109 protein-coding genes (1 of these 109 running past the window's edge) are annotated in these 115,343 nt (G+C 55.1%); 32 read left to right on the forward strand and 77 right to left on the reverse strand.

The window, feature by feature from the left end; translation table 11 throughout:
- From FD737_RS15935 to nrdR, 5 genes are all read right to left on the reverse strand, one after another.
- Positions 1-438: AIR synthase related protein (locus FD737_RS15935; RefSeq protein ID WP_237448812.1), on the reverse strand; the 438-nt coding region annotated here is incomplete at its 3' end.
- Between the two features lie 47 nt (positions 439-485).
- Positions 486-905: a transcription antitermination factor NusB gene (gene nusB / locus FD737_RS15940; RefSeq protein ID WP_038648596.1), complete on the reverse strand. Its 420-nt coding sequence runs from the start codon at positions 903-905 to the stop codon at positions 486-488.
- A gap of 19 nt (positions 906-924) precedes the next feature.
- A complete protein-coding gene (ribE, locus tag FD737_RS15945) occupies positions 925-1,395 on the reverse strand; it encodes a 6,7-dimethyl-8-ribityllumazine synthase (protein WP_038648599.1) in 471 nt (156 codons plus the stop codon).
- Positions 1,396-1,488: 93 nt separating this feature from the next.
- Positions 1,489-2,592: a bifunctional diaminohydroxyphosphoribosylaminopyrimidine deaminase/5-amino-6-(5-phosphoribosylamino)uracil reductase RibD gene (gene ribD, locus FD737_RS15950; protein WP_160833994.1), complete on the reverse strand. Its 1,104-nt coding sequence runs from the start codon at positions 2,590-2,592 to the stop codon at positions 1,489-1,491.
- Between the two features lie 3 nt (positions 2,593-2,595).
- The gene (nrdR, locus tag FD737_RS15955) at positions 2,596-3,045 is read right to left on the reverse strand and encodes a transcriptional regulator NrdR (RefSeq protein ID WP_034831027.1); all 450 of its coding nucleotides are present in this window, start codon (positions 3,043-3,045) and stop codon (positions 2,596-2,598) included.
- A 172-nt stretch (positions 3,046-3,217) separates the two neighbouring features.
- Between nrdR and lysM the strand changes: the two genes are divergently transcribed.
- Positions 3,218-3,655, forward strand: coding sequence for a peptidoglycan-binding protein LysM (lysM, locus tag FD737_RS15960; RefSeq protein ID WP_045833917.1), 438 nt, complete (start codon positions 3,218-3,220; stop codon positions 3,653-3,655).
- Between the two features lie 15 nt (positions 3,656-3,670).
- On the forward strand, positions 3,671-4,234 hold the full coding sequence (locus tag FD737_RS15965) for a DUF3251 domain-containing protein (protein WP_160833995.1): 564 nt from the start codon (positions 3,671-3,673) through the stop codon (positions 4,232-4,234).
- A gap of 59 nt (positions 4,235-4,293) precedes the next feature.
- Here FD737_RS15965 and secF read toward each other — a convergent pair whose 3' ends face one another.
- The 5 genes from secF to queA are packed head-to-tail and all read right to left on the reverse strand — an operon-like array spanning position 4,294 to position 9,737.
- Complete coding sequence (gene secF / locus FD737_RS15970) at positions 4,294-5,262, reverse strand: protein translocase subunit SecF (protein WP_038648607.1); 969 nt, start codon at positions 5,260-5,262, stop codon at positions 4,294-4,296.
- A gap of 10 nt (positions 5,263-5,272) precedes the next feature.
- Positions 5,273-7,120: a protein translocase subunit SecD gene (secD, locus tag FD737_RS15975; RefSeq protein WP_160833996.1), complete on the reverse strand. Its 1,848-nt coding sequence runs from the start codon at positions 7,118-7,120 to the stop codon at positions 5,273-5,275.
- A gap of 25 nt (positions 7,121-7,145) precedes the next feature.
- Positions 7,146-7,478, reverse strand: coding sequence for a preprotein translocase subunit YajC (yajC, locus tag FD737_RS15980; protein WP_034831018.1), 333 nt, complete (start codon positions 7,476-7,478; stop codon positions 7,146-7,148).
- Between the two features lie 25 nt (positions 7,479-7,503).
- Positions 7,504-8,628 carry a tRNA guanosine(34) transglycosylase Tgt gene (gene tgt / locus FD737_RS15985; RefSeq protein WP_160833997.1) on the reverse strand — a complete coding sequence of 375 codons (1,125 nt, stop codon included), beginning with the start codon at positions 8,626-8,628 and terminating at the stop codon, positions 7,504-7,506.
- 38 nt (positions 8,629-8,666) lie between these two features.
- Entirely contained in the window at positions 8,667-9,737 is a 1,071-nt protein-coding gene (gene queA / locus FD737_RS15990; protein ID WP_058961447.1) for a tRNA preQ1(34) S-adenosylmethionine ribosyltransferase-isomerase QueA, read from the reverse strand.
- A gap of 105 nt (positions 9,738-9,842) precedes the next feature.
- On the opposite strand from queA, the gene FD737_RS15995 reads away from it, so the two are divergent.
- The 3 genes from FD737_RS15995 (at position 9,843) to FD737_RS16005 (ending at position 13,633) form a co-directional block, all read left to right on the forward strand.
- Complete coding sequence (locus FD737_RS15995) at positions 9,843-10,424, forward strand: ACP phosphodiesterase (RefSeq protein WP_160833998.1); 582 nt, start codon at positions 9,843-9,845, stop codon at positions 10,422-10,424.
- Between the two features lie 164 nt (positions 10,425-10,588).
- Positions 10,589-11,398, forward strand: coding sequence for an inositol monophosphatase (locus FD737_RS16000; RefSeq protein WP_160833999.1), 810 nt, complete (start codon positions 10,589-10,591; stop codon positions 11,396-11,398).
- A 282-nt stretch (positions 11,399-11,680) separates the two neighbouring features.
- Entirely contained in the window at positions 11,681-13,633 is a 1,953-nt protein-coding gene (locus tag FD737_RS16005) for an acyltransferase family protein (RefSeq protein WP_160834000.1), read from the forward strand.
- A gap of 127 nt (positions 13,634-13,760) precedes the next feature.
- On the opposite strand, the gene proY is transcribed toward FD737_RS16005, so the two are convergent.
- From proY to phoB, 6 genes are all read right to left on the reverse strand, one after another.
- Positions 13,761-15,116: a proline-specific permease ProY gene (proY, locus tag FD737_RS16010; RefSeq protein WP_160834001.1), complete on the reverse strand. Its 1,356-nt coding sequence runs from the start codon at positions 15,114-15,116 to the stop codon at positions 13,761-13,763.
- A 67-nt stretch (positions 15,117-15,183) separates the two neighbouring features.
- On the reverse strand, positions 15,184-16,503 hold the full coding sequence (gene brnQ, locus FD737_RS16015) for a branched-chain amino acid transporter carrier protein BrnQ (RefSeq protein ID WP_160834002.1): 1,320 nt from the start codon (positions 16,501-16,503) through the stop codon (positions 15,184-15,186).
- 402 nt (positions 16,504-16,905) lie between these two features.
- Positions 16,906-18,009 carry a cobalamin-independent methionine synthase II family protein gene (locus FD737_RS16020; RefSeq protein WP_160834003.1) on the reverse strand — a complete coding sequence of 368 codons (1,104 nt, stop codon included), beginning with the start codon at positions 18,007-18,009 and terminating at the stop codon, positions 16,906-16,908.
- Between the two features lie 173 nt (positions 18,010-18,182).
- Positions 18,183-19,103 (reverse strand): PstS family phosphate ABC transporter substrate-binding protein, encoded by a 921-nt coding sequence (locus tag FD737_RS16025; protein WP_160834004.1) that lies wholly within the window; start codon positions 19,101-19,103, stop codon positions 18,183-18,185.
- Positions 19,104-19,195: 92 nt separating this feature from the next.
- Positions 19,196-20,506 carry a phosphate regulon sensor histidine kinase PhoR gene (gene phoR / locus FD737_RS16030; RefSeq protein WP_160834005.1) on the reverse strand — a complete coding sequence of 437 codons (1,311 nt, stop codon included), beginning with the start codon at positions 20,504-20,506 and terminating at the stop codon, positions 19,196-19,198.
- A gap of 15 nt (positions 20,507-20,521) precedes the next feature.
- The gene (gene phoB / locus FD737_RS16035; RefSeq protein ID WP_034830536.1) at positions 20,522-21,211 is read right to left on the reverse strand and encodes a phosphate response regulator transcription factor PhoB; all 690 of its coding nucleotides are present in this window, start codon (positions 21,209-21,211) and stop codon (positions 20,522-20,524) included.
- Positions 21,212-21,408: 197 nt separating this feature from the next.
- Here phoB and sbcD point away from each other — a divergent pair, with 197 nt between their 5' ends.
- The 3 genes from sbcD to FD737_RS16050 all read left to right on the forward strand — a co-directional run bounded on the left by sbcD (position 21,409) and on the right by FD737_RS16050 (position 26,906).
- Positions 21,409-22,620, forward strand: a complete 1,212-nt coding sequence (gene sbcD, locus FD737_RS16040) for an exonuclease subunit SbcD (RefSeq protein WP_097117512.1) — start codon at positions 21,409-21,411, stop codon at positions 22,618-22,620.
- Positions 22,617-26,294: an SbcC/MukB-like Walker B domain-containing protein gene (locus FD737_RS16045; RefSeq protein WP_160834006.1), complete on the forward strand. Its 3,678-nt coding sequence runs from the start codon at positions 22,617-22,619 to the stop codon at positions 26,292-26,294. The genes sbcD and FD737_RS16045 overlap by 4 nt, the downstream gene beginning before the upstream one ends.
- A gap of 192 nt (positions 26,295-26,486) precedes the next feature.
- Positions 26,487-26,906, forward strand: coding sequence for a cell envelope integrity TolA C-terminal domain-containing protein (locus tag FD737_RS16050; RefSeq protein WP_160834007.1), 420 nt, complete (start codon positions 26,487-26,489; stop codon positions 26,904-26,906).
- On the opposite strand, the gene FD737_RS16055 is transcribed toward FD737_RS16050, so the two are convergent.
- Together FD737_RS16055 and FD737_RS16060 are read right to left on the reverse strand one after the other, a co-directional pair.
- A complete protein-coding gene (locus tag FD737_RS16055) occupies positions 26,866-27,927 on the reverse strand; it encodes an AraC family transcriptional regulator (RefSeq protein ID WP_160834008.1) in 1,062 nt (353 codons plus the stop codon). The two genes, FD737_RS16050 and FD737_RS16055, sit on opposite strands and share 41 nt — an antisense overlap.
- 352 nt (positions 27,928-28,279) lie before the next feature.
- The gene (locus FD737_RS16060; protein ID WP_160834009.1) at positions 28,280-29,284 is read right to left on the reverse strand and encodes a phosphotransferase enzyme family protein; all 1,005 of its coding nucleotides are present in this window, start codon (positions 29,282-29,284) and stop codon (positions 28,280-28,282) included.
- Between the two features lie 270 nt (positions 29,285-29,554).
- Here FD737_RS16060 and eat point away from each other — a divergent pair, with 270 nt between their 5' ends.
- On the forward strand, positions 29,555-30,919 hold the full coding sequence (gene eat / locus FD737_RS16065; protein WP_160834010.1) for an ethanolamine permease: 1,365 nt from the start codon (positions 29,555-29,557) through the stop codon (positions 30,917-30,919).
- 64 nt (positions 30,920-30,983) lie between these two features.
- On the opposite strand, the gene mak is transcribed toward eat, so the two are convergent.
- Positions 30,984-31,895, reverse strand: coding sequence for a fructokinase (mak, locus tag FD737_RS16070; protein WP_058961461.1), 912 nt, complete (start codon positions 31,893-31,895; stop codon positions 30,984-30,986).
- Between the two features lie 145 nt (positions 31,896-32,040).
- Between mak and rdgC the strand changes: the two genes are divergently transcribed.
- Positions 32,041-32,952 (forward strand): recombination-associated protein RdgC, encoded by a 912-nt coding sequence (gene rdgC / locus FD737_RS16075; protein WP_034830523.1) that lies wholly within the window; start codon positions 32,041-32,043, stop codon positions 32,950-32,952.
- 105 nt (positions 32,953-33,057) lie between these two features.
- Here rdgC and ppnP read toward each other — a convergent pair whose 3' ends face one another.
- The 7 genes from ppnP to aroL form a co-directional block, all read right to left on the reverse strand.
- Positions 33,058-33,342, reverse strand: coding sequence for a pyrimidine/purine nucleoside phosphorylase (gene ppnP, locus FD737_RS16080; RefSeq protein ID WP_034830521.1), 285 nt, complete (start codon positions 33,340-33,342; stop codon positions 33,058-33,060).
- Between the two features lie 104 nt (positions 33,343-33,446).
- A complete protein-coding gene (locus FD737_RS16085; protein ID WP_160834046.1) occupies positions 33,447-34,124 on the reverse strand; it encodes an AroM family protein in 678 nt (225 codons plus the stop codon).
- Between the two features lie 2 nt (positions 34,125-34,126).
- Positions 34,127-35,059 carry a DUF1177 domain-containing protein gene (locus FD737_RS16090; RefSeq protein WP_160834011.1) on the reverse strand — a complete coding sequence of 311 codons (933 nt, stop codon included), beginning with the start codon at positions 35,057-35,059 and terminating at the stop codon, positions 34,127-34,129.
- 15 nt (positions 35,060-35,074) lie between these two features.
- Entirely contained in the window at positions 35,075-36,634 is a 1,560-nt protein-coding gene (locus tag FD737_RS16095) for an OPT/YSL family transporter (protein WP_058961463.1), read from the reverse strand.
- Positions 36,635-36,804: 170 nt separating this feature from the next.
- Positions 36,805-37,557 carry an IclR family transcriptional regulator gene (locus tag FD737_RS16100; protein WP_034830515.1) on the reverse strand — a complete coding sequence of 251 codons (753 nt, stop codon included), beginning with the start codon at positions 37,555-37,557 and terminating at the stop codon, positions 36,805-36,807.
- Between the two features lie 290 nt (positions 37,558-37,847).
- Positions 37,848-38,039, reverse strand: coding sequence for a YaiA family protein (locus tag FD737_RS16105; protein WP_034830514.1), 192 nt, complete (start codon positions 38,037-38,039; stop codon positions 37,848-37,850).
- Positions 38,040-38,150: 111 nt separating this feature from the next.
- Positions 38,151-38,675 carry a shikimate kinase AroL gene (aroL, locus tag FD737_RS16110; protein ID WP_034830512.1) on the reverse strand — a complete coding sequence of 175 codons (525 nt, stop codon included), beginning with the start codon at positions 38,673-38,675 and terminating at the stop codon, positions 38,151-38,153.
- 286 nt (positions 38,676-38,961) lie between these two features.
- On the opposite strand from aroL, the gene FD737_RS16115 reads away from it, so the two are divergent.
- Complete coding sequence (locus FD737_RS16115) at positions 38,962-39,666, forward strand: DUF2076 domain-containing protein (RefSeq protein ID WP_058961466.1); 705 nt, start codon at positions 38,962-38,964, stop codon at positions 39,664-39,666.
- Here the strand turns inward: FD737_RS16115 and FD737_RS16120 are convergent, their stop codons facing one another.
- On the reverse strand, positions 39,667-40,110 hold the full coding sequence (locus FD737_RS16120) for a YaiI/YqxD family protein (protein ID WP_034830508.1): 444 nt from the start codon (positions 40,108-40,110) through the stop codon (positions 39,667-39,669). It lies immediately after the preceding gene.
- A 141-nt stretch (positions 40,111-40,251) separates the two neighbouring features.
- On the opposite strand from FD737_RS16120, the gene proC reads away from it, so the two are divergent.
- Entirely contained in the window at positions 40,252-41,064 is an 813-nt protein-coding gene (gene proC, locus FD737_RS16125) for a pyrroline-5-carboxylate reductase (protein ID WP_034830503.1), read from the forward strand.
- A gap of 66 nt (positions 41,065-41,130) precedes the next feature.
- On the opposite strand, the gene FD737_RS16130 is transcribed toward proC, so the two are convergent.
- The 7 genes from FD737_RS16130 to FD737_RS23755 form a co-directional block, all read right to left on the reverse strand.
- Positions 41,131-42,666 carry an FAD-dependent oxidoreductase gene (locus FD737_RS16130; RefSeq protein ID WP_160834012.1) on the reverse strand — a complete coding sequence of 512 codons (1,536 nt, stop codon included), beginning with the start codon at positions 42,664-42,666 and terminating at the stop codon, positions 41,131-41,133.
- Between the two features lie 154 nt (positions 42,667-42,820).
- The gene (locus FD737_RS16135; protein ID WP_160834013.1) at positions 42,821-43,984 is read right to left on the reverse strand and encodes an N-acetylglucosamine-6-phosphate deacetylase; all 1,164 of its coding nucleotides are present in this window, start codon (positions 43,982-43,984) and stop codon (positions 42,821-42,823) included.
- The gene (locus FD737_RS16140) at positions 43,977-44,750 is read right to left on the reverse strand and encodes a 6-phosphogluconolactonase (RefSeq protein ID WP_160834014.1); all 774 of its coding nucleotides are present in this window, start codon (positions 44,748-44,750) and stop codon (positions 43,977-43,979) included. The genes FD737_RS16135 and FD737_RS16140 overlap by 8 nt, the downstream gene beginning before the upstream one ends.
- 2 nt (positions 44,751-44,752) lie before the next feature.
- Positions 44,753-46,276: a sodium:solute symporter family protein gene (locus FD737_RS16145; protein ID WP_160834015.1), complete on the reverse strand. Its 1,524-nt coding sequence runs from the start codon at positions 46,274-46,276 to the stop codon at positions 44,753-44,755.
- A gap of 235 nt (positions 46,277-46,511) precedes the next feature.
- Positions 46,512-46,814, reverse strand: coding sequence for a PsiF family protein (locus FD737_RS16150; RefSeq protein WP_034830548.1), 303 nt, complete (start codon positions 46,812-46,814; stop codon positions 46,512-46,514).
- Positions 46,815-46,950: 136 nt separating this feature from the next.
- Positions 46,951-47,205 carry an anti-adapter protein IraP gene (gene iraP / locus FD737_RS16155; protein WP_034830496.1) on the reverse strand — a complete coding sequence of 85 codons (255 nt, stop codon included), beginning with the start codon at positions 47,203-47,205 and terminating at the stop codon, positions 46,951-46,953.
- A 210-nt stretch (positions 47,206-47,415) separates the two neighbouring features.
- Positions 47,416-47,562, reverse strand: a complete 147-nt coding sequence (locus FD737_RS23755) for a hypothetical protein (protein WP_166933682.1) — start codon at positions 47,560-47,562, stop codon at positions 47,416-47,418.
- 253 nt (positions 47,563-47,815) lie between these two features.
- Here FD737_RS23755 and FD737_RS16160 point away from each other — a divergent pair, with 253 nt between their 5' ends.
- The gene (locus FD737_RS16160; RefSeq protein ID WP_160834016.1) at positions 47,816-50,896 is read left to right on the forward strand and encodes a beta-galactosidase; all 3,081 of its coding nucleotides are present in this window, start codon (positions 47,816-47,818) and stop codon (positions 50,894-50,896) included.
- Here the strand turns inward: FD737_RS16160 and FD737_RS16165 are convergent.
- A complete protein-coding gene (locus FD737_RS16165) occupies positions 50,835-52,142 on the reverse strand; it encodes a multidrug efflux MFS transporter (protein ID WP_034830491.1) in 1,308 nt (435 codons plus the stop codon). The genes FD737_RS16160 and FD737_RS16165 overlap by 62 nt on opposite strands.
- Positions 52,143-52,535: 393 nt before the next feature.
- Between FD737_RS16165 and FD737_RS16170 the strand changes: the two genes are divergently transcribed.
- Positions 52,536-52,790, forward strand: coding sequence for a biofilm development regulator YmgB/AriR family protein (locus FD737_RS16170; RefSeq protein ID WP_097117529.1), 255 nt, complete (start codon positions 52,536-52,538; stop codon positions 52,788-52,790).
- A 114-nt stretch (positions 52,791-52,904) separates the two neighbouring features.
- Here FD737_RS16170 and FD737_RS16175 read toward each other — a convergent pair whose 3' ends face one another.
- The 3 genes from FD737_RS16175 to FD737_RS16185 form a co-directional block, all read right to left on the reverse strand.
- Complete coding sequence (locus FD737_RS16175; RefSeq protein WP_058961474.1) at positions 52,905-53,222, reverse strand: hypothetical protein; 318 nt, start codon at positions 53,220-53,222, stop codon at positions 52,905-52,907.
- A gap of 172 nt (positions 53,223-53,394) precedes the next feature.
- Positions 53,395-53,694 (reverse strand): I78 family peptidase inhibitor, encoded by a 300-nt coding sequence (locus FD737_RS16180; RefSeq protein WP_097117531.1) that lies wholly within the window; start codon positions 53,692-53,694, stop codon positions 53,395-53,397.
- Positions 53,695-54,014: 320 nt separating this feature from the next.
- Positions 54,015-56,609 carry an EAL domain-containing protein gene (locus tag FD737_RS16185; protein ID WP_160834017.1) on the reverse strand — a complete coding sequence of 865 codons (2,595 nt, stop codon included), beginning with the start codon at positions 56,607-56,609 and terminating at the stop codon, positions 54,015-54,017.
- Between the two features lie 216 nt (positions 56,610-56,825).
- Between FD737_RS16185 and FD737_RS16190 the strand changes: the two genes are divergently transcribed.
- The gene (locus FD737_RS16190; RefSeq protein WP_160834047.1) at positions 56,826-57,473 is read left to right on the forward strand and encodes a CPBP family intramembrane glutamic endopeptidase; all 648 of its coding nucleotides are present in this window, start codon (positions 56,826-56,828) and stop codon (positions 57,471-57,473) included.
- A gap of 42 nt (positions 57,474-57,515) precedes the next feature.
- Here the strand turns inward: FD737_RS16190 and FD737_RS16195 are convergent, their stop codons facing one another.
- A complete protein-coding gene (locus FD737_RS16195; RefSeq protein WP_034830477.1) occupies positions 57,516-57,701 on the reverse strand; it encodes a hypothetical protein in 186 nt (61 codons plus the stop codon).
- 213 nt (positions 57,702-57,914) lie between these two features.
- On the opposite strand from FD737_RS16195, the gene FD737_RS23760 reads away from it, so the two are divergent.
- Positions 57,915-58,085, forward strand: coding sequence for a hypothetical protein (locus FD737_RS23760; RefSeq protein WP_007887091.1), 171 nt, complete (start codon positions 57,915-57,917; stop codon positions 58,083-58,085).
- 111 nt (positions 58,086-58,196) lie between these two features.
- A complete protein-coding gene (locus tag FD737_RS16200) occupies positions 58,197-58,430 on the forward strand; it encodes a hypothetical protein (RefSeq protein ID WP_160834018.1) in 234 nt (77 codons plus the stop codon).
- Positions 58,431-58,541: 111 nt separating this feature from the next.
- On the opposite strand, the gene yniD is transcribed toward FD737_RS16200, so the two are convergent.
- The 6 genes from yniD to FD737_RS16225 form a co-directional block, all read right to left on the reverse strand.
- The gene (gene yniD, locus FD737_RS24175; protein WP_097117533.1) at positions 58,542-58,649 is read right to left on the reverse strand and encodes a small membrane protein YniD; all 108 of its coding nucleotides are present in this window, start codon (positions 58,647-58,649) and stop codon (positions 58,542-58,544) included.
- Between the two features lie 78 nt (positions 58,650-58,727).
- Positions 58,728-59,156: an OsmC family protein gene (locus tag FD737_RS16205; protein WP_034830472.1), complete on the reverse strand. Its 429-nt coding sequence runs from the start codon at positions 59,154-59,156 to the stop codon at positions 58,728-58,730.
- Positions 59,157-59,222: 66 nt separating this feature from the next.
- Entirely contained in the window at positions 59,223-60,413 is a 1,191-nt protein-coding gene (gene lldD / locus FD737_RS16210; RefSeq protein WP_160834019.1) for an FMN-dependent L-lactate dehydrogenase LldD, read from the reverse strand.
- The gene (gene lldR, locus FD737_RS16215; protein ID WP_034830467.1) at positions 60,413-61,198 is read right to left on the reverse strand and encodes a transcriptional regulator LldR; all 786 of its coding nucleotides are present in this window, start codon (positions 61,196-61,198) and stop codon (positions 60,413-60,415) included. The genes lldD and lldR overlap by 1 nt, the downstream gene beginning before the upstream one ends.
- The gene (lldP, locus tag FD737_RS16220) at positions 61,195-62,844 is read right to left on the reverse strand and encodes an L-lactate permease (protein ID WP_160834020.1); all 1,650 of its coding nucleotides are present in this window, start codon (positions 62,842-62,844) and stop codon (positions 61,195-61,197) included. The genes lldR and lldP overlap by 4 nt, the downstream gene beginning before the upstream one ends.
- Positions 62,845-63,072: 228 nt before the next feature.
- Positions 63,073-64,242, reverse strand: coding sequence for a cyanate transporter (locus tag FD737_RS16225; RefSeq protein ID WP_160834021.1), 1,170 nt, complete (start codon positions 64,240-64,242; stop codon positions 63,073-63,075).
- 87 nt (positions 64,243-64,329) lie between these two features.
- Here FD737_RS16225 and FD737_RS16230 point away from each other — a divergent pair, with 87 nt between their 5' ends.
- Both FD737_RS16230 and FD737_RS16235 read left to right on the forward strand, forming a co-directional pair.
- Positions 64,330-65,190 (forward strand): LysR substrate-binding domain-containing protein, encoded by an 861-nt coding sequence (locus FD737_RS16230; RefSeq protein ID WP_058961528.1) that lies wholly within the window; start codon positions 64,330-64,332, stop codon positions 65,188-65,190.
- 89 nt (positions 65,191-65,279) lie between these two features.
- Complete coding sequence (locus FD737_RS16235) at positions 65,280-66,647, forward strand: amidohydrolase family protein (protein WP_160834022.1); 1,368 nt, start codon at positions 65,280-65,282, stop codon at positions 66,645-66,647.
- A 78-nt stretch (positions 66,648-66,725) separates the two neighbouring features.
- Here the strand turns inward: FD737_RS16235 and FD737_RS16240 are convergent, their stop codons facing one another.
- Complete coding sequence (locus FD737_RS16240) at positions 66,726-66,923, reverse strand: hypothetical protein (protein WP_034825302.1); 198 nt, start codon at positions 66,921-66,923, stop codon at positions 66,726-66,728.
- 388 nt (positions 66,924-67,311) lie between these two features.
- On the opposite strand from FD737_RS16240, the gene dbpA reads away from it, so the two are divergent.
- From dbpA to FD737_RS16255, 3 genes are all read left to right on the forward strand, one after another.
- Entirely contained in the window at positions 67,312-68,691 is a 1,380-nt protein-coding gene (gene dbpA / locus FD737_RS16245) for an ATP-dependent RNA helicase DbpA (protein WP_160834023.1), read from the forward strand.
- Positions 68,692-68,817: 126 nt separating this feature from the next.
- Positions 68,818-69,780 carry a chemotaxis protein gene (locus FD737_RS16250; protein WP_034825306.1) on the forward strand — a complete coding sequence of 321 codons (963 nt, stop codon included), beginning with the start codon at positions 68,818-68,820 and terminating at the stop codon, positions 69,778-69,780.
- 300 nt (positions 69,781-70,080) lie between these two features.
- Positions 70,081-71,637 carry a methyl-accepting chemotaxis protein gene (locus FD737_RS16255; RefSeq protein WP_097117540.1) on the forward strand — a complete coding sequence of 519 codons (1,557 nt, stop codon included), beginning with the start codon at positions 70,081-70,083 and terminating at the stop codon, positions 71,635-71,637.
- 38 nt (positions 71,638-71,675) lie between these two features.
- Here FD737_RS16255 and FD737_RS16260 read toward each other — a convergent pair whose 3' ends face one another.
- From FD737_RS16260 to proB, 11 genes are all read right to left on the reverse strand, one after another.
- Positions 71,676-72,965 carry an HAAAP family serine/threonine permease gene (locus FD737_RS16260; RefSeq protein ID WP_160834024.1) on the reverse strand — a complete coding sequence of 430 codons (1,290 nt, stop codon included), beginning with the start codon at positions 72,963-72,965 and terminating at the stop codon, positions 71,676-71,678.
- Between the two features lie 497 nt (positions 72,966-73,462).
- On the reverse strand, positions 73,463-74,458 hold the full coding sequence (locus FD737_RS16265) for a glycosyltransferase family A protein (protein WP_097117542.1): 996 nt from the start codon (positions 74,456-74,458) through the stop codon (positions 73,463-73,465).
- Positions 74,455-75,762, reverse strand: coding sequence for an oligosaccharide flippase family protein (locus FD737_RS16270; protein ID WP_058961536.1), 1,308 nt, complete (start codon positions 75,760-75,762; stop codon positions 74,455-74,457). The genes FD737_RS16265 and FD737_RS16270 overlap by 4 nt, the downstream gene beginning before the upstream one ends.
- A 1,177-nt stretch (positions 75,763-76,939) precedes the next feature.
- On the reverse strand, positions 76,940-78,685 hold the full coding sequence (locus FD737_RS16275; RefSeq protein WP_097117543.1) for an amylovoran biosynthesis protein AmsF: 1,746 nt from the start codon (positions 78,683-78,685) through the stop codon (positions 76,940-76,942).
- 201 nt (positions 78,686-78,886) lie between these two features.
- Positions 78,887-79,180: a hypothetical protein gene (locus tag FD737_RS16280; protein ID WP_097117544.1), complete on the reverse strand. Its 294-nt coding sequence runs from the start codon at positions 79,178-79,180 to the stop codon at positions 78,887-78,889.
- A complete protein-coding gene (locus FD737_RS16285) occupies positions 79,177-79,521 on the reverse strand; it encodes a hypothetical protein (protein ID WP_176505737.1) in 345 nt (114 codons plus the stop codon). The genes FD737_RS16280 and FD737_RS16285 overlap by 4 nt, the downstream gene beginning before the upstream one ends.
- A 2-nt stretch (positions 79,522-79,523) precedes the next feature.
- Positions 79,524-79,991 (reverse strand): hypothetical protein, encoded by a 468-nt coding sequence (locus tag FD737_RS16290; RefSeq protein WP_034825324.1) that lies wholly within the window; start codon positions 79,989-79,991, stop codon positions 79,524-79,526.
- 181 nt (positions 79,992-80,172) lie between these two features.
- Positions 80,173-80,451, reverse strand: a complete 279-nt coding sequence (locus FD737_RS16295; RefSeq protein WP_034825325.1) for a hypothetical protein — start codon at positions 80,449-80,451, stop codon at positions 80,173-80,175.
- Positions 80,452-80,864: 413 nt separating this feature from the next.
- Positions 80,865-81,596 carry a S24 family peptidase gene (locus tag FD737_RS16300; RefSeq protein WP_097117545.1) on the reverse strand — a complete coding sequence of 244 codons (732 nt, stop codon included), beginning with the start codon at positions 81,594-81,596 and terminating at the stop codon, positions 80,865-80,867.
- 352 nt (positions 81,597-81,948) lie between these two features.
- Positions 81,949-83,202, reverse strand: a complete 1,254-nt coding sequence (gene proA / locus FD737_RS16305; protein WP_160834025.1) for a glutamate-5-semialdehyde dehydrogenase — start codon at positions 83,200-83,202, stop codon at positions 81,949-81,951.
- Between the two features lie 10 nt (positions 83,203-83,212).
- Complete coding sequence (gene proB / locus FD737_RS16310) at positions 83,213-84,316, reverse strand: glutamate 5-kinase (protein ID WP_034825331.1); 1,104 nt, start codon at positions 84,314-84,316, stop codon at positions 83,213-83,215.
- A gap of 246 nt (positions 84,317-84,562) precedes the next feature.
- Here proB and ompC point away from each other — a divergent pair, with 246 nt between their 5' ends.
- Positions 84,563-85,681 (forward strand): porin OmpC, encoded by a 1,119-nt coding sequence (ompC, locus tag FD737_RS16315; protein WP_160834026.1) that lies wholly within the window; start codon positions 84,563-84,565, stop codon positions 85,679-85,681.
- Positions 85,682-85,793: 112 nt separating this feature from the next.
- On the opposite strand, the gene crl is transcribed toward ompC, so the two are convergent.
- The 3 genes from crl to gpt all read right to left on the reverse strand — a co-directional run bounded on the left by crl (position 85,794) and on the right by gpt (position 88,132).
- Complete coding sequence (crl, locus tag FD737_RS16320) at positions 85,794-86,195, reverse strand: sigma factor-binding protein Crl (RefSeq protein ID WP_097117548.1); 402 nt, start codon at positions 86,193-86,195, stop codon at positions 85,794-85,796.
- Positions 86,196-86,304: 109 nt separating this feature from the next.
- Positions 86,305-87,552 carry an esterase FrsA gene (gene frsA / locus FD737_RS16325; protein ID WP_160834027.1) on the reverse strand — a complete coding sequence of 416 codons (1,248 nt, stop codon included), beginning with the start codon at positions 87,550-87,552 and terminating at the stop codon, positions 86,305-86,307.
- Between the two features lie 121 nt (positions 87,553-87,673).
- Positions 87,674-88,132: a xanthine phosphoribosyltransferase gene (gene gpt / locus FD737_RS16330; RefSeq protein WP_007887137.1), complete on the reverse strand. Its 459-nt coding sequence runs from the start codon at positions 88,130-88,132 to the stop codon at positions 87,674-87,676.
- Between the two features lie 254 nt (positions 88,133-88,386).
- Between gpt and pepD the strand changes: the two genes are divergently transcribed.
- From pepD to FD737_RS16350, 4 genes are all read left to right on the forward strand, one after another.
- Positions 88,387-89,847, forward strand: coding sequence for a beta-Ala-His dipeptidase (pepD, locus tag FD737_RS16335; protein ID WP_160834028.1), 1,461 nt, complete (start codon positions 88,387-88,389; stop codon positions 89,845-89,847).
- A gap of 330 nt (positions 89,848-90,177) precedes the next feature.
- Positions 90,178-91,683 (forward strand): sugar ABC transporter ATP-binding protein, encoded by a 1,506-nt coding sequence (locus FD737_RS16340; protein ID WP_160834029.1) that lies wholly within the window; start codon positions 90,178-90,180, stop codon positions 91,681-91,683.
- Positions 91,680-92,678 (forward strand): ABC transporter permease, encoded by a 999-nt coding sequence (locus FD737_RS16345; RefSeq protein WP_160834030.1) that lies wholly within the window; start codon positions 91,680-91,682, stop codon positions 92,676-92,678. Before FD737_RS16340 ends, FD737_RS16345 begins: the two co-directional genes overlap by 4 nt.
- A 27-nt stretch (positions 92,679-92,705) precedes the next feature.
- Positions 92,706-93,776 carry a sugar ABC transporter substrate-binding protein gene (locus FD737_RS16350; RefSeq protein ID WP_034825344.1) on the forward strand — a complete coding sequence of 357 codons (1,071 nt, stop codon included), beginning with the start codon at positions 92,706-92,708 and terminating at the stop codon, positions 93,774-93,776.
- A 73-nt stretch (positions 93,777-93,849) separates the two neighbouring features.
- Here FD737_RS16350 and dinB read toward each other — a convergent pair whose 3' ends face one another.
- Positions 93,850-94,905 carry a DNA polymerase IV gene (gene dinB / locus FD737_RS16355; RefSeq protein WP_097117553.1) on the reverse strand — a complete coding sequence of 352 codons (1,056 nt, stop codon included), beginning with the start codon at positions 94,903-94,905 and terminating at the stop codon, positions 93,850-93,852.
- A gap of 243 nt (positions 94,906-95,148) precedes the next feature.
- Between dinB and dpaA the strand changes: the two genes are divergently transcribed.
- Positions 95,149-95,892, forward strand: a complete 744-nt coding sequence (gene dpaA / locus FD737_RS16360) for a peptidoglycan meso-diaminopimelic acid protein amidase (protein WP_058961547.1) — start codon at positions 95,149-95,151, stop codon at positions 95,890-95,892.
- Here the strand turns inward: dpaA and FD737_RS16365 are convergent.
- Together FD737_RS16365 and lpcA are read right to left on the reverse strand one after the other, a co-directional pair.
- Positions 95,863-96,630: a class II glutamine amidotransferase gene (locus tag FD737_RS16365; RefSeq protein WP_058961548.1), complete on the reverse strand. Its 768-nt coding sequence runs from the start codon at positions 96,628-96,630 to the stop codon at positions 95,863-95,865. The genes dpaA and FD737_RS16365 overlap by 30 nt on opposite strands.
- 49 nt (positions 96,631-96,679) lie before the next feature.
- Positions 96,680-97,258 (reverse strand): D-sedoheptulose 7-phosphate isomerase, encoded by a 579-nt coding sequence (gene lpcA, locus FD737_RS16370; protein WP_034825351.1) that lies wholly within the window; start codon positions 97,256-97,258, stop codon positions 96,680-96,682.
- A 243-nt stretch (positions 97,259-97,501) separates the two neighbouring features.
- Between lpcA and fadE the strand changes: the two genes are divergently transcribed.
- Positions 97,502-99,946 (forward strand): acyl-CoA dehydrogenase FadE, encoded by a 2,445-nt coding sequence (gene fadE, locus FD737_RS16375; protein WP_097117554.1) that lies wholly within the window; start codon positions 97,502-97,504, stop codon positions 99,944-99,946.
- Between the two features lie 124 nt (positions 99,947-100,070).
- Here fadE and mtnK read toward each other — a convergent pair whose 3' ends face one another.
- Complete coding sequence (gene mtnK, locus FD737_RS16380; RefSeq protein WP_058961550.1) at positions 100,071-101,270, reverse strand: S-methyl-5-thioribose kinase; 1,200 nt, start codon at positions 101,268-101,270, stop codon at positions 100,071-100,073.
- A 105-nt stretch (positions 101,271-101,375) separates the two neighbouring features.
- Here mtnK and mtnA point away from each other — a divergent pair, with 105 nt between their 5' ends.
- The gene (mtnA, locus tag FD737_RS16385; protein WP_160834031.1) at positions 101,376-102,395 is read left to right on the forward strand and encodes an S-methyl-5-thioribose-1-phosphate isomerase; all 1,020 of its coding nucleotides are present in this window, start codon (positions 101,376-101,378) and stop codon (positions 102,393-102,395) included.
- A gap of 168 nt (positions 102,396-102,563) precedes the next feature.
- Here mtnA and FD737_RS16390 read toward each other — a convergent pair whose 3' ends face one another.
- From FD737_RS16390 to FD737_RS16400, 3 genes are read right to left on the reverse strand one after another with little or no spacing between them, the layout of a single operon-like run.
- The gene (locus FD737_RS16390; protein ID WP_097117557.1) at positions 102,564-103,106 is read right to left on the reverse strand and encodes an acireductone dioxygenase; all 543 of its coding nucleotides are present in this window, start codon (positions 103,104-103,106) and stop codon (positions 102,564-102,566) included.
- A 1-nt stretch (position 103,107) separates the two neighbouring features.
- On the reverse strand, positions 103,108-103,791 hold the full coding sequence (gene mtnC / locus FD737_RS16395; protein ID WP_034825368.1) for an acireductone synthase: 684 nt from the start codon (positions 103,789-103,791) through the stop codon (positions 103,108-103,110).
- Positions 103,788-104,402 (reverse strand): methylthioribulose 1-phosphate dehydratase, encoded by a 615-nt coding sequence (locus FD737_RS16400; RefSeq protein ID WP_097117558.1) that lies wholly within the window; start codon positions 104,400-104,402, stop codon positions 103,788-103,790. Before FD737_RS16400 ends, mtnC begins: the two co-directional genes overlap by 4 nt.
- 130 nt (positions 104,403-104,532) lie before the next feature.
- Here FD737_RS16400 and FD737_RS16405 point away from each other — a divergent pair, with 130 nt between their 5' ends.
- Positions 104,533-105,693: a pyridoxal phosphate-dependent aminotransferase gene (locus FD737_RS16405; protein ID WP_160834032.1), complete on the forward strand. Its 1,161-nt coding sequence runs from the start codon at positions 104,533-104,535 to the stop codon at positions 105,691-105,693.
- Positions 105,681-106,454: an amidohydrolase gene (locus FD737_RS16410; RefSeq protein WP_097117560.1), complete on the forward strand. Its 774-nt coding sequence runs from the start codon at positions 105,681-105,683 to the stop codon at positions 106,452-106,454. Before FD737_RS16405 ends, FD737_RS16410 begins: the two co-directional genes overlap by 13 nt.
- Positions 106,455-106,495: 41 nt before the next feature.
- Here the strand turns inward: FD737_RS16410 and katG are convergent, their stop codons facing one another.
- The 10 genes from katG to hpxU all read right to left on the reverse strand — a co-directional run.
- A complete protein-coding gene (gene katG, locus FD737_RS16415; protein WP_097117561.1) occupies positions 106,496-108,694 on the reverse strand; it encodes a catalase/peroxidase HPI in 2,199 nt (732 codons plus the stop codon).
- A gap of 263 nt (positions 108,695-108,957) precedes the next feature.
- Positions 108,958-109,293, reverse strand: coding sequence for a hydroxyisourate hydrolase (gene uraH / locus FD737_RS16420; protein WP_097117562.1), 336 nt, complete (start codon positions 109,291-109,293; stop codon positions 108,958-108,960).
- On the reverse strand, positions 109,290-109,784 hold the full coding sequence (gene uraD / locus FD737_RS16425) for a 2-oxo-4-hydroxy-4-carboxy-5-ureidoimidazoline decarboxylase (RefSeq protein WP_160834033.1): 495 nt from the start codon (positions 109,782-109,784) through the stop codon (positions 109,290-109,292). The genes uraH and uraD overlap by 4 nt, the downstream gene beginning before the upstream one ends.
- An 11-nt stretch (positions 109,785-109,795) precedes the next feature.
- Entirely contained in the window at positions 109,796-111,055 is a 1,260-nt protein-coding gene (gene hpxK / locus FD737_RS16430; protein WP_160834034.1) for an allantoate amidohydrolase, read from the reverse strand.
- A complete protein-coding gene (locus tag FD737_RS16435; RefSeq protein ID WP_160834035.1) occupies positions 111,052-112,287 on the reverse strand; it encodes an alanine--glyoxylate aminotransferase family protein in 1,236 nt (411 codons plus the stop codon). Before FD737_RS16435 ends, hpxK begins: the two co-directional genes overlap by 4 nt.
- Positions 112,288-112,307: 20 nt before the next feature.
- The gene (locus FD737_RS16440) at positions 112,308-113,039 is read right to left on the reverse strand and encodes an amino acid ABC transporter ATP-binding protein (RefSeq protein WP_034825388.1); all 732 of its coding nucleotides are present in this window, start codon (positions 113,037-113,039) and stop codon (positions 112,308-112,310) included.
- Complete coding sequence (locus FD737_RS16445) at positions 113,020-113,676, reverse strand: amino acid ABC transporter permease (protein WP_058961561.1); 657 nt, start codon at positions 113,674-113,676, stop codon at positions 113,020-113,022. Before FD737_RS16445 ends, FD737_RS16440 begins: the two co-directional genes overlap by 20 nt.
- Positions 113,673-114,341: an amino acid ABC transporter permease gene (locus FD737_RS16450; protein ID WP_038648825.1), complete on the reverse strand. Its 669-nt coding sequence runs from the start codon at positions 114,339-114,341 to the stop codon at positions 113,673-113,675. The genes FD737_RS16445 and FD737_RS16450 overlap by 4 nt, the downstream gene beginning before the upstream one ends.
- A gap of 4 nt (positions 114,342-114,345) precedes the next feature.
- Positions 114,346-115,131, reverse strand: coding sequence for a transporter substrate-binding domain-containing protein (locus FD737_RS16455; protein WP_160834036.1), 786 nt, complete (start codon positions 115,129-115,131; stop codon positions 114,346-114,348).
- A gap of 194 nt (positions 115,132-115,325) precedes the next feature.
- On the reverse strand, positions 115,326-115,343 hold the 3' end of the coding sequence (gene hpxU / locus FD737_RS16460; RefSeq protein ID WP_097117568.1) for a MurR/RpiR family transcriptional regulator HpxU. The gene runs 822 nt beyond the window's last position; 18 of the gene's 840 nt are visible here — the last part of the coding sequence; the start codon falls outside the window, past its right edge; the stop codon is at positions 115,326-115,328.

Below are 115,343 nucleotides of genomic sequence, written 5' to 3' on the forward strand. Positions count from 1 at the left end.
ACGCTTTAATGCGCGTCCAGCCGGCACCAGACCGTGAATACCCAACGTCAGGCTCAGTGGTCCGCGCGTGGTATCACCACCAATCAGCTGCATATCGTAGTAATCAAGCAACTCAAACAGGCTGTCGCTAAATGCGGCCAGCCAGCTTTCATTCACTTCAGGCAAGGTAATCGCCAGCGTCAACCACGCCGGATCGGCACCCATTGCCGCCAAATCACTGAGATTCACGGCCAGCGCTTTGTAACCCAGATCGGCAGGATGGATATCACGCAGGAAGTGCACGCCCGCCACCAACGTATCGGTGCTAATGGCCAGCGTCTGTTTTTCGGGCACGTTCAGTAACGCACAGTCGTCACCAATTCCCTTCTCCACATCGCGGCGGGAGCTGGTAACGCGGTTAAAATAACGTGCGATCAGTTCGAATTCACCACAGGACATAAGTCAGGTCTCAATGAGAAAAAGGCCGGTAAACCGGCCTTTCGCATTTATTTTTTATTGGGTCGAATTTGTGGGGCTGCTTTATCCAGCACGCCGTTGACAAACTTGTGGCTGTCTTCGGCGCCAAACACTTTGGCCAGTTCGATGCCTTCGTTGATGGCCACTTTATAAGGCACATCAGAACGTTTGCTCAGCTCATACAGCGAAAGACGCAGAATGGCTTTTTCCACCTGACCCAGCTCTTCCAACTGACGTGACAGGTAAGGCTTCATCAGACCGTCCAGGTACGCGCTGTTAGTCGCCACACCGGCCAGCAATTCGCGGAAATAGCTAATATCGACGTCTTTGACGTCTTGTTCCGCCAGAAACTGGTATTCCACATCGGCAATGTCGTTGTTCGACAGCTGCCAGGAGTAAAGCGCCTGGACAGCGCACTCACGGGCGCGACGACGAGCAGCAGGTTTCACAAAATTCCCCTTCCAAAAATCAGGCTTTGATGGCTTTCAATACGTTAATCATTTCGAGTGCAGTCAGGGCCGCTTCGGCGCCTTTATTACCTGCTTTGGTGCCGGCGCGTTCAATCGCCTGCTCGATGTTTTCGGTGGTTAACACGCCGAAAGTCACCGGAATTTCGCTGGTCATCGCCACGTTGGCAATGCCAGAGCTGGCTTCACCTGCCACATATTCGAAGTGGGCGGTGCCGCCACGGATCACGGTTCCCAGAGCCACGATTGCATCGTGCTTACCGGCTTTTGCCAGTGCGCGCGCTGCCAGAGGCAGTTCGTAAGCGCCTGGAACCCAGACCACAGTGATGTTTTCTGCTTTGACCTGGCCAATACGCTTCAGCGCATCCACCGCGCCATCCAGCAGGCTGTCATTAATGAAGTTGTTAAAACGCGCAATGACGATGGCAATGTTAGCATCAGGCGCGGCAACAGGAGCTTCGATAACTTTCATACATATCCTTTGGGTGTTTGATTTATGGCCCCGCAGAAGGGGGCGGATTCTATCATACTCTTCGACAACGCGCTCAGGCTTTTCAGTCGGTGCTTAAGCGGGCGTCAGGGTCAGTCGCAGGTCCGCGCCAACCTTGCGTACGTCACTAAACTTCAGCTCTGGCGCATCGGACAATCGTTCCAGCCCAGGCAGTTCACACAGGCCGCGTGCCGCATTGCCCAGTAGTTTCGGTGCCACATAGACAATCAGTTCATCGACCAGTCCAGCCTGTAACAGTGCCCCCGCCAGACTGGCGCCAGCTTCAACCCACACCGAGTTAATCTGACGCTGGCCGAGTATCATCATCATCGCCACCAGATCCAGTTGTTCTCCGCGCAGCGGCACCGCAATCTGGCTGACGCTGTCTGGCCAGGTTTGCTGATCGATTTCACTGCGCATCAGCCAGGTTTCGCCCGACTGACTCATCAGTCGATGTTGCGGCGTCACACGCTGCTGGCTATCAATCACCACGCGAATCGGCTGACGCAGCGTGGCTTCATCCAGCTGCTGGCGTGCATCTTCATTCAGTTCGCCCCAGCGCACGGTTAATGACGGATCGTCTGCCAGCACTGTGGCACTCGAGGTAAGAATAGCCGAACTCTGGGCACGTAATTGTTGCACATCGCGCCTTGCCGCCGCCGAGGTGATCCATTGACTTTCGCCACTGGCCATCGCGGTGCGCCCATCAAGGGATGCGCCGAGTTTGAGCTGAATCCACGGGAAGCCAGTGCGCATACGTTTCAGAAAACCACGATTCAATGCTTCAGCTTCGCTCATCATTAAGCCGTGGCTGACTTCAATCCCGGCCTGCTGCAAACGATACAAGCCGCGTCCCGCCACTTGCGGATTGGGATCCTGCATTGCCGCCACCACGCGACTGACGCCCGCAGCGATCAACGCATCGCAACACGGCGGCGTGCGGCCATGATGGCTGCAGGGCTCCAGCGTGACATAAGCGGTCGCACCTTTAGCTTTTTCACCCGCCATGCGCAGCGCGTGCACTTCAGCATGCGGCTCGCCCGCACGGTGATGCCAGCCTTCGCCGACAATCTCGCCGTCGCGTACAATCACGCAGCCAACATTAGGATTAGGTGTGGTGGTAAAACGTCCGCGACGCGCCAGTTCCAGCGCACGCGCCATGTAGCGTTCGTCAGTCATGGCTTAGTCCTGTAAGCGGGCGATCTCTTCGCCAAAATCACGGATATCTTCGAAGCTGCGGTACACCGAAGCAAAGCGGATGTAAGCGACCTTATCGAGTTTCTTCAGCTCTTCCATCACCAGATTACCGACCAGCTTGCTGGGAATTTCGCGCTCGCCAGTGGCACGCAGTTGCGTTTTAATGTGGTTGACGGCGTTATCCACCGCATCGGCGCTCACCGGGCGCTTCTCCAGCGCCTTCATCATGCCGCTGGCGAGCTTATCTTCGTTAAAGGGTTCACGCACATCGTTGCTTTTCACCACGCGCGGCATCACCAGCTCAGCCACTTCAAAGGTGGTAAAACGCTCATGGCACACCAGACACTGGCGGCGGCGACGCACCGATGAACCTTCACTGACCAGGCGAGAATCAATCACTTTGGTATCCACAGCGGAGCAGAAGGGGCAATGCATGACGTTTCCTGTCGCGAGATAAATAGGCCACACAGTGTAGCGCGATCTTCAAAGCAACTGAATACACGCGACCGAATCACCGCCTGGCTCACAGATGCAGGATGTCACGCTCTGTAAACAAGAAAAGCCACTAAGCTTAAACAGCCAATCCGGCACATTTGCAGGAGGTCACATGGGTCTGTTCAATTTCGTGAAAGAAGCAGGTGAAAAGTTATGGGATGCCGTCACTGGCGCTGACGATCCCAGCAAAAAACTACAGGATCATATTAATCAACTCGGCTTACCTGACAGCGATAAAGTCAAAGTCGATGTGCAAGGCGACACCGTTACCGTGAGCGGTGATGGCATTTCACAGGAGCTGAAGGAGAAAATCCTGGTGGCCGCCGGTAACGTGGCAGGGATTACCAAGGTCGATGACAAGGTCACCGTCACCGACAGTGCGCCAGAAGCCGATTTCTATACGGTGAAAAAAGGCGACACCCTGAGTGCGATTTCCAAACAGGTCTACGGGAATCCCAATGAATACAACAAGATTTTCGCAGCAAACAAGCCAATGCTGACGCATCCTGATAAGATCTACCCCGGCCAGGTATTACGTATTCCGAAATAACAGAAAGGACAATGCATGACGATCAGGACGTTTTGGGCGCCCACCGCACTTTCGCTGCTGGTGCTCAGTGGTTGTAGTTCAACGCCGACTTCACCGCAGGTCAAAGAGTTACATCAGGAAGTCAGCCAGCTTAACCAGCAGATGCGCAAGCTCACCAATCAGGCAACGGCGCTGGAAATTCAGGGTCAACTCAATGGGCAATCAACCCAGGGGGCATGGCTGTTGCCGCAAGCCAACACTCCCGTCGAGTTACAGACGCAGGTGGGCAAATTGCGCCTGTCACTGTCTCGCGTCGAGGGGGAAGCCAGTGGTAGTCGCGCCAACCTGAATATCCGTTCCACCGATGACCAGCCGATCCCCGCGCTGAGCGCCACGGTGGTGTGGGGTGAGCTGGATCCAGCCAGTGGCAAACCGCTGAATGCGGAGAGTCTGAGCCAGACCATTCAGGTTGAGGCGAGTCTGATGCCACGCAGTTCGGTAACAGTGCCGCTGCGCCTGAGCGGACTGACGCCGGAGCAACTCGGCTTTGTGCGCGTGCATGATGTGCAGAGCACAGCAGCCACCAAAACCGCGCCCTGATCAGCAGGCATAAAAAAACGGGCTGCCCTTAGGCAGCCCGTTTCATTTCATCAGCAGAATTAAGGCAGGATAGAAGGCTGATCTGCGCCCTCTTTCTCCACTTTCTGCACCAGCATGTGTTCACGCTTCATACCCAGTTTCAATGCCAGAGCAGAAGAAACATAGATCGATGAAACGGTACCGATGGTGACACCGATCAGCATGGTCAGCGAGAAGCCTTTCAGCAGCGCACCACCAAAGATGAACAGAATCAGAATCATCGCCAGCGTGGTCAGCGAGGTGATCAGGGTACGGCTCAACGTCTGGGTCAGCGACACGTTAGTAATATCGTAGGAAGAACCGCGACGAATTTTGCGGAAGTTCTCACGAATACGGTCGGAAACCACGATTTTATCGTTAAGCGAGTAACCAATCACCGACATCAGTGACGCGACAATCGTCAGGTCGATCTCGATGTGTGACAACGCCAGAATGCCGCAGGTGATAATGACGTCATGCGCCAGTGCCAGCACGGTACCCAGCGCCAGACGCCACTCAAAGCGGAAGCCGATATAGATCAGAATCGCAATCAGTGCCGACAGCAGCGCCATCGCACCGGCTTGCGCCAGATCGCTACCCACGCTTGGGCCGACGAACTCAATGCGCTTCACGGTCGCGTTCTGCTGCGTCGTCTCATTGATGGAGGTCACGACTTTGTTGCCGAGCTCCTGACCTGCTGCACCGGTGGCTGGCGGCATACGCACCATCACGTCACGGCTGCTGCCAAAGTTCTGCACCAGCGGCTCCTGGAAGCCCGCTTTCACCAAACCTTCACGCAGTGCGTCCAGATCGGCCGGTTTTTCCAGGTTAATCTCAATCACCGTTCCGCCGGTAAAGTCGAGGCCCCAGTTGAAGCCTCGCACACCGATAATGGCGATAGACGCCACAATCAGCAGACCGGAGATGATGAATGCCAGCGTATCCCAGCGCATAAAGTCGACGACCTTACGCCCGTGGTTTAGCTGCTCAATACTATATTCCTGTGCCACAACGCACTCCTCAGATGGACAGCTTGTTGATGCGTTTGCCGCCGTAAACCAGGTTAACGATGGCACGGGTGCCGACGATAGCGGTGAACATTGAGGTCGCGATACCGATAGCGGTGGTGATCGCAAAGCCTTTAATGGAGCCGGTACCGACCGCATAAAGAATGATAACTTTGATCAGCGTAGTGACGTTGGCATCGACGATACTGGAGAAGGCGCCTTTGTAGCCTTCGTGAATCGCCTGCTGTACCGAGCGTCCGTTACGCAGTTCTTCTTTAATACGTTCGTTAATCAACACGTTGGCATCGACAGCAACCGCCAGCGTCAACACGATACCGGCAATCCCCGGCATGGTGAGGGTCGCACCCGGCAGCAGTGACATGATGCCGACAATCAGCACCAGGTTGCACAGCAGCGCGCTGGTCGCAATCAAACCAAATTTCTTATAGAACACCACCATAAACAGAATGGACGCGATCAGACCCCACAAGCAGGCTTCGAGACCCTGAGTGATGTTCTGCTGGCCCATTGTTGGACCAATGGTACGCTCTTCCACAATCTGAATTGGCGCGATCAACGCACCGGCACGCAGCAGCAGCGACAGCTGACGCGCTTCGTTCGGGTTGTTGATACCGGTGATGCGGAAGCTGTTACCGAGGCGCGACTGAATGTTCGCCACGTTAATCACTTGCTCCTGTTTCACCAGGATTGCACGACCGTTGGCGTCTTTCTTACCGCTGTCCTTGTACTCCACAAACAGGGTCGCCATCGCTTTACCGATGTTGTCCTTGGTGAAGTTCGACATCATGTTACCGCCCGCGCCATCCAGTGAAATGTTCACCTGCGGCTGGTTGTACTCGTCCATACTGGACGTCGAATCGGTAATATGGTCACCGGTCAGAATCACACGCTTGTACAGCACCACTGGCTGGCCTTCACGCGTCTCTTTCACTTCCGAATCACCCGGCACACGGCCACTCGCCGCGGCAGTTGGATCAACGGTGGTGTTTACCAGACGGAATTCCAGGGTCGCAGTGGCACCCAGAATCTCTTTGGCACGCGCCGTATCCTGAATACCCGGCAGTTCCACCACGATGCGGTCAGAACCCTGACGCTGCACCAGAGGCTCGGCAACGCCAAGCTGGTTCACACGGTTACGCAGGATATTGATGTTCTGCTGAACCGCATACTCACGGGCTTCGCTCAGACGCGCATCGGTCATCACCGCACGCAGCGTATCGCTGCCGACGCTGGAGATCACCAGATCGCGATGACGCGGTGACAGGTAGCTGATCGCCGCATCACGGCTGGCACCGTCGCGGAAACGCACTTCTACACCGTAGTTAGCGATTTTATTGACGTTGGTATACGGGATGCTTTTGTCGCGCAGGTCACTGCGCAGGCCATCGGCATTCTGCTCTTGCAGCTTGCCCAGAGCGGTATCCATATCCACTTCCATCAGGAAGTGTACGCCGCCACGCAGATCAAGACCGAGTTTCATCGGCTGTGCAGCCAGCATGGTCAGCCAGCGCGGAGTAGCCGGCGCGAGGTTGAGTGCCACAACATAGTTGTCGCCCAACGCGGTAGTGATGGCATCACGCGCGCGCAGCTGCGCATCCTGATTGTCAAAACGGGCCAGAATGGCGCCATTTTCCAGAGCGAGGGATTTGCTCTGGATTTTATCTTGTTTTAATAAAGTCTGGACCTGATCCAACGTCTGTTCACTGGCGGCGCCACCGCGCGCACCAGTGATCTGAACGGCCGGATCCTCTCCATAAAGGTTAGGAAGCGCATAGAGCAGGCCGACGAGAATCACGACGACCAGCATGATGTACTTCCACAAAGGATAACGGTTTAACACGGCAGTTCCCTTCGGGAAGAAAAAATTACAGCGCCTTCATAGTACCTTTCGGCAGAACGGCGGCCACGAAATCACGTTTTACAACTACTTCAGTGGTGTCGTTCAGGGCGATAGAAACGTAGCCGTTGTCAGCCACTTTGGTCACACGACCTACCAGGCCACCGCTGGTTAACACTTCATCACCTTTAGAGATGGAATCCATCAGCTTCTTGTGATCTTTAGAACGTTTCTGCTGCGGGCGCAGAATCATGAAATAGAAGATCAGACCAAACACCACCAGCATGATCACCAGAGAATAAGGACTTCCCTGAGACGGAGCGCCTGCTGCGGCAACGGCGTCAGAAATGAAAAAGCTCATTAAATTTCCCTCATTGATAGAATTATCAGACGTTTAACGGTGGAACCGCTTTACCCGTCCGTTGGTAGAACTCGCTAACAAAGTGCTCTAATTTACCCTCTTCGATGGCCTTACGTAAACCCGCCATCAGACGCTGGTAATAGCGCAGATTGTGAATCGTATTCAGACGTGCGCCCAGTATTTCGTTACAACGATCAAGATGATACAAGTAGGCGCGGCTATAATTGCGACAGGTGTAACAATCACAATCCGCATCCAGCGTTGCCGTGTCATCTTTATACCTGGCGTTACGGATTTTCACCACGCCATCGGTCACAAACAGGTGACCATTACGCGCATTACGCGTTGGCATGACGCAGTCAAACATATCGATACCGCGGCGAACGCCTTCCACCAGATCTTCTGGCTTGCCGACGCCCATCAAATAACGCGGTTTATCTTGCGGAATTTGCGGACAGACGTGTTCCAGGATACGGTGCATGTCCTCTTTAGGTTCACCCACCGCCAGGCCGCCCACAGCGTACCCATCAAAGCCGATATCTACCAGACCTTTAACCGAGACATCTCGTAAATCTTCGTAAACACCGCCCTGAATAATGCCGAACAGCGCATTTTTATTCCCGAGTGAATCAAAGCGATCGCGGCTACGCTGCGCACAACGCAGTGACATCTCCATCGAACGTTTGGCGTAATCCCAGTCTGCTGGATACGGCGTACACTCGTCGAAAATCATCACCACGTCTGAACCGAGGTCGTACTGAATTTCCATCGATTTTTCCGGATCGAGGAAAATCGGGTCGCCGTTGATCGGATTACGGAAATGCACGCCCGCTTCGGTGATCTTACGAATGTCACCGAGGCTGAACACCTGGAAGCCGCCGGAGTCAGTGAGGATCGGTCCCTGCCAGTTCATGAAATCGTGCAGGTCACCGTGCAGTTTCATAATCTCCTGGCCCGGGCGCAGCCACAGGTGGAAGGTATTACCGAGCAGGATCTGCGCGCCGGTGTCTTTCACTTCTTCCGGCGTCATGCCCTTCACGGTGCCGTAGGTGCCCACAGGCATGAATGCCGGGGTTTCAACCACACCACGATCGAACACCAAACGGCCACGGCGCGCGCGCCCGTCGGTGGTATCTAATTCAAATTTCACATTGACCTCATTAGATAATCAGAGAAACAGTCTGATTATTAAGCTCCAACCACTTCGTCAGGAGCCTGTGGATTACGGGTGATGTACATGGCATCCCCGTAGCTAAAGAAACGGTACTGCTCTGCCACCGCGCTTTGGTAAGCCGCCATGGTATTTTTGTAACCGGCAAATGCTGACACCAGCATGATCAGCGTCGATTCCGGCAGATGGAAGTTAGTGATCAGCGCATCAATCACCTGATAGTGATAGCCCGGATAGATGAAGATCTGCGTGTCGTCGAAGAACGGTGCAATCAGCGCATCCTGAGCCGCCTGCGCCGCGCTCTCCAGAGAACGCACGGAGGTGGTGCCAACCGCGACCACTTTGTTGCCACGCGCTTTACACGCCAGCACCGCATCCACCACATCCTGCGGCACTTCGGCATACTCAGAGTGCATGATGTGGTCATTGATGTTCTCGACGCGCACCGGCTGGAAGGTACCTGCGCCAACGTGCAGCGTGACAAATGCCATTTCGATGCCTTTCGCGCGCAGCGCGTCCAGCAACGGTTCATCAAAATGCAAACCGGCGGTCGGTGCGGCTACCGCACCCGGACGCGCGCTGTAAACGGTTTGATAAAGTTCACGGTCTGCTTCTTCATCCGGACGATCAATATACGGCGGCAACGGCATATGGCCGACGCTGTTAAGGATATCCAGCACTGCGCGGTCATCGGCAAATTCGATTTCAAACAGCGTATCGTGGCGCGCGACCATGGTGGCTTTGACGCTTTCGTCATCGCCCAGCAGCAGCTCTGCACCCGGCTTCGGCGCTTTCGAGGCACGCACATGCGCCAGCACGCGTTTGTCATCCAGCATGCGCTCCACCAGCATCTCGATTTTGCCGCCACTGGCTTTTCGGCCGAAGACACGCGCCGGAATAACGCGGGTATTGTTAAACACCAGCAGGTCGCCCGGATTGAGTTTATCCAGTACGTCGGTAAACACTTCATGGCTTAACGCCCCACTTGGGCCATCCAGCGCCAGCAAGCGGCAACCGCTGCGCTGCGCCTGCGGATAGTGGGCGATCAAAGATTCTGGCAACTCAAAAGCAAAATCGGCTACACGCATGCATCACTTCTTTCAGGACTCAAAAAACAGGCGGCATAGTTTAGCGGAAAAGCGGCAAATTCTGAACAACTGGCTGCATATCTGTGATTCTGCCTATAATGCGCCATGAACTTTCTCGCTCACCTTCACCTTGCACAGCTGGCAGACAGCTCCCTGCTGGGCAATCTGATGGCCGACTTCGTGCGCGGCAATGTGCAATCGCAATGGCCGGAACCGGTTGTGGCGGGCATCGCTATGCATCGCCGACTGGATGTTTTGACGGATAACCTGCCGGAAGTGCGTGAAGCGCGGCAATTCTTTCGCGCTGAAACTCGTCGCGTTGCGCCCATCACTTTGGATGTCATCTGGGATCACTTCCTCGCGCTGCACTGGGACCAGCTGCACCCTTCCCAATCGCTGGTCGCGTTCACGGCGGCAGCCGAGCGTGAAATCATGCCGCAACTGCCCGGCACGCCAGAAGGATTCATCGAACTCAATTCGGTGATGTGGCGCGAGCGCTGGTTTGAGCACTATGCCGAACCAACGCGGCTGGCCCGCGTATTGAGCGGTATGGCACATCGCCGCCCGCGTCTGGCAGCACTGCGCGAATCCTATCAGGATTTTGTCGATCATTATCAGCAACTTGAACCGCTGTTCTTCCAGTTCTATCCGCGCCTGATGGACGCTGCGCGCCACCAGCAACTCTAAACCCGCTTTTTTTCACAATCCCAGCATTTACGCCTCTTGCCAGCCGCACTCATCTGCGGCTTAATGAAACCTTTCTTAACTTTTGTTAAGTAGGTCACACCGCCAGGTCGCCTGTTTCGGCGTTTTTTGTCACTTCGTTTGCCAGAAAATGATAAGAGGGAAAGATGTCATCAGCTACGCTAACCGAACTTGACGCGCGTTATCACTTTGCCTGTGATGTCGCTAAAACTGCAGCCAGCCGCGCTTTATCCTGGTATCAGCAGCGTCATCAACTGGTGATTGAGCATAAAAAGGATTTACAGGATGTGGTTAGCGAAGCCGACCGCAACGTGGAAGAATTGGTCAAGCACCTGATTTACGAACGCTTTCCCGATGATGCCGTGCTGGGTGAAGAGAGCGGTGGTGAAACTACAGGTGCGCGCTTTGTCTGGGTGATTGACCCGATTGATGGCACCAGTAACTTCCTGAATGGATTACATAACTGGTGCGTGTCGCTGGCGATTGTCTGTGAAAATGAGCCGGTAATTGGCGTGGTCTGCGATCCCAACCATCATGAGACCTTCCATGCCTGTCGCGGTAAAGGTGCCTGGGTCAATGAAAAGCGCATTCAGGCGCACAGCGCTCAGCATCTCAATCAGGGCGTGCTCGGCATTAGTAGTTCCAACAGCCAACCGGTGGAACCGTTGACGACCTTTATTGGTGGCTTGCTGTCACAGGGCGGGATGTTCATCCGTAATGGCTCTGGCGCATTAATGAGTGCCTGGGCCGCCGCTGGTCGTTTAATTGGTTATTACGAAGCGCATATGAATCCGTGGGACGGTTTACCTGGGATTGTATTGATGCGTGAGGCCGGCGGCATAACCAATGATTACCTTGGTCACAACGGTCTGCAGCAGGGCAATCCTGTGCTGCTCGCCAATAGCGTTATCTACCCTCAGCTCAAAGCACTGTTACCCGCGCATATCAGCCTGTAGCCGATTCACCACATCATGAAAGATAAGCCTGAAGGATAATCCGGGCTTATCTTTTCGCTATTTATGCTTCAGCGGTGTAAATACAAATACCACCTTAATCTGCGATTATTCTAATTTTCTTCCGCCCTGATATTTAGCGGCTAAAAGCGCGTATTCTGTCAGCGTCAATCATCCCTTGTAATACCCATTTTTCTCCTTTGTAACTTTTTTCGGCGACAGGATGCGCCGATTTATTTTTTCTGGAACGCATAACCATTCTTATCCTAACTTCTGGGTTAAATTATGACTGCGAATGCCTCTCACCGTTATCGGGCGGATATTGACGGCCTGCGCGCCGTCGCCATCATTCTGGTGGTACTCTTTCACTCCGGCGTCACCTCGCTGCAGGGTGGCTTTATTGGTGTCGACCTCTTCTTTGTTATTTCCGGCTTTCTGATCGGCGGTATTATCAGCAAGGAAATATCCGAGGGTCACTTCTCATTTTATCAATTTTATTTACGCCGCATTAAACGTATCGCTCCCGCGTTATTTTTCATGATGACGATATTGCTGCTACTGGGCTTCATCCTGCTTTCACCGCTAGAGTTCAGCCAGCTGGCCAAATACAGCCTGGCGGTATTTATCGCCGTACCCAATATGCTGCTACTCAAGAGCGGTGACTATTTCAGTACCGATTCCGATTTAAATCCCCTGCTCATGACCTGGTCATTGGGAATAGAAGAACAGTTCTATATTGTGCTGCCATTCATTCTGCTTTTGGCCGTACGACTCAAACGTTCGATGCGCTCTGTGGTACTGATACTGAGTGTGATCTCTTTGGTGGCCTGTATCGGGATCACACCGTTTGCCACCACCCACGCCTTTTATCTGTTGCCAACCCGCGCCTGGGAACTCGGTGCCGGTGTGCTGCTGGCGCTGTGGAAACCACAACCCCTCACCGGCCGAGCGGCCAGCCTGCTCAATCTGCTGGGTTGGATGATGATTATCTCCGCCAGCCTGTTGCTTAGTAGCCATAGCCAATTTCCGGGCTGGTTGGCGATCATTCCCGTGCTGGCGGGTTGCCTGATGATCGGTGCGCGCAGCGAGCTTAACCAGTTACTGTTAGAAAATCCGCTGATGCGCTTTATCGGCAAGATCTCTTATTCCTGGTACCTGTGGCACTGGCCGCTGCTAAGTCTGGCGCGCATCTGTAGCGATCACCCCCTTACCGTCTGGCAAGGTTTGATGATCTGCGGCGCAGCGCTGGGTCTGGCCTGGTTTTCTTGGCGCTTTGTCGAGCAGCCCTTCCGCCAGACGCGCATGGGCACGCGTTGGGTGATCCCCGGCTACTGTGCCTCTTCCCTGATTGCGGCGGGTGCGATGCTACTGTTGTGGCAAACCGGGGGCATGAAATCGCGGGTTAGTGAACTCGTCGTGAATGCGGACAGCTGGAAAATTTCGGCGCAGCGTAATCCGTGCTTGCTTGATTACGGGGCAAACCTGCCCTCCAGGCATGAGGAGTGTCATCCAAACACCGATCGCCCCGGTATCGCCTTAATTGGCGACAGTCACGCTGCCGCACTGCGTGCTTCGGTGTCGGGCTATGCACAACGTCAGCATAAACCGCTGTATCAACTCACCAAAGCCTCCTGTCCGTTCCTGATTGGTGCCACACGCGTGGTGAGCCAAATGCCACATCATGCGCAACAATGCATTACCTTTAATCAGGAAGTGCTGAAGATGGTGCTGAGCGACAAGGTGGACGAAGTGGTGATCAGCGCCTATTGGGCATCGGGTATGAGCCTGTTGCCCGGTGCCGGTTTCCGCGAAACCGATCATCCTGAAAAGAGTAATCTTGAGGCGCTGCAAGCGGGTATGGATCGCGTGGTGGCTCAGCTGACTCAGGCGGGCAAAAAGGTCACGGTAATAGAGGATGCGCCTTCAGTGGACGTTGACCCGCTGCGCTACAGCAATAACCGTAACATTCCGATTCGTCGCGAACTGAGCGCCTGGCTGAGCAAGTGGGAAGCTCCGCCGCTGCTCTCTGAGCGCACCAGATTGTTCCAGTTCCCGGAAGAGGCCGTGGAGAAATTATTGCAGCGCTATAAGCAACAAGGCGTACGCGTGTTATCGCTGCGAGAGAATCTGTGTAATGAGCAGGGCTGTTTGATCACCAGCGGAGGATTGCCGCTCTATTATGATGACAATCACCTGAGCCCGGCGGGCGGAGAGATTGCGTTGGGTAGCAACTGGTAGTCGTGCTTCGGCCTGCGCTTTTCATCATACTTAAAAGCTCAGGGCGGGAATCTCTCCCGCCCTGAACACTACCTATCCTTCCACGCTTAACGGGCAAACATCCCACCCGTTATGCGCATCAGAATGATCAGGCTTTCCGCTTTTTCGCCAGCGGCCAGGCCAGCAACAGCAGCACAATCCACGCGAAGCCAACATACAGCGACACGCGCGTGTCAGGGAAATAACCGATCAAGGCAATGATGAACACCAGGAAAGCCACGCCAAACCAGGCGGTTTTGCTGCCGCCAGGCAGGGCGAATTGCAGTTTACCCGCCTGCTCTATGCCAATTTTGCGGCGAAACGCGATTTGCGACAGCAGAATCATGATCCACACCCACACCGTGGCGAAGGTCGCCAGCGACGCGATCACCAGGAACACTTTTTCCGGCATCAGGTAGTTGAGATACACGGCGATCAGCATCGCCACCATCATCACCAGCACGGTGACCCACGGAATCCCGCGATCCGAGACCTTCTGGAACATCTTCGGCGCATGGCCCTGCTGCGCCATGCCGTGCAGCATACGCCCGACGCCAAACACATCGCTGTTGATCGCCGACAGTGACGCCGTCAGCACCACGAAGTTAAGAATCGATGCCGCCGCCGCGATGCCCAGATGCTGGAAAGTCAGCACAAAGGGACTGCCGGAGGTGCCGACCTGGTTCCACGGATAGATCGACATGATGACAAACAGCGTGCCGACATAGAACACCAGAATACGCAGCGGAACGGAGTTAATGGCGCGTGGAATCGACTTCTCAGGCTCTTCCGCTTCACCGGCGGTGATACCGATAATTTCAATGCCGCCATAGGCAAACATCACCATCTGCAGTGACAGCAGCATACCGACAATGCCGTGAGCGAAGAAGCCACCGTTGGTCCACAGGTTATGGATACCCGTAGGCTGACCGCCGTTGCCGATGCCCCAGAAAATCATGCCAAAACCGGCGATGATCATGATGATAATGGTGGCGACTTTGAAGAAGGAGAACCAGAACTCGACTTCACCAAACACCTTCACGCTCATCAGGTTAATGGCACCGATAATCAGCACCACCGACAGCACCCAAATCCAGTGCGGTACTTCCGGGAACCACACGCCCATGTAGATACCAAAAGCCGTCACGTCGGCAATCGCCACAATCAGGATTTCAAAACAGTAGGTCCAGCCGGTGATGTAACCTGCTAACGGCCCCAGATAGTCCTGCGCGTAGCGCGAAAACGAGCTGGCCTGCGGGTTATTCACTGACATCTCACCCAAGGCACGCATGATGATGTACGCCACCGCACCGCCGATGATGTACGCCAGCAGCACGCTGGGGCCTGCCATTTTGATCGCATCCGCCGAGCCGTAAAACAGCCCGGTACCGATTGCCGATCCCAGCGCCATAAAACGGATGTGGCGCGTGCTCAGTCCGCGTTTGAGCTTGTTGGTTTCTTGCATAACACCAATACCTTGTAAATGAAAAAACCACGGGCAAGCCCGTGGTTGAAATTAACAGCAATGTCGATTACGAGTGGGCAGCGACCTGTTCGCGTCCTTTTGCCCGATCGACCACCGCGGCAATCACCAGCATCACCAGCGATGGCGGTAACCAGGAGAGTCCCTGATCGGCCAGTGGCAGATGCTGGCTAAACAGCGGCAGCACATCTTTAAAATTGGTGGTTTTGATGGCATCAACGATGCCAAACAGCAGGCTCACCAGCATGGTTGGCGCGATAATACGCGTGCTCTTATTCCACCATTTCAGGGTGAAGCTCAGCACCACCAGCACGATGCACGGTGGATAAATCGCCGTCAGCACCGGAATCGAGATCTGAATCAAGTGGCTCAGGCCTAGATTCGACACCACCATCGAGAACAGACCCAGAATAAACACCAGCGCTTTATACGACAACGGCAGGTATTGCGCAAAGAATTCCGCACAGGCGCAGGTCAGGCCAACCGCCGTCACCATGCAGGCCACGAAGATCAGTGCTGCCAGGAAGAAGCTGCCCATGCCGCCAAAGGTCTGCTGCACATACGCATGCAGAATCGCTGCACCATTGGCATTCTGATCAACCAGGCCAGCACTGCCAGAACCGAGTTTGAACAGGCTCAGGTAAACCAGCGTCAAGCCAACACCGGCAATCACGCCCGCCAGCATGGTGTAACGGGTCAGCAGTTTCGCATCTTCAACGCCGCGGGAACGTGCCGCATTGACGATAACAATACCAAACACCAGCGCACCCAGCGTATCCATGGTCAGATAGCCGTTAACGAAGCCGCTGGAGAAGGCCGCACGCTGGTAATCAGCCGTAGCAGGCGCGATACCACCGGCCGGCCACAGCAGTGCTGCCAGACCGAGAATGGTCAGCGCCACGATTTTCAGCGGAGCGAGGAAGTGGCCGACAGTGTCCAGCAATTTGCCAGGATACAGGGAAATGCCAATCACCAGCGCAAAATAAATCAGGCTGTAGATAAACAGCGGCAGCGCGCCATCACCAGTCAGCGGAGCAATCCCCACTTCAAACGACACGGTCGCCGTACGCGGCGTAGCAAACAGCGGACCGACCGCCAGGTAGCAAACCGTTGCCAGCAACAGACCTGCGGCTTTACCAATTGGCGAGCTGAGGGCATCAATGCCGCCGCCCACGCGCGCCAGGGCGATAACGGTCATCACCGGCAAGCCAACGGCCGTAATCAGAAAGCCGAAAGCGGCAACCCAGACGTGTTCGCCAGACTGAATCCCCACCATCGGTGGAAAGATAATGTTTCCTGCGCCTACGAACAGGGCAAACGTCATGAAGCCCAGCGCCAGGATATCCTTGGAGGTTAAACGATGTGTCATAAACTTCTGTACTGCCTGTAGCTGATGTTGCGGTGGAAGTTGAGTGCGTGTTGTCCTCTGCATGCACAAAAACAAAGGCTTATCTGATGAGTTCAGAGCGTTATGCGGGCCTAATCGTTAAAGCGCAGGTGATTTAATCTACTTTTCTTCTGTTCGCAGAGGGATTAATCGACAACGGCGCAAATTAAAACGTTTATAGCGAAGAAAGGCAATACGGGATCGGAAAACCAGAAGGATATAACAAGAAAGTGACGAAAAGCAGTTTATCAGCGTGAAATAGCGTGAAAACACCTCAGATGATTTGCTTAAAGTTTCCGCATCACGGGAGATCTCCTCGCAAAACCGGGCTCTTAAATGCACAAAAGGCGCGATTTACGCGCCTGTTTGCACAAGTTTACAGCATCACCACACCTGATTGGCGATATCGACCACCAGACGAATCTTCTGCCACTGCTGCGCTTCCGTCAGGCTGTTGCCCTCTTCTGTCGAGGCAAAGCCACATTGTGGGCTGAGGCAAATCTGGTTCAGACTCACAAACTGAGAAGCTTCCTGCAGGCGCGCTTTCACCTGCTCCGGATCTTCCAGTTCACCGTTCTTAGTCGTGATCAGACCCAATACCACTTGCTGATGGCCGGGTTTGATAAAGCGCAGCGGCTCAAAACCACCGGAACGCTCGTTGTCATATTCGAGGAAGTAAGCATCGATATTCACCTGACCAAACAGAATCTCGGCCACCGGCTCATAGCCACCTTCGGAAATCCAGGTTGAGCGGAAGTTGCCGCGGCACACATGCAGACCAATGGTCAGGTCAGCTGGTTTATCTTCCAGCGCTTTGTTCAGCACCTCAGCGTAAATACGCGCCAGTTCCTGCGGGTCTTCACCGCGCTCACGGATCTGCTGCTGCTGATCCGAAGAGCACAGGTAAGCCCAAACAGTGTCATCCAGCTGCAGAAAACGGCAGCCCGCCGCGTAGAAAGCCGCGATCGCATCTTTGTATGTCTGCGCCAGGTCAGCAAAGTACGCTTTCAGATCGGGATAGACGGTGGCATCGATCACTTTACGGCCACCACGGAAGTGCAGCACGCTTGGGCTTGGGATGGTCATTTTCGCCACGGCGTCGCCCGCAATGCTTTTCAGGAAGCGGAAGTGATCCAGCATCGGGTGATGTGGATTAAAGGCCACCTTGCCGGTGACTTTCACGCCGTGCGCTTTGGTTTGCACGCCGTTGAACTGGATGCCCTGCTCCGCTTCAAATAGCTCAACGCCTTGCAGATCGCCAAAGAAGTCAAAGTGCCACCAGGCGCGACGGAACTCGCCGTCGGTGACCACTTGCAGGCCGTTAGCGCGCTGCTGCTCGACCACGTGGCGGATTTCTTTATCTTCTACCTGACGCAGCTGCTCAGCCGTGATCTCGCCATTGGCAAACTGCACGCGCGCTTGCTTGATCGCCGCAGGACGCAGAAAACTGCCGACGGTATCGGCACGGAACGGTTGTTGTTGTGGCATGTTCACTCCTGGCTAAACGCATAATTGCGTCAGGGTATAATTTCACCCGGTTATTTATAGCCATCTGGATGGCTAAATGTCCATAAAGAGTGACATGCTGAAACAAATTGGGCAATGGAAGAAAATTCAGGTGACGTGAATAAAATTCATGATCGGGTGCTCGTTCTTCCATTTTACTCAATGGCGGCACGTGCCTGGGCCATCTGGCTTTCGGAAAGTGGCAAATAACCGCCTTCAGTTACCCGGCGCTGCCCTTCAGGTGATAACACCTGATGCAGGAACGCATTCACCAGCGGCGGCAGCGGTTTGCCCGGCGCTTTATTGACGTAAATATAGAGCGGACGCGACCACGGATAGCGGCCGCTGCGAATGGTTTCGGCGTCCGGCATCACGCTATCGCCGCTGGCAGTGACGATGGGCACCATCTTCACGCCGCTTAAGTGAAAACCAAAACTGGCATAACCAATGCTGTTGGGTGTTGCCGCGACGGCCTGCACCACCGCCGCCGAGCCGGGAAACTCCGCGACGTCTGAGCGGAAATCCCCTTTACACAGCGCCTGCTGTTTGAAGAAGCCCCAGGTACCTGATGCCGAATTACGGCCAAAACGCTGAATACTGCGTCGCGCCCAATCTCCCTGGTTGAGGCCAAGATCGCCCCAGTGCTGCGGCACCGAGTGCGCACCACACAGACGAGTGACAGAGAAAAGGGCATCGAGTTGCGGTTGATCGATACGCGTTAGCGGGTTGTCCTGATTGACCACCACCACCAGCGCATCCATCGCCACCGGCACCGCCAGCGGGGGATAGCCGTAGCGCGTGGTAAACAGTTGGCGTTCATCAATTTGCATCGGGCGGCTCATCGCCCCGAGCTGGGCAGCGCCTGCCGCCAGCGCGGTGGGTGCGGTTGAGGATCCAGCCGCCTGTACCTGAACGTTAACGCCCGGTGACTGGCGGCTGAAATCCTCGCCCCATAAGGTCATCAGATAGCCGAGGGTGTCGGAACCGACGCTGCTCAAATTGCCGGTGAGCATGGTTTGTTGGCTTTGTGCCAGCGTAGAGCACAGCAGCAACGTGAACAGCAACAGCGATCTCATCAGGTCTTCCGCAAATCAGGTCAGGAACATTGAACTGCACATTCTGTCGCGCCGCGATTCATCACGCAATCAATTGCGCCACTTCATCGTGCTTAACTGACCTTACTGTGCACGCTCTTCGCCACAATCAAACGTGGCGGCAGCACGAAACTAAAACAGGTTTCCTGATGCGGAATACTGGTGATTTCCAGCCGTGCATTATGGTGGCTCAATGCATGCTTAACGATCGCCAACCCTAAGCCACTGCCGCCGGTGGCGCGCGATCGGGCTTTATCCACCCGATAGAAACGCTCGGTGAGGCGCGGTAAATGCTCCTCGCTGATCCCCGGTCCGTTATCGCACACTTTGAACTCCGCGCCCTCTTTGGTGCGCAGCCAGCTGATATCCAGGCGCGTCCCTTCCGGCGTGTGATTCACCGCGTTGTACACCAGATTAGAAATGGCGCTGCGCAGCTGTTCATCATTACCGAAGACTTTGAGGTGCGGATCCGTGCGGAAATGGATGCTGTGTCGCCCCTGGCTGAGCGTTTCCGCCTCGCGCTGCAACAGTTGCAGCATGCCCGGAACATCCACCGTCTCTTTGAGATCGATAGCCGGTGCGGCCTCGATACGCGACAAGGTCAGCAACTGTTTCACCAGGCTATCCATGCGACGCGTTTGCTCCTGCATGGTATGCAACGCCTTGCCGCGCGTGCGCTCGTTCATCGTCGCATCGTCCATCATCTCCAGATAGCCCTGCAGCACCGTTAACGGCGTACGCAGTTCATGACTGACGTTGGCAAAGAAGTTACGCCGCGCCCCTTCCAGCTGGTGCATTTGGGTGACATCGCGCGCCACCATCAACCACTGCCCTTCGCTGTAGGGCATCACACGGAATTCCATATGATGTTGATTGTTCAGCACCAGCGTCAGCGGCTTGTCAAAATCGCGTTGGCGGATATAGCGGGAAAACTCAGGATAGCGTAGTAAATTGAGGATGTTCTGGCCATTATCTTCCGGCCAGCGCAGCCCAAGATGCTGTTGTGCCAGCCCGTTGCACCAGAAAATGGTGCCCTCTTCGGTGGTCAGGATCACTGCATCGGGCAGGGATTCGGCGCCGCTACGAAAGCGCTTAATCAGGTTACCCAACTCACGACGACGACGGCGGTTACGCAGTTGCATCTGGTACAAGCCGTAGAACAAGGGCTCCCAGCTACCGCGCCCGGCGGGTGGCGTCATAGAACGATCGACCCACAGCCAGTGCGACAGACGCATCAGATTTCTAAAGTGCCAAAACATCACACCTGACACCGCGATCAGCAGTAGCCAGGGCAGATAACCGAACAACAGACCAAGCACCAGCGCGGGCAAACAGACCAGCGCCAGCTCAGTCAATAATCTCTTCCAGGAGAGTCGTTCCAGCACGGTAAAAGACTCCGTTTAGTAGCGGGCAGAGAAACGATACCCTGTTCCGCGTACGGTTTGAACCATGCGATCGTGGCCAGATACTTCCAGTGCTTTACGTAAACGACGGATATGCACATCAACGGTACGATCTTCAACGTAGACGTTGGTGCCCCATACGTGGTTCAGCAGTTGTTCACGGCTGTAAACACGCTCCGGATGCGTCATAAAGAAGTGCAGCAATTTATATTCGGTGGGTCCCATTTCCAGCGGGGTACTTTCCGACATCACGCGATGCGAGGAAGGATCGAGGCTCAGACCCTGCATCTCAATCACCTCTTCCACCGCCATCGGTGAAATACGGCGCATCACCGCTTTGATACGTGCCATCAGCTCTTTCGGTGAGAAAGGCTTGGTGATGTAGTCATCGGCGCCGACTTCCAGACCGCGTACGCGATCTTCTTCTTCACCGCGTGCCGTCAGCATCATCACCGGGATGTCGCGCGTCATGGCTTCACGTTTCAAATGTTTAATAAACTGAATACCGCTGCCGCCAGGCAACATCCAATCCAGCAGAATTAAATCAGGCCAGGGTTCGATCAGCTTACCAATCGCGCTGTCATAGTCTTCTGCCTCAATAGGCTGGTAATCATTCTGTTCCAGCACGAAACATAACATTTCACGGATGGGAGCTTCGTCTTCCACAACCAAAATGCGCTTAGCCATTATAACTCCTGCTTTTGTGACAATAGGTCACTGGGATTTGCGGCGCCATTATGCGTCAGTTTTATGACACTTTTATGAAAAACCCTCCCTATGATAGATAGTGATAAAACAGAAATGTGACAACGATTATCGCTTTTTTTTCTTTGCGATCTGAAGAGGTTATAATTCGCCTTCGCTTAACGAAGCAGGGAGTATTCATGCGCATCATTCACACCGCGGATTGGCATCTTGGTCAGTTCTTTTACAGCAAAAGCCGGGCGGCCGAGCATCAAGCCTTCCTCGACTGGCTGCTGGCACAGATTACGCAGCATCAGGTGGATGCCTTAATCATCGCGGGAGACCTGTTTGATACCGGTTCGCCACCGAGCTATGCGCGTGAAATGTTTAACCGCTTCGTGGTGGCGCTACAGCCAACGCACTGTGAATTGATTGTGCTGGCGGGCAACCATGATTCTGTCGCTACCCTGAATGAATCACGCGAGTTACTCGCCTGTTTAAATACGCGAGTGATCACCAGCGCCACACCACAGGGCGAACAGCAGGTGCTGACGCTGCATCAACGCGATGGCACGCCGGGCGCACTGCTGTGCGCGATTCCCTATTTACGTCCGCGCGATATTTTGCGCAGCCAGGCGGGACAATCCGGGCGCGAGAAGCAGATCTCACTGCTGGAAGCGATTGAGCAGCATTATCAACAGTGTTATGCCGCAGCGCTGGCCGAGCGGGCAGATCGCGCACTTCCCATCATTGCCACCGGTCATCTCACCACCGTTGGCGTGACCAAAAGCGACTCGGTGCGCGATATCTATATCGGCACGCTGGATGCCTTCCCGGCGCAGGCGTTTCCCGCCGCGGATTACATTGCCCTGGGCCATATTCACCGTGCCCAGCGCATTGCTGATAGCGATCATATTCGCTACAGCGGTTCACCGATTCCGCTCAGCTTTGATGAATTAGGTCGCGAGAAAAGCGTGTTCCTGCTGGAGTTCAGCGCTCAGCTGGAAAGCGTCACTCCCCTCCCGATCCCGCAGTTCCAGCCAATGCAGATGCTAAAAGGCTCAATGGCGGAGATCGAACAACAGCTGAGCGAATTTAGCGAGGGAGATCGCGAGCAGCCCGTCTGGCTTGATATTGAAATCACCACGCAAGAATATCTCAGCGATTTGCAGCGCCGCGTTGAGCAACTGACCGAAGCCCTGCCGGTGGAAGTGCTACTGGTACGCCGCAGCCGCGAACAGCGTCAGCGCAGCCTGGCACGCATGGATAATGAAACGCTAAGCGAATTGAAAGTCGAAGAAGTGTTCGCCCGCCGTCTGGCGCAGGAAGATCAGTTAGATGCCGAACAAGCCGAGCAACTCACCCAACTGTTCCGCACCACCCTCGCCGCGCTGGAGAACCCGTCCGCATGAAAATCCTGACGTTACGCTTTAAAAACCTCAATGCGCTGCGCGGTGAATGGTTTATCGATTTCCGCCGTGAACCCTTTGCCAGCAACGGCTTATTTGCCATAACCGGCGCGACCGGCGCGGGGAAAACCACCTTGCTGGATGCCATTTGCCTGGCGCTTTATCACCAGACGCCGCGCCTTGGCGTGCTATCCCAGACGCAAAACGAACTGATCACCCGTGACACCGCCGAATGTCTGGCAGAAGTGGAATTTGAGATCAAAGGCGAAGCCTGGCGCGCCTTTTGGAGCCAGAACCGCGCACGCGGCCAGGCGGATGGCAAATTGCAGGCACCGCGTGTCGAGCTGGCGCGCGTGGCGGATAACCAGATTGTGGCCGATAAGGTGGGTGACAAACTCAAGCTCATCGAAACCCTTTCTGGCCTCGATTTTGACCGTTTCACCCGTTCAATGATGCTGTCGCAAGGCCAGTTCGCTGCCTTCCTCAACGCCAAGCCGGGCGAACGCGCCGAACTGCTGGAAGAACTCACCGGCACCGAAATTTACGGCCAAATCTCGATGCAGATTTACGAGCGCTGGCGCACCGCACGCAGCGATCTGGAGACACTGCGCGCCCGCGCTGGCGGCATGATGCTGCTGGATGAGACGCGTCGCACAGAGCTGATGCAGCAGGTTGAAGCCTTAACGGCGCAGGAAAAAACGCTGAGCGAGCAGCTTGAGCAAGCGCAACAGCAACAACAGTGGCTGACGCACTCGCAACAGCTGGCGCAGGAGCAGCAGCAAGCCGCACAGGCGAACCTGGATGCCGAACAGGCATGGCAGCGGGCGGAAAGCGATCGCCAACGCCTGGCACGCGCGGAACCGGCTGAAAAGCTGCGAGAAAAACTTCAGCAGCGTGAGCAGTTGCAACAAGATTACCAGCTCGCAACCCAGCAGGCGCAGCAGCTCCACACGCAGCAGCAAAATGCGCAAACCGCGCTGCAGCAGGGTGAAAAAAGTTATCAGACGGCACAGCAAGCGCGTGAGCAGGCACTCGCCGATCAGCAGCAGCTGGAAACCTTGCTTACCGAACAGGTGATTCCGCTCGACCAACAGCTCGCCAGCCTCGCACAGCAGTTGGCGGAGCAGCAGCGCCTGCATGCGCAACAGTCACAGACAGTGCAGCAAAGCCAGATCGCGCTCAGTCAGCATCTGCTAACACGTGAGCGCTTACAACAGCAGCTGGCAGAACAGCAGACATTTCGCAGCCGTGAAGCGGCGGTAGCAGACTGGGGGCCAGAACTGACGCGCTGGCAAGCTGATATCGCCCGTTTCGATGAACGCGAGCAGGCGCTGACACAACTTCGTGCGCAACAGCAGCAGCAAAACGCGCAGCTGACCCAGCAGCAGCAGGCGATTGCCGAAGGTGATCGCAGGTTAGAACCTCTGCAGCAGGCTGAGACGCAGGCCAGCCAGCAACGTCAGCAAGCGGAGCAGGTACTCACTTCACTTGAGACTGAAATCAGCAGCACCTCACTGCGTGACGCGCTGACACAGCATCAACAGCAGCGCGCGGCACGCCACCAGCTCAGCTTACTGGCGGCGCGCTGGCAATCGTTGCAGCCGCAGTTGCAACAGCGGCAACAAAAACTCACGCTGTTACAGCAACAGCATCAGCAAGACGAACGCGCTTTGCAGGCACTGCGCGACGATTACAAACGTGAGAACCAGACGCTGCTCGATCTGCGCAAAATCTGCGAGCTGGAGCGCACCATTGCACAGTTGGCTGATGAACGCGCCCGGCTGCAGCCCGATCAGCCCTGCCCGCTGTGCGGTTCGTGCCAGCATCCGGCTATTGCGCAGTATCAGCAATTACAACCGGGTGAAAACCAGCAGCGGCTGGCGGCACAGGAAGCGCGGGTTAACAAGCTCAAAGAATCAGGCACGGCGAAAAGTGAACAGCACAAGCTGTCGCTGCAGCAGCAGCAGGTGCTGCAACAGGAGATTGCCGAATTCGAACAGCAACTCGCGGTGGCGCGCGAGCAGTGGCAAGCTTTAAGCGGTGAGCTGGCACTTACCTGCACGTTAGATCAGCAGGAAGTCTTTACGGCGTGGCAACAGCAGCAGGATGCGCAGGAAGCCACGCAGCAGCAGCAACTGCAGCAGCGCGAAAATGCGGCGCGAGCGTTACAACAGGCCAAAGACGCGCATCTGGTACAGCAACAACAGTGGCAGCAGCAGCATAGCGCACAACTGCTGGCACAACAGCAACTGAACAACCTGCAGCAAGCGCTGGATGAACTTAATCAGCGGGAAACTCAGGAACATAGCGCCTGGCAGCAGTTAGCGCAGCAACTGGAACAGCAGCTTACGGCACATCAGTTTGCGCTGCCCGAACGCGATGCCCGTGCCAGTTGGCTGGCTACGTTGCAGCAGCGCTGGCAAGCCTGGCAGCAGAGTGAGCGCTTGCTGGCTGAGTTACAGCCGCAACTGGCTAAAGCCGACAGCGAGCAGAACAACCTGCAAAGCAACCTGACGCGCGAGCAGCAGCAGCTGGAGACATTGCAGCACGCGCTCAGCAGCCTGCAACAGCAGCACGCAGAACAGCAGCAGCAGCGTCAGCAACTGTTTGGCGATCGTCAGGTGAGCGTTGCGCGTCAGCAGCAGCAGGCCTTGCTGCAACAGTGCGAACAGGCGCTGGCGCAGCAGTTACAACTGTGGCAGCAGGCACAAAGCCAGCTGCACAGCCTGAATGGTCAGTGTGAGCAAATTGATAGCCAAATTCAGGCCATGCATCTGCGTATGCAGGCGGCAGAAACGGCGTTTAACAGCGCACTCCAGCAGAGCGCCTTCGCCGACGAGCAGGCATTGCGCAGCGCGTTGCTGGACGAACAGGACATTCAGCATCTGCGCCAGCATCTGCAAGCCCTGGAGCAACAGCGTCAGCAGCAGATTACCCTGCACCAACAGCTGGCGCAGCGCGTCACTGCCCATCAGCAACAGCGCCCTGCCACGCTAAGTGACGAAGTGGCGGCGGGTATTGCTGAACAGCTGGAATCCCTGCGTCTGGCCCTGCGCGACAATGCCCGTCAGCAGGGTGAAGCGCAGCAGCAGTTGCACAGTGATGCCCAACAGCGTCAGCAGCAGCAATCATTACTGACGCAGATTGCCAATGACGAGGTGGAGTTGACGCAACTGGGTCGCCTGAATGATTTAATCGGTTCAGCCAAAGGCGATAAATTCCGCCGCTTCGCCCAGGGATTAACGCTCGATCATCTGGTATGGCTGGCGAACCGTCAGCTTGATCGCTTACACGGACGCTACCTGTTGCAACGCCGTGTCACCGATGAGCTGGAGCTGGAAGTGGTCGATACCTGGCAGGCCGATGCCACGCGCGATACCCGCACGCTGTCCGGCGGCGAAAGCTTCCTGGTGAGTCTGGCACTGGCGCTGGCGCTGTCTGATTTGGTCAGCCACAAAACGCGCATTGAATCGCTGTTCCTTGATGAAGGCTTCGGCACGCTGGACGCCGAAACACTCGACACCGCGCTGGATGCCCTCGACGCATTGAACGCCAGCGGTAAAACCATCGGCGTGATCAGTCACGTTGAAGCGATGAAAGAACGTATTCCGGTGCAGATCAGGGTGCGGAAGATGAATGGACTGGGTTACAGCAAGCTGGAGTTGCCGGGGGAATAAACGTCCGTCCCGCCATCAAATGAGCCTCTTTTCACAGGGTGCGGCTGTCTGGCCGCACCTGACATTCAGCTGTGCGTCGTGCGAGCCATTGAGCGAAAAATTCTGGATCTAATCAGAGTCAGAGAAATGCCATAGCAATCCCCTTACTGCTCGGTAAACTGGCCACCATGTTTTGCAAATCCGGGCAAATTGATGAACGTATTTCGCCGTATTGCTGGCACATTGTTGTTGAGTACCCTACTCAGCGCCTGCCAGCATGCCCCATCGCATCCCATGGAAAGTATGACCAACCTGTGCCAGCCACAGAGCGAACCGGGCAGCGCATCCTGCAAATGGACTGATGAGATGCAGCGACAGCTCAACCGGCAATTTTCCGATGCGGCACATTACGCGGGACAGCAATGTATGGTGCGACTGGAGTGGCAAAACAGCGGGCGCTATGCAGTCACGCAGACGCAAGGTGATGAAACCCTGTGCCTGCGCGCCTGGCAGTTGATTGGTCAGTCGAAAGGATTACCGCCGCCACCGGATCGCACCCAACCCGCGTGGTTCGGCTTTGCGCCGCATCAGGCTAACTCGCCAGCCCATCCTGTCGCCACTGGCGCGGGCTAATGCCAAACCAGCGCCGGAAGGCGCGTGAAAACGCACTGACTTCGGAATAGCCCAGCAGCAGCGCCATCTCCGAGATCGGCAACTGCTTTTGTTGCAGGTAGTGCGTGGCCATTTCGCAACGCACTTTATCCACCAGCGCGGTGAAGCTGATGCCCTCTTCGCGCAGCCGCCGTTGCAACGACCAGCTCGACAGCCCCATTTTATCCGCGATCTCTTCCAGCACCGGTTCGCCCTGCATCAACGATAAGTTGACCTGCGAACGCGCCTGCTCCACCACGCTTTGCAGTGAAGCGCTGCTATTCAGACGGCGGATGGCATCCTGCATCACCATTAACAACATCGGATCCTGCTCTGGCATGGTGCGCAGCAGATCGCGTTTGGGGATCAGCAGTGAGTTGAACGGTTGATCGAACCACACTGGCGCATCAAACACTTTGCAGTGCTCGTGCCACTGCTCCGGCCGGGGATGCTCAAAATGCACCTCGCGCGGCGCCCAGTTTTTGCCGGCCACGTGACGGATCAGATTGAGGAACATGCCGAGCGTCAATTCCGCATCCTGCCGACGTGAGAGGATCGCCCCGTGTCGCACCTGATAATCCAGCCGCCAGCAGTCGCCTTTATCGACCAGGCGCGTCAGCGTATCGTGCTGATGCCAGGGGAAAGCATTCACCACGTTGTGCAGCGCCTGCTCCAGCGTCGGTGAGCATAAGCCGATATAGCCAATCAGCCCTAATGACTGCGGTTTGAACTGCTTGCCGTAATGCAAACCGAAGTTATCAAAACCAGAGTGGCGCGCCGCTTCTTCCATCACTCGGCAATAGTTGACCAGACCAAGGCTGAGCGTCGGGCTGGCCAGCAGTTCGGAATCAATGCCGCTGATACCAAAAATACGATCAACATCGCCGCCTTTGTCGGTGATAAAGGTGCTTAAGCCGGTTGCAGCTGCTGCCAGCACGCCACGGTTGTTGGCCTGGGCCGAGAGCGAACTGTACGCTTCAGAAGGAGTCATCAGTGATTGCATCGGAACCTCACAGGGATCGCGCGAGTGAAACTAATGGTGGGATCCAGCAAGATTCGTACCATGACGCTTGAAGAGGCCGCCATCAATGATGACCCGACTAGATTCGGTATCCTTTATCAGCGTGCGCGTTGATGCGCACCTTGCTAAAGGTCCGGTGTCATGCCGAAGCCTGTGCAGTGATGCGCATCTGGCTAAGCGCAGCTCAAGGATACGGAGGCATTCCGTTGCGCCCCGCTCACGCTCAGCACACAACATCAAGGAGCGATTTATGGCGCAACGGCGTGAAAGTCACCCCCAGAGATCGCAATAAATTGCGCCGCTACGACGCACTGCTGCCCGCTACTGGTGCAACTCAAACGCCAACCGGCAGCTGATTGGTTTCCAGATAGCGACGGCATAGACGCACCGAGTGATCGGCCCAACGCGGCCCCAGGCTCAGCGCCATCTCGGTGTCTGCATGGGTGCCCATCCATGCGGTCATCTGGATACGACGTTGAATCAACAGCGTCGGCACCAGCGCCATCTCCTCATCAGTGATGTGCGCCACACGCTCGTAGCCCTGGATCCAGTTATCCACCCATTCGGCGGCACGCGGATGATGCTCAACAAAACTGATCGCCGCCGCCAGATCGTGCAGATACCAGCCCATGCCGCAGTCATCAAAATCGATCACCCGGGTTTCACCTTTGTGCAGCAGCAAATTGGTGAGGCGCAGATCAGCGTGGATCAAGCCATAACGATCCTGTCCTTTACCAAAGCCCTGCAACTCTTGCCCGACCCGCGCCACTGCTTCAGCGACAATGCCATGATCGGCAGGATTGAGATTGGGCGCATCCTGCCAGCGGCCCCAGTGGCTGTGATCGCTGACCATGGTGTGATGATCCCAAATGATACGCTGGAAGCCAGCCGGTTTTTGCCAGCTGCGACTGTGCTGATGCAGGCGCGCAGTGATGTGCCCGAGCTGCTGGAAGGCTTTGGGATCGACCTCGGTGGTGGGCATCTCGCCCTCGATCCAGTGGAACAGTACTGCGTGTCGCACGCCGCCATCGGGCATGCCTATTGTCAGCACCGTTTCGCCATCACTGGCCGGGATCGCCTGCGGCACCATAATGCCAATCTCACGCAGCGCGTCGAGCCACAGCAGCTCGCTCTGGATATCCGCTTTGCTGTGATAGTCAGGACGATGCAGGCGCAACGCATAACGCTTACCGCCCGCCAGCAACAGGAAGGTGGCGTTCTCCGAGCGACAAAGTAGCTTCAGCTCGCCCTGCAAGGGCGCGGGATAACAGGCCAGCGCCTGCTGTGCCAGTACGGTGGTTTCCGCATCAGTAAGGGTATCGGATTGTTTGGCGCTCATTCATCTGTCTCCAGCATCAATCTTAAAGGAAGCAAGTGTTATCAGCATGGGATGACAGCGTTCTGACTGCTTGACCGCAGATAACCCAAAGTTGACCGCAGCGTACATCTGGCACTTTTCTTGCCTCAGAGTTGACCGTGGAGGACAAAACTCACTGCGCCTGCGTCAAGTTTTCCCGCTGCAGGCGGCGGCATTATCACTTCACTGTAGTGCATAGAACAAAACAGCGCGGTGCAGCCGCCGCACAACAATCACGACGGGGAGACGATTATGACGAGTAAGCTCAAACCCACGCTGGGCACTCTGCATTTGTGGGGTATCGCGGTTGGACTGGTAATTTCCGGGGAGTATTTTGGCTGGAGTTATGGCTGGGGCGTAGCGGGCACGTTGGGGTTCCTGATCACTACCGCACTGATCGCCACCATGTACACCTGCTTTATTTTTAGCTTTACCGAGCTGACCACCGCCATTCCACACGCCGGTGGCCCGTTTGCTTACAGTCGCCGCGCCTTTGGTGAAACCGGTGGTTTGATTGCCGGTCTGGCGACGCTGATTGAGTTTGTGTTCGCCCCACCGGCGATTGCCATGGCGATTGGTGCTTATCTCAACGTGCAGTACCCGGATCTCAATCCGAAAACCGCTGCGGTCGGCGCTTATCTGGTTTTCATGACCCTCAATATCCTCGGCGTGAAGCTGGCGGCGATGTTTGAACTGGTGGTGACGGTGCTGGCGGTGCTGGAACTGCTGGTGTTTATGGGCGTAGTGTCGCCGGGCTTCAGTATCGCCAATTTTGCCGCTAACGGTTGGGCGGGAAGCGATCATTTCGGTATGCCAGCCCTTTCCGGCATCTTCGCGGCTATTCCTTTTGCCATCTGGTTCTTCCTCGCCATTGAAGGCGCCGCCATGGCCGCCGAAGAGGCCAAAGATCCGAAGCGCACCATTCCCAAAGCTTACATCACCGGGATTCTGACGCTGGTGGTACTGGCGATTGGCGTGATGCTGTTGGCGGGCGGCGCAGGCGACTGGCGTAAACTGTCTGACAGCAACGATCCGTTGCCGCAGGCGATGAAGATGATCGTCGGCGAGCATTCAAACTGGATGCATATGCTGGTGTGGATTGGCTTATTCGGACTGGTCGCCAGCTTCCACGGCATTATCCTCGGCTATTCACGTCAGTTCTTTGCCCTGGCGCGCGCCGGTTATCTGCCGCAGGGTCTGGCGAAACTGTCACGTTTCCAGACGCCGCATCGCGCCATTATTGCCGGTGGCGTAATTGGTATCGCGGCAATCTACAGTGATGGTCTGATCAACCTGCAGGGCATGACGCTGACGGCGGCGATGATCACCATGGCAGTATTTGGCGCCATCGTGATGTACCTGATGAGTATGCTGAGCCTGTTCAAATTGCGCCGCACCGCACCCGACATGGAACGCAGCTTCCGCGCACCGGGTTATCCGATTATTCCCGGTATCGCGCTGGTGCTGTCACTGGTGTGTCTGATTGCCATGCTGTGGTTCAACCCGGTGATTGGCGGCCTGTTCGTGGGGATTATGGTGGTGGGATATATTTACTTCCTCGCGACCAAAACTCAGCGTCAGAATGCGCCGCAGGATGCGATGTTGATGGGTGAGTAATCGCGGGACCAGAGGGCGCAAAACTGCGCCCTGTCCAAAGGTCGCTATTGAGGCGACCTTTTTTCTAGGATTTCAGCGGCCACAACCATGCCGCACCGCGCACACCGCTTGAATCGCCGTGCACCGCTTTCAGCACTGGCGTTTCGCACTCGCGGCCAAACACCCACTGCTTCATCAGGGCTGGCACTGTCTGATACAGGCGATCGTTATTACTCATCCCGCCGCCCAGCACGATCACATCCGGATCGAGCAAATTCACTACCTGCGCCAGCGACTTAGCTAAGCGCATTTCGTAACGGCTCATCGCCAGCTCTGCTACCGGATCCTGCTGCTCAATCAGTTTGATGATCTCTGCGCCCTTCAATGCTTTACCGCTCAAACGCTGATAATCGATGGCAAAGCCGGTACCCGATACAAAGGTTTCAATACAGCCCTGCAAACCGCAATAGCAAGGTACTTCTTCGCGATGGCGAAGTTCATCTTCATCCATCCACGGCAAAGGATTGTGGCCCCACTCGCCCGCATTACCATTGCCGCCAATGCGCGATTCACCGCCAATCGCCACGCCCGCGCCCGAACCGGTGCCGATGATCACCGCGAACACCAACGGCTGACCCGCGCCTGCACCATCCACCGCTTCGGAAACCGCTAAACAATTCGCGTCATTGGCGATGCGCACGTCACGATTCAGCGCCTGCGCCAAATCCTTGTCCAGCGGCTGTCCATTCAGCCAGGTGGAGTTGGCGTTTTTTACCCGCTGGGTGTACGGCGAAATCGTGCCGGGAATGCCAATGCCTACCGTGCCTTTTTCCCCGGTTTTCTCCTCTGCCAGCAGCACTAAATCCACAATCGCCTGGACTGTGGCGGCATAGTCATCGCGCGGGGTATTGACGCGGTGACGGAACAGCTCTTGCCCCTGATCGGAGAGCGCAATCACTTCAATCTTGGTACCGCCTAAATCAATCCCAATACGCACGATTTATTCCTCATTATTCGTTCAGGTGACAGATACAGTAGAAGGCTGAATCGGGAAAGGCAATGAAACCAATCCGATGTTTCGCTATCATGCGCGCTGACTTTGAGACTTGTGCGCCCGATCGCACCCACGGTAAGGAATCCCGATGTTGTGGTTTAAAAATATGATGGTTTATCGTCTGAATCGTGACATCCCACTGTCCGCAGACGATCTGGAAAAACAGCTCGACGCCTTCACGTTTTCGCCGTGCGGCAGCCAGGATATGGCGAAAACCGGCTGGGTTTCACCGATGGGCAACCGCGGCGAAGCGCTGACGCATGAAATCAACGGCCAGATCGTGATTTGCGCCCGCACCGAGCAAAAGATCCTGCCTTCGCCGGTGGTGAAGCAGGCGCTGGAAGCGAAGATCGATAAGCTGGAAGCGGAACAGAGCCGCAAGCTGAAGAAGACCGAAAAAGACTCGCTGAAAGATGAAGTGCTGCATAGCCTGCTGCCACGCGCGTTTAGCCGTTTCAGCCAGACGTTTATGTGGATCGACACCGTGAACAACCTGATCATTGTCGATTGCGCCAGCGCTAAAAAAGCAGAAGACACCCTGGCGCTGTTGCGTAAAAGCATCGGTTCGCTGCCGGTGGTGCCGCTAACGCTGGAAACCCCGATTGAGCTGACGCTGACCGAATGGGTGCGTTCTGGTGAATTGCCGGCCGGTTTCGCGCTGATGGATGAAGCAGAGCTGAAAGCGATTCTGGAAGACGGCGGCGTGATCCGGTGTAAGAAACAGGATCTGATCTCCGATGAGATCGCCACCCACATCGAAGCTGGCAAAGTGGTGACCAAACTGGCTCTGGACTGGCAGGAGCGTATTCAGCTGGTGATTGCCGACGATGCCTCGATCAAGCGTCTGAAGTTCAGCGACACGTTGCGTGAGCAGAATGACGACATCGACCGCGATGATTTTGCCCAGCGTTTTGATGCCGATTTCACCCTGATGACCGGCGAACTGGCCGCGTTGATCAGTAATCTGGTGGAAGCGTTAGGCGGCGAAGCCAAGCGCTGAAGCCTGAATCGTTTACCCCCCACCTGGCTACGCTGAAGCCAAAAAGAAACCGGGAATGCTAAAAGCATTCCCGGTTTAATGATGACTCATGCTGAAAGTCAGCGTTTACAGATAGCGGCAGAGATAAGACGTTGGCTCAGCCACCTGCAAGTGGAATTCGCTGTGACCCGGCACGTTGAAAACCGAACCGGCTTCGTACCATTTCCACTCGGTTTCACCTGGCAGCAGCACTTTCAGTGCGCCGCTCACGACCGTCATCTCTTCCGGCTGTCCTGTACCGAAGGTGTACTCACCTTCTGCCATCACGCCAACGCTGGCACGGCCAATGGTTACGCTGTCGAAACCAATGGATTTCACTTTTCCGTCGAAATACTCACTTACGTTGAGCATGTTACTTCCTCACAGCACATTATGGTGTCTGGCAGATTACAAGGGAACTCGCTGATCTGTCACGCGAAAAAGCAATACAGATCGCGACTTGTGATCGGCCTCAGTCAGACGATCAACTCTGCCGCTAACTTCGCCACCAGCACGTTGGATAACAGTACCGGAATGCCCAGCATTTTCTGCAGGAAATCCCGGTGCTTCTGGTGATAGCCAATACAGTCGAGCACCACCACATCCGCCCCCTGCTCTTGCAGCGACAGGCCCGCCTCGATCAAATCATTCTGCTGTGCCAGATAAGGGCTGGCGACGGCAAAGCATGGCGCGCTGTTCAGATTCCGCCATTTACTGGCCTGCTCAGCGATCTGCTCTTCTACCGGCACGACAATTCCCACTTTATGTTCCTGCACGATGGCCTTGACCAACGGTGGGATAATGCGGTCCGGCTCCAGCAACAGCGCCTTTTCGGTTTTCAGCGTGCCAAATTCACCGGTGCACAGCAGCAAAATCGTATCGTAGCCCTGCTGTTCCAGCGCCGTAATCTTGCGTTGCAGTCCCTGCTCAACTTTTGGCCCCGACAGGCGCACCTGCTCGCCGGTGGTCATACGCGAAACCAGCACTTTCTCACCCGCTTCAGGCGAGAAGAACTGCTCCACCTCAGCGAGTGTCAGGCCGTCGAGTAATCCGGCGTGAGCGACTTGCTCTTCCGGTAAGTGATCCTGCAGCAGCGGCAGAATATCGCTACGCGGGGATTGACCAATCGTTAAGGTAACCAGGGACTGTTTCATCATTAAGCTTTCCGCGTACGCAGGTGACTGAGACTACCATACAAAGAGTGTAGTAATGCGTACTCTTGTTTGTCATAGAACTGACAGGTTTCACGGCCAAACTCTTTCGCCACTTCCACCGCAAACTTCACGGTCGCCGCGATATCGACTTCATGGCTGGCACCGGTGCCGCAACCTGGCACGACCGATTCCGCGCAGATCGCCACGCCAACCACTGGCACATCGGTGGCGGTTGACGGCTGCAGGATGCTGTTAAGGTGATACACACCATTGCCATAAGGCGTGATGTCCTGCGTAGTGATCGGGAAGGTCACAGCAGGAAGACCGCTGGTCATCTCCATAATGCGCAGCAGATCTTCTGATACGCGCAGGATGTAACCCTCTTTCACTGTCGGCGAGATCGCGTAGCCTTTATGATTCAGGATACGGTTACCTTTGGTGGTATCGATGGAGAGAATCGCGTCCACGCCGTCGATCACTTCGTTGTCATTCATGGTGATGTCATCGCATGGCGAGTCCATGAAATCCACCGGCTCATGCGGACGGGTTGGCGCATCCGGGCAGATGTGAGTAGTGATAATCACGTCACCCGCCAGCACATCGCCTTTGGTCTGCATCTGTGTCAGCTTCAGCGCACTGCTCACCGCCGCCACTGCGCCATCTGCATCCGACACCATACCGATACGCGTTGGACGCGCACCGATGCCGCCTAAACGACCGACAATGCCCAGCGTGGGTGCGGTGCCGCCTTTGCTCTTGCCCTGCGCACCAGGAATATCAATGCGCACGAAATCAGTACGCCCTTTCGGGCCGGTGACGCGCTTGAAGCTGGCGGTCACGCCTGGGTAGCCGGCAAAAAGATCCACCACCTGCTGGCCATCCACGTAGGCGCTATCGAGTAACTCAAAAACCTGCAGTGTCTGATGTAAACTCATATTGAATTCCCTGGGTTATTTCTTGGTGCTACTGGCAAAAAGAGAATGGAAGAAGCTGTACAGCGCGTCGCCCGCAATAAACCCTGCGGCCATCACCTCCATCGGTGAACGTCCACGCTCGCCCCACACTCGAATGATCAGGATACGCAGTGCGATCCCCACCATCACCGCCCAACCTGCTGCGGCGTTGTTGATTAACAAACCGGTCGCCAGCAATACGCCTAACTGACGCTTCGGCCCACCGATAAACTGAATAATCGCACCCGGAATCGCCCACATCAGCAAGCTTCCGGCAATGCCTGGCTCGGCACCGGCCTGAATGGTTTTGGCGTAAACGCGTGCCACTGGTGGCAGCAGGTTTTCGGCGAAGAACAGGTTGTGTGCGTACCACACCACTGGAATACAGATCACAAAGGCGATCATCGCGGCGATTAACTGGATACGGCGGCCCCACAGCTCTTGCTGTAGATCGGCACCGTTACCGCGCAGGATAAAGCCGGCTTTCAGGTCGTAGCCCATATCGGCAAAGGCCGGTCCTGTTGCGGCGGTGAAGCCACACAACAGGCAGAGCGCCAGCGGCGGGAAGCCGAGCAAAATACCGAGGATCAGGGTTATCAGCGCTACGGCAAAGGCCGGGAACCAGCCTGAGTGCATCGCGGCGATGCCGACAATCAATTCATGCACGAAGGCAGCAAACGCGGCATACACGATAAACAGCACCAGCATCGGCAAGCCCATCTGGCTCCACAAACCGCCCGCCAGTGCCAGCAGCGTGGAGATGATGATATAGCCAACGGTGCCGAAGCCGAGTGAACGCTTCACTTCGCTGTCGCTGCGGCTGACATTCAGCTGATCGTTGCGACGGCTGACAATCACCTGCACGACCTGAATCAGCGCCACCAATCCAGCGCCGACCATCATGCCGTGTGGGATATACAACGCATTGATATCGATACCAGCAACCGGTTGCGCATATGCACGCAACAGAAAACCAATACCCAACATGCTCAGCGCCCAGATATTGCCAATAAAAGCAGTACCGAAGGCTGACATGGGGATTTTCAACATCGAACCGGCAATGCCGCCGACAATACCCACCACCAGCAACCACGCCTGACGGCCGCCTTTATCGCCGGCTTTGATCGCTTCCGCGGCTGCCACGCCCGGTGGCCACGCATTGCTGGCCGGGAACACGCGGGTATCGAACAGGCGGTATAGCAGATAGGCATCCAGCAGCATCGCCGCACTGACACCGACAAACAGCGGCAGTACCAGCTGCGGTTCACCCAGCGCCCACGGCACGGCAATCGGCATCAGCAGACTGTTCGCCGCACCAAAGGTGGCAGAAGAGATGGCGGTTTGCGCAAGGTTCTGTACTTCGATGGAGCGATAACGACGGAACCATTGCAGAGGAATGCGCGCCAGCAACATGGCAAACAGCGCACCGATAATAGAGGTATTGGGTGTCACCCCAATGGTGGTAATCAGCTGAACCCCGATGATGGCACCTGCTACAGACAGCAGAACCAGCATTAAGCCCACGCCGATACTTTTTATTGGATTATGTTGACGCATATTATCCCCGTATTTTCACCCTGTAGAAAACGCGTAATACGTTTTATGCCCGACACGCGGGACATCAACGCTTTTAATAAATCGTTCCCTGATTTTTGAAATAGGCAGGTCCGAAGACCTGCTATTTCCCTGGTGTGGCGCGAATAAACGCCTTTAAATCGAAAATAAGGTTATGCGCCGTATTTCTCGGCCATCAATGCAGCCGTTGCGCGCAGTTCGCTGAGCAGCGCGTCCGGATAACCCGGGGCCGCTTCTTGCGAGAGAAACGAGAGACACAGTGCGGCACTTTCGCCGCGATGTTTATTGGTGACCGCCACCGCCAGTGAGCTGATGCCCGGCAACGTCTCATTGCGTGCCAGTGCCCAGCCCTGCTGGCGAATCACCGCTAATTCTTTACAGAGTGCATCAATGTTCAGAGGCGAGTTTGCGGATGCGGCTTGCCAGTCATCGGCAAAACGCGCACGCACTTCGTCATCACTCAATTGTGCCAGCAGCACGCGCCCGGTAGAGGTACCGGAAAGGGAAACACGCGTACCTGGCGGCGTGACGAGTTGGGTGAAAAAACGGCCGTGATACATGCGCATCACCAGAACGTCTTGCCCATCCAGCACGGAGATGTACCCCATACAACCACTGCTGGCCGCCAACTGCGCCATCGGCGCAGAAGCACTATCAACCAACGGCGTTGATAAGTAGTGCCCCGCAACTGAAAGCAACACACGACCAATCTGGAAACAGCGACTATCGGGATCACGCTCAAGCAATCCTTCACTTTCCATGGTCGCCAGCAGGCGAGAAACGGTACTTTTCGGCAATCCCAACGCGTCAACCACCTCGGTGAAGGTCAGGCCCGGATGGCCCTGCGTCACGCCAAAGCGCTGGAAAAGCTTAAGTACGGCAGCGGCGTTTTCGAGTGTGGTCATGGCGTCGGTTTCACTATGTGGAACTGAGTTCCTATATCAATACAGTGAAAGTAATTCGCTCTGCTGATCGGGTCAAGCGCAAATTTTGAACCGGCTATATTTGCGTCGATTTAACGCAGCATAAAATACGGCGCAAACTGAAAATAAAGTGACGTCATCAGGCAAGCAGGAATAACAGCAGAAAAGGATGGCGGTTCTGGCGGGCATATTAGTCATTTTAAGGCAGTTGAAAATAACTGTTTAGCCACGGAAAGTAATCACTGATTAACAGGCGTCCCTGCCCGCGAGATTTACTCTTTATCCGCGTCTTCATAACGCGCTTTGGCATCCTGCGCTTCGGCTTCAGTTTTGTGCTCACTGATCAGTGAATCGGGCTTCGGATGGTCAGCGCGTAACTCATACCACGTCACAGTATTGCCTGCCGCGCCTTTCTCAACGGCAACGATGCGCGCTTCTCGCGGGTACGGTGGTTTGGTTGGCATAGATTTCCCTCTTATGTCTGGTTTCCACACAGACAGCGGCGATCCCCCTGTCTCTAATAAAGTATAGACAATGGAGGATCGCGAGAAAAAAGAGGGATAAATCTGAAGGGGTTAGCTGGCGCGGGCGAGCGAGAGGGATTGCAGAATTTGATCAACAACCTGTTCTGGCGCCTGCATGGCATTCACTTCATGGTGCGCGGTCTGGCGGTAAAGATGCGCGCGCTCGCGCAGAATATCGCTCATCTCCTCGGCAATCGGACGACCGGTTAGCGTCGGGCGCTGTGCGGCTTCGGGCTGACGTTCAAGACGATCGGCCAGTACCGTTGACGGGGCATTTAACCAAATCACCTGCCCATGTTCGCGCATAAAGCGGCGATTCACCTCAGCCAACACCATCCCGCCGCCGGTGGCAATCACCGTTGCCGGCGCTGTGACCGCCCGCAGCGATTCAGTTTCGCGCGCACGGAAGCTGTCCCAGCCTTCAGCCGCGACGATTTCCGCCACGGTGCGCTGCGTCGTGAGCTGCAGGTTATGATCGGTATCGCTAAAGGCATAACCAAGCGCCTGAGAAAGGGCCTGGCCGATAGTGGTTTTACCGCAACCGCGTGCGCCGATCAGATAGATGGGTAATGACATCCGGGCTCATCCTCCGCCGTATTTATGCCGCACGGGCAAGGTCATCAGGTCAATATTGCGTCGCATGATACCTGGATTTTATTTTATCAGCCACCCGCGAAGCACGATTTACGCGTATTTACGGCCATGAATTCACTATCAACATGATTAATAAAGATAAAATGATGCGTATTTCGTGCATCAACCTATTTGTAAGCACGGGCAACATTTCCTTACCAGGCCATTGATTTACTTTCTGTCACGTTGACCACATATAAGAAGGTACGAATCATTGGAGGTTCACACCATGCAGAATGAAGAACAACAGTTAATTGATAATCTCTTTAGCCGACTGAAACAGGCTGAAACCCAGAGCGGACCGCGTGATGCCGGTGCCGAACAGCTGATTAAACAGCACTTGCAGAGCCAGCCTGGTGCGCCTTATTACATGTCACAGGCAATCCTGATTCAGGAAGCAGCGCTGAAAAAACTCAACGCTCAGGTGGCCGACCTGGAGAATCGCCTGGCACAGGCTCAGCAACAACAACAGCAAGCACCGCAGCAAAGCAGCGGTGGTTTCCTGTCGAGTCTGTTTGGCGGCGGTTCTCGCCAGTCTGCACCGCAGCAGCAACAGCCAGTGTGGGGCAGCGCGCCGCAGCAGCCTCAGCAGCAATACGCGCAGCCCCAACAGCAATATGCGGCTCCGCCTGCGCGCGGCACGGGTTTCCTCGGTGGTGCATTACAGACAGCTGTAGGTGTGGCCGGGGGCGTGGTGATGGCCGATATGCTCACCAGCATGTTCCATCATTCTCAGCCGGAAGAGATTGTGAATATCATCAACGAACCGGCGCTGCCGCAGGTGGATAACAGCCTCGATACCTTTAACGGTAATGACAGCAACAATGCCTTCCTGAACGACAACGCCAGCTGGGATAACAACAGCTTTGCGGATAACAACGACTTCAGTGACTTTGGTGGCGGCGACTACGACGACGATGACAGCTTCGTCTGATTAACGCTGGCGTAACCACTTATCCAATTCGTTAGCAAACAGCTGGCGGTCACGTTGGTTTAGCGCCGACGGGCCGCCACTTTGCACGCCACTCGCTCGCATTGTTTCCATAAAATCACGCATGGTCAGACGCTGACGAATGGTATCCGGTGAGTAGCGCTCGCCGCGCGGATTCAACGCCGCAGCGCCCTTCTCCAGCACTTCTGCCGCTAAGGGAATATCCCCGGTGATCACCAGCTCGCCCGGCTGCACACGCTTCACAATCTCGTTATCAGCCACATCAAATCCCGCCGCGACTTGCAGCGTTTTCAGCCACGGTGATGGCGGTACGCGCAGCGGCTGATTCGCCACGAAAGTCACGGTGATTTTGGCGCGTTCGGCGGCTCGGTACAGCACTTCTTTGATGACATTGGGGCAGGCATCGGCATCAACCCAAATCGACATGTGTTTTCCTTTTTCCTACAGAATTGCAGGCGATCTTGCCCGCTTGCGGCAGAATGGCAAATATTTTTACGCGGCTTGTTATTCAGCACAGCTGTCGTAAGCTAACTCGCACGAGAAAATGAACACTTAAAGGATAGAGCGATGCTGGAGAAGAAAATCGGGTTTATCGGCTGTGGCAACATGGCGAAAGCCATTATCAGCGGACTGGTCAACAGCGGGCTGATTGCCCCAGCTAACATCTGGGTTTGCGACCGCAAACCGGCCACCAATCAGGCGATGGCAGAGCAATACGGCGTGACAGCGGCTGAAAGCCCAGAGAGTCTGGCTCGTGAAGTTGATATCCTGTTTGGTGCCGTGAAACCGAATGTGATTCTCAAAGTGCTGAAAGATCTCGCGGGTCAATTGAAGAAGGATTCGCTGGTGGTATCGATCGCCGCAGGCGTCACCCTCGATTCGCTGGCCGCCGTACTCGGGCACGACCGCAAAATCATCCGCGTGATGCCGAATACACCGTCACTGGTGAACGAAGGCATGACTTCGATTACCCCTAACGTACTGGTGGAACCGCATGAAGTCGACGAAGTAGTCGGTATCTTCGAGAGCTTCGGCAAAGCGGCGGTGGTGAATGAATATCTGATTCATGCTGTGGTCGGTGTGAGCGGTTCGGCTCCAGCCTACGTATTTATGTTTATCGAAGCGATGGCTGACGCTGCCGTGCTCGGCGGCATGCCGCGTGCGCAGGCCTATCAGTTCGCGGCACAGGCGGTGAAAGGTTCCGCGCAGATGGTGCTGGAAACCGGCAAACATCCTGGCGAATTGAAAGATATGGTGTGCTCACCCGGCGGTACCACCATCGAAGCGGTGAAAGTGCTGGAAGAGAAAGGCTTCCGCGCGGCGGTGATCAACGCGATGCAGCAGTGCATGGCCAAGTCCGAGGCATTAAGTAAGCAGTAACCTACCCGGTTTAATCAGGTGCGCATGCCTGCGCACCTGAATCCGTCCAATGTTGTGCAGCCCTCTTTACGTGCCCTGTCCCTGATACGCTTCAAACAGCGCCAGCCCTTGCGCCAGCGTCATCGGTTGCTGCATGGTTTCCACCAGCGCCGCTGTCAGCGTGTACATCCCTGCTGAACACACCGCCGCGATGATGCCCTGACGACAGTAAAAGGCGATAAAACTTTTGTCCTGAAGCGATCCCAGCAGTCGGTAGTCGTCCCACTCTTCGGCATGGCCCAGATATTCGTAGCGCGTACCGTAGTGTGCGGTCCAGAAAAACGGCACGCGATCATACATCATACCTTTGCCCAGTATATTGAGAGCCGCGATTCGCCCCTGCTGCTGCGCCACACGATAATGCTCAATACGCTGCGGGCCACGCGGCGTGAGATAACTGGCGATATCGCCCGCGACCCAGATATTGTCAGCAACGCGTAGCTGCCCGTCGGCGAGCAGGCTGCCATCGTCCTGCAGTGGCAAATCATGGATGAAATCCGTCGCCGGTTTCACGCCAGTGGCAAACAGCACCTGACTTGCAGGCACCGATTTGCCCCCTTTCAGACGCACCGCTTGCACCTGTTCTTTCCCTTCCAGCGCTTCCGGCTCACCCTCAACAAATTTCACCCCATTGCTGCGGTGCAGATCGTGAAAATATCGGCCAATCTCTTCACCAAACTGCTTAGCAAACGGCAATGGATGGCGGGCAATCACCGTGACATCCACATCACGATTGCGCAGTGCACCCGCCATCTCCATACCGATAAAACTATTGCCGATGATCACCAGCTGCTCTGTTTCATCCACCTGTTTGAGCAGTTCATCCGCCTGATTTAGCGGACGTAACAGATGCACCCCCTGCAAATCCTTACCGGGGATATTGAGAGGCTGCGGCAAACCGCCGGTGGCAATAAGCAGTTGGTCAAATTTCACTTGCTGACCATCCGCAAGAATCAACGTCTGATCCTGCGCCTTGAGTTGCGCGACTTCGCCCTGAATACGCTGTAGCGAACCCAGCACATCCGGCTTGAGGAGTTTGGGCACATCCTCAATCGCCATTTTTCCCGAGGGCACAAATTTGCTCAGCGCGGTGCGATCGTAAGGGGCGGCGGATTCGCGCTCCACCAGCACAATGCGCCCGCTGAAACCTTCATCGCGTAGCGTCCAGATCGCCGCACTGCCTGCTGCTCCGGAACCTAAAATTACGCACACCGGTGATTCGCCCTGAGCGGCGGGCACACTGGCAGGCGACATCGCCTGCGGATTAACCAGCACTTTCCCCTGTTCAACACGTACCGGGTAGCGTTTGAGGTTGGCCAATGCCAGCGGCTCACACATTTTGCCATCGCGCAGTTGAAATACCGCCTTGTGCCACGGACACACCAGCTTATCGCCGCAGATTGCGCCCTGCTCTAACGGCGCTCCCGCATGTGGGCACTTTGCCTGCAACGCCTGCACCCGTTCGCCATCGCGAACCAGCACCATATCGACATCACCCACGGTGAATTTGGTCGGTTTGCGCTGCGCCAGCGACTTGAGTTCCACGACAGATTGATAGCTCACGATTAGCCTCCTGCGTTGTTATTGGATTTGACGACATTAAATCCCTACAAACAGTAAGCCTGGCAAAGCAGGAGAATTTCGCTGAAGAAACAAAGCGTAACGGCGGATAAGCTATTACTTATCACACCGTTAGTGAGGAAAATAAAATCGCGCTTCAGGCTGAGGCGGCTTGCCACACCTTTTTGCCCTGTTTGATACACTCCACTAACGCCACGCTCCCATCTGGCTGAGGTTTCAGCAACAGCACATCCGCCGGTGCGCCGGGTGACAACCCATGCTGCTGTGGCAGTTCTAGCTGCCGTGCCGGTCGCATCGACGCCATCTCAATCGCCTGCGGCAAAGGGGCTAATTTTTGCCGCAGCAAAAAATTGACGCCATCCAGCAGGCCCCGCGCGGAACCGGCCAGCAGCTGCGGCGCATCCGCCATGCTCAGCCGCCCTTCCGCGCTCAGTTGCACGCGTCCGCCTATTGCCGAATCGTAGATGCCCGGCGGCTGTCCGGCAAAGCAGGTCACATCACTCACCAAGAGCGCCTGCTCGCCCTTCGCCCGCATAAAGACTTTCAATACCTCCGCGGGCAGATGATCACCATCGGCAATCAGCGTGGCCGCCAGCGCATCTTCTGCCAGCTGCTGCCAGATGTAATTGGGATGGCGCGGCAGTTGCAGGTGGGCGCCATTGCCCAGATGAGTTGAAAGCGAAGCGCCCGCCAGCACCGCATCATGAATCTGCGCGGCAGAGGCCGAAGTGTGCCCAATCGCCACTCGCACCTGCTGCGCCACGCAATGCCGGATGAGCCCGCTGCTTTGCGGCCATTCCGGTGAAAGTGTCAGCAAACGAATGCGCTGCTGCGCGGCCCGTTGCCAGCTTTCAAACAGAAACACATCCGGCGCACAGATCGCCTCCCGTGGATGCGCACCGCGCGGGCCATCCTCCGGTGACAAAAATGGCCCTTCCAGATGAAAACCCGGCACCGCCAGCGCGACGTCCGAATAGTGCTCACAGGCGCTGGCCAGTCGCTGCAACGCTTGCGCAATCTCCCCGGGCTGAGCGGTGATCACCGTCGGCATAAAGCTGGTGACCCCTTGTTGCCACAACGCGTGCGTGGCATTCAGCACATCCTGTTCGCTAAAGGGAAAGTGATTAAAGTCCACACCCTGAAAGCCGTTAACTTGCAGGTCTACGAGACCCGGTGCCAGAATCAGATCGCTGTCGGGCTCAGCCAGCGATCGCACCTCTGCCAGCGTGCCTTCGCACATATAGAGTTCAATCGGCTCAAGCGTGCGGTAATCGCGACCGCGTAATAGCGTTTCAGTCAAAAATCACCTCCGCGCAGGCATCGGCATCGATATACAACGTGCAGTTAGGATGCTGGCGCAACCGGGTTGCCGGGCAAGCCGTGGATATAGCGTCGTGCAATGTTGCCTGCACCGCAGCGCGTTTGGTTAATCCGGGCACCATGCAAAACAGCCTGGCCCCGCGCATTAACGCTGGAATGGTCAGCGTCACCGCGTGCGTCGGCACCTGCTTCAACGTGGTGAAACAGCCGTCGTTGACCTGCTGCTGTCGACAGGCGTGATCCAGTTCCACTGGCTTGACGCTGAGCGGATCGCTGAAGTCTGCAACCGGCGGATCGTTAAAGGCCAGATGACCATTTTCACCGATGCCAAGACAAACCACATCGATCGCCGCCGCCTCCAACTTGCGCGCATATTCGCGACAAATTCCTGCCGGATCGCCACTCGATGGGATGAGATACACTTCGCCAGGTTGTACCCGGTCAAACAGATGTTCACGCAGGAAATGGCTAAAGCGCTGCGGCGCATCTTCATTCAACCCAATGTATTCATCCATATGGAACGCGTGAATACGCGACCAGTCGAGATTCGGCGCGGCAGCCAGCGCGGCAAGAAACTCATGTTGTGAGGGGGCGGCAGCAAATACCATTCGCACCACCGCCTGCTGTTGCAGTAATTGCTGCAAATAGGCGATGGCATCCTCTGCCGCCGCGATGCCTAATGCATCACGATGGGCGAAGCGCTTGACCCACAAGCGGTCGCGCTTTCCCTGTTGTAAAAGCGTCATCCTTATCCCTCCTGAGAAGCGTTGTGACTTTTCGGCCAGTGCGCACTGGCGGGCATATCCTGATCCTGATTGAGTGCCGCGAGCAGCGCGTCGACTTCCGGACTGACCGGTGCACGACGCAGCCATCCCATCACCACAAACAGCACCAGCGATGACATCACGGGGGCGGCCACCTGAGTGGCAGTGCTGACATCAGTAAAGATAAATTTCACGCTGAAAAAGGTGCCCACGCCCACGGCCCAACTCACCAGCGCCGCGGCACTGCCGCTACGACGAAATGCGGGCAGTAAGCCTAAAAGCATCGGAATCGAAATGGGCCCCACTAATCCACCGAACCAGATAATCAGCAGAGACAGCACACCGCCGAAACGGCTGGCATTCATGGCGATAATCAACGTGGTGATGATGAAGAGAAAAGCCGTCAGACGCGCGACGAGCAGCGAGCTTTTACCGCGCTGAAAATGGCGCGGCAGCATGCCGGGCAGAATGTCACGCGTAACCACCGCCGTGATGGCATTGGCATCTGATGAAGTCATCGACAGTGTGTGAGTGAACATCGCCACCAGCACTAATCCTATTAACCCATTCGGCAGTAATTCCATCGCCATCACAGAGTATGAACGTGAGGGATCGCTAAGATTGGGGAACAGCAGTGGTGCCGCCCACATCGGCCAGAACAGTATCAGCGGCCAGATCAGGTAAAGTGCGGCCGAGAGCAACGCCGCTTTACGAGCATCGCGACCCGCCGGTGCGGCGATGAAGCGTTGTGCCAGATTCCAGGTGCCGCCGTTGTAGCTCAGGGTGTAAATCACAAAGTAGGCGAGGATAAAGCCGAGCGTATACGGCTCCTGAACGATGTCGGTGTGCGTGGCGGGCAAGTGCTGCCAGATGGTGAACAGTTCGCCGAAACCACCCAGATGCATCGCCACGGCCACCACCATGACCATCGCGGCGACAAACTGCACCACAAACTGGCCGAAATCATTACAGGCATCGGCCCATAAACCGCCCATCACGGTATAAAACAGGCTAAGCGCCCCGGAGATGCAGATGCCAATCAACGGATCTAACCCGGTAAAGACATTGATGATCACGGCAATGGCGGCCCATTTGGCGCCGACGTCGAAGGTTTTCAGCAGCACCCCACTCCACGCCAGCACCATTTGCGTTGGCAGGTTATAACGCGTCGCGAGGTACTCCATCGGCGATTCGATATTCATATGGATTCGCAGTCTGGCCCAGCGTGGAGCAAACAACCGCGACCCGATTAATACCGCAACGGAGATGGGAAACGCCCACCAGAAATAGATGGTGATGCCCATGTTATAAGCCACTGCCGCATAGGCCACGAACACGGCCGCACTGTAGCCGGACATATGATGCGAGACGCCCGACAACCACCAGGGCATTTTCCCGCCTGCCGCGAAGAAATCACGCGTGCTGCCGACTCTACGCATCGCCCAGAGCGTAATGGCCACTATCATCAGCGCATAGAGCGCCATCACAGCATAATCAAGCACATTCATAGCCGTCTCCACAGGTCAAAGCTGCCCGACGAAAGCATCCGGTTCGAGGGGAAGGATAGATTATTTTTTAAATAGTCCTTATTTAGGATTAATGCATCCTGGCAGCATTACCGCGTTTAAAATGTGACGACGCTCCGGCTATTACTTTTTCTTCTGACCGGTGAATGGTAGCGAGTGAGAAGCAATAAAAAAGGGCTCATACACAGTATGAACCCTTAAATCAGGTGCAATTCGATTAGGCTTTTTTCAGGCAGGAACTCATAAAGGTCTTGCGTGCATCGCCGCTGAGTTTTTTATCAGCCGCGTCGGTATTACAGGTTTTCATCTTCATTTGCTGCGGCGTCATGCTGCCCATCTTGCTGTCTTTTTTCAGACAGTCGCTCATGAAGGATTTACGCGCATCCCCTTTTAAATCCTGAGAAGATGCGTGTTGATTACACATGGTCATTTTATTTTGTTGGGCGGTTTTCTCTGCTGCACCCGCATTGCCCGCCAACAGCAGGCCTGCTGCTATCATTGCCAAAAGACACGATTTCATTGCCGGAATCTCCATAGAATTATTGCCTCTTAATCATGGCAGGAAATAAGCAATGCAGAAAAAAATATATTCCCTCGTCCAGAGCTTGCTGCGAGCACGCTAACAGCAAAATCGGTTCTTCAGCGTGGCGTGACGCTTACACGCGGGGATGATTCAGCAGCTTTTCAACGTAGTTACGCAGCAGAGTGGTATCAGGGGTTTCTGCCGCAGGGGCAAGTGGAGGCATCGCGGTGGCGATACCGGCCGCAATCTCGTTGAATTGTTCAGGATCCAGCTTACGCAGCATGGCCGTCAGCACAATTTCTAATGCCTCTACCTGGACCACTAATTCTTTTGACTCTTCTTCTTTCTCAGCCAGTTTTAGCAGAAGTTCCGCGATAAGGTTTTTCATGCGACAGGCTCAATAAGAGATGGAAAACAGACGTTAGCATTGAGGGGGTTAAAACAACAGGGATTTTTGGCGGTTTGCTTAAAATTTAGAATAAGCGCAGCGTTAAAAAAGAAACGGAATTTCAATATGTAACGGCGAAACGTTTCACTTCATTGATAGGGCTTTTTCGAAACGTTTCGCGCGTAATCATGCATTAACGTCTGGCGCTAATTAATGGGGTCCCATAAAGCCACGACCTGGACCGCCACCGCCGCCAGGACCACCCCAACCGCCTCCGCCACCCGGCGGTGGGAAGATACAACCGCTCAACGCGGTCACCAATGCCACAACGGCAGCGAGTTTAATAATACGGACCATAATTACCTCTGGATGGTGAAATCGGGCTGAGTGTATGAGGCGGTAACGGGCACGACAATACAGAATTCTCTGCAACCCGGCGCTATTCATCTCTGCTCACCACGCTTAACAAATTACTGGCACTACGCCCGCAAAAAAACCACAGAGGCATCATCATATTGAAGAAAATTTCAACCATTGCGGGCGGTCGATCACTTTACACGCCGCGCGAAATGACGCAATGTGAGCGCATTACAATCAATGAGATCTTACCATGACTCTGCCCACCCTTTCTCTCAGTGATATCCTGGCGCGTCGCGACTGGGAAAATCCGGTGATCACTAGCCTGAACCGTCTGGATGCCCATCCGCCGTTTTCCAGCTGGCGCGATGAAGTCAGTGCGCGCGACGATGCCCCTTCCCCATCACGCCAGTTACTGAATGGACACTGGAGTTTCAGCTATTTCTCACAGCCTGAAGCGGTGCCACAAAGCTGGTTGCTGCAGGATTTGCCTGGCGCGCACTCCCTGCCCGTGCCTGCAAACTGGCAGTTGCATGGCTTTGACGCGCCAATCTACACTAACGTGCAATATCCGATTCCTGTGAACCCGCCGTTTGTTCCCAAGGAAAACCCCACCGGATGTTATTCGCTCACATTCAATGTCGATGAGAGCTGGCTGACGCAAGGACAAACGCGCATTGTGTTTGACGGCGTTAACTCGGCCTTTTTCCTGTGGTGTAACGGCCAGTGGATCGGCTATTCACAGGACAGCCGCCTGCCAGCCGAGTTTGATCTCAGTCAGGCATTACAGCGTGGCCAGAACCGACTGGCAGTGATGGTGTTGCGCTGGAGCGATGGCAGCTATTTAGAAGATCAGGATATGTGGCGCATGAGCGGGATTTTCCGCGACGTCAGCCTGCTCCATAAGCCATCAACCCAACTGGCCGACGTGCAAATCGAAACGGCGCTGAGCCCGGAATATATCCGTGGCGATCTGCGCGTGAGTGTCAAAATTAACGCCGGTGAACGACCGCTTAATCAGTGCCGTCTGCGTGTGAGCCTGTGGCAGGACGAAACCTGCATCGGCAGTGAAGAACAAGCGCCGGGCAGTGCGGTGATTGACGAACGTGGGCATTACCCAGAGCGCGCGCTGCTGGTGCTGCCGATAAAAAATCCCCTGCTGTGGAGTGCGGAAACGCCCCATCTCTATCGTGCCGTGGTGACGCTATTGGATGACTACGGGCAGGTGATTGAAGCCGAAGCCTACGATGTCGGCTTCCGGCGTGTCAGCATTGAAAACGGTCAACTGTGCGTCAACGGCAAAGCCCTGCTGATTCGCGGCGTGAACCGTCATGAACATCATCCGGAAAATGGCCAGGTGGTGGATGAAGCCAGCATGCGGCGCGATATTGAATTAATGAAACGCCACAACTTCAACGCCGTTCGCTGTGCGCATTATCCCAACCATCCGCTGTGGTATCGCCTGTGCGATGAATATGGCCTGTATGTCGTCGATGAGGCCAATATTGAAACCCACGGCATGCAGCCAATGAACCGTTTATCGGCCGATCCACGCTGGTTCGCCGCCTATAGCGAGCGCGTCACGCGCATGGTGCAGCGCGATCGTAACCACGCTTGTATCATCATCTGGTCACTCGGCAATGAGTCCGGCCATGGCAGTACCCATGATGCGCTCTATCAATGGGTGAAAAGCAGCGATCCGACCCGTCCGGTGCAATATGAAGGCGGTGGCGCCAGTACTGCCGCCACCGATATTGTCTGCCCAATGTATGCGCGCGTCGATCAGGATCAGCCCTTCCCTGCCGTACCGAAGTGGTCATTGAAAAAATGGATTGGCCTGCCGGGTGAAACGCGTCCGCTGATCCTGTGCGAGTATGCGCACGCGATGGGCAATAGCTTCGGTGGCTTCGCCAAATACTGGCAGGCTTTCCGTCAGTTCCCGCGCCTGCAGGGCGGTTTTGTCTGGGATTGGGTCGATCAAAGCCTGACGCGTTATGACGAACAAGGCCAGCCATGGCAGGCTTACGGCGGCGATTTTGGCGACACGCCTAACGACCGCCAGTTCTGTATGAACGGTCTGGTGTTTGCCGATCGAACGCCGCATCCGGCTTTGTTTGAAGCGCAGCGTGCACAGCAATTCTTCCAGTTCCAGCGCGATGCCAGTAACGCCTGGCGTTTCACGATCTCCAGCGAGTACCTGTTCCGCAGCAGCGATAATGAAGTGCTGCGCTGGTCGATTGAACAGGATGGCGTTTCCGTCGCGCAGGGCGAATTACCGCTGCATCTCACCGCGCAGGGCAGCCAGACGATTGATATTCCAGCCGCTGAACATTTACAAGGGAATGCGTGGCTGAATCTTGCGGTGCATCAGATCGCTGCCACCGCATGGTCGGAAGCCGATGCCCGCGTGGCCTGGGATCAGTGGCCGCTGCCCGCCGCGTTAATGCCTCGTGTGATTGATGCCACGCCCACCGCGCCAGAACTGATTGCCAATCACGATCTGGTTGCCGTGCAACTGCCGCGACAGCGTTGGCACTTCTCGCGGCGCAGTGGGGAATTGGTGCAGTGGTTTGTTAACGATGAAGAGACAATGCTGACGTCATTGCAGGAGTGCTTTGTACGCGCGCCGATTGATAACGATATCGGCACCAGTGAAGCCGCCAATGTCGATCCCAATGCCTGGGTGGAGCGCTGGAAACACGCGGGCTATAACCAGCTGGAAGCGGTGCTGCTGGATATGCAGGTCGATAGTCTGAAACACAGCGTGCTGATTGAAACCTGGCATCAGTGGGAGGCCAATGGGCAGGTGATCTTTACCAGCCACAAGCGTTATCAGATCGGTGGCAACGGTGAGTTGAGCGTCAGTGTCGAGGTGCAACAGGCGCCGGGCTTGCCTGCTCCCGCGCGCATCGGGTTGCGTTGTCAGTTGAGGAGCGCGCCGCAGAGTGTGAGCTGGCTCGGCCTGGGCCCGCATGAAAACTATCCGGATCGTCAGCTGGCGGCGCAGTTTTCACACTGGCAGCAGCCGCTGACTTCGCTGAGTACCGCCTATGTGTTTCCCGGTGAAAATGGATTGCGCTGCGGTACGCGCCAGCTTGATACCGGCAGCTGGCAGGCGAGCGGCGATTTTGCGTTCTCGCTCAGCCGCTACAGCCTCGAACAGCTGCGTGATACCTCGCATCGCCATCTGTTGCGGGAAGAGGAAGGCTGCTGGCTGCACCTTGATGGCTTCCATATGGGCGTGGGCGGTGACGATTCCTGGAGCCCCAGCGTCAGCCCGGAGTTTTTGCTTTCTCAGCAGCAGTGGCACTACGCGCTGACGCTGCGCCAGTAGACTTCTTCGCCGCCTCACCTTGCTGGCTCAGCGGTGGAGTCAGCTCGGTTTTCGGGCGGCGATAGAAGCGGCGCAGAAGCAGGACATTCAACAGCACCACCACGGCGGTAGCGAAGAAGACCCAGCGATAGCCGGTCGCAGCAGACACCGCCGCACCCAATAGCGGGCCGGCCACGTTGCCGAGATACATAAAGGATTGGTTGTAGCCAAAGATGCGTCCGGTGACATTATCGCGCGAGTGGCGTACCAGCAGCGTTTGTACTGCAGGCATCATCGCGCCATCGGCAAAGCCCAGCAGGAAACGCAGCACGCCTAACTGAGTGGCGCTGGTAACGAATGACATCGCCATCAGCAACACAAGAGAAAACAGCATGGTGCCCATCAGAATGCGCTGCGTGCCAATGCGATCGCCCAGCTTACCCAAACGAGGGGCGGAGATCAGCGCCGAAACGCCGGGCAGTGCGGCAATCACACCACTGAGGAAGGCCAGATTCTGCGCATCGGGCGCCAGCTCACGCACGAACAGCGTCAGGATCGGGTTCACCGAGCCGTTACACATCTGGATCACCATGGTGGTGACGAACAGACACATCATCAGGCGAGGATTGTCGAGGCTGCGGAACACCTCGCGTCCGCTCATTTTGTCCTGCTTGCTCACTGGCGTGTAGCCGGTCTCTTTGATCAGGAACAACGTGACAAGGAAGCTCACCATCAACAGCACTGCCGTGACAATAAACACCATGCGCAGTCCCAGCCAGTCAGCCAGCAGCCCGCCGATCATCGGCCCCAGAATCACGCCGCCAATTTGTCCGGTGGAGACACAGCTCAATGCCCAGCCGCTGCGCTCACGCGGAACCTGAGCGGCCACCAGCGCCATCGCATTAGGAATATAACCGGATGTCAGGCCCATTAGCGCACGCAGCAGCAGCAGTTGCCATGCTTCGGTCACAAACGCCTGCAGCAGAATCACCGCGCCCATGCCAAAGGATGCGCGTAACAGCATCAGCTTGCGCCCTTTGCGGTCAGCCAGACTGCCCCACAGCGGTGCCACCGCAGCAGAGACGATGAAGGTAATACTGAAGGTGAGACCCGACCAGACGCTTAGTGCATTGGCGCCATGGATACCGAGTTCCTCAACGTAGAGCGGCAGGAAGGGAATGATCTGGCTGATGGCCAATCCAGTGAAAAAGCAGCCAAACCAGACCGAAATCAGATTGACCTTCCAGGACTCGATGGAGCGTAGCATGGGCATCTACATCAGAAAAAATGAAATGAGGGTTCAGTCTAACAACCTCATAACATCGCTGGACGGCAAAACATGGCATCGGGTTAAAAACGCGGTTTTCCGCTGCCTTGCGTGATTCTGCTCACAGCAAATAGTGTAAGGGACACGATTTATAGTGTCTTTATGTGCTGTAACAAACAACTCAGCAAGATAAGCGCATCGCGATAGAGAGCAAACGTGAAAAAATATGTCTATCCATTACTGACAATATTCGACGCCGCATCTATGTTTAAAAAATCACCGGCCATCGCTGGCGAGGCGCTGCCCGTTCTGGACAGTTCCCATGCTTAACCCATATTTCCCAATGCTGCCAATAACCGGCGGTGGGCATCGTTGTCTCTGCGGAGGTCAGCCATGAGAATACATCCTAACAGCGCCAGTCGGGCGATTACCGACTACTTTAACAGCCCTGCCTGGCATGCGCCGCACGAGAGCGATCTGCTGGCAGCGATCATGCGCGAATTGATGGATGATGGTCAGCCCGCTACCAGCAAAGCGATCATTGCGCGGGTGATTGCCAAACTGGAGTTTGAAGGGGATGAGCAGCAGCTCCAAAGCTATCGTAATTTGCTGGCGCAGTTGCTGGAAGACAGGCAACAAAAGCCGTAAGGTACCGTCATTAAACCACCGAAGAAATCGCCTTATGTGCGGTGGATTTAAAGGACATCTGCAGCGTTCAGGGACTTCAAGACGCGCCGTAAGCGGGCGCGCCTCAATATCGTGTTACTTCACTGCGCGCAGGTGATCGGCCTCGCTGACCACCGCTTTTCCGCTTGTACGCTGGTACAGGCACAGCTCACGCCCAATCTGATTTTTCATGTGCTTCTGCGGATAACGCCCTTCCAGCAGTACCGCGTCGTAGCCGACGCTGTCGTCATACTGAATCGGTTTCCCCACCACCTTCACCCCTTTCAGGCCGCTGGCTTTCAGACAGGCTTGCTGCCGGGTTTGGCTGTTTTGCTGCCAGGCGGCTTCGCTCGAGGCGTGCGCCAGTGGACTTAATAGCAGGGTGATTAGCAGAATTTTTTTGGTGTGTCTCATCGTCGCTCCTCATCAATCCAGTACGGATTAATAGATAAAAAAATTCCCGCCGAGGCGGGAAGAAACAAGACGAGCATTGCATATTCGAGAGTGACGAGGAAATCTCCGTAATGCGCAGCTATCCTCGCCCGGCGCCATGACAGCCCAATGACAATGCGATGTCCGTTTGAATTTATCCGCAATAAACCCGCGAAATTTTACCACTCTGATCAGCAGTAAAGTTCAGGCGGCGCAGGTTGAAGTCCATGGTGACGGCACCGTTCCACGGAATGGCGCGCACCGGCACCGCAAAGCGTTGGGTATCAAGGCTGCTCAGTGGCTGGCCGATATAATTCTGATATTGCGATGCGCCACACTGATCGGTTTCGGGATCGTGGCTGGCGGCAGCGGTGCTGTCCGGTTTGCTGGCTGACTGGCAGGCGGTTAAGGCAAAAAAGGCCGTGGCCAGTAACGCTTTTCCATAATGGGTCACAAGTTTCTCCTCCTGGATAGTAAACGAACCATTCCCGAGAGTAACAAAGCAAGCCGTTGATGTGAAAACAATGCCAGCGGATTGGTCGAAGAATTGTGCTGTAACACGCGATCTTCCTCTCATTTTCCAGGATTAATCGCACGCGCTGTCTAAAAATTACGCACTCAGTCACTATAATTAACTAAGAATAATCTGAGGAGACGATGATGGAACTTGCTATTTTTATCGGCTTTGCCATCCTGATGACCGTGGTTGCGGTTCGGGTGCGCTAAGCCACGATAATGCTGGCGGCAAAACGGCCGCCATCAACGAGAGGCCGCCTATTGAGCGGCCTCTTTTTCATCCTGCAAACGCGCATTAAATGCCGCAACCGGCATCGGTTTGCCGAGAAAATAGCCCTGCCCCTCTTCACACGACAGCGCTTTTAGCTCGTTGAGTTGCGCTTCGGTTTCAATCCCTTCTGCCGTGATGGTGAGCGCAAAGGCGCGTGCCAATCCGACAATCCCCGCCACCACTGATTGCGCCTGCCTGGATTCCGGGAACTCTTTCATCCATGATCGATCGATTTTCAAGCCATTGAACGGGAAGGTTTTGAGATAGCCTAAGGCAGCATAGCCAGTACCAAAATCATCCACCGTCAGCCGCACGCCCAGCGCACGCAACCCCTGCATGATTTCCAGCGCACGATCGGGATGCTCGAAGGTCACGTTTTCAGTGATCTCCAGCTCCAGTCGGGTGGCCGGTAAGCCGCTAACCGCCAGCGCATGCGCCACACGATCCACCAGATCGCTGTTGCGGAACTCCACCGGTGAAATGTTCACGGATACATAGCGCTGGTCGCCCCAATCGCTGGCATCATGGCAGGCGCGCATGAGCACCCAGTCACTGATGGCAGCGATCAGCCCATTCTCTTCCGCCAGCGGAATAAAGCGGTCAGGGGTAATCCATTTATCCTCGCCCACCTGCCAGCGAATCAGCGCCTCTGCGCCAGCCAGCTGTCCCGTTTGCAGTTGATAGCGCGGCTGGTAGTGCAGTGAAAATGTGTTGTTGCGCAGCGCCTCTTCAATCGCCTGCACCATATCGCGCTTCGATTGAATATGGTTGGCCATATCGTTGGAGTACCATACCCAGCGATCGCGTCCAGCCGTGCGTGCCTGGCCGAGAGCGATGTCCGCAAGCCGTAGCAAGGCTTCCGGTTGGCTGGCGTCCTGCGGTGCGCTGACGATGCCCATGCTGGCTGTAAGACTCAGTTGATGCGATCCGCTGATAATCGGCTGATGGACGGCGCGTTGCAGTGCGCGGCAGCGATACTCCAGACCGGCGCGCGAGCTTTCGCGCAGCAGTAGAATAAACTCATCTCCGCCCAGTCGTGCCGCCAGTTCATCTGGGCCGATCAGGTTTTTCAGCCGTTGAGAGATCTCATTCAGCACCACATCGCCCACCGCGTGGCCCCAAGAATCGTTGATCGGTTTGAACTGATCGAGATCGAAGCTGATCACAAACAGCGGTGCCTCTTGCGTGGCATTTTCCAGATGTGTGGTCAGGAATTCCTGTAGCTGCATGCGGTTGGCGAGGCCAGTGAGCAAATCATGACGTGACAGGAACTGGATGCGCGCTTCTGCATCCACCTCATGGGTAATATCGGACACCGTGCCGCGAAAGCCGGTGCGCAGTCCATTACGACGAATGGTTTTCGCCATCAATTCGCCGATGCGGCGCTCACCATTGGCGGCCATAAACTGGCAGCGCAGCGGCACATGCTGCATTTCATCGCCCTGACGCAACAGCCAGGCCACCAGCGAATGGCTGGGATGACTGAGGAGTTGATCCAGCGGCCGCCCAATCCAGCTTTTGACCTCGTGTCCTGTCACGGCGGCAAACCGCGAGGAGAGATAGCAAAGGCGGCCCTGATCGTCCACTTCCCAAATCCAGTCCGAGGCCGCTTCTGCAAGATCGCGAAAACGCTCTTCACTATTCGCCAGTTCACGCTGGCTGATGGCCAGCATTTCAAAGCGACGATCGGAAATAACTGCATTATGCAGCGCATGGCGAATCACCCGGCGCGTCACCAGCGCAACCGCTAACGCCGTAAACAGCAACAGCGGCATCATCAGCCATATCACACCAAAACCGGGATTTTTGGCCTGCCAGCGCAATACCAGCGATTCGCCCTGAATCACCGGTTCGACCAGACGCGATTCATACAACGCATCGTTTAAGCCATTCGCAATACGCGGCGCAATCACATTGAGCGATTTGCCCAGCGCCTGCAGTTTTTCCGGAGTCATGATGTTGACGAACACCATCACCGAAGAAGGGCCAGAGATGGTGGGGAGATCGGGCACCTTGCCTGGGGTGATCGGTGCGGCCACCACCAATGCCGGCTGCTGATTGATTATCACGTTACGTGTGATGCCATCTTCGGGCTGGTGACGTGCGGCGGCCAGCAATAGTGCAGCTTGCCCACCTAACCAGCTCTCCAGCGACGCCTCTGACAATTTGCCATTCACCACCGCATAGCGCGTTTTGCCGGCGCCATCGATCACAAACACGCCATCGTAGTGATACTCTTTGTACAGGCTGGGGCCAAAGTTCTCTTCGTCCCACGCCCAGACTTTATTCACCGTCAGGTGCAAATTTTTCCAGCCTTCCCCCCAGTTCGCATAATCACGCACATCGATGATCATCTTCTCCTGCTGCTGTAGCCAGGCCTGGCGCATCAGGTTGACATCCTGCTGGATCGAGTCGCTGTTTTGTCGGTGGGCTATCACCAGCACCATCACGACAGAAAGCAGCAGCACGCCAAACAGCAGCGATGTCAGAGTGCGCAGACTGCGTCGCGTCACCCGAACGGTGTGTGCTTCCATATTAGCCCTGGCAGGCAAGGTCGCGTGCCGGTGATACTCAGAATTCATGCAATGTGCTCGCAAAACAGAGGCAGCAAAAAAGAAGACAGGGTGCGCGTTCACAGCGCCTCTGTCCTGTAATGGTTTTTTCGGTTATCGGCGCAGGCCGCCGCAGATTTAGTCCTCACGGCGGAATTTTTGAGCAGTGCGATTCTGTGTGGGGCCATCTCGACAGCAATGATCGCCATTGCTACTATGCGTTTTCCTCTGCCCATTGAGCTGACTATGGACACCCAATCCGACAAGGTGACGCTGACGCTGTTCTACGCCGCGAGCTTTGTGGTGTATTACGTCGTGACCATGCTGATTACGCTGTTTCCCAACTATGGGGCGCTGCGTAATAACGGTTTACTGGTGCCGGTGCTCTGCTTATTCGAATTCGCGGTGATTTACCCGCTGTATCGTTTTTACTGCCAACGCCGCACTGACATTCCGCTGGGATATCTCCGTCCCGGTCAGGCGCTGCTGTTTGTGGGTGCGCTGGTAGCGCTGATGGTGGCGCAGACGCAATTCCTGCAACCGGAAGGCTGGTTGATTGCGCAGAGTCAACAGGGACGCAGTTCGATGCTGATCCTGCTGCTGACTGCGGTGCTGCTGGCACCGGTGTTTGAAGAGGTGTTGTTCCGCGGTTTTCTGTTACAGGGGTTTCTGTTATGGGCGCCGAAAAGTCGCTTCGCCTGCATGCTGCTCACCTCGCTGCTGTTCGCCGCGATGCACACGCAATACGTGTATTGGGAAACCATCGTGGCCCTGACGCTGTTTTCACTGTTGCTGTGTTACGCCCGTCTGCGCAGCAATAGCCTCGCGCTGCCCATCTTCATGCATACGCTGAATAACCTGATCGCGATTCTGCCCGCCTGGTTCTATGCATAAAAAAACAGCGCAAGAGATTGCGCTGTTTTCAGAATAAAAGCATCAGGAAATGGCCGAGTCTTTGTGTTTGTCCGCCTCAAAATGGGCTTTGAACTGCTCGTAAATAGAAATCATGTTTGAAGCATCGCCTTGCATTGGGCTGAGTTTGCCTGCACGCACCAGTTCAATCACCAGTTGCAGCGCGGCTTGTTTTGGGCTGCTGGCCGGATGGGCAATTTCGTTCAACATTGGTCACTCACTCATCATTTTTGTCAGGGCCGCACAGTTTAGCTCAGATTGTCATGCTGTTGTGCGTCCGGCTGGTTATAATCTCACCGTTCGCACCACCAGGCCGCTCAGGGTGATCATTGACTCTCGTGCCGTTTGGCTATACTGGATTAAAAAAAGGAACGAACAGCCACTGCTTCCGTATCATCAGGAACGTGTTTAAGGAGTCCAATCATGCTGATTGGTTTTGTGTTGTTAGTGAGCGCGTGTGGACATGATGCCTGTGACGCCTTACCGGTGTCAGAACGTATCTACCCGACCAAAGTGGCCTGTGAGCAAATGGCCGACCGCATCCATAAAGTTCGACCGAATGTGGTCCTGCTGTGCGGGGAAGTGCACCGTTAATTCGGTGCCAGTTTTATTTGAGCTGTACAAAAATAAGCCAGACGGCATTGCAAGATCGGCGCATAGCGTCCAAAATATAAGCTGCTTTACACTATTACCGTTGTGAATCCCATGAAGAAGACTCGCCCCCGTCGTCCAAACGGACGCTGGGTTTATTACATTTTGTATGATGGCATTCTCTGGCCCTGCCCGGTGCGCTGGGAGTGGGAGAGCAGCTTTGAAGGCTGGTTGCCATTCTACTACTCGCCGACCTTTGAGTTTGTGGCGGGCGACCCACGCAAGGCCTATCGCATTGCGCGCAGCAGTGTGCGTAACGTTCGTCAGCCAGACAGCGAATACGCCTGAATCAACCGAGCTGCCACGGTAACCAGCTGGCGGTCAGCAGATAGTGCACCCCTTCCAGCACCAGAATCACCATCACTAGCACGCCGAGCTTATGGCGGCAGATCCAGTCTTTTAACCCCATATCATCGCCGCCCAGCGAATCAGCATCAGCGCGCCGCAGATGCACAGCAGCACCACAATCATTTTCCAGTGTTTAGTTGCAGCCAGTTTTTTCCCCACGCATCCTCCAGACGGCAGAAAGCAACGATGCGCCCTAAGGCGCATCGCTATTCTACCGCTGGTAACCCGTAAGGGCGATTAATTATTCAGCGTGTAGTCCAGGCTAATCTCGGCATTAAGCACCTGAGATACCGGGCAGCCCGCTTTGGCTTTCTGAATAATCTCATCAAATTTGGCACTGTCGATGCCTGGCAGCGCGATGGTGCTGGTGAGTGCAATTTTGGTAATGGCAAAACCTTCACCTTTCTTGTCCAGGGACACATCCGCGGTGGTGTCGATGCTTTTAGGCGGATGCCCTGCCTGACCCAGCATCAGCGACAACGCCATGGAGAAGCACGCCGCATGTGCAGCACCGATCAGCTCTTCCGGATTGGTGCCCTTCTCACCCTCAAAGCGGGTATTGAAGCCATAAGGCTGGTTGCTCAGCACGCCACTTTCGGTGCTCACGGTACCCTTGCCTTTGATGTCGCCTTCCCAATGGGCCGATCCTTTCTTATGAATGGTCATGTCATTCCTCCTGTTAGTCAGACAGCAGTCAGTATAGACAACCCCTCTCATTTTGCTTTCCGCAATTCAGCTCACGGCACGTGGTCGAGCCGGATGTAAACCCGCTTCGCTCAGCAGCGCATTCGCCTGCACCAGCGAGTCCTGGGTGATCTCGGCAATGGTTTTGGCCCCGGTCAGCGTCATCGCCACTTTCATCTCTTTTTCGATCAAATTCAGCAAATTCTCAACGCCACGCTGACCATGCGTCGCCAGCGCATAGATAAAGGCGCGACCCAGCAGGACAGTGTCTGCACCGAGGGCGATCATGCGCACCACATCCAACCCGTTGCGGATACCGCTGTCGGCCAGAATGGCAATATCGCCTTTCACGGCGTCTGCAATGGCGGGCAGTGCGCGCGCCGATGACAGCACGCCATCCAGCTGGCGTCCACCGTGGTTCGAGACCACAATGCCGTCCGCGCCGAAGCGCACCGCATCACGCGCATCTTCGGGATCCAGAATGCCTTTGATCACCATTGGGCCATCCCAAAACTCACGAATCCACTCCAGATCTTTCCATGAAATCGACGGATCAAAGTTATTGGCCAGCCAGCCAATGTAATCTTCCAGCCCCGTAGGTTTACCGAGATAGGCTGAGATATTACCGAGATCGTGCGGGCGGCCATGCAGCCCCACATCCCACGCCCACTGCGGATGCGTTACCGCCTGCCAGTAGCGACGCATCGCCGCGTTTGGCCCACTCATGCCCGAATGCGCATCGCGATAGCGTGCGCCCGGTGTCGGCATATCCACGGTAAAGACCAGTGTCGAGCAGCCCGCCGCTTTCGCGCGTTCCAGTGCGTTACGCATGAAGCCACGATCGCGCAGCACATACAGCTGGAACCACATCGGACGATTAATGGCTGGCGCTACCTCTTCAATCGGGCACAGCGATACCGTGGAGAGCGTGAACGGAATACCTTTCAGTGCCGCTGCGCGCGCGGCCTGCACTTCCCCGCGTCGCGCGTACATGCCGCACAACCCCACGGGCGCTAACGCGACCGGCATCGACAGCGTTTCGTTGAACAGTTTGGTTTCCAGACTGAGATCGGACATGTTCTTCAGCACCCGCTGACGCAGCGCCACGTCCGACAGATCGGACACATTGCGCTTCAGGGTGTGTTCGGCATACGCGCCGCCGTCAAGATAGTGGAACAGGAACGGGGGCAGGATGCGTTGCGCCGCGGCGCGATAGTCACTGGCTGCAGAGATGATCATCAGTTTTTTTCCTTACGATTATCCAGGGATTCGCCTGGCAAGCGGGTAATGCGCGCCTGCCGGGCTTCATCTTCATGGAGTGATTTCAAGGTGGTATGCACAAAGCCGAGGTGATCCATCGCTGCCTGGCGTGCCGCCTCGGCATCACCGGCCATCACCGCATCGAACATCGCCTGGTGCTGTTCATTCAGGCGATTAAAAATCACCGGCTGGGTGTACATGCGCTGGCGGCTATGCAGTACCGAAGACTGCAGCAAATCGAAGAAACCACGCATGGTTTGCAGCAGCACTACATTGTGCGAGGCCTCAGCGATGGCGAGATGGAAGCGCAGGTCGGCCTGCGCCGCGATATCGGGATCGTCACAGTCGTGCATCTTGAGCAGAGCATCAAAAGCGAGGCGCAGCTTCTCTTTATCCGCTTCAGTGGCACGCAAGGCGGCGTGCCAGGCGGTGCTGGCTTCGATGGCGTGGCGCGCTTCCAGAATATCCCAGCGATAATCGGGATCGTCCGCCAGCAGTTGGCGAATCGGCTCAACAATACGCTGTTCCGACCAGGGCTCCTGCGGCTCACACAGCCAGGTACCGCCGCCGCGTTTACTGATTAACACGCCGCTACTGATCAGCTGCTGAATCGCCTCACGCAATGATGAGCGTGACACACCGAACTCAGCGGCCAGCTGGCGCTCGGCCGGTAAGCGCATACCCGGCTCCAGCTGGTGTTCCTCAATCCAGGCGAGCAATCGCGCCCGTAGCGTTTCCGCTAATCGCGGCGTGTTTTCTGTCATGGAATCATCCAGGTTAAGACATAAGCTTGCAGCGTTGTGATCACCCCCACCATGCAGGTGAAGATCAGACTGTGTTTAACGGTAAAGCGGAACAGATCCGACTCTTTACCCACCAGCCCCACGGCGGCGCAGGCGATGGCGATCGACTGAGGTGAAATCATCTTACCCGTCACGCCACCCGTGGTGTTGGCGGCCACCAGCAGCACATCCGACACACCAATCTGCTGCGCGGTGGTGGCCTGCAACGCCGCGAACAACGCATTTGAAGAGGTATCAGATCCTGTCAGAAACACGCCAAGCCAGCCAAGGAACGGCGAGAAGAAAGTAAAGGCATTGCCAGTGTGCGCCAGCGCTAAGGCCAGTGTGGCAGACAATCCGGAGTAGTTGGAGATAAAGGCGAAGGCCAGCACCATGCCGATGGAGTAGATGGGCAGTGCCAGTTCTTTCAGCGTCTCACCGAAGGTCTGGATCGCCGCAGCGGGCTTCATACGCAGCCAGATCACGGATAGCACCGCCGCCACGATAATCGCTGTACCGGTGGCTGACAGCACATCAAACTTGAAGATGGCCGCATAAGGCGTTGCCGCACTCACCACCGGCGGCATACGTGCCACCAACTCATGCAGCAGCGGTACCGGAACGCTGAATACCCAGTCATACATCACGCCACCTTTAGCAAACAGCGCCTTGAACGGCGGTATGCTCCACAGAGTGACGGTAGCCGTGAGGAACAGGAATGGCATCCACGCGCGCACAATCTGGCCCAGCGTATAGCGCTGAGAGGTTTGCGTCGGGTCAACGGCGGTTTTCTCATCGAAACGGAAAATACGTACTGGCTTCCAGCGGCGCAGGAACAGCGTGAGGCAGATAAGAGAGGCCAGTGACGAGATGATGTCCGGCAATTCCGGGCCGAGGAAGTTGGAGCTGAGGAACTGCGCAATGGCAAACGATCCACCCGCGACGATCACTGCTGGCCATGTTTCCTTGATACCGCGCCAGCCATCCATAATCGCCATGATCCAGAACAGCACAATGAGGGTCAGGAACGGCAATTGACGCCCGGCCATCTGGCCAATCTGGAAGCTGTCGAGTCCGGTGACTTGCCCGGCGACAATAATCGGAATCCCCATCGCACCAAAGGCTACTGGCGCGGTGTTGACGATCAAGCATAAGCCAGCCGCGTACAGCGGATTAAAGCCCAATCCCACCAGCAGGGCTGCGGTGATTGCCACCGGTGCGCCAAAACCCGCCGCCCCTTCGAGAAACGCGCCGAAGGAGAATCCGACGATCAGCATCTGCAAGCGCTGATCGGGTGTGATGGAGAGGATCGAAGCACGGATGATGTCGAATTGCCCGGTTTTCACCGAGATTTTATACACAAATACTGCCGCGACGATGATCCAGGCGATTGGCCACAGGCCGTACAGGAAGCCATAGACCACGGAAGCCAGCGCCTGGCCCAACGGCATGCCATACAGGAACAGCGCCACCAGCAGTGCAATCACCACCGTGGCGGTGCCCGCCTGATAGCCTTTCAGCTTGAGCTTCAGCAGGGCGAAGAAGAAGAACACAATCGGGATCACCGCCACCAGGCTGGAGAGCCACAGATTGTTGAGAGGATCGTAGTTTTGTTGCCACACCGGCATGCCGTTATCTCCAGAGGTTACCAGATGAGTGCAGCGCAACGGCAATGCAGGTTTGCGCCGCAGGTCTTGCCCTTCTGCTCACTGAAATTGGTAGGACCAAATTGCAGTGTGGGGCTTTCTGGCTCCAGATAGTTAATGCATTGTTAACCTAAAGCAACGAGGCTGGGGTTATTTTTCGTGTTATGTGACGATGTGGCAACATTTAAATCGCTTTGGTAGGACCAATCATCATTCTGTCTGACCAAAGGCCCGACGATAACTGTGGGGATGAAAGCGAAGATTCAGCACGATCAATCCCACCGTTACGGCGCCCTGCATCATCCACACGCTGGTAAAACTGCGCGTCAGCACCTGCAACTGACCGGCGATAAACGGCATACACCCGGCGATGATGAAACCTGCGCCCTGCATAAACGCCACCAGGCGTGCACCCGCCTGCGGATGTGGCAGGTGATCGAGCGCCAGCACCATCGCCAGCGGGAACGCAGCCCCTAAACCAAATCCGGCAATCGCCGCCCACAACCATGGCGCCAGCAGGGGAGCAAACAGGAAACCGCACATACCGACCAGCTGGCAAACCAGACTGATGATCAGCTGTGGACGACGATCCGCCTTGCGCGCCAGCAAGGGCATCAATAATGCGCCAGCCACCTGGCAAAGGATCATCACCCCCAGTAACGAGCCGCCCGCCTGTGCTGACCAGCCAAGGTGGTGATAAGCATCCGGAAGCCAGGCGACGCACGTGGCATAACCGCCATTGACCAGGCCAAAACTGAGTGCCAGCGACCAGGCGCGCGGTTTTCGCCATAGCGAGGGCATAGATACCGACTCTGCGCTTTGCGCCACCGGCACACGCACGATCCACCACAGCACAATCGCCAGCAATACGGGCAGTGCCCAACCGGTGAGCGCCAGTGACCAGCCGAAATGCGCACTGAGCCACGGCGAGAGTGCTGCCCCTAATCCTCCGCCGCCCATCAACGCGCCCGCCCACAACCCGGTAACGGGGGCGCTGCGCTGGGCAAAGCGCTGGCGGATCAACCCTGGCATCGCCATCTGCACCACGCCAACCCCCAGCCCGGCAAAAAGCGCGCTGACCACCAGCCATTGCCCGTCGTGAATCACATCGCGTGCGGCCAGCGCCAGCAGCAGCAGGGCCAGCCCGGCGATCAACAAACGTTGCAGCGGAACACGTTGCATCAGGGAGGCACTGAGTAGCGCCACCGCGCCCATCATCACCATCGGTACGGCGGGTAACAACGAAGCGGCAATGGAAGAGAGACTCATGGCCTGGCGCAGTTCGCCCAGCAATGGGCTAACAGAAGTCAGTAACGGACGCATATTGAGCCCGGCCAGCACCAAAGCGGCGAGCGTCAATCCGTTGGAATGTCGGTTCATACACAATCCTGCAGTAGAAAGGTTGTCAGGGTCGCAGCAATGATTACTATTTGGAAATGAAATAACACCATAGTGATCAGTGGAAAAATGAATCGTCAGCCGATGTTTACGCCACAGCAGTTACTCAGTTTTGTTGCGGTATGCGAAACCGCCAGCTTTACGCGCGCCGCCGACCGCGTGCATCTATCGCAATCCACCGTCAGCCAGCAGGTGCGCCGCCTGGAGGAGATGATTGGCAAAGCGTTGCTGGAGCGCACCTCGCATCAGGTGGTGTTAACTGAAGAGGGAGAGAAATTACTGGGCTATGCCCGCCGCATTATTGCGCTCAACGGTGAAGCGCACGATGTGCTGAGCGACAAGTGGCGCGATGGCGTCCTGCGCCTCGGCGTACCGGAGGATTTTGCTGCCCCCACCGCAGCACTGCTGGCGCAGTTCAGCCGCGAGCATCCGCAGCTGCGCCTCGATGTGATGAGCGGCATGTATGTCGACTTGCATCGTGCGTGGCAGCGAGAAGAGCTGGATATCATGCTGATCAAGCAACCCGGCGGTGAACGCCCATTGGCAGCGCGACCGGAGCCCCTGCTGTGGCTGGACAGCGCCGAACACCCCTGCTTTGAGCAGACGCCAGTGCCGCTGGTGGTATTTCCCCAGCAGGGACTGTATCGCGAGGAGATGTGTCAGACGCTGGATGCGCTGGGCCGCAGCTGGCGCATCAGCTACAGCAGCGCCAGTCTGGTGGCACTCGCCAGTGCCAGCGCGGCCGGATTAGGTTTAACGCTGCTGCCTGCCAGTTGTCGCCTGCCCGGCCATCGTGTGCTGGACGAAGCCGCAGGCTTACCGCCGATCAGCCACTTTGAGCTGGCGCTGTTTTGCCGCTCTCCACAGGATGATTTGCAACAGGCGCTGGCCGTGGCGTTAGTGGAATTTTGCCAGTTAAAGTGGCAGTGATTTTCCCACTGCTCAGCAGTGGGAAATATCGCAGCGCCGCGCCCCGGGTTTTGCCAGATTAACGTTTTACTTGTTGACTGGAGCCTCTGATGCACCTCACTTCACCTAGCCGTCGCGATTTCATTAGCCAGGGCGTCCGCCTCACCGCAGCCGGAAGCCTGCTGGCAGCCGGTATGAACGCCGCCGCCTCATCGCCCTCTTCCGCCGCAGCGCCAATCTCTACGCCGCCGCCGCGCGTGGATCATTACCAATTGCTCAACGTACGCCTCGAGGAAGGCTTTGAGCGTGACGGCAACGACATCATCGCGACGCGTACTGCGCTTTACGATATCACTGTTAAAGACGGCAAATTTGCCGCCATCGAAGCCGCTGGTAAAGCGCGCAACGCCGACATTCCGCAGTGGGATGCCCATGGTTCGCTGCTGTTGCCGCGCACTCGTGACATGCACATCCACCTGGACAAAACATTTTATAGTGGCCCCTGGCAAGCGCCACGCCCACGTCAGGGCAAAACCATCATGGATATGATTGCCCGTGAGCAGGTATTAATCCCGCAGTTACTGCCCACCTCACAGGCGCGTGCCGAAGCTTTGATCGGTTTGCTGCACAGTAAAGGCACCACCGAAGCACGCAGCCACTGCAACATCGATCCGGTGAGTGGCCTAAAAAGCCTGGAGCATCTGAAGCGGGCGCTGGCGAACCACCCCGAATTTCCCTGTGAAATTGTCGCCTTCCCACAGCACGGTTTACTGCATTCCAAAGTGGATGGCCTGATGCGCGAAGCGATGCAGATGGGCGTGCAGTACGTTGGCGGATTGGATCCCACCAATGTGGATGGCGCGATGCAGGCCTCGCTGGATGCCATGTTCCAGATTGCGCTCGATTTTGATCGTGGCGTCGATATCCATCTGCACGAAACCGCACCTTCTGGCGTGGCGGCCATTCAGTATATGGTGGACACCATCGCGAAGAACCCGCCGCTCAAAGGCAGAGTGACGCTGAGCCATGGCTTTGCGCTGGCCACGCTGGAAGGCAAAACGCTCGATAAGATGATTGCAGGCATGGCTGAACAACAGATGAGCGTGGCGTCCACCATCCCCATCGGCAAACTCACCATGCCGTTACCGCAATTGCAGGCCGCGGGCATCACGGTATTGACCGGCACCGACAGCGTGATCGATCACTGGTCACCGTTTGGCACCGGCAGCATGCTGGAGAAAGCCAACCTGTATGCACAACTCTATCGCGGTTCGGATGAGTTTGGTTTGAGCCGGGCACTGCACATTGCCACCGGCGGCATCTTGCCGCTATCGAACCAGGGCGAGCGCCAGTGGCCGAAAGTCCAGGATGACGCCAGCATGATGCTGGTTGAGGCGAGCTGCTCCGCTGAGGCTGTCGCCCGCATCTCGCCGGTACGAGCCACCTTCCACAGCGGTATGCCGGTGTTCAGCGTCTGAGATCAAAAAAGCCTCCTTACGGAGGCTTGATGAACGAAAAATGCAGGGGCGGCAAGCGCCCCATACGAGTTGCTGGATTTACGATAACATCTGAATCGCCAGCGCATACAAACGCTGGTTTTCATCGTCGCTAGCTGGCTCTTCTTCCGCGTAACAGGCAATCATGGAACTGACTTTATCCGAAGATAAGGTCTCTCCGTGCAGATGCAGGGTTAACACGGCGCGGCCGACGATTTTCAGAATGTCTTCGTTTTGTCCCTGGACGTAAAGACTCAAAGTGGACCTCTGAAGATATTATTGTTTGCCAAGTGGCGCGCCAAATATAAAGCAAAACGGCAGGGTATTTTAATCGGAATTTTACCCATCTTAAGTGACACATAAGCGTAACATAGACAAAAACAGGTCAAAAAGACGCTATATAGTCCCTTTATCAACGCTAATTGCACCTTTTCATTCAGGAAAGACGTTTCACATCTTTTGAAGCAACCGGTCACAAAGAATAAAATGATTAGAATTTTACACCTATTAAAGGCGAAAATTTAATCAAACGATCGTCACGCTAATTGATTTCAATGCGTTATCAATTGCGCGATTTGCATTGCCGATAGCAGCCCTTTCTGCGAGACTGACCGCCGCAATCCTGACCGCTATTTGAGACATTCCCGTGACCGCTTTTTCTACCCTGACGCAACTTCCTGCCAGCCAACTCGACAACCTGCGCGAGATGGGCTTCGACGCCATGACACCTATTCAGGCGGCTTCATTGCCCGCCATTCTTGAAGGGCGCGATGTGCGTGCGCAGGCGAAAACCGGCAGCGGTAAAACGGCCGCCTTTGGTATTGGCTTGCTGCAGCGCATTGACAACACCCGAAGCCAAACTCAGGCGTTGATTCTGTGTCCAACGCGTGAACTGGCCGATCAGGTGAGTAATGTGCTGCGTCAGCTGGCACGTTTTACCCGCAACATCAAAATATTGACGCTGTGTGGCGGTCAACCGATGAGTGCGCAACGCGATTCGCTGGTGCACGCACCGCAAATTGTGGTCGGCACGCCGGGCCGCATCCTTGATCACCTGAAGCGCGACAACCTCGATCTCACCGCACTGCAAACGCTGGTGTTAGATGAAGCCGATCGCATGCTGGAGATGGGCTTCCGCGACGATATGGAAGCGATCATTGGTTTCACGCCGGATGCACGCCAGACGCTGCTGTTCTCTGCCACCTGGCCGGATACCATCGCCAGCCTCAGCCAGCGTTTCCAGCGCGATGCATTGGCCGTGGCCACGGAAGACAAAGCGGAACTGCCTGCTATTGAACAGCAATTTATCGAAGCCAGCGTCAGTGAGCGTGGCAATCTGCTCAGTGCCCTGCTCAGCCAGCAGCAGCCCGCTTCTTGCGTGGTGTTCTGTAATACCAAACGTGAGTGTGATGACGTCGCAGCGGCATTGAACGATCGTCAGATCAGTGCACTGGCACTGCATGGCGATTTGGAGCAGCGCGATCGTGAACGTGTGCTGATCCGTTTCGCCAACGGCAGCATCCGCGTGCTGATTGCCACCGACGTGGCTGCACGCGGACTGGATATCAAATCGCTGGCGTTGGTGGTGAACTTCCAGCTGGCATGGGATCCTGAAGTGCACATCCACCGCATCGGCCGCACCGGTCGTGCAGGCGAAAAAGGACTGGCGGTCAGCTTCGTCGCGCCCGATGAAATGGTGCGCGCTAATGCGCTGGAAGAGTATCTGAGCCAGAAACTCAACTGGGTTTCCTCCGCTACTCTGAAAGGAAAAGCGGCGCAAGCTCTGCCTGCCACTAAAATGACGCTGTGCATTGATGGTGGTCGCAAAGCCAAAATCCGCCCTGGTGATATCCTCGGCGCGCTTACCGGTGAAGCCGGATTCAGCGGCGATCAAATTGGTAAGATCGATCTGACGCAAACCCACGCTTATGTGGCGATCGATGCGGCACAGGCGAAGAAAGCGCTGATCAAGCTGAAAGAAGGCAAGATCAAAGGCAAAAGCGTCCGCGCCATCCTGCTGAAGTAATCCCCTATGCGCGAGGGTATTCACTCTCGCGCTAAATTTTCTGCCCCGCCCCTTCATTTTTTTTCCGCGCTGCCGATAAGTTAATCATTGCCCCTTTACCCAGCCCAGATTCCGCTTGAGGCCATGATGGATAATTTTCAGAAAGAGATCGATGAACGCGCTAACCTTGCGCTTTCCAATAAATTCGAACTGCTGCTGTTCCGCCTGGGTTCCGATCAGCTGAAAGGCAAATCTGAGCTATACGGCATTAACGTATTTAAACTGCGCGAAATCGTACCGATGCCCACCATTACCCGTGCAGCGGGTATGCAGTCACCGCTGCTCGGTATGGCCAGTATTCGCGGTCAGTTTATCCCGGTCATCGACCTGCCCGCAGTGACCGGTTGTAAACCGGAAACCGGCCTCAATCTGCTGCTGGTGACCGAATATGCGCGCAGCACCCAGGCCTTCGCGGTGGAGTCGGTGGAGAATATCGTTCGTCTCGACTGGAACCAGGTGCACACTGCCGAAGCCGGCATTGGCAGCCGCAACATCACCAGTATCGCCTGCCTCGATACCGACGGTCAGAGCAACAATCTGGCAATGGTGCTGGACGTTGAGCAGATTCTGTATGACATCATCCCTTCGGTGCGTGGCGTTGAGCCAAGTGCTGAGACGGCGAAAGATTTCAACCTCAAGCCTGGCCAGGTGGCGATTGTCGCGGAAGACTCCAAAGTGGCGCGTCAGTTGCTGGAACAGGGTCTGAAAAGCATGGGCATTCCGGCCATCATGCATAACACCGGTCTGGAAGCCTGGATCAAAATTAACGAGATGCAGAAAGAGGCCGCTGCGGCAGGCGAGTCGATCCACGACAAAATCGCGCTGGTGTTAACCGATCTGGAAATGCCAGAGATGGATGGGTTTACCCTGACGCGTAATATCAAACGTGATGATGCATTGCGTCAGATTCCGGTGGTGATCCACTCCTCTCTCTCCGGCAGTGCCAACGAAGACCACGTGCGTAAAGTCGGCGCCGATGGCTATGTGGCGAAATTTGAGATTAATGAACTGTCGAGCGTGATCCATCGCGTGCTGGAAAAGAAACGTTAATCCTTTCTAATCTCACCTACCTCCCTATAAGGCGCGTTATTCGCGCCTTTTTTACGTCCTGCCTTCCCTGATAAAACCGATCCACTCATTAATCATGTTAACGTTTTTGTGACGCACCTCTAAAAAATTAAAGTTAAAACATTAACAACCGATAACTGATAGCGCTTGAACCGGTGCTGCCATACCAGATTAATTACGCCCGGAAAGTATCTTTACCTTATAAAACATCAGCCTGATGCGGGCCCTCAGCCTGCTTTTCCGTCTTGAAAACAACACTATTTAGCATTACGGGGAGAACCAATGTTGAGCTTAAAGAATATGAAAGTGGGCGTCCGTTTAGGGATAGCCTTCGCACTTGTTGTGGCCCTTCTGGGGGTAGTCGGTGTGACGTCGATTATGAAAATCAACAACATTAAAAACGGCATCACCTCCATTGTGGAAGACCGCTATGTCAAAGTCCGTCTGGGTTTTGACGTGCGCGATGGTGTGAACGATCAGATCAAATACTTACGCGGCATGGTGATTGATACGCTGCGCCCGGAAAACAACGTACAGCGTTTTAAGCAGCTGGATGAGGCAACCGAGCGCACCAACAGCGCTATGAAAAAGATCGAAGCCATTCAGATTACCGAAATCGGTAAAAAGAAAATCGCCGGTCTGCTGGCCGCCAGCCAGCTGTTTGAGCAGCAAAAGAATGAAGTGTTGGACTTAGTGCGCGCAGGAAAACTGGATGAGGCGAGCACGTTTGTGCTGAAAAAAATCACCAGCACCCAGAATACCTTCCTTGATAGTGCGGTGGCTTTCGCCAACTCACAGTCCGATCAGCTGCGCAAAGAAGGCACTGGCATTATTGATGACGGCTCGACTGCGATTGAAATCACGCTGATCTTCTCAGCCATCGCGATTGCTGCCTCTGTGCTGCTGGGCTTTATGTTGACGCGCTCAATTGTCCGCCCGTTAAATGAAGCGGTAGGCATCGCCGAGAAAGTCGCGGCGGGCGATCTCAGCTCGCACATTGAAGTCAGCGGCAAAGATGAAACCGCCGTGCTGATGCAGGCACTGCAGGCGATGAACGATAACCTGCTGACCATCGTGTCCAACGTACGCGCCGGTTCTGACACCATTGCCGTGGCCTCAAATCAAATCTCCAGCGGTAACATTGATCTCTCATCCCGTACCGAGCAGCAGGCCAGCTCGCTGGAAGAGACCGCCTCCGCCATGGAGCAGATGACCGCGACCGTGAAGCACAATGCGGATAACGCGCGTGAAGCCAATCAGCTGGTGGCCACCACCTCAACCGTTGCCAAAGAGGGTGGCGTGGTGATGGAACAGGTCATCGAGAAGATGGAGGCGATCACTCTCTCTTCTAAAAAGATTGTCGATATCATCAGCGTAATCGACTCCATTGCCTTCCAGACCAACATTCTCTCGCTTAACGCTGCGGTTGAAGCTGCTCGCGCCGGTGAACAAGGCCGTGGATTTGCTGTGGTCGCCACCGAAGTGCGTAATCTGGCACAGCGCTCCGCCTCTGCCGCGAAAGAGATCAAAGTCCTGATTGAAGACTCAGTCTCGAAAGTGGATGAAGGCAGCCGTCTGGTGACGCACGCGGGAACCACCATTGGTGAAGTGGTGAACAGCGTGAAGAGCGTGGCGGATATCATGAGTGAAATTACCATTGCCAGCAGCGAGCAGAGCAGTGGTATCAGTGAGATCAATCTGGCGATTACTCAGATGGAAGCGGTGACTCAGCAAAACGCTGCGTTGGTACAGGAAGCGTCCGCCGCTTCTCAGGCGTTGCAGGAACAGGCCGATCGTCTGGCGCAGTCAATGAGTGTGTTTAAGACCGCCGCCGTGTAAGACAGAGCGGCGCGTTCAAACCGCGCCGCCCTTTTGCATCAATGCATCAGCGAATAAGCAATCGACGAAATCGCTAACAAGCCAATCATCACCACAAACACGTTGCTAATCTTACCACTGTACTGACGCATCGCCGGGACTTTCTGAATGGCGTACATCGGCATTAAGAACAGAATCATCGCAATGATCGGCCCGCCGAGGGTTTCAATCATGCCGAGGATGCTCGGATTCCAGGTGGCGACCAACCAAGTTGCCAGTAGCATAAAGCCGGTTGTGACGCGGTTCATACGTTGCGGCGTGACGCTTTTGCCACGGCTGCGCAGTGATTTCACCACAATTCCATTGAAGCCTTCACGCGCACCCAGGTAGTGGCCGAGAAACGATTTGGTGATCGCCACCATCGCCACAATCGGTCCCATCCAGGCAATCATCGGCACATTAAAGTGGTTTGCCAGATAGGAGAGAATGGTGATGTTCTGCTCTTTCGCCGCCTGCAAATCCGCCGGTGACAGGCTCAGCACGCAGCTGAAGACGAAGAACATCACCGTCACCACCATCATCAAGTGTGCGCTAGCGAGAATGCGTGAGCATTTCTTTTCCGCGCCTGCACCATATTCATTGCGCTTCGCCACCGCAAACGACGAGATAATCGGCGAGTGGTTAAAGGAGAACACCATCACCGGAATTGCCAGCCACAGCGTCATCCAGATGCTGCTATCGCCAGCGCTTTGGCTGAACGACAGCGTTTCCAGTGCAGCGCCGTGCCAGTGTGGCACCAGATAGGCGGCCAGTAGCATCAGCACCGCGACAAACGGGAACACCAGCACGCTCATTGCCTTGACGATCATCTGCTCGCCAAAGCGTACCACCGTCATCATGCCGATGATCAGTACCAATGACAGCAGCACGCGCGGCGGCGAGACCATCCCGAGTTGATGCACGATAAAGCTGTCGACGGTGTTGGTGATCGCCACGCTATACATCAGCAGGATCGGGAAAATAGCGAAGAAATAGAGCAAGGTGATGATCTTGCCTGCGCCCACACCGAAATGCTCTTCCACCACTTCAGTAATATCTTCACCGGGGTTTTTACCCGACAGCACAAAGCGCGTCAGAGCTCGGTGTGCATAGTAGGTCATGGGGAACGCGAGGATGGTCATAATAATCAGGGGGATTAGACCACCTGCACCTGCATTGATAGGCAGGAACAAAACGCCTGCGCCTATCGCTGTACCGTAGAGGCCCAGCATCCACACGGTATCACTCTTACGCCAGCCTGTTGAACGGGCCTCAACCGTGCCCTGCGCAACGGTTTGTGAGTTGTCCATCTGTCTCTCCAGAATTTAAAGCTTTTTAAACAATGCAGCCGAAATCACGGCGGCTAAACATGCCATTGGTGCGACGGGGCACATGCTACGCGTTTTTGACGACTTAAGGTTGCCTGAACGCAAGACATGCATCACAAAGCCGTCATAAATGCGCAAATCGGTTATTAAATCAACAGATATGCATGATTCACGCACGCAAACGTTTGCATGGGCGCTATTTGACCTGAGAGCATGAAGGAGTGCAAGGATTTGTCGGGTTCGATTTGCAGGCTGAACGGGATGCTGACAGGAGAGTGATGCGCGAGTGGGAGGCGTTGAAAGTGGGCTATGCGGACGGGGAAAATGTGGCAACGGCGAACCGTTGCCACAGGCACTGCAGTAGAGAAAGGTGAAACTCCCCCGGCAACTGCTCTCTGGCGAAGCCAATGTTCCACTCGGTATTCTGAGGAATATCCGCAGCAGACAATGACAGAGAATAATCCCGGGAGAATTTCAAATCAGAATGCGCGCATTCTGTAGAGTGCATAGAGGAAATAGTACGCTGTGATAGTATTCAAATTCATAATCATGTACTTCAGTTTTTCATTTTTATTCAGCAGAATGAAAATCCCTTTCGAGTATTTCCCCCGCTTTATTTCATTAATTTCCTGCGCGATATCTGCAGGTGAAAACGACGAATGATACATCGCCGTGACAATTTGCATATCTAACGCCAGCACGCGTTTTGAAATGCCCTTTAGCAGGTAATCGAGATTACTCCCCTGATATTTCTCAACGATAGAATCATACAGCGTGGTCAGAAACTGTTTTCTGACTTTGAGCTCGCTGTAATGCACCTTTTGCTTGGATAATGAACCGGCAACATCTTCATAATGGTAAGCCGTTCCCTGAGTGACCAGAAAATTGCTAATACAGCTGAAGAATTTGAGGTTAAATAAAAGATCCTCACTCATTGAGATCCCCTCAATAAAGCGAAGATTTAGCTCACTCAGTATCTGACGGCGATAACACTTATTATGCAAATAACCAATGTTGTCGCTCATCTCCAGCTCACCGAGCACATAAGGAATATCCTCGTTGCTGAAGAAGCCAGCCTGAGAGACCTTGCCCACACGGCCGTCGTTGAGGTTTCCTACCATCAAATCTACCGACTCCGTTGGCCATGCATCCAGATTCAGTTTGAAGATCATTAGAAAATCATCATCCACCCAATCATCTGCATCGAGGAAAAGAACATATTCCCCACTGGCCTGTTGCAATCCGCTGTTGCGAGCCGCGCTGACACCGGCGTTCCTTTGGTTTATTACCGTGACCTGAGAATAACGTGAAAACTCCTCCAGTACGTTTAGGGTTGAATCAGTGCTACCATCATTTACCACCACAATTTCATAATCGCTGAACGTCTGATTAAGCACACTCAGCAATGTCCGCTTGATGGTTTTTTGTGAGTTATAGACGGGAATAATAATACTGAAAAGTGGTTTTTCATTCATGATAAACTCTCTTTACTGTCTGAGGTTTTGTAATTGACAAATAACTGCCATAGTTTCCTGGGGTTGATAAAAATCTGATGAATACGCATCACCGGTTGCGCAGTGAAGAAATAATTAAGCAGCGAGAAAGAGAGGAATTCGGTTAATACCACGCTGAGGGCAGCGCCGGTTAAACCCAAAAGCGGCACCAATAAAATGGACGATGCCAGGCAGATAATTAATACCGCAAAGGTCTTTTTCACTAAAAAGCGATAACCGTTGTACTTAATAATAAAACGGTCCATGAGGCTGCTGAGCACACCACACATCGCGCCCACACTGAGCAGCAGCGTCGGCGCGATGGCATCGAGATACGCCTCGCCGTAAAAGTCACGGATAAACCAGCCTGCGAGTTGCCATATCGCCATGATCACAATGGCGGACACCCCCACGACCAGCAGATGCAGTTTTTGCGCTTTGACAATTGACTGCTCATCATCACGCTCGGCAAAGAACGCCGGAAAAAATGAGGCCAACAAGGCATTAGGTAAAAACACCCATGAGGTTGCCAGCGTCATGGCAACAGCAAATATTCCCGCCTCCTTTACACCGAGGAAATACGAAACGCTGAGTTGGTTGACGCGGGTATAAATCGCGATAGCGATCACCGAGAACACCAGCGAAATGCCAGAAGCCACCATGTAGCGCGAATACTTTTTGATGTGGCGCAGCGCCGGAATCGGCCCCTGGCGATGATAGCGCCAGAAAATCGCCAGCTTGATGCTGAACGGCAGCAACGTAGCCAGCACAATGGGGATCGCCAGAAACTGAGGGTCCAGTTGCAGATACGAAATAATGAAGCGCACTGACAGACTGATGGCGAGGCCGATCACGTTGGCGATCACATTGAGTCGAGCGTTGAGCATGGCCTCGTTGTAGATATTGACCAGATCAATCGACGAGAACAGACAGGCCATCGCCGCTGCGCAGATAAATACCAGCGCTTCACGGCTCCACGCCTCTCCCATGATCACCATGCCGCTGAGCGCTAAACCGCAGTAAATCAGCATCACCAGCAGAAAAGTCGCCATCATCAGGCGAATACCTGAATGACGATTTTGCGAAATACGCTTCAGCAAAATCACATCGCTGCCCATCACGGCGATCGACTGAATAAACTGAAACACCAGCATGGAGAGTGAGATAATGCCGAAGGTGGTCGGTCCAACATATTTCGCGACATAGGACGTCACAAAAATCAGACCAAACACTGCGATGAGTTTTTCAGCAATCATCCACATCGAATTTTTTAATTTATCTTTCACAGATCAACCTCAGTGAGAATCATGACTAAGCCAAACTTCACGTCCCTTTCGCCCGGCTTAACATTAAATTTGATTTATTTAGGAGTTTCCTCAGGCAGAAATCGCCGGCCTTTTAACTCTCATAAAACGGTGGGTTAAATAAGATTATCGCCAATCAAATCGTGCATTTTTATTATTCATTCATTTAACTAAATACGCAGGCTACCGCCCCTGGCTTACAGCTACCAGTGTACTGACTACCTGTTACGGGCTATTTTTGGCGCAAGGAACCGCACTGTACTCAGACGAGTTCAGTTAAATATCATGCAGTTACATTAATTCTTATTTCGAAGACAAGATGACACTTAGTGCAATCACCGTGACATCAATAAGAAACGCCAATTATCAATATGCCATTCAATATGATTAAAACAGGTGCAGCCTACTGAATGTTTTTGCACCACAAGAAATGCCGACCGGGATTGAAAAGGTACATCTAAAGACGGCCTTATCAACGAACGTTACGACATTCACGATTTTGCTGTATGCCCTGCCTTTTTATTATCTCGATGCGTCTTTCGCCGTTCGATAATGGCAAGTGGCGTTAATTCAACATGACTCTAGCAGCCGTGTTGCAATGGGCTCAGGGCCCTAATTTTGCGATCTGATTCAAACTTTTAATCGCATTCTCACCAGACATTGCGATGAGGTCAATGGCCTGGAGGCCAATACGGAATTTACTTAGCTGGAAATGGGATATCGCAGAAGGGGAAAGATTAGCGCGGATGAATCGGTTTTCAGAAAATTGATTAAGGCGACAGTCAAATACTGTAGGAATAATAAGATCGAAATGGACTTACAAGACCATTTTTCGCTAACACCTTGTTCTGTAAGTTAACCTGCAAATTATCCGGGCAAATTAAACTGTAATGAATCTGGAGATAAGAACGGACCTGATATATCGAACCGTTTTATTGCCTGGTGCCGTACTGAAAACTACACCATCTCCAGATTAACGTTTTTTTGTACGCATTAACGTAAATAAAAAGAGAATTAACACATTCCATCTGAGAATATCGCCATCCTATGCGGCTGGCGTGCCAGGAACCACTGTTAAAGAGACAACGAACCTGAGACGCTCTGCGTGTATTTTGGTCAAAAAAAAAGCGAGGCCGCAGCCTCGCCAGATAGATGGGTCTCAGTCGTAATAGGGAAGTTTACGATCGACACCGTTGATATTCACCAGCACAAAGCCGGTTGGCGCGGTTTTATTGGTTGGCGTTCCGGCGGCGGTGGCCATCGTCAGCACGCCCTTCTCATTAGCCCCAATCCCCGCCAGCCCATTGTGCATGCCAAAGCGTGCGGCTGGCTTCAGTGTGCCCATGTTGGTGGTATCGGTAACAACTGACAGATCAGACTGGAACAGCGAGCATGAGCCTGAATCGAAACGCGTTGGGCCGGTGGTTTTCAGGTTCAGCATGGTGTCGCCACTGTTCGCTTTCAGCTTCACCCACACCACGGCATAAGTGGTACCGACACGGCCGTAACGCATATCCAGGATGGCGGGCTGCCCCATATGAAAAGCATCCGCCCACACCGTTTCCAGCCGTTGCAAATTGATCCAGGTTTTGCCGCTACTTGCCACGTTAACCGGGGTGCCGGCAGTGCCGGTGGGCTGGGTGGCATCGGCTTTACCAATAAACTCCATCACCCACTGCTGGTTCGCATTCGGGAAGAACAGCTGCCCCAGGCGATACCAGTTGTCAGTTGACGTGTTATTGGTGATCTTGTAGCCGCTATAATAGCCGGCACGTAGCGATCCGGTCAGGAAACTACCGTAGCTCTCGTCGCGACGATAACCATATTCGAAGGTGGAGAGCCATCTGCCGGCCACCAGATCGTTCGACACTTTCGCGCCAGACTGCAGGTTGATTTGACGCATCACCACGCGCGCATTATTGAGATTGAAAGGATTGCCGCAATCCTCAATATTGAGCGTATCAATGGTCCAGCCACCATCCGACAAGTCTCCTGGATTGCGCGTGTGCTCGATCCACACATTGCGCAAAATCCCCTGTGTACAGCGCGGCATATACAACGTGGCGTCACCATAACCCGTCTGGAAGTTACAGTTACAAATCTCAATCGCGGTAGAGTGATCCCATACCCCATTCGGTGAATTTGACCAGCCCACATCGAAGACGCGCGCATAGGTGTAGAGGGTATAAATCTGGTCAAATTTGGTGTCCAGCGTATCCAGCACTTTAATCACCGTGCCGCCGTTATTCTGTGCGCGGAAACAGTAGATGTTTACCGTGGTGCCTTCGATACAGGTATTTTCGAAGAACGGCTGCACGTTGCTGCACATATCGGCCGTGATGGTGCCTTTGTTGGTGGTGATATCTGCTGAAGCCTGACCATTCCAGGCAATGCCTCGAATCGAGGTGCGACGCGCCTTCACCTTGAATACCGGGTTGGCACTCTTATCCGAGATAATCGTGGTACGCGGCAACGAACCCAGCTCAACATCATCACCCTGCAGACCGAAGAAGGCGTTATCGGTGCCGCTGATATCAATTGGACTGATCAGAAACTTCCCGCCGGGAAAACGAATCGGCAGGTCCTTAATATTACCGCTGTAATTCTGCGTCCAGGTTAGCATGCGATTAACCGCGTCCGTGTCATTGGCATAACCGTCTCCTTTGGCACCAAAGTGGTAAACGTTGATGTCGGACGGATCGTTAATCACACGTTTCCAGTAAAAGCCATTACCTACCGCCAGCGTCCCGCCATCATCAGTGGCAGTGGTGGTGCCGATAAAACCGGTGAAGTCACCGCCACCGTGGAAGGTAGAGTCCGCGTTATAGCGACGCAAAAACGCCAAATCGCCGTTTTTGCTGGGAACGGTAGTACGCAGTTCAGCATAAGAGTTAACTTCGATCATCATAGCCTCCTCGGCCTTTTCAGGTTTGCAATGCAAGTGTGGGAACAGCGTTAGTGCGCCGATGTGCCGCAGTGCTGATCCCAGAGATCGTTGTGGTTGTTGATGGCGCGCACGGTGCGAACATCCATACGCTCGGCATCGTTGCCGTGGGTGTAAATCGGGGAGAAAAGCGTGCAAGCAGAGTCGATAACGACGGGGGATTCAGGGCTGGTTGTATTTCGAGTGCTGCAGCTTGTCGCGAGCAGCAGCGTCATCGAGATTAAGATTGCTGGCTTCCACACGTTTAGCCTCCTCGCGCAACTGTTGTTGCTGCTGGTTAACCGCGACAGCCTGCACGGCCGCTTTGTTCGCGGAGTCCACCTCTGATTTGGCTTGTTGCTGCACCTTGCCAATCTTTCTGCCACCGAAGTAGCTGGCCACCAGTGCCGCAACAATGCCCGCCAGTGCAGCCAGCCAGTGCCAGCTGCCGCCAAGCAGTGAAGTAATAAGCGTCATGGTTTCTCCTCCAACGTCTTGCGCTGTTCAATCAGGTTTTTCTGTCGGACAAACTGCGCCAGAACCCCCATCGCCACCATGAAGGCACCAATCAACCCGAGGTAGTTGTGGGGAAGAATGTCTTTGATGTCCTGAGGCAATGCATTCCAGGCATCCAGCGCGGATGAGGGGAAGGATTGCGCCCAGGCGCTGAGCATCGAACCCAATGAAGCCAGCCATACTGACCAGGTTTTGAACAACAGTCGCGCATGCTTCACAAACTCCAGCGTGGTAAAACGCTGGAGCAACAACAGCACAATCACTGCTGCCAGCACCGCGATGACAAACACCATCCATCTCATGTTCATAACAGCCCCCGATAAATGTCGTAGCTGCCGCTGCGCATGACTTCAGCGTGACGCCGTGCGCGCCCGGGCGTTTGCCGTGCCCACAAGCTGTCGAGCATGGCATTGGCGGCGCCATTAAAGTCCCCCTGGGTGATGGCGCTCAGCATGCCGCGAAACAGGGATAACCCATCAACGCCCAATTGATATGCCATGCTGATCAGCACATCACAGCGCGCCTCACTGCACTTGCTTAGCGCTTGCTGCACCAGAGCACGCTGGTTCATCTCCAGCACTTTGTTCTCCACAATGCACTGCTTCCACACATCCCCGACTCGTCGCGGTACCTGGAAGATGTAGTTGCTGAGTGAGGCTCCTTTAGGCCCGATGCGGATACCGCCGGCCACGGTAGGAAACCCTTGCGTATCAAGGTAGGGCGCCTCGCGGTAGCCCTCTTCAAAATTCAAAATGGCAATAATCTGGCTCATAGCGATTCCTCTTTGACGGGCGCAACGATGCAAAAATGACTGCGCAAAGACTCCAAAACATAAATCTCACTGATCTATCTGCCCTTCTGAGACCACGCGTAATCCGCGCTACGCTCAAGCGAGGCTAAACAGTGAGCAATAACGAAACGTTCCGCTTAAAGCTGGGAAATATGACAAGGATTTAGCGCACGGCGTACAAATGGACGTGGGGCAGACAGCAGTTGTCGAAGCTGGCGCTTTCGGCCTGACGTGGTGTGGGGGCCATTACCGCACAGTCGACTCGCGATTGCGTCTGGCGCTGGCAGATGCGCTCTGCGCTACGCAGGCTTGGGTTATCGGGCTCAAGGCCTAAGGCGCAGTCGATACTGCGCTTCAGGCGGCTAAGTGACTGGCGGCGTCGGTGACGGCGGGTGCGCGCGTTCCCGGTGAAGACTGACTTGCCATACTGGATAATCGCCATAACTCCTCCTGTGAATGAGTCTTTGGCGATGGGGTGGCAGGCGCGGCGTGTCGGCTGAAGCCGAGGCGTCCGTGATTCCACTGCAAACACTCGACATCGACCCGCCCGGCTGCGTTCGCGGCCAGGGATAAGCAGAGGAGAGTGAAGTCAGAAGAGAGCTGACGACGCTGCATAATGCGCATCCACCCCATCCCAAAATTCACTGACTTTGGGTGGTGGGTATCGCGCTTGTGCAGCGCCTCAATTGTTTAAGAGCGGGCTCATCCGGGAGCAGTGATGTCGTCCTTCCATGGTCAAATTATTAACAGGTTCTAATGCATTGGCAAACACCAACAGTTAATTTTTTATTTACCATCGGTTAAATTTATGATTTCAGCCGGAATATTTTTTTACCTGCTCAGCGCGTTTTGTGATCAACCTAAAATCTGGTAATCACGCGCCTGGCTCATGATGACGCGCGCCACGACCTGCAATGAGGCCGCCTCATCCAGCGTTAAGTACCAGGTCTCATAGCGCTTGTTGTCGGAGATGACCGCGACCTTTCTGTGCTGCAGCTGCAGACGTTTGAGATAAAGTTGATCATCCAGCGTAAACAGGTAAATCCCGTCTCCGTCAAAGCGATGCACGCTGATGTCCACGAACAGCTGATCACGTGGCGCAAAGGTGCCGGCCATCGAATCATTGTTTAGCGCGATGAGGCGGATGCTCTCTGCCGGACGGCCGCTGAACAGCACGCGTGCCTCATCCAGCCCATACTCGATAGCCTGAATGGTTTCGACCAGTTCATCACGCGCAGCAATGCCCTGAGCGCTTCGCTGCCCAATATCCAGACTCTCGACGCGGAACCGATGTTGCGGGTCAATAAGTGCATGCTGGCTCACCGTGGCATCGGGTTGCTCCATGCCAAACTGCAGCCACTCTACGCGCACGTCCAGCAACTGGCTGAGCGCCAGTAGATTACTGTCATCCGGAATCGATTGAGCGTTAAACCATTTCCAGACCCCCGGTGTTGAGATCCTGCATCCCCTTTTCTGCAGCGCCTGTGCAACCTGTTTGTTTCGTCCATGTCCGACAATTCCCGCGCTATCACACGCGGCAATCAGCCTGGCAGTAAAAGCTTGTCTGTTACTCTCTTTTTTAACCATCAGTTAATAATCTGCCATCAGTTAAAGACTGAATGTTATTTTCTTTTTTGCTACCAGTTCATTTTATATTACCGTCAGTTTACTACCCAACAGCTTTTATCAATGAAGCTGGATGATCATTATCCTCTTCGACGGGGTGGAAACCAGCAATGAATGCCCTACAGCTTGTTCTGACAGGGGTTTTCAGGATTGTTCTGTGACGCTGATACCAGCACCTAAAACAAAAAATGCGCGAAAAAGCGCGTCGGCGCCATAGATGACAGAAATAAATCAAAAAGCTCTGGAAATAATTGGATCGGAAGCAAAAAAAATGGGCACCCTTACGGTGCCCATTGTGTTGCAGAAGTGAAAATTAGCCGCGCAGCGTATCGTCGCCCCAGCCAATCCACTTGTAGGTCGTCAGCGCTTCCAGACCCATCGGGCCACGCGCATGCAGCTTCTGCGTACTGACCGCGACTTCCGCACCCAGACCGAACTGCCCGCCATCGGTGAAACGCGTACTGGCATTGACATAAACGGCGGAGGAATCGACCTGATTCACAAAGCGGTTGGCGTTGCCAATGCTGCGCGTCAGGATGCCATCCGAATGCTGCGTACCGTGTTCGCGAATGTGCGCAACCGCATCGTCGAGATCCGCCACCAGCTTGACGTTAAGGTCGTTGGATAACCACTCATCGTCATACTGTTCGGTTTTCACCGCTACCACGCTGGCCGGGCCGTTTTGCAGCAGCGACAGGACATTTTCATCGCCGTGCAGCGGGATGTTTTCCTGCGCCATGCGCTGCACAAATGCAGGAATAAAGCGTTCAGCCTGATCGCGGTGAATCAGCAAGGTTTCCAGTGAATTGCAGGCGCTTGGACGCTGTTTTTTCGCATTAACAATCACCTCCAGCGCGGGTTCGATTTCCATGGTTTCATCAAGATAGAGATGACACACACCGATACCTCCGGTGATCACCGGAATCGTCGAGTTTTCACGACATAGCTTGTGCAACCCTGCACCGCCGCGTGGAATCAACATATCGACGTAGCGATCAAGTTTCAGCAGTTGGTTAACCAACTCGCGATCCGGGTTTTCAATCGCCTGCACCGCACCTTTTGGCAGGCCATGCTCGCTCAGCGCGTTTTGGATTACGCGAACGGTAGCCGCGTTAGTGCGATAGGTCTCTTTACCGCCGCGCAAAATCGCCGCATTGCCGGTTTTCAGACACAGAGAAGCCACATCCACGGTGACGTTAGGACGCGCTTCATAAATCACCCCAATCACGCCCAATGGCACGCGGCGACGTTCAATACGTAAACCGCTGACCAGCACGCCGCCATCGATCAACTGTCCGACCGGATCGGCCAAACGGCACACCTGACGCACATCGTCAGCGATACCTTTCAGACGCTGTGGATTGAGCGTCAGGCGATCCAGCAATGCCGCGCTCATGCCATTCTGCCGCGCATCGGCCAAATCCAGCTCGTTAGCCGCCAGGATGTCGGCACTTTCCGCTTCCAGGCGATCGGCAATCGTCAGCAGCACCTGATTTTTTTGTTCAGTGGAGAGTTCTGCCAGCTTGTACGACGCTGCACGCGCCGCTTTTCCCATTTCTTCTAACATCATCTGCTCCTTAACTGACGATCATGTCGTCACGATGCACCGCAACCGGGCCATATTCGTAACCGAGGATGTCGCTGATTTCCTGGCTGTGATGACCGGCAATCATGCGCATGGCGTCGCTGTTGTAGCGCGTCACGCCGTGGGCGATATCGCGGCCTTGCAGGTTACGAATGCGGATCACTTCGCCACGAGAGAAGTTGCCTTGCACTTCACGCACGCCTTTCGGCAGCAGTGAGCTGCCGCGCTCTAATACCGCAGCCAGCGCACCGTCATCAATGACAATTTCGCCAGCCGGCGGTGCGCCGAAGATCCAGCGCTTGCGGTTCTCCAGCGGTGATTGCTGTGCGTGGAAACGGGTGCCCACCGGTTTGCCATACAGCACGTCGCTGATGACATCCGGGCGGCTGCCCGCCGCAATGATCACGTCGATACCGGCGCGGCAGGCCACATCGGCCGCCTGCAGTTTGGTCGCCATGCCACCCGTGCCGAGGCCGGAAACACTGCCTCCGGCCAGGGTGCGCAACGCATCATCAATCTGGTGCACATCGCTGATCAGTTCCGCTTCCGGATTGGTGCGCGGATCGGCGGTGAACAGGCCCTGTTGATCGGTCAGCAGCAGCAGTTTATCCGCGCCGCCGAGCATCGCCGCCAGCGCAGACAGGTTGTCGTTATCGCCCACTTTGATTTCAGCGGTAGCAACAGCATCGTTCTCGTTAATCACCGGCACGATGTGGTTATCGAGCAGCGCACGCAGCATGTCACGTGCGTAGAGGAAGCGTTCACGATCTTCCATATCCGCACGCGTCAGCAGCATCTGACCGATATGAATCCCGTAAATTGAGAACAGCTGCTCCCACAGCTGAATCAAACGGCTCTGCCCCACCGCAGCCAGCAGCTGCTTTGAGGCGATGGTAGGTGGCAGTTCGGGGTAACCCAGGTGTTCGCGTCCGGCGGCAATCGCGCCTGATGTGACGATAACGATACGATGACCCGCCGCGTGCAGTTGTGCACACTGACGAACCAACTCCACCATGTGCGCACGATTCAGCCGACGCGAACCGCCGGTGAGGACGCTGGTACCCAATTTGACCACAAGGGTCTGACTGCCACTCATGTTTTTCCTGCCATATAAGAAAAAAATTCTGCGAAGGGACGTTTTATCAGGAGTGAGCGAGGAAGCCAATAACAGCAAGGGGAAAAGCACAAAAATCCCCTGACAATGCAGTAGACCAAAAGTTCGCGATTAACAAGAAATCAGAAAAACTGTCATAAAACTTTCATCACCAGTCGGTAAAAAGTCCCCTGTTTTACAAACCCTTTCAAGGGTACAACAAATTTTACTCATTGGGATTGATAGCAAATGAAGAAGAGCATACTGGCATTAGTCGTATCAGCGCTGGCACTGGCTTCCACCGCACACGCCGCAGAAGTTTATAATAAAGACGGTAACAAACTGGACTTCTACGGCCGCGTTAAAGCTGAGCATTATTTTAGTGATGCCGCTTCAAACGATGGTGACAAATCTTACGTTCGTATCGGCTTCAAGGGTCAGACCCAGATCAACGATCTGATGACCGGCTACGGCCAGTGGGAATACCAGTACAACGTTAACAACTCTGAAGGTTCTGACGCTAACTCAGGTAACAAAACCCGTCTGGGCTTTGCGGGTCTGAAATTCGGTCAGTACGGTTCATTCGACTACGGTCGTAACTACGGCGTGCTGTACGACGTTGAGGCATGGACTGACGTATTCCCAGAATTCGGTGGTGACGGTACTGCGCGTACTGATAACTTCATGACTGCGCGTGCGACGGGTGTTGCGACTTATCGTAACAGCAACTTCTTCGGTCTGGTTGATGGCCTGCGCTTCGCGCTGCAATACCAGGGTAAAAACGACTCTACCAGCGCTAACGCACGTGGTAGCGCCACTGATACCTCTCGCCAGAACGGCGACGGTTACGGTGCGTCACTGGGCTACACCATCGGCAGCACCGGCATCAGCCTGATGTCTGCTATCACCTCTTCTGACCGTACTAATCAGCAGCAAGCGCGTGCTTACGGTTCTGGTGACAAAGCGGATTCATGGGGCGCGGGCATCAAGTATGACGCTAACAGCGTTTACCTGGCCGCAATCTACACCGAAACCCGCAACATGACCCCAATCAGCGGCACCAACTCAGTGACCGGTGCTTCCGTGTCAGGTGCAGCGAACAAAGCGCAGAACATTGAATTGGTTGCACAGTACCAGTTCGACTTCGGCCTGCGTCCGTCTATCGGCTATGTGCAGACCAAAGGTAAAGACATCGAAGGTATCGGCGATGCGGACCTGGTTAAATACATCGACGTTGGCGCGACTTACTACTTCAACAAGAACATGTCTACCTTCGTTGATTACAAAATCAACCAGCTGAACGACGACAACCGTCTGTCACTGAACAACGACGACATCGTTGCTGTTGGTCTGACTTACCAGTTCTAAGTCGTCTGATTTACCCTCAATGTGTCTATAAAAAAAGAGCCGGCTCATCACCGGCTCTTTCTTCTTTTTGTCTGTTTAGCGGGCTTGAAAGCCGAGTCCAACGATGGCGTGATTAAGCGCTGAGCTTCACCGGCTCTTCTTTAAAACCCGATGCAGGTTTAAGATCCAATTTAAGATCCTTCAACACCGCTTTTAGACGCTCATGGAAATTACGCAGCGTACTCTCCACTTTCTCGTTGTTCTCTTTGCCTTTAATGGTTGCCACACCCCAATCACCCTCTTTATCAAATAACCCAAAGTGGTATTCATAGGTGAAATGGTCTTCGTGCGCTTCCAGCGTCATCCACCAGCCCCAGAACTCGCGGAGTTCAGGTGCAGGTTTGACGTTGACACACGCTGCCAGGCAATCGAAGAAGAAACGCTGCTCTTCACATTTTCCTTCACGGATGTACGGCCCCAATTCGGTGAAGCGCTTCAGCAGGCGACTACGGGGATGACCACTCGGTAACGTCATGCTAATTCTCCCTCAAATAACCGTAAAATTGTTTCTCGTTACGCGAATCACGCGCGCAACGCAAAATATCCCGGATATAAGTAGTAGCAGAGCGTCGAATTTTTGCCAGTCATACACCCAATTGTTTTGTTAACCAGTCACAGATTTGATTTAACGCTTTCTCAAAACTGGAGAACACCGGCGTGGCGGGTATTGCCAATACTTTGCCCTGTGCGGAAGAGTTGGCAATCAATTGAGCCTCCTCTTCTGGGCTGAACAAATCGCCCGGCCAGTATGCCGCCAGCATCGGCGTCGGAGTGCGACGCCCCAACAGACCCTGCACCTTCAGTGAATAGCGATTGAGCTCAATGCGCAGGTTGCTGTCAGACGCGGACGGCATCCCCAGGCGACTGGCCAGCATATCCATGTACATGTCCGGCAGTTGTTGCTGGCGTTGCTCATCGACAAACACGTTATGCACCATCGCGCCCAGTGTCGCGACCGCACGCAGGCGTGGCACTTCCAGATAAGCCAGTCGGGTGGCGACATTGGCGCCAAAGCGATAGCCAAACAGCGCAACGCGCGTGTGATCAATCCACGGCACATTGCTCAGCTCACGCAGCACCTGCTGGTGAAGCTGGCTGGTGTCCTGGTTCAGCTTCCATTTGCTGCTGAAGCCCACAGAGGGCATATCCAGCGTCAACATGGCGATGCCACGCGGGGCCAGATAATCGTGGAACAGGCGATAATGATCGCTCTGCAGCGAATCCAGGCCACCGCACAGCAGCACCGTTGGGTATGGGGCTTTGGCCTCAGCAGGCATATGCAGGAAACCGGTGACCGGGCTGCCACCGCTGATCTGGAAGGTCAGCGCTTTCAGCTCACCAGGCAGACGCTGCGTGGCCTCTTCGTATGCCCGATTTGCCAGCACCTGTGCCTGATCGGCCAGATCATCGCCTTTGATATAGGGATAGGCGGCAATACTGTAGAGATTAGATGCGCGCATCCACTGATGCCCGGCTTCCTCGTGATCTTCATTCTCCATCGCGCGCTGTTGCCATAAGGCGGCCTGCTTCGACCACTCATAGTTCCAGTTACCCCCGCGATAGCCAATCACCGTGTCGAGTTGGGTGTCATCAGTGTGCTCATACTCACTGATAGCGATGCGCGCCAGCACTTCGCTGATCTCCTGCGGTGACAGGCCGCGCCATGTCCACAGCAGCTTGTTGAGCATGCGATACCAGCAAGGTTGGGTATCCCCTTCGAGGGTGTTGTGCACCTGAACCGGATGATGGTGCTGACGATGCACCAGAGAGGAGGTTTCCGGGTGTTTAAAGCGGGGCTTAAAAAGCTCTTCGCTGAGGTTTTTATCCGACATCTTAGACGTTCTCCGGCGATAGTCGCATAGATGCCTAAGAGTGTACTGCACCCGCATGTTGGGTGCGAGGCGTAGAATGCACAACGCCCGGCATAACCGGGCGTTGTTTGCGTTGCATCAATCAGCTTTTGACGATTGGCGGGATGTAAACCACGCCCATGTCCCAGGGCTGTTCGATCCAGGTGTTCTGCGGAATATCGACAATGTAGTCGTCCACCAGCGCACGGCCAGCAGGCTTAGCGAAGATGGTGCAGAAACGCGCTTTTGGATACATATCGCGAATCGCCTGCGCGGTGCCGCCGGTATCCACCAGGTCATCAATCACGATGAAACCTTCACCGTCGCCTTCCGCACGCTTCAGCACTTTCATTTCGCGCTGATGATCGTGGTCATAGCTTGAGATGCAGACGGTATCGACATAGCGAATACCCAATTCACGCGCCAGCAGCGATGCCGGAACCAGACCACCGCGGCTGACCGCAATGATACCTTTCCACTGTTCCACAGGAAGCAGGCGCTGGGCCAGTTTGCGGGCATGGATCTGCAACATGTCCCAGGTGACGACGTATTTTTCGCTCATAAAAGAAATCCCGACCAACAATGTTGGTTTAAAAATAGGCAAGGGGGAAAAGGTTGCGCGAGATTATAAGGATCTGACGCGTTAAAAACCAGCATCTGTCGCATTGGATGCAGGATTTTAGCGCGCCTGAGTACGCACCCGGTGAAAAACAGTGATATTCTCAGCCACATCACGTCAGATGTGCTGACGGCGATCTTTCACTGGAACCCGGCGTGCGAGCGGTATGTCCGCCGCGCTGACACAGGAGATGCATTGTGTCTGAATTGTCGCAACTTTCCCCCCAACCGCTGTGGGATATTTTCGCTAAAATCTGCTCCATTCCACACCCTTCTTACCATGAAGAAGCGCTGGCCGAACACGTGGTCAACTGGGCCAAAGAGCAAGGCTTTTGGGTTGAGCGCGATCAGGTCGGCAATATCCTGATTCGTAAACCGGCCACTGCGGGCATGGAAAAACGTACCCCTGTCGCGCTGCAGGCGCACCTCGATATGGTGCCGCAGAAGAACAACGATACGGTGCACGACTTCACTAAAGACCCGATTCAACCTTATGTTGATGGCGAGTGGGTTAAAGCGCGTGGCACCACGCTGGGTGCCGACAACGGTATTGGCATGGCTTCTGCGCTGGCGGTGCTGGCTGATAACAGCCTGACCCACGGCCCACTGGAAGTGCTGCTGACCATGACCGAAGAATCGGGCATGGATGGCGCGTTTGGTCTCCAGCCAAACTGGCTACAAGCCGATATCCTGATCAACACCGACTCTGAAGAAGAGGGTGAGATCTACATGGGTTGCGCGGGGGGTATTGATTTCATCACCACCCTGCCATTAAACCGTGAAGCCGTACCTGCGGGCTTTGAAACCCTGAAGCTAACGCTGAAAGGCCTGAAAGGCGGCCACTCCGGTGCCGATATTCATCATGGTCTGGGCAACGCCAACAAGCTGCTGGCGCGTTTCTTTGCGGTCTACGCGCAGGAACTGGATGTGCGTCTGATTGAGTTCACTGGCGGCACGCTGCGTAATGCGATTCCGCGCGAAGCTTTTGCCACGCTGGCAATCGACAGCCATAAAGTGGATGCACTCAAATCGGCTGCGGCTCATTTCCAGGCCACGCTGCTGAACGAGCTGGGCATTAAAGAGAAGAACATTGCGTTAACCACCGAGCCGCTGGCACATCAGGGCCAGGCGCTGACCACCGACAGCCGCGATCGCTTCATCAACCTGCTGAACAGCACCCCGAACGGTGTGATTCGCAACTCTGACGTGGCCAAAGGCGTGGTGGAAACCTCGCTGAACGTCGGCGTGGTGACCATGGATCAGGACAATGCCGAAATCATCTGCCTGATTCGTTCACTGATCGACACCGGCAAAGATTGGGTGGTGGAAACCCTGACTTCACTGGGCCAGTTGGCTGGCGCGAAAACCGCACCAAAAGGCGGTTATCCTGGCTGGCAGCCTGATGCTGATTCACCGGTGATGGCGCTGACGCGTAAAACCTATGAAGCCCTGTTTGGCAAAACGCCAAACATTCAGGTGATTCACGCGGGTCTGGAGTGTGGTCTGTTCAAGAAGCCGTATCCGAACATGGATATGGTGTCGATTGGGCCAACCATTACCGGTCCACACTCACCGGATGAGCAGGTGCACATTGAGAGCGTCGGTCTGTACTGGAAACTGCTGACTGCGCTGATGAACGTGGTGCCAGAGAAGGCGTAAGTCTTTGCGATGCTGTAAGGAACCAGGCTAAGGCCTGGTTTTTTTATGCCTGCAATTCTGAGGTTAAGGATTCTCTTGCTAATAAGGTCGCAATATTTGCCGGAATCCATTTTGAGACCGACAGTAACATGCAGCATATTTCACTATAAATCCTGCTTATTACCCCAGCATTCTACCACTCCACACTCCCTCTCTAGTTTTAGACGCCGTTACGCCCAGATGTCTGGATGGCTAATAAGATTTCGTGCTAGCTTATGCGCTTTCGTTTGTTGCCCAGCGTTATGGGTTCAGAAAAAATGCCACCCACTCTCTTAATGAAAGGCCTGCCCCATGAGTGCGATTAACCGCCTGGAGATGCGTAATATCTCCATCGCTTTTGGCGGTTTTGCCGCACTGACCCAGGTCGATTTTCTAACCGAGGGCGGATCGGTGCATGCGTTGACCGGGGCCAATGGCGCAGGAAAATCCACCCTGATGGCGGTGCTATCCGGCGCGCATAATCATTACAGCGGTGAAATTCTGCTGGATGACCAGCCGGTCTCGATTCGCACCCCGCGCGATGCCAAAAAACTCGGTATTCATTTGGTGCAGCAGGAAGTGGATGTGGCGCTGGTACCGCAGTTGAGCGTGGCGGAAAACATCCTGCTCGATCAATTGGCAGAACCCGGCCATGTCTATAGCTGGCGCGAGATCCGCCGTCAGGCGCGTGCCCTGCTCAATCAGCTGGAAGTGAACATCGATGTTAATCGTCTGGTGGAACGCTGCTCGCTGGCGGAGAAACAACAAATCCTGCTGGCGCGCGCCCTCTCCCATCACTGCCGTTTTCTCATTCTGGATGAACCGACCGCGCCGCTGGATCAGCATGAAAGCGAGCGTCTGTTTACCGTGGTGCGTCGTTTACAAAGCAACGGCATTGGCGTGGTGTTTATCTCCCACCGCATTCACGAACTCAAAGCGATTTGCGATCGCTTAACCGTGCTGCGCGATGGCCGCTTGATTGAAAGCAGCCCGATGGCGGCACTGAGTGGCGAGCAGATTGTTGAGAAAATGCTGGGGCACCAGTTGACCGATGTCTATCCACCTCGCCGTGAACAGAGTGAGCAACCGCTGCTGCTGTCGGTGGAAGGTCTGCACGATGATCAACTGCTGGCGGACATTTCACTGCATCTGCGCAAAGGCGAAATCCTCGGCATTGCCGGCTTAGCGGGTGCAGGGAAAACCGAGCTGTGTAAGGCGCTGTTTGGTGCAAACAAAAGCCGCGTCGAAAAAGGCGAGCTGCACGGCAAACCGTGGCGACCGCGTTCTCCACATGATTCGGTGGAAAACCGTATGGCGCTGGTGCCGGAAGAGCGTCGTAAAGAGGGTATTTTCATTGATGAACCGGTGAGCATGAACCTGAGCGTCAGCGCGGACAACAGTTTTTCCCGCTGGAGCCTGTTCGGTCATCGTCAGGCCTGGCGCTGGGCCGAAGAGGTGATTCAGCGCCTCAACGTGCGTACCACCGGCCCGGCGCAGATTCTGCGTCGTCTGTCGGGCGGGAATCAGCAAAAAGTGGCGATTGGAAAATGGCTGCGCAACAACGCCGATGTGCTGATTCTTGATGAGCCAACTAAAGGTGTCGATATCAAAGCCAAAACCGATCTGTTCAGCCTGATTGACGGCCTGGCACGTGAAGGCAAAGGCATCATCTACGCTTCGGGCGAGTTTTCCGAACTGGTCGGCTTATGTGACCGTATTTGTGTGCTCTGGGATGGGCGCATTGTGGCAGAGATGGAAGGTCGTCAGGCCACAGAAGAGATGCTATTGCTTTATTCCACCGGAGGAACCCCTGCGTGAGCAGCAAAGAACTATCCCTGAACCCGCAGGTTTCTCTGCGTCATAAACTATTCGATTTTCTCTATAAATGGGGCATGTTGCTGACCGTGGTGATTCTGATCACTGGGTTTGGTCTGGCATCGGACAGCTTCCTCGAGCCCACCAACATCATCAACATCCTGCGTTCGATTGCTATCGTCACGGTAATTGCGATTGGTGTGTCGATTTCGCTGACCATCGGCGGCTTCGATTTGTCGGTAGGCTCAACCGCCTCACTGGCCAATGCGCTGGTGATTTCGCTGTTTGTCTGGCACGGCTTTGGCACCACCGAAGCCATTATCATCACGCTGCTGCTGTGCACTCTGGTGGGGCTGCTAAACAGCTTCCTGATCGTGATTCTGCGCATTCCCGACATGCTGGCTACACTGGCCACCCTGTTTGTCATTCAGGGCGTGGCGATGACTTACAGCTTCGGCGGTTCGATTACCGAGAATATGGTGATGCCAAGCGGCGATATGGCGGAGGGCACTATCCCCGCAGCGTTCGGTCTGTTGGGTCAGGTGCCGACCATTGTGATCATCATGCTGGTAGTGACGATTGTGGCACAACTGGCACTGTCATTGACCAAGCATGGCCGTCGCATGTACGCGCTGGGTGGCAATCCAGAAGCCGCACGCCTTTCCGGTATTCGCACCACGCGCTACCGCGTTTTGGCCTATGTACTCGCATCGCTGCTGGCCGGATTAGGCGGCATTCTGCTGGCATCGCGTATTGGCTCCTCGCAGGTGAACGCCGGCAGTGGATATTTGATGGATGCCGTTGCCGCGGCATGGATCGGCTTCTCGCTGGCCGGTTCCGGCAAACCTAACGCGCTCGGTACGCTGGTGGGCGCGGTGATTCTGGGTGTGTTGCAGAACGGGCTGGTGATGTTGTCCGTGCCTTATTACGCCATGGACATTATCAAAGGCCTGGTGCTGGCTCTGGCCCTGGCGATTACCTACATTCAGCGCCGCTAAGGCGCGTTTACTGAGAAAGAGATTCTAATGAAAAAAATTACCCTTTCGCTGCTGGCCTTAAGCCTGCTGAACGCCAGCGCTGCCTTTGCCGATACCGTTACCCCGGTTCCCGCAGCGATTGCGAATCACGAAGGTCCGGTGCGCATCGCCATCATCCGTAACCTGGGGTCTGACGATAACACCACGCAGTTTATTGCCGGTGCCATTCAGCAAGGTCGTCAACTGGGCTTTAAAGTCAGTACTTTCCTGAGTAACGGCGATGATGCGCGTTTCCAGGACTTTGTTAATCAGGCGATCAGCCAGAAATACGATGGCATCATTCTCTCTCACGGCAAAGAACCCTACTCCACCGCTCTGGTGCAACACATTGTCGATGCAGGTATCAAACTGTCCGTCTTTGATACCCCGGTAAATACGCCGGTCAATGGCGTGACCGTCACTGCGCAGGATGATGCCTCGCTGGCGCAGGCGTCACTGGGTCAGTTGATCAGTGATTTCCATGGTAAAGCCAACATCATCAAACTGTGGGTCGCAGGCTTCCCGCCGCAGGAACGCCGCCAGGTGGTGTATGAGAAACTGCTGAAAGAGAATCCAGGCATTCATCAGCTGGAATCCATTGGCGCAGTTTCTACCGATGTACAGGGCGACACCGCCAACAAAGTGGGTGCGATCCTGGCAAAATATCCTAAAGGTAAAATAGATGCGATTTGGGCGTCGTGGGATGCGTTCAGTCAGGGTGCTTATAAAGCGCTACAAGAGAATGGTCGTACTGAAATCAAAATCTACAGTATTGACGTGTCCAACCAGGACTTGCAGTTGATGCATGAGAAGAACAGCCCATGGGTGCAGACGGTCGCGGTCGATCCAAAAACCATCGGTGCGGTCAATATGCGCTTAGTGGCCAATAAAATCGCGGGTGAAGCCACTCCGGCAAGCTACGAGTTTAAAGCGTCTTCCATTTCGCAGCAGTTGCTGAATAGCCAGCAAGGGGCGATTAACGTAGCAACCCTGAACAAGATTATTCCAGGCTGGGGTGTGAACAACGATTTTGTTGCGCCGTGGTTTGCCACGCTGGAAGCGAAGTACGCTAAGAAGTAATTCAGTGGCCGAATAGGGCATCCCGGCGGCGCTTCAAGCCGCCAGGATGATAGCCAAGGCCATACTCAAGGTTTTACCAACCCAACACTAGCTGCCGCTCCAATTGCGGATCCACCAGCGTTACATGCAATCCCACCAACCGCACGCCGCGCCCGGCACGCCTTTCATCCCATGCCTGCCGCGCCACTGCGATCATGTCATCCTTGTTCAACACCGGCCAGACATGCTCCTGCGTGGTCTGCTGGAAATCATTAAATTTGAGCTTCACGCCCTGACGCGCGATTTGCTTGTCGGGACGGATATTTGTCAGCCGTCGATCCAGCTCAGCATAGAGGTAATCAATGATTGCCAGACACTGCTCCCAGTTGTGGATGTCCTCCATCAATGTGCGTTCGACACCGAGCGATTTGCGTTCGCGCTCCACCACCACATCGCGTTCATCAATGCCGTTGCTGCGCTCCCAGAGCACGCGGCCGAATTTACCAAATCTCTTCAGCAGCAAGGCGAGATCGGCTCTCTGCACATCGGCGCAGGTGCGCAGTCCCATCTCTTCCAGTTTTTTGGTCGCCACTTTTCCTACGCCAGGAATTTTGCTCAACGGTAGCGTCAGTAAAAAATCCGGCATCACTTGCGGTGTAATGACGTATTGCCCGTTGGGCTTATTTAAATCGGAGGCGATCTTGGCGAGGAATTTGATCGGCGCAATGCCAGCCGAGGCGGTTAAACCGGTTTCGCGCAGGATATCGGCACGTATCGCCTGCGCCATTAGCGTCGCTGATCCCTGACAATGCTCGCTATCGGTGACGTCAAGATACGCTTCATCCAGTGATAAGGGCTCAATCAATGGGGTGTAGCGTGAGAAAATATCGCGTATCTGGCGTGACGCCTCTTTATAGGCATCGAAGCGTCCAGGCAGTAATTTCAGATGCGGGCAGAGCTTGAGCGCCATTGCCGTCGGCATCGCGCTGCGCACGCCATATTTGCGCGCGGGATAGTTGGCGGTGCTGATGACACCACGCTGCACCCGGCTGCCGCCAATGGCGATAGGTATATCCGTTAATGAAGGATCGTCGCGCATTTCAACGGCCGCGAAAAAGCAGTCCATATCGACATGAATGATTTTGCGCATACGCCCTCCGAATACTGGATAAGTATACAGCAGCAAAAAACTTCGGCAATATTTGTTGAGCGATGAATTAAAGTTTACAAAATTCTGGTCGTAATCCCTTTAGGATTGCACCATTTTCACGGAGACTGTCTTGATTAAACCTCAGACAATGTTAATGTTGCGCTGCGGTAGCGGATATTTCCGATAATGCAATACCAAGACGCTCAGCGTCATCGTCTCTCTTCACTTCAAGGTACACACAGAATGGGCAGAATCGCATTGTGGCTTGCGATGATTCTTATGCCAGTCCTTAGCTGGGCCATTTCGCCAGAGCCAACGCAACTGTCGGCACCGGTGAGCAAAGAGTTAAAGAAACAATTACTTGGCACTCCTGTTTTTATTCAGATCTTCAAGGAAGAGCGTACGCTGGAACTGTACGGCAAAATCGGTAATGAATATCGTCTGCTGGACAGCTATCGCATTTGTAATTTCTCTGGCGGATTAGGGCCTAAGCGTCGTCAGGGCGATTTTAAAAGTCCGGAGGGGTTTTATAACGTTAAGCTAAACCAGTTAAAACCGGACAGCCGTTTCTACCGCGCGATTAATACCGGCTTCCCGAATCAATACGATCGTGATAAAGGCTATGACGGTAACTATTTGATGATTCACGGTGATTGCGTCTCAATTGGCTGCTACGCCATGACCAACGCATCAATGGACGAGATCTTTACCTACGTCAACGCTGCGCTGCGCAACGGTCAGCAGGATGTACAGATCAATATCTATCCGTTCCATATGACCGATAGCAACATGCAGCGTCATCGCTACTCAACGTACATCAACTTCTGGCGTGAACTGCAGCCGGGTTATGCGTACTTCGAGAAGTACCACATACCGCCAACGGTTAATGTGACGACGACGGGTCAATATGCGGTGAACAGCACGCCGGTGATTTCTACACCGGATGCTGCCTCGAAGTCATTCCTGGCGCTCACCCAGGCAAAATAATGCCCACTCGCCTGGCACTATTCGGTGCCAGGTTTCATTTCCTGTCAGCGGCTGTGTCGCAATCACCGTCACAACGTCCTTCGGGGTTGTCTGCTGCATAAAATCAATTTCTACATCCTGATCGAGCAACTTGGCTTTGCCAAAAGGCGCACGACGAGTGATCCAATACAGATTGGTCGAGCAGAACGCCATCAGATATCGACCGTCCGACAGCAGCATGTTAAACACGCCCTTCTCGCGCATCTCAGCCGCCAGCTCAGCAATGTAGCGAAATACCGCCGGCCAGTTACCCGGAGTGCGCGGATAACGCTCAGACAGCTTATGCAGGATCCAGCAAAACGCTTTCTCACTGTCCGTTTCGCCAACGGGTCGGAAAGTCCCGGTCTCCAGCTGTTTGTAGCCTTTCAGCTGCCCGTTGTGCGCGTAGGTCCAGTTACGTCCCCACAGCTCACGGGTAAACGGATGGGTGTTTTCCAGCGACACTTCACCACGATTCGCCTGGCGGATATGAGCGACCACGGAATGTGATTTGATCGGGTATTCCTGCACCAAACGGGCGATCGGTGAGTTAAAGCTGGGCTGAGGATCTTTGAATGTGCGGCACCCTTTTCCTTCATAGAAAGTGATGCCCCAGCCATCTTTATGTGGCCCGGTTCCGCCGCCACGCTGCACCAGACCGGTAAAACTGAAACAGATGTCCGTGGGGACATTGGCGCTCATCCCGAGCAATTCGCACATAGCAACCGCCTTAAGTCAGCACTCCCGCGTGAGCAGGAGTGACGCGTCATTACTTAACCATCTCTTTTTCGATCAGCAGCATCAGGATATGAATCACTTTAATGTGAATCTCCTGAATGCGGTCAGCGTAGCCAAAATGCGGTACGCGAATTTCGATGTCCGCTGTGCCTGCCATTTTGCCGCCATCTTTACCGGTCAGGGTAATCACTTTCATCCCTTTGGCGCGTGCCGCTTCGACCGCTTTGATAATGTTCGCCGAGTTACCTGAAGTGGACAGGCCCAGCAGTACATCGCCTTCACGGCCTACGGCTTCGATATAGCGCGAGAACACATGGTCATAGCCAAAATCGTTGCTGACGCAGGAAAGGTGGCTCACATCAGAGATGGCAATCGCCGGGTAGCCAGGACGATTTTCACGGTAGCGCCCCGTCAGTTCTTCAGCAAAGTGCATCGCATCACAGTGAGAACCACCGTTGCCACAGGAGAGCACTTTGCCCCCTGCTTTGAAGCTGTCTGCCAGCAAGACTGCCGCGCGCTGAATCGCGTGAATGTTCGCTTCGTCACTCAGGAATTTATTAAGCGTATCGGCTGCTTCATTAAGTTCTGAGCGAATAATGTCCTGATACATAGGGATGTCCTTTAAAGGAAAGATTTACTCTGCAAGTTTAACGGAATGGGACAAAGCCGCAAAGCGCCTGCATCGGGGAAAAAGGCCCGGGCTTTGCCATTCCTGCTCTGTTGGTGTCCAGAGAGTGCGATTTTGTGAGTTCTGTTGTAATTGCGATGTAAACAGATTGCTAAAAAGCGACCACTGCTCTAAACCTTACCTTATAACAGGTCAGACCTCTTACAACTTACGGAGCGGTTCATTATGTTGCTTGCCTCGATTGTCGCGACGCTGATTGTCATTAGCGCCCTCTTTTACCATCAAGTTTCGCTGCGGCTCAGCAGCGTAATCCTGTTGCTATGGACCGCCGGGCTGGCTGCTGCAGGCCTGTGGACGCCGTGGCTGCTGCTGCCACTGGCGATTATCCTGCTGCCCTTCAATCTGCCGGCCATGCGTCGCAGTATGTTCTCCAAACCTGCGCTGCACAGCTTCCAGAAAGTGATGCCGCCGATGTCGCGTACGGAAAAGGAAGCGATTGATGCCGGTACGACCTGGTGGGAAGGCGATCTGTTTCGTGGCAAGCCAGACTGGCAGAAACTGCACAACTATCCGCAGCCACGCCTGACGGAAGAGGAACAAGCCTTCCTCGAGGGGCCGGTCGAAGAAGCCTGTCGTATGGCGAATGATTTCCAGATCACTCACGAACTGGCCGATCTTCCGCCGGAACTGTGGGCGTATCTCAAGCAGCATCGCTTCTTCGCCATGATCATTAAGAAAGAGTATGGCGGCCTCGAATTCTCCGCCTATGCTCAGGCGCGCGTGTTGCAAAAACTGGCGGGCGTTTCCGGTATCCTGGCGATCACCGTGGGTGTACCTAACTCACTCGGCCCAGGCGAACTGTTGCAGCATTACGGCACCGATGAGCAGAAAGATCACTATTTACCACGTCTGGCACGCGGCGATGAAATTCCGTGCTTCGCGCTGACCAGCCCGGAAGCGGGTTCGGATGCGGGTGCCATTCCGGATACTGGCGTGGTGTGCATGGGCGAATGGCAAGGCCAGCAAGTGCTGGGCATGCGCCTGACATGGAATAAGCGTTACATTACGCTGGCACCGATTGCTACCGTGCTTGGCCTGGCCTTTAAACTCTCCGATCCCGATCATCTGCTGGGTGAGACTGAAGAGCTGGGCATTACCTGCGCCCTGATCCCGACGCAAACGCCGGGCGTAGAGATTGGCCATCGCCACTTCCCGCTTAACGTGCCGTTCCAGAACGGTCCAACACGCGGTAAAGATATTTTCGTGCCGATCGATTTCATCATCGGTGGCCCGTCGATGGCCGGTCAGGGCTGGCGTATGCTGGTTGAATGTCTGTCAGTCGGTCGCGGCATCACCTTGCCTTCCAACTCGACCGGTAGTCTGAAAAGCATTGCGCTGGCAACCGGTGCTTATGCGCATATCCGTCGTCAGTTCAAAGTCTCTATCGGTAAAATGGAAGGCATCGAGGAACCGCTGGCACGCATTGCCGGTAACGCCTATGTGATGGATGCGGCGGCTACGCTTATCACTAGCGGCATTATGCTGGGTGAAAAACCGGCGGTGCTGTCGGCGATTGTGAAATATCACTGCACCCACCGAGGCCAGCGCGCCATTATCGATGCGATGGATATCGCCGGCGGTAAAGGCATTATGCTGGGCGACAACAACTTCCTGGCGCGGGCTTATCAGGGCGCACCGATTGCGATTACCGTGGAAGGCGCCAATATCCTGACGCGCAGCATGATCATCTTTGGCCAGGGCGCGATTCGCTGCCATCCATGGGTGCTGGAAGAGATGAACGCTGCGGCGAAAAACGATCTGGTGGCCTTTGACCGTGCCTTGTTCAGCCATATTGGCCATGTCGGTAGCAACAAAGTGCGCAGTCTGTGGCTCGGTTTGACCGGAGGCCGCACCAGCGCATCGCCAACCCGCGACGTGACCCGCCGCTACTATCAGCAGCTCAACCGCCTGAGCGCCAACCTGGCACTGCTGTCAGATGTGTCGATGGCGGTGTTAGGCGGCAGCCTGAAACGTCGTGAACGTATCTCAGCACGTCTGGGGGATGTGCTGAGCCAGATGTACCTCGCTTCTGCCACCCTGAAACGCTTTGACGACGAAGGCCGCAATGAAGCCGATCTGCCGCTGGTGCACTGGGGCGTACAGGATGCGCTGCATCAGGCTGAGGTGGCGATGGATGACCTGCTGCGTAACTTCCCTAATCGCCTGGTGGCAGGCGCGCTGCGCATGGTGATTTTCGCCGGTGGCAAACACTGCCCGGCACCGTCTGACAAACTGGACCACAAGCTGGCGAAGCTGTTGCAACTGCCGTCAGCCACTCGTACGCGGCTGGGCCGTGGCATGTACCTGACGCCAAGCGAACACAATCCAGCAGGCCAACTGGAGCAGGCGCTGCAGGATGTGATGGCAGCGGAAGTGATTCATGAACGTCTTTGCCAGCAGCAGAAAAAACATCTGTCGTTTACCCGTCTGGATGCGCTGGCACAGCGTGCGTTGAAAGAGGGCTGGATTGATGAGAGCGAAGCCAAAGTACTGACGCGCGCTGAAGCCAGCCGTCTCAAAGCCATCAACGTCGATGAGTTTGTGCCGGAGGCACTGGCCTCACCGAAGCCGCAGGATAAAGGCGCCACACGCGCCAGTGAAGCGGCATAAAACGAAAAAGCCTCCTGACGGAGGCTTTTTTAATGGGGCCTGGCATAACTTATCCCGCATACATACAGCGGTTTCGCTGCCAAAGCGGGTAGTGAATGGCGCACTTATAAGATTGAAGCCTGACTTACCCCGCCTGACGAATACGCGCAATTAACGCATCGACATCCGCAATATGATCTGCCGCGAGAATCAACGTACGGCCCAGCGTGATGCAGCTACGAATACATTCGGTACGCATGGTATCATCAGCAATCTGTTTAAAATCGGCAACGTGTGACATGCCCACGGTGCGACGAATCAGTTCCGTGCCGCAATAACCAATGGTGTCGCTCCATACTTTGCGCAGGAAGGCTTCCGCATAGCCCGGATACGCCAGCGCCACATCAGAAGTGTTGGCGTGTGCCAGTTCGAGGAAGCGGCTGGAGAACTGCGTCCAGACTTCATGCGCATCGCTCAGACGACGCTCACGCCCTTCTGCCGCTTCACGCGGGGCCAGCAGGCCCGGCAGGCAGCAGTAGTTAATCAGCAGATTGCCAATCGCGCTGCCGACATCAAAGCCTATCGGACCGAAATAGCCAAACTCCGCATCGATCACCTTCAGGCTACCATCGGCCACGAAGATGGAGCCGCTGTGCACATCGCCGTGCAATAGCGCTTCGGCATCGGCAAAGAAGCGGTGCTTCAGCCCGGCCACCGCGATTTTCAGCGCATCGTCAGTGCGCAGGCTGACCACCAGCGGCTCCAGTGCCGCCGGGTATTTATTACGCTCATGATCGATAAAGGGATCATTGAAGAACAGGTCTTCGGTGATTTCGCACATTTCCGGGTTGATGAAACGCGCGACTTCGGCCTTTTTCTTGTGCGGATGCAGGAAAAAATCAGAAGTATGGAACAGCGTCTGCGCCAGATATTCGCCCAGCTGACGACCCGCTTCAGGGTAGTAAGCCCCTTGCACCAGCTCGCCGCGCCAGATGCGATGGCTGGAGAGATCTTCCATCACCATCACCGCCAGTTCGGCATCATAATGGGTGACGTTAACCGTGTGCTCTGGGCAATGTTTATAGTGCTCAACCAGCGTCTGCGCTTCGAGGCGCGCGCGATCCAGCGTTAACGGCCAGGACTCACCCACGCAACGCACATAGGGCAGTGCCTGTTTCACCACCACACGGCTCTGTCCCAGGTTATCGAAAATCTTGAACACCAGGTTGAGATTACCATCGCCGATCTCTTCTGCGCTGACCAGCGCTGACGGATCGTCCACACCGCCAAATTTTTTAGCATATTCCACCGCATCAGCAGCGGTGAAGGTACGGTATTGCGACATTGCCTGTTCCTCGACATTCGATAGTAATAAGCCGTTTGGACGTCTATACATCCGTCACGCATGTTGGCACAATAGCCGCTATTAACGCAACAGGGATTTCACACCATGCAAACACTTCGTACCACCAGTCTTGAGGTCCGCGATAATCAACTGTGGATCCTCGACCAGCAAGCGCTGCCACAACAACAAAACTGGCTGCCTGCGCACACTGTGACGCAGTTGGTTGATCATATCCATGCGCTCCGCGTGCGCGGCGCCCCGCTGATTGGCCTTTCAGCCAGCTTGCTGCTGGCGCTGTTGGGCGAGCAAGGTGTCACCCGCGCGGCATTGGCGGAAGCGCTGGAGGTGTTGCGTGCGTCACGTCCGACTGCCGTCAACCTGATGAACAATCTGGATCGTATGAAGATTGCGCTGGCGGAGAGCGATCACGTAAACGCCCTGAGCGCCGAAGCGCTGCGTCTGGTGGCAGAAGATAAGCAGCTGTGTGACAACATTGCCCGCGCCGGCAGCGCTCTGGTCAAGCCCGGCAGCCAGCTGCTGACGCACTGTAATACCGGCGGTCTCGCCACCGCTGGCGTGGGTACCGCACTGGGCGTGATTGCGCATGCCCATCAGCAAGGTTTGGTGAAAAGCGTCTGGGTGGATGAGACGCGACCACTGCTGCAGGGCGGTCGTTTAACCGCGTGGGAGCTGGGCGAGCTGCACATTCCCTACCAGCTGATCACCGATTCGATGGCTGCAAGTTTAATGGCGCGCGGCGTGGTCGATGCGATTTGGGTCGGCGCGGATCGCATTGCCGCCAACGGCGATGTGGCGAACAAAATCGGCACCTACAGCCTGGCGGTACTGGCGCACTATCACGGCATTCCGTTCTATGTGGCGGCGCCGCACACCACGCTGGATCGTCAATGCCCGAACGGCGATGCTATCCCGATTGAGCAGCGTGCCGCCAGTGAAGTCACCGGCGTATCCGGCAGTTTTGGTAGTGTGCAGTGGGCACCGGATAATGCGGTGGTCTACAACCCGGCGTTTGATGTCACGCCAGCTGCACTGATTAGCGGCTGGGTGTTGGATACCGGCGTCGTGACGCCAGATCAGGTTAAGGAAGGGATTTTTCAGCCTTAAGGGTGCACCAGATGGCGTATCCTGTGTTGACGGTGCGCCAGATATGTAAAAGTCGCCATAAATGGCGACCTTACGATGCCGAGCCCTATGGTGTCAGATGCACTCTGAAGAGTGACCTTTCAAAGGCTGATTCCATTTATGCATATGCAGGTTTAAGCACACAGCGCGTTATGCCAGACGAGGATAAGCATCCGCAATCTTGTCGCCGGTAAAGTTGGCGATCCAGCCTTCCTGATTATCGAAAATACGAATCGCGGTAAAGTGCGGCTCAGAACCCATATCAAACCAGTGTGCCGTGCCTTCAGGTACTGAAATCAGATCATTCTTCTCGCACAGAATCTGGTAAACCTCATTGCCAATATGCAGGCAAAACAGGCCAGACCCTTCGACGAAGAAACGCACTTCATCTTCGCTGTGCGTGTGTTCATTCAGGAACTTCTCGCGCAACGCCTGCTTGTTAGGATTGTCTGCACGCATGCTCAGCACATCCCAGCTCTGATAACCTTTCTCTGCCACCAGACGATCGATCGCGTGCTGATAGGCTTTGATCACCGTTTCAGCGTCAGGGTCGTTACCCAGATCGCGATCCGCTTCCCAACGCTCAAAGCGAACGTTTTTGGCGTTCAGGCGCTCGCGAATCGCCTCGGCATCGGTACTGTGCCACAGTGGCTGGCTGGACTCGGTATCGCTAAAAATTGTCAGTGCACTCATGTTAAATCGACTCCGGATTAATCTGCGAAAAATCGTTTACCTGATGATGGCGACTGGCGTTATCGGCCTCGCCACGAATTAACTGCAATGTGTGCCAGCCTGCTTGTGCCGCAGCATCCAGTTCCTGATGGATATCTGACAGGAACAACAACGAAGAGGGTGCCAGGCCAATGTGTTCGGCGATGTTGTGATACGACTGGGTTTCACGCTTAGCGCCAACCGCTGTATCAAAATAGCCGCTAAACAGCGAGGTTAAATCACCTTCATCGCTGTAGCCAAATAACAGTTTCTGCGCAGGCACCGATCCCGAGGAATAAACATACAGGGCAATCCCTTGTTGCTGCCAGCGTTCAAAGGCGGGCAGCACATCGGGATAAAGGTGGCCGGTGAACTGACCTTCAACATAACCCGCACGCCAGATCATCCCTTGCAGCGCTTTCAACCCCGGCGATTTGCGATCTTCATCAATAAAACCGATCAGTGTGGCGATGAGGTCATCCAGCGATGCTTGTGGCGCCGCTGACTCTTCACGCACTGCGTTTAGCGCCGCAACCACCTTCTCATCCGTTTGGTTATCCCGCACGAAGGCTGCCAGATGCTGACGTGCATAAGGAAACAGGACATTGTGCACAAACTGAATATCACTGGTGGTGCCTTCAATATCAGTAACAATCGCGCGAATCATTGGGTCTCCAGCAGTCGACGTTGCAGTTCACATTCAAACAGGAATTCCAGCCCTTCCAGGTGGCGGCGCGCTTCGTTGACGTCCTTGCCCCAGCAGGTCAAGCCATGGCCACGTAACAGGAAGCCGTACCGCAACGGCGTGTCCGCCGCAAAAGCTTCAATGCGCCGCGCCAGTGCCTCAATATCCTGATCGTTATCAAACAGGGGAATCGCAACGGTATTGAGATGCGTGTCCTGACCCGCGAGGGTTTTCTGCATCTCGTAGCCGCTCAGCAACAGCGCACTGCCCTTCTCTACACGCGACAGTACGGTGGAATTCACCGTATGGGTATGCAGTACAGCCCTGGCCTGTGGGAACAAACGATAAATCAGGGTATGCAGCCCGGTTTCCGCCGACGGTTTACGTCCCGAAGGGACACTATTTGTCGCGATCTCCACCTGAATAAAGTCATCACGCGTCAAACTGCCTTTATCTTTACCTGATGCGCTTAGCAGGCAATATTCGGCATCCTGGCGCACCGACATGTTTCCGCCCGTCGCGGGTGCCCAGCCTTTTGCGCCAATCCAGTGGCAGGCGGCCACTAAATGTTCCAGTGGGAGAAAATCCGTCATAGTGAAGGTGAGGCTCCGCAGTTGTTTTAGACGTCTAAGCGTCTCGATTGCCAAATATTAGCATCCTGTGTAGAGTGGCAGCAACACAGGGTTTCTCCGCATCGACATTCGCGCTTAAGGCCACTAAATAATGACGCAGCTCAACCTGACTCCCGAGAGCAAATTACCTGCGCTCGGCACCACGATTTTCACGCAAATGAGCGCCCTTGCCGCGCAGTTCAACGCCATCAATTTATCACAGGGTTTTCCGGATTTTGACGGCCCGCAATATTTACAGGATCGTCTGGCCTATCATGTGAGCCAGGGCGCAAACCAATATGCGCCGATGATCGGTGTGTTACCCCTGCGTGAAGCGATTGCCGATAAAACGGCTGAGCTTTACGGTCACACGCCCGATGTTAACAACGATATCACCGTGACCGCGGGCGCGACCGAGGCACTGTATGCCGCGATTACGGCGCTGGTGCGTCCGGGCGATGAAGTGATCTGCTTCGATCCCAGCTACGACAGTTACGCGCCTGCTGTTCAACTGGCCGGCGGCGTGCTGAAACGCATTGCATTGCAGCCACCGGGATTCCGCGTTGACTGGAGTGAATTCCGCAGCTTGCTGAGCGCGAAAACCCGTTTAGTCATTCTGAATACGCCGCACAACCCTTCTGCGACCGTGTGGCGAAAAAGCGATCATGCCGAGTTATGGCAGGCGATCGCTGAGCAGGAAATCTATGTGTTGAGCGATGAAGTCTACGAACACATCTGTTTTGATGCAGAGGGCCACGCCAGCGTGTTAGCGCATGCCGAGTTACGCCAGCGTGCCGTTGCCGTCTCTTCGTTTGGCAAAACCTTCCATATGACCGGATGGAAAGTGGGCTACTGTGTTGCTCCAGCAGCGATCAGCGCCGAAATCCGTAAAGTACACCAGTATCTGACGTTTTCGGTTAATACCCCGGCGCAGCTGGCGATTGCCGATATGCTGCGTCAGGAGCCGGAACACTATCGTGACCTGCCGGCCTTCTATCGCGAACGCCGCGATTGTCTGGTTGATGCATTGTCGGGTAGCCGCTTCAAGGTGTTGTCGTGCGAAGGCACTTACTTTGTGCTGCTGGATTACAGCGCCATTTCCGATCTGGATGACGTCAGTTTCTGCCAATGGCTAACCAAAGAAGTCGGCGTGGCAGCCATTCCGCTGTCGGTATTCTGTGCCGATCCATTCCCGCACAAGCTGATTCGCCTGTGCTTTGCCAAACAACCCGCGACACTTATCGCCGCTGCGGAGCGCTTATGTCAGCTTTAAAAATTACCGTTCTGCAGGAAACCCTGAGCTGGATGGACGGCGAAGCCAACCTTCATCACTTCGATGGCGTATTGAAAGGCATTGAAGGTCGCGATCTGATTCTGCTGCCCGAAATGTTCACCACGGGTTTTGCCATGGAAGCAGCAGAGAGTTCGCTGCCGCAGCAACAGGTCATTGAATGGCTGCACAGCCATGCGAAAACCAGCAATGCGCTGGTCGGTGGCAGCGCAGCCATCCAGACTGAAAAAGGCGCCGTGAACCGTTTTCTGCTGGTTGAACCGAATGGCACCGTGCACCAATACGACAAACGTCATCTGTTCCGCATGGCCAATGAACATCAGCATTACGTTGCGGGTGATACGCGAGAAGTGTTCACCTGGCGCGGCTGGCGTATTCTGCCACAGATTTGCTACGACCTGCGTTTCCCGGTGTTCTCTCGCAATCACAATGATTACGATCTGGCGCTGTACGTTGCCAACTGGCCAGCACCACGTGCGCTGCACTGGCAGTCACTGCTGTTAGCGCGTGCGATTGAAAACCAGGCGTACATTGCCGGTTGCAACCGCGTCGGTAGCGATGGCAACAGCCATCAGTACAGCGGGGACAGTCGGATTATTTCGCCATTGGGCGAGATTCTGGCCGCAGGCGAGCCTTTTGCCCGCGCCCGTCTCGATGCGGAATTGTCGCTGGACGATCTGCAAGCCTATCGCGAACGCTTCCCGGCGTGGCGAGATGCCGATGGCTATACATTGAAGTCATAAAAAAACCCCGGTTTTCCGGGGTTTTATTTATCGCAAGTTGATTACAGATCGAAGCGATCCAGATTCATCACTTTGGTCCAGGCTGCCACGAAGTCATTGACGAACTTCTGTTTGGCATCGCTGCTGGCATAGACTTCAGCCAGTGCGCGCAGGATAGCATTGGAACCAAACACCAGATCGGCACGGGTGGCGCTGTATTTCACTTCACCGCTGACACGATCGCGGCCTTCGAACAGCTCGGCGCTCTCATCGGTGGCGCGCCATGCGGTGCGCATATCCAGCAGGTTGACGAAGAAGTCATTGCTCAATACGCCAACACGATCGGTGAACACGCCATGCTGACCGCCGTCGAAGTTGGTGCCCAGCACACGCAAACCGCCCAGCAGCACGGTTAATTCCGGTGCGCTCAGCGTCAGCTGCTGTGCTTTATCCAGCAGCAGGGTTTCGGTGGATGAGCCACCTGCGATACGACGATAGTTACGGAAACCATCGGCCAGCGGTTGCAGCACGTCAAATGACTCCACCTCAGTTTGGTCCTGACGCGCATCCACACGGCCCGGTGTAAACGGTACTTGCACCGCCACACCCGCCGCTGCAGCAGCCATTTCAATACCCACACTGCCGGCCAGAACGATCACATCCGCCAGCGACGCTTTACCAGACTCCTGCTGAATTTTTTGCAGGGTTGGCAGCACATCGTGAATCACGCTGGCGTTCACCGCCCAACCGTTTTGCGGTGCCAGTGCCAGACGTGCACCGTTGGCCCCGCCACGTTTGTCACCGCCACGGAAAGTGGAAGCAGATGCCCAGGCAGCAGAGACCAGTTGGCTGGCGCTGAGACCGGAAGCAGCAATCTTCGCTTTCAGATCGGTGATCTCATCAACGGTTGGCTGGTGGATCGCGGCAGGCAACGGGTCCTGCCAGATCAGATCTTCTTTTGGCACTTCCGGGCCGATGTAACGCGCTTTTGGCCCCATATCGCGGTGGGTCAGTTTGAACCAGGCACGGGCAAAGGCTTCATTGAACGCCTGTGGATCGTTGAGGAAACGGCGGGAGATCTTGCCGAACTCTTCGTCAAAACGCAGCGTCAGATCGGTCACCAGCATGGTGGGCTTGCGCTTTTTCTCGGGATCGAACGGGTCTGGAATGATCGCTTCCGCATCCACCGCTTCGAACTGGATCGCGCCTGCTGGGCTGTGTGTCTGTACCCATTCGTATTTGAACAGGTTCTCGAAGAAGTAGTTGCTCCACTGGGTAGGCGTCTGCGTCCACACCACTTCCAGACCGGAGGTAATCGCATCCGCACCGGCACCGCTGCCGTAGCTGCTGCTCCAGCCGAGGCCCTGCGCTTCAATTGGCGAGGCTTCTGGATCAACACCCACGTGGCTGGCGGCAGCCGCACCGTGGGTTTTACCCAATGTATGACCACCGGCAATCAGCGCGACGATCTCTTCATCGTTCATGCCCATATTGCCGAAGGTGGCGCGAATCGCTGGTGCCGCTGATTTCGGATCGCCGCTGGCTTCCGGGCCTTCCGGGTTGACGTAGATCAGGCCCATTTCGGTGGCACCCACCGGCGCATTGGCAAGACTTTCTGGGTGGCGATGCGCCAGCCATTCAGTTTCGTTACCCCAATCCACATCCAGATCCGGTTCCCACACGTCTTCACGTCCGGCACCAAAACCAAAGGTGCGGAAGCCGGCATTTTCCAGCGAGACGTTACCCGCCAGAATATAGAGGTCGGCCCAGGAAATTTTCTGACCGTATTTCTGTTTTACCGGCCACAGCAGGCGACGTGCTTTATCGAGGCTAACGTTGTCTGGCCAGGAGTTAAGCGGCGCGAAACGCTGCTGCCCACGGCCGGAACCGCCACGACCATCCACGGTGCGGTAAGTACCGGCACTGTGCCACGCCATGCGAATGAACAGCCCAATATAGCTGCCCCAGTCGGCTGGCCACCAGGATTGAGAGTCGGTCAGAATAGCGCGGATATCCGCTTTTAACGCCGGGTAATCCAGCTTGCTGAACTCGTCGCGGTAGTTGAAGTTTTCACTGAGAGGATTGGAACGGTTGGAGTGCTGATTTAACAGGTCGACACGTAACATATTTGGCCACCAGTCGCGGTTGGTTGTTCCGCTCCCCGCGCCACGTGCCAGTACGCTTTTTTCTTCAGACGCCCCGTGATGAAAGGGGCACTTACCTGACGCTGCTGCATTATCGTTATTGTCGTGCGTGCTCATTTTTCGGCTCCGTTTGCTTCACATTGTCCGGTAAAGATAACCGTACCTTGTGAAAGAATATATTTGGATGAACCGAAGGTTTTGATAGTTTCTGTCTTTCAAGCGCAGCGTGTGACATGGCGCACAGAAAGTAGGGCTTTATCGTCAGCTGCGCATAATTTCGTCACTAAAACAGGTGTCGTTTGCAGCCAGTTGTCCCTAAATGCGCACCCTGCAGTCACTGGAGTGTTGCAGGGTCGCCATTTAGGGTGGCCGTGACAAAATTAGCTGCCGCGATAGGTTGACCACGACCACGGTGAGATCAGAAACGGCAGATGATAATGGCTGCCCGCCGAACCAATCACAAAATCAATCTGTGCACTGACGTACAGCGCATCGCGTCCGTCAGCAGCGAAATAGTCACCGATCTCTGCGGTCAATCGATAATGGCCCGGTGCTAACGGCTCGGGCGTTAAATCTTTAATACGGCCATCGCTATCGGTTTCCCCCTCCGCTATCGGCAACCAGCCTTCCGGGCTGTTCTGCTCCAGGGATATGGCCACGCCGATAGCGGGTTTACCCAGCGCGGTATCCAGAATGTGAGTGGTAATGGTGCTCATACAATGCTCTCCTTAAGCCGTAACAGGGTGATTTCACGCAGTTGCGTCAGCGCTTCCTGCTGCTCTGTCTCTGCATCATTGTTGAGCCTGCGCTGCAATTCCGCCAGCATCTCCTCGCCACTCCGCCCTTTGGCACGAATCAAAAACACCCGGTTGAAGCGCTTTTCATAGGATTGATTGCCCGCCAGCATGGCAAATTGCAGCGCGCCATCGGCCTGCTGCATCGCCGACTGCTCATTGCGTGACAATACTGCCTCTTTGCCCGCGCCCGCGGCTTTTTCACCAATACGGGGGTGAGCGCGTAATGCTTGTTCCAGTTCGGCACCTTGCCAGCGCTTTGCCAGTGTTTCGGCGGTCGTATAGAGCGCTTCCACATCCGCAAAAGGCCGTGCGGCCACCAGCGCCTGCTGCCAGTCAGGAATTGCCACGCAGTGGGCTATCGCTGTGTGTGCCTCATTGGGCGTGGCATCGTTAAACACCGCTAACTCCATGCAACGGCTCCTTAAGCCTGTGCCAGATCGTTGACCGCTTGCAGATAAGCCTGCACGCCCAATGCCACATCGGCTACCTGTACGGACTCGGCTGGATGATGGCTAATACCGCGATAGTTGCGCACGAACAGCATACCCACTGGCCAGCGATCGGCGATCGCAATCGCGTCGTGCCCTGCGCCGCTTGGCAAAGAAACGCTGCGGCCCTGTACGGTTTCCACCGCGTGGCTCAGCGCCTGTTGCAAACGTGCATCACAGGCGGTTGCCGCAATACGGTAATACTCGCTAGCGGTAAAAGTCAGTCCACGCCGCAAGGCAATCGCTTCGGCTTGTGTCAGCAGCGCGGACAACAGGCGCTCCAGCGGCTCATCCTGCGGCCCACGCACATCCAGTGAAAACTGCACTTCACCGGGGATAACATTCACGGCGCCCGGCAAACAGCTCAGGGTGCCGACCGTGGCCACCAGTTGTGGATCTTGCTCGGCAGTGGTGTGCTCAACAAACACCATCCACTCGGCGGCGGCGGCCAGTGCGTCTTTACGATGGGTCATCGGCACCGTGCCAGCGTGGCCCGCTTCACCGATAAAGCTGCAATTCAAACGACGCGCGCCGTTAATCGCGGTCACCACGCCAAGCGCCAAATCTTCCTGTTCCAGACACGGCCCTTGTTCTATGTGCAGTTCAAGGTAAGCCGCAATGTCGTTGACGTCGCGTGCTGCCTGCAAAATGTTGGCAGCGTCCAGACCGAGATCCTGCATCGCTTCCGCCACAGTTATACCGTTTCCATCCGGATGCGTTACCCAACTCTCGGGCCATGTGCCGGTAATACCCCGGCTGCCCAACAGCGTGATGCCAAAGCGCGTGCCCTCTTCATCGCCGAACCCGACAATCTCAATCGCCAGCGGTAAGCGCAGCTGACGATCGTGCAGCCACTGTACGGTTTCAATAGCACTCAGCACACCCAGCATGCCGTCATAGCGCCCGGCATTGCGCACCGTGTCCAGATGAGAGCCCAACAGCAGCGCCTGCGCGCCGGGTTCAGCAGACTCATAACGACCACAGATATTGCCCACAGCATCTTGCCAGGTGGTCATGCCGGCCGCCTGCATCCATTCTGCCACGCGGGCGTTGGCGCGGACCTGTTCAGGCGAGAGATAGACACGCGTCAGACCATCCTCACTTTCACTGATTTCAGCCAGGGCATCGCAGCGTGCCATGACGCGGGTAGCGGCGGACTGCGCCTCGCTGGCGGTCATCAGGCTTTTGCTCATGCGTGGCTCCCGTAATGATCCCACGCCGCCTGCATGGCCGCGCCTTGTATCGAACGGTAACCCACATGGTTCAATACCGCTTCCAGCGCGCTCAGGGTTTGCATCACGCAATCTTTGCGCGCGTTGTAGCCCATGGTGCCGATGCGCCACACTTTGCCGTGTAGCGGACCAAACGAGGTGCCGATCTCAATACCAAAATCTTCCAGCACCAATTTGCGCACCTGGTCGCCATTCACGCCCTGCGGGATCACCACACCGAGCACGTTGTTCATTTTGTGTTTCAGGTCGCCAAAGGTTTCGAGGCCCATGCCCTGAATGCCTTTCAGCATCGCCTCGCCGTGCAACTTATGACGTGCAATGCCGTTATCCAGCCCTTCCTGCATCATCAAACGCGCGCACTCACGTGCACCAAACAGCGCGGTGGTGGCTTCGGTATGGTGGTTCAGACGTTCCGGCCCCCAGTAATCCATGATCATGCCGAGATCGAAATAGTTGGAATAAATCATCTCCTCATCACCATCCTGATGATCCGCGGTACGGATGCCCTCTTCCACACACTTACGTTTGCGGATCACCGCTTCCATCTGCGGGCTGAGGGTGATCGGAGAAGTACCCGACGGACCGCCAAGGCACTTCTGCATACCGGCAGAGACCGCATCCAGTCCCCAGGCATCGGTTTCCAGCACGTTACCGCCCAGTGAAGCTGTGGCATCGGTATAGAACAGCACGCCATATTTCTGGCAGATGGCGCCGAGTTGTTCCAACGGCTGCAGCATGGTGGTGGAAGTATCACCCTGCACCGTCAGCAGCAGGCGCGGCTGCACTTTTTTGATCGCGTCTTCAATTTGATCGGGGGTGAACACTTCGCCCCACGGCACTTCAATAGTGTGCACTTCGGCGCGGCAGCGGCGGGCAATCTCACACAGCAGATGGCCAAAGCGGCCAAACACCGGCACCAGCACTTTGTCGCCCGGACGGATAGCCGAGAGCAGAATCGCTTCGATACCGGCGCGCGAGGTGCCGTCAATCAACATGGTCCAGCGGTTTTCGGTACGAAATACACCACGATACAGCGCCATCACTTCATTCATGTAGTGCGTCATCGCCGGATCGTACTGACCCAGCAGCTGGCTCGACATGGCGCGCAGGACACGCGGATCGGCGTTGATAGGACCAGGGCCCATCAGCAGGCGTTGTGGTGGATTTATTTGCGAAAACTGACTGATATCCATGTGCTATTCCTTTTGAAGACTTAAAGACGGACGGTGGAGATAAACTGTTTAAGCTCGGCGGTCTGCGGGTTGGCAAACAGCGTTTTGCTGTCACCCTGCTCCCAGACGCGGCCCTGATGCATAAACACCACGCGATCGCCCACATCACGGGCGAAGTTCATTTCATGGGTAACGAGGATCAAGGTCATGCCCTCGGCAGCCAGCTGTTCCAGCACCTTCAGCACTTCACCCACCAGTTCAGGATCGAGCGCTGAGGTGATCTCGTCACAGAGTAATACTTTCGGCTGCATTGCCAGCGCACGGGCAATCGCCACACGCTGTTGTTGTCCACCGGATAAATTGGCCGGGTAGTAGTTGATGCGTTCGCCAAGGCCGACCTTTTCCAGCATCTGCGTGGCCAGCTCGCGACATTCGGCTTCGCTCTTCTTCAGTACCCGGCGCGGCGCCAGCATCACGTTTTCCAGCGCGGTCATGTGCGGGAACAGGTTGAAGTTCTGGAACACCATGCCCACCGAGCGGCTGATTTCACGCGCCTGGGATTCACGGTCGGTGATCGTCATACCGCCGAGTTTGATGCTGCCTTCCTGGTAGCCTTCCAGCCCGTTCATGCAGCGCAGCAAGGTACTTTTGCCCGAGCCGCTGCGGCCGATGATCGAAATCACCTCGCCGTTGTCGATATCCAGATCGACACCTTTCAGGACGTGGTTGTCGCCGTAGTACTTCTGGACCTGATTAATGGTGATGAGCGGCATTGAATTTTTTCTCCAGGTACTGGCTGTAACGCGACAGCGGATAACACATCAGGAAGTAACCCAGCGCCACCAGGCCAAATACCTTAAAGGGCTGATACGTCACATTGTTCAAAATAGTGCCGGCTTTCGTCAGCTCGACGAAACCGATAATCGAGGCCAGCGCGGTGCCTTTAATCACCTGAACGGCAAAGCCTACGGTCGGCGCGATGGCGATGCGAATCGCCTGCGGTGCCACCACGCGAAACAGCGTTTGACCAAAAGTCAGGCCGAGGCAACGCGATGCTTCCCACTGGCCTTTCGGCAGCGCACGAATACTGCCGTGCCAGATATCCACCAAAAATGCGCTGGTGTAGAAAGTTAATGCCAGCGAAGCGGCGGTCCAGGGCGCCACATCAATGCCAAACAGCCCGACGCCAAAGAAGGCGAGGAACAGCTGCATCAACAACGGCGTGCCCTGAAACAGTTCGGTGTAGCAGCGAATCAAGCGCGTCAACCATGGGCGCTTCAGCAGGCGTAAAAACAGCAGCGGTAAGGTCACCAGCGTGCCGCCAAAGAAGGCCACCAGCGACAGTAAAATCGTCCAGCGCGCCGCCAGCAGCAGGTTGCGCAGGATGTCCCAGTCAGTAAAGGTTGTCATGCGGGCTGCGCTCCAAACCATTTACGCCCCAGCGCCAGCAGCAGCTGTCGCATGGCAATCGACAACGCCAGGTAGATCAACGTGGTCACCAGATAGACTTCAAAACTCAAGAAAGTGCGTGACTGAATCAGGTTGGCGGCGAAGGTCAACTCTTCGTACGACACCTGCGACACCACCGATGAACCCAGCATCACAATGATGCACTGGCTGACCAGCGCCGGATAAATACGTTGCAGCGACGGCGGCAGAACCACGCGGATAAAAGTCTGCGTGCGGGTCAAGCCCAGCACACGGCCCGCTTCCCACTGCCCTTTCGGCGTCACCTGAATTCCGGCGCGGATAATTTCAGTGCTGTACGCGCCAAGGTTAATCAACATCGCCAGCAGCGCTGCTTCGCCCGCCGTCAGTTTCAGACCAAGATTGGGCAAACCAAAGACGATAAAAAACAGCTGTACCACGAATGGCGTATTACGGATCAGTTCGACATAAACGCCCCAGATGCGACTCGCCCAGCTCGGTTTGCCACTGCGCAGTGCCGCGCCGAGAATCCCCAGGCTCACCCCGCCGACGGTGGCGAGAACCGTTATCTGAATCGTGACCCACAGCCCTGCCAGTAACTCTGGCCAGTGCGGCCAGAGATCTGCAAAATTGAGTTGCCCAATCATTGCGTTATGCGCCGAGGTTGGCTGGCAGTGGGGCTTTCAGCCACTCTTCTGACAGCTTGTTCAGCGTACCGTCTTTGATGCCCTGCTCAATCAACGCGTTCACTTTACCTTTCAGCGCTGGCTCATCTTTCTTCAGGCCGATAAAGCACGGTGAATCTTTCAGCATGAACTGCGGCACCGGCGCTTTTTCTGCGTTCTGGCGTGCAATGGCAGCCACCACGAGGTTGCCGGTCGCGACATACTGCACCTGACCTGACAGGTAAGCTGACAGCGTGGTGTTGTTATCTTCATAACGCTTCACCTGCGCATCTTTTGGCGCCACATCGCTCAGCACCATGTCTTCCACCGCACCACGCGTCACACCAATTGATTTACCGCTTAACGCTGCAGCATCTTTCAGTGGCTCACCTTTCGGGCCAAACACCCCAAGGAAGAACGGCGCGTAAGCACGGCTGAAATCGATCACTTTCTCGCGTTCGGCGTTTTTGCCCATGCTGGAGATCACCAGATCCACTTTATCGGTTTGCAGATAAGGCACGCGGTTGGCGCTGGAGACCGGCACCAGCTGCAACTTCAGTTTCATCTGCTTCGCCAGGTACTTGGCCATGTCGATGTCATAGCCTTGTGGCTGTAAATCGGTACCGACTGAACCAAACGGCGGGAAGTCCTGCGGCACCGCAATGCGGATGACGCCACGCTTCTGAATGTCTTGTAGCTGATCGGCCATCGCACTGCCGACCTGAGCCATCAGCAATGCTGCGCCTGCGACTGCCAGTAAAACTTTTTTCATTATGCACCCCGGTGAGTTTATCGTGAAACAAAAGATTCTTGATAAAACGATTTGCAACTAATGTGCCAACCGCAGGGTGTGGGGCGCAAAGGGAAGAAAAACGAATAAACACGGAGTTTAAGGCGATAAAAATGGGCATTACGCCCGTATTAAAACCCGATCAAAAAAGGTGCAAAGCACCAAAGTGGTGCCCACTATCGGTGTTCCAGTTC

Source organism: Pantoea sp. Seng, from assembly GCF_009829935.1.
Classification (GTDB): domain Bacteria; phylum Pseudomonadota; class Gammaproteobacteria; order Enterobacterales; family Enterobacteriaceae; genus Pantoea; species Pantoea communis.

What these genes read in the sequence shown, in the direction of transcription:
- ribE (WP_038648599.1), bottom strand. Translation starts at nt 1,395, where the DNA reads ATGAAAGTTATCGAAGCTCCTGTTGCCGCGCCTGATGCTAACATTGCC.
- ribD (WP_160833994.1), bottom strand. Translation starts at nt 2,592, where the DNA reads ATGACTGACGAACGCTACATGGCGCGTGCGCTGGAACTGGCGCGTCGC.
- nrdR (WP_034831027.1), bottom strand. Translation starts at nt 3,045, where the DNA reads ATGCATTGCCCCTTCTGCTCCGCTGTGGATACCAAAGTGATTGATTCT.
- lysM (WP_045833917.1), top strand. Translation starts at nt 3,218, where the DNA reads ATGGGTCTGTTCAATTTCGTGAAAGAAGCAGGTGAAAAGTTATGGGAT.
- FD737_RS15965 (WP_160833995.1), top strand. Translation starts at nt 3,671, where the DNA reads ATGACGATCAGGACGTTTTGGGCGCCCACCGCACTTTCGCTGCTGGTG.
- yajC (WP_034831018.1), bottom strand. Translation starts at nt 7,478, where the DNA reads ATGAGCTTTTTCATTTCTGACGCCGTTGCCGCAGCAGGCGCTCCGTCT.
- queA (WP_058961447.1), bottom strand. Translation starts at nt 9,737, where the DNA reads ATGCGTGTAGCCGATTTTGCTTTTGAGTTGCCAGAATCTTTGATCGCC.
- FD737_RS15995 (WP_160833998.1), top strand. Translation starts at nt 9,843, where the DNA reads ATGAACTTTCTCGCTCACCTTCACCTTGCACAGCTGGCAGACAGCTCC.
- FD737_RS16000 (WP_160833999.1), top strand. Translation starts at nt 10,589, where the DNA reads ATGTCATCAGCTACGCTAACCGAACTTGACGCGCGTTATCACTTTGCC.
- FD737_RS16005 (WP_160834000.1), top strand. Translation starts at nt 11,681, where the DNA reads ATGACTGCGAATGCCTCTCACCGTTATCGGGCGGATATTGACGGCCTG.
- proY (WP_160834001.1), bottom strand. Translation starts at nt 15,116, where the DNA reads ATGCAAGAAACCAACAAGCTCAAACGCGGACTGAGCACGCGCCACATC.
- brnQ (WP_160834002.1), bottom strand. Translation starts at nt 16,503, where the DNA reads ATGACACATCGTTTAACCTCCAAGGATATCCTGGCGCTGGGCTTCATG.
- FD737_RS16020 (WP_160834003.1), bottom strand. Translation starts at nt 18,009, where the DNA reads ATGCCACAACAACAACCGTTCCGTGCCGATACCGTCGGCAGTTTTCTG.
- FD737_RS16025 (WP_160834004.1), bottom strand. Translation starts at nt 19,103, where the DNA reads ATGAGATCGCTGTTGCTGTTCACGTTGCTGCTGTGCTCTACGCTGGCA.
- phoB (WP_034830536.1), bottom strand. Translation starts at nt 21,211, where the DNA reads ATGGCTAAGCGCATTTTGGTTGTGGAAGACGAAGCTCCCATCCGTGAA.
- sbcD (WP_097117512.1), top strand. Translation starts at nt 21,409, where the DNA reads ATGCGCATCATTCACACCGCGGATTGGCATCTTGGTCAGTTCTTTTAC.
- FD737_RS16045 (WP_160834006.1), top strand. Translation starts at nt 22,617, where the DNA reads ATGAAAATCCTGACGTTACGCTTTAAAAACCTCAATGCGCTGCGCGGT.
- FD737_RS16050 (WP_160834007.1), top strand. Translation starts at nt 26,487, where the DNA reads ATGAACGTATTTCGCCGTATTGCTGGCACATTGTTGTTGAGTACCCTA.
- FD737_RS16055 (WP_160834008.1), bottom strand. Translation starts at nt 27,927, where the DNA reads ATGCAATCACTGATGACTCCTTCTGAAGCGTACAGTTCGCTCTCGGCC.
- FD737_RS16060 (WP_160834009.1), bottom strand. Translation starts at nt 29,284, where the DNA reads ATGAGCGCCAAACAATCCGATACCCTTACTGATGCGGAAACCACCGTA.
- eat (WP_160834010.1), top strand. Translation starts at nt 29,555, where the DNA reads ATGACGAGTAAGCTCAAACCCACGCTGGGCACTCTGCATTTGTGGGGT.
- rdgC (WP_034830523.1), top strand. Translation starts at nt 32,041, where the DNA reads ATGTTGTGGTTTAAAAATATGATGGTTTATCGTCTGAATCGTGACATC.
- ppnP (WP_034830521.1), bottom strand. Translation starts at nt 33,342, where the DNA reads ATGCTCAACGTAAGTGAGTATTTCGACGGAAAAGTGAAATCCATTGGT.
- FD737_RS16085 (WP_160834046.1), bottom strand. Translation starts at nt 34,124, where the DNA reads ATGAAACAGTCCCTGGTTACCTTAACGATTGGTCAATCCCCGCGTAGC.
- FD737_RS16090 (WP_160834011.1), bottom strand. Translation starts at nt 35,059, where the DNA reads ATGAGTTTACATCAGACACTGCAGGTTTTTGAGTTACTCGATAGCGCC.
- FD737_RS16095 (WP_058961463.1), bottom strand. Translation starts at nt 36,634, where the DNA reads ATGCGTCAACATAATCCAATAAAAAGTATCGGCGTGGGCTTAATGCTG.
- FD737_RS16100 (WP_034830515.1), bottom strand. Translation starts at nt 37,557, where the DNA reads ATGACCACACTCGAAAACGCCGCTGCCGTACTTAAGCTTTTCCAGCGC.
- FD737_RS16105 (WP_034830514.1), bottom strand. Translation starts at nt 38,039, where the DNA reads ATGCCAACCAAACCACCGTACCCGCGAGAAGCGCGCATCGTTGCCGTT.
- aroL (WP_034830512.1), bottom strand. Translation starts at nt 38,675, where the DNA reads ATGTCATTACCCATCTATCTGATCGGCGCACGCGGTTGCGGTAAAACC.
- FD737_RS16115 (WP_058961466.1), top strand. Translation starts at nt 38,962, where the DNA reads ATGCAGAATGAAGAACAACAGTTAATTGATAATCTCTTTAGCCGACTG.
- FD737_RS16120 (WP_034830508.1), bottom strand. Translation starts at nt 40,110, where the DNA reads ATGTCGATTTGGGTTGATGCCGATGCCTGCCCCAATGTCATCAAAGAA.
- proC (WP_034830503.1), top strand. Translation starts at nt 40,252, where the DNA reads ATGCTGGAGAAGAAAATCGGGTTTATCGGCTGTGGCAACATGGCGAAA.
- FD737_RS16140 (WP_160834014.1), bottom strand. Translation starts at nt 44,750, where the DNA reads ATGACGCTTTTACAACAGGGAAAGCGCGACCGCTTGTGGGTCAAGCGC.
- FD737_RS16145 (WP_160834015.1), bottom strand. Translation starts at nt 46,276, where the DNA reads ATGAATGTGCTTGATTATGCTGTGATGGCGCTCTATGCGCTGATGATA.
- FD737_RS16150 (WP_034830548.1), bottom strand. Translation starts at nt 46,814, where the DNA reads ATGAAATCGTGTCTTTTGGCAATGATAGCAGCAGGCCTGCTGTTGGCG.
- iraP (WP_034830496.1), bottom strand. Translation starts at nt 47,205, where the DNA reads ATGAAAAACCTTATCGCGGAACTTCTGCTAAAACTGGCTGAGAAAGAA.
- FD737_RS23755 (WP_166933682.1), bottom strand. Translation starts at nt 47,562, where the DNA reads ATGGTCCGTATTATTAAACTCGCTGCCGTTGTGGCATTGGTGACCGCG.
- FD737_RS16160 (WP_160834016.1), top strand. Translation starts at nt 47,816, where the DNA reads ATGACTCTGCCCACCCTTTCTCTCAGTGATATCCTGGCGCGTCGCGAC.
- FD737_RS16165 (WP_034830491.1), bottom strand. Translation starts at nt 52,142, where the DNA reads ATGCTACGCTCCATCGAGTCCTGGAAGGTCAATCTGATTTCGGTCTGG.
- FD737_RS16170 (WP_097117529.1), top strand. Translation starts at nt 52,536, where the DNA reads ATGAGAATACATCCTAACAGCGCCAGTCGGGCGATTACCGACTACTTT.
- FD737_RS16175 (WP_058961474.1), bottom strand. Translation starts at nt 53,222, where the DNA reads ATGAGACACACCAAAAAAATTCTGCTAATCACCCTGCTATTAAGTCCA.
- FD737_RS16185 (WP_160834017.1), bottom strand. Translation starts at nt 56,609, where the DNA reads ATGAATTCTGAGTATCACCGGCACGCGACCTTGCCTGCCAGGGCTAAT.
- FD737_RS16190 (WP_160834047.1), top strand. Translation starts at nt 56,826, where the DNA reads ATGGACACCCAATCCGACAAGGTGACGCTGACGCTGTTCTACGCCGCG.
- FD737_RS16195 (WP_034830477.1), bottom strand. Translation starts at nt 57,701, where the DNA reads ATGTTGAACGAAATTGCCCATCCGGCCAGCAGCCCAAAACAAGCCGCG.
- FD737_RS23760 (WP_007887091.1), top strand. Translation starts at nt 57,915, where the DNA reads ATGCTGATTGGTTTTGTGTTGTTAGTGAGCGCGTGTGGACATGATGCC.
- FD737_RS16200 (WP_160834018.1), top strand. Translation starts at nt 58,197, where the DNA reads ATGAAGAAGACTCGCCCCCGTCGTCCAAACGGACGCTGGGTTTATTAC.
- FD737_RS16205 (WP_034830472.1), bottom strand. Translation starts at nt 59,156, where the DNA reads ATGACCATTCATAAGAAAGGATCGGCCCATTGGGAAGGCGACATCAAA.
- lldD (WP_160834019.1), bottom strand. Translation starts at nt 60,413, where the DNA reads ATGATCATCTCTGCAGCCAGTGACTATCGCGCCGCGGCGCAACGCATC.
- lldR (WP_034830467.1), bottom strand. Translation starts at nt 61,198, where the DNA reads ATGACAGAAAACACGCCGCGATTAGCGGAAACGCTACGGGCGCGATTG.
- lldP (WP_160834020.1), bottom strand. Translation starts at nt 62,844, where the DNA reads ATGCCGGTGTGGCAACAAAACTACGATCCTCTCAACAATCTGTGGCTC.
- FD737_RS16225 (WP_160834021.1), bottom strand. Translation starts at nt 64,242, where the DNA reads ATGAACCGACATTCCAACGGATTGACGCTCGCCGCTTTGGTGCTGGCC.
- FD737_RS16230 (WP_058961528.1), top strand. Translation starts at nt 64,330, where the DNA reads ATGAATCGTCAGCCGATGTTTACGCCACAGCAGTTACTCAGTTTTGTT.
- FD737_RS16235 (WP_160834022.1), top strand. Translation starts at nt 65,280, where the DNA reads ATGCACCTCACTTCACCTAGCCGTCGCGATTTCATTAGCCAGGGCGTC.
- FD737_RS16250 (WP_034825306.1), top strand. Translation starts at nt 68,818, where the DNA reads ATGGATAATTTTCAGAAAGAGATCGATGAACGCGCTAACCTTGCGCTT.
- FD737_RS16255 (WP_097117540.1), top strand. Translation starts at nt 70,081, where the DNA reads ATGTTGAGCTTAAAGAATATGAAAGTGGGCGTCCGTTTAGGGATAGCC.
- FD737_RS16260 (WP_160834024.1), bottom strand. Translation starts at nt 72,965, where the DNA reads ATGGACAACTCACAAACCGTTGCGCAGGGCACGGTTGAGGCCCGTTCA.
- FD737_RS16265 (WP_097117542.1), bottom strand. Translation starts at nt 74,458, where the DNA reads ATGAATGAAAAACCACTTTTCAGTATTATTATTCCCGTCTATAACTCA.
- FD737_RS16275 (WP_097117543.1), bottom strand. Translation starts at nt 78,685, where the DNA reads ATGATCGAAGTTAACTCTTATGCTGAACTGCGTACTACCGTTCCCAGC.
- FD737_RS16280 (WP_097117544.1), bottom strand. Translation starts at nt 79,180, where the DNA reads ATGACGCTTATTACTTCACTGCTTGGCGGCAGCTGGCACTGGCTGGCT.
- FD737_RS16285 (WP_176505737.1), bottom strand. Translation starts at nt 79,521, where the DNA reads ATGAGATGGATGGTGTTTGTCATCGCGGTGCTGGCAGCAGTGATTGTG.
- FD737_RS16290 (WP_034825324.1), bottom strand. Translation starts at nt 79,991, where the DNA reads ATGAGCCAGATTATTGCCATTTTGAATTTTGAAGAGGGCTACCGCGAG.
- FD737_RS16295 (WP_034825325.1), bottom strand. Translation starts at nt 80,451, where the DNA reads ATGGCGATTATCCAGTATGGCAAGTCAGTCTTCACCGGGAACGCGCGC.
- FD737_RS16300 (WP_097117545.1), bottom strand. Translation starts at nt 81,596, where the DNA reads ATGGTTAAAAAAGAGAGTAACAGACAAGCTTTTACTGCCAGGCTGATT.
- proA (WP_160834025.1), bottom strand. Translation starts at nt 83,202, where the DNA reads ATGTTAGAAGAAATGGGAAAAGCGGCGCGTGCAGCGTCGTACAAGCTG.
- proB (WP_034825331.1), bottom strand. Translation starts at nt 84,316, where the DNA reads ATGAGTGGCAGTCAGACCCTTGTGGTCAAATTGGGTACCAGCGTCCTC.
- ompC (WP_160834026.1), top strand. Translation starts at nt 84,563, where the DNA reads ATGAAGAAGAGCATACTGGCATTAGTCGTATCAGCGCTGGCACTGGCT.
- crl (WP_097117548.1), bottom strand. Translation starts at nt 86,195, where the DNA reads ATGACGTTACCGAGTGGTCATCCCCGTAGTCGCCTGCTGAAGCGCTTC.
- frsA (WP_160834027.1), bottom strand. Translation starts at nt 87,552, where the DNA reads ATGTCGGATAAAAACCTCAGCGAAGAGCTTTTTAAGCCCCGCTTTAAA.
- gpt (WP_007887137.1), bottom strand. Translation starts at nt 88,132, where the DNA reads ATGAGCGAAAAATACGTCGTCACCTGGGACATGTTGCAGATCCATGCC.
- FD737_RS16340 (WP_160834029.1), top strand. Translation starts at nt 90,178, where the DNA reads ATGAGTGCGATTAACCGCCTGGAGATGCGTAATATCTCCATCGCTTTT.
- FD737_RS16350 (WP_034825344.1), top strand. Translation starts at nt 92,706, where the DNA reads ATGAAAAAAATTACCCTTTCGCTGCTGGCCTTAAGCCTGCTGAACGCC.
- dinB (WP_097117553.1), bottom strand. Translation starts at nt 94,905, where the DNA reads ATGCGCAAAATCATTCATGTCGATATGGACTGCTTTTTCGCGGCCGTT.
- dpaA (WP_058961547.1), top strand. Translation starts at nt 95,149, where the DNA reads ATGGGCAGAATCGCATTGTGGCTTGCGATGATTCTTATGCCAGTCCTT.
- FD737_RS16365 (WP_058961548.1), bottom strand. Translation starts at nt 96,630, where the DNA reads ATGTGCGAATTGCTCGGGATGAGCGCCAATGTCCCCACGGACATCTGT.
- lpcA (WP_034825351.1), bottom strand. Translation starts at nt 97,258, where the DNA reads ATGTATCAGGACATTATTCGCTCAGAACTTAATGAAGCAGCCGATACG.
- fadE (WP_097117554.1), top strand. Translation starts at nt 97,502, where the DNA reads ATGTTGCTTGCCTCGATTGTCGCGACGCTGATTGTCATTAGCGCCCTC.
- mtnK (WP_058961550.1), bottom strand. Translation starts at nt 101,270, where the DNA reads ATGTCGCAATACCGTACCTTCACCGCTGCTGATGCGGTGGAATATGCT.
- mtnA (WP_160834031.1), top strand. Translation starts at nt 101,376, where the DNA reads ATGCAAACACTTCGTACCACCAGTCTTGAGGTCCGCGATAATCAACTG.
- FD737_RS16390 (WP_097117557.1), bottom strand. Translation starts at nt 103,106, where the DNA reads ATGAGTGCACTGACAATTTTTAGCGATACCGAGTCCAGCCAGCCACTG.
- mtnC (WP_034825368.1), bottom strand. Translation starts at nt 103,791, where the DNA reads ATGATTCGCGCGATTGTTACTGATATTGAAGGCACCACCAGTGATATT.
- FD737_RS16400 (WP_097117558.1), bottom strand. Translation starts at nt 104,402, where the DNA reads ATGACGGATTTTCTCCCACTGGAACATTTAGTGGCCGCCTGCCACTGG.
- FD737_RS16405 (WP_160834032.1), top strand. Translation starts at nt 104,533, where the DNA reads ATGACGCAGCTCAACCTGACTCCCGAGAGCAAATTACCTGCGCTCGGC.
- FD737_RS16410 (WP_097117560.1), top strand. Translation starts at nt 105,681, where the DNA reads ATGTCAGCTTTAAAAATTACCGTTCTGCAGGAAACCCTGAGCTGGATG.
- katG (WP_097117561.1), bottom strand. Translation starts at nt 108,694, where the DNA reads ATGAGCACGCACGACAATAACGATAATGCAGCAGCGTCAGGTAAGTGC.
- uraH (WP_097117562.1), bottom strand. Translation starts at nt 109,293, where the DNA reads ATGAGCACCATTACCACTCACATTCTGGATACCGCGCTGGGTAAACCC.
- uraD (WP_160834033.1), bottom strand. Translation starts at nt 109,784, where the DNA reads ATGGAGTTAGCGGTGTTTAACGATGCCACGCCCAATGAGGCACACACA.
- hpxK (WP_160834034.1), bottom strand. Translation starts at nt 111,055, where the DNA reads ATGAGCAAAAGCCTGATGACCGCCAGCGAGGCGCAGTCCGCCGCTACC.
- FD737_RS16435 (WP_160834035.1), bottom strand. Translation starts at nt 112,287, where the DNA reads ATGGATATCAGTCAGTTTTCGCAAATAAATCCACCACAACGCCTGCTG.
- FD737_RS16440 (WP_034825388.1), bottom strand. Translation starts at nt 113,039, where the DNA reads ATGCCGCTCATCACCATTAATCAGGTCCAGAAGTACTACGGCGACAAC.
- FD737_RS16445 (WP_058961561.1), bottom strand. Translation starts at nt 113,676, where the DNA reads ATGACAACCTTTACTGACTGGGACATCCTGCGCAACCTGCTGCTGGCG.
- FD737_RS16450 (WP_038648825.1), bottom strand. Translation starts at nt 114,341, where the DNA reads ATGATTGGGCAACTCAATTTTGCAGATCTCTGGCCGCACTGGCCAGAG.
- FD737_RS16455 (WP_160834036.1), bottom strand. Translation starts at nt 115,131, where the DNA reads ATGAAAAAAGTTTTACTGGCAGTCGCAGGCGCAGCATTGCTGATGGCT.